This is a genomic window from Bacillus sp. TCT6, assembly GCF_056033845.1.
This window is the reverse complement of the sequence record NZ_JBVYHX010000001.1, coordinates 3,361,074-3,476,416: the sequence shown is the minus strand read 5'-3', so window position 1 is coordinate 3,476,416 and position 115,343 is coordinate 3,361,074. Positions and strand designations below refer to the sequence as shown.

The window sequence follows — 115,343 nt, the reverse complement described above, 5'->3', positions numbered from 1 at the left end:
ATATGTCCAGTGAATCTTCCAGCTTGATAAGTTGCTTTGCTTTCTAATTTATCATTATCAGGTGGTGTTAGTCCAATATAGTCTTCAGCTACTGCACTGCCAGCGCCTTGTATAAAGTCCCAAGCACCTTCATAAATATCTTCGACACCATGTTTAAACTTATCTAGTAAAGATTCATCTTTTTTTTCACTATTTAATGGACCGCACATTGCTCCTTCTTCAATTGAACTACCATTTAAAAGATTGTCGGCCTGACGCTTCCTATCTTCTTCAATCGCCTGAATGGAAGTCGTCCACTCCATATTCAACCCTTGTGTACTAAACGTGCCGCTTGCAGGACTAAATCCTTTTCCGCTTTGGACTTCGGCAAGACCAGTAGCAATACTAGCTGCTAGTTGAAGGGCCGTGCTGTAGTTATTACTGGATGTATAATTAAATTCATATAAATGCTCTAGTTTTTCTTCAAGTTTTTTTCTCATCGCAACTAAAACAACCACAATTGCTTCTACTCCAGGCATTGGTGTAAGTACCTCTATTGCTTCAATACTTGCAATTGTTTGATTGATTTCTTGGATTTGTTCTTTTATTTCTTGTTCGATAACATCTGTCGAAGCAACTTTTGCTTGAAATTCATTTGGAAACGCATCGTTTTGACGAATTAATTCTTCACATAAGTATATAATGCCTTGCGCCAAAGGCCGAAATGTTTGGACAAGATAGGCTTTTGCACTGCTATATGTTTGTCCTTGTAACACAGTATCAATTGCAAAAGCGTCAATTGACTGAATCGCTTGTTCCATAGCTTGAATGGTAGCCGTACATACAGCATTCATACTTTGTGTTTGGGCATGTACTTCCCCTAAATACATGTTTAAACTCAAAAATCTCCCCCCTTTTATGTGAACAAGTAAATCATACCAATTAAAGGATATATATGTAAATATGCTACTGTAGTAAACTCAATATCAAAGTAGAACTTTTCCATTTAATTACTAAAGTACCATCGAATTCGTTTATGGGTACCTATGAAGAATATGGTATACAAAATAAATTTACAGGATTTGAAATGAATATATAATAGAAGAAAAAAGAAATATTTATATTGTTATCACCCTGTTGGCGTCAACCTCATGCGCCTAATGGCAACAAAAAACATCTACTTCGTTCCATTCGGTCAAGATGCACCAGAGAAAAAACCGAACTCAATGGTAGCTCGCATGGAGCTGCTGGAAGACACAGTATTAGAAGCACTGCAAGGAAAGCAATTGCAACCGGTGGTCGTAGAAAAATTCAGATATATGAATTAAAAAACGAAAAAAAACGGACAATTTTTGATGAAACCATCATTCTTACTGTAGAATATGATAAAATTAACGTTATTAAGATTAGAAGGGGTATTGTATACTCCTTCTGATTCTAAGTTATAGAAGGATTGGTATCTAGAAAGGGGCATAGTGATGGAAAAGCAAAAAACTTTTCATGTCGCTGTAGTTGGAGCAACCGGCGCAGTTGGTGAACAAATGTTAAATACTTTAGAGAAACGAGAATTTCCGATTGGGAAGTTAACGTTACTTTCATCTAAACGATCTGCAGGTAAGAAACTTGTATTTAAAGGCGAAGAATTTACAGTTCAAGAGGCAACTCCTGAAAGCTTTGAAGGAGTAGATATCGCACTATTTAGTGCTGGTGGATCTGTATCGAAACAATTAGCGCCAGAAGCAGCAAAACGCGGTGCGATTGTTGTTGATAATACAAGTGCATTCCGTATGACAGAAAACGTGCCACTTGTTGTACCTGAAGTAAATGAAAATGACTTAAAAGAACATAATGGCATTATTGCAAATCCAAACTGTTCTACAATTCAAATGGTAGTAGCTCTTGAGCCAGTTCGTCAGCAATATGGTTTAAAACGAGTAATCGTTTCCACATATCAAGCTGTATCAGGTGCTGGTGCGGCAGCTATTGAAGAACTTCATGAACAATCACAAGCAATCTTAAATGGCGAAGAAGTTAAGGCAAATGTTCTTCCTGTATCAGGTGATAAGAAGCATTTCCCAATTGCTTTTAATGCGATTCCACAGATTGATAAGTTCCAAGATAATGGATTTACATTTGAAGAAATGAAAATGATTAACGAAACGAAAAAAATTATGCATATGCCTGAATTAGAAGTAGCGGCAACGTGTGTACGTTTACCAGTTGTATCAGGACACTCTGAGTCTGTTTACATCGAAGTAGAAAAAGAAGGCGTAACAGTAGAAGAATTAAAGAGCTTACTTGCAAATGCGGAAGGTATTGTTCTGCAAGATAATCCAGAAGAGCAGTTATATCCAATGCCAGCTACTGCAGTAGGTAAAAACGAAGTATTCGTTGGAAGAATCCGTAAAGATTTAAATAACGATAAAGGATTCCATCTTTGGGTCGTATCTGATAACTTATTAAAAGGCGCTGCATGGAATTCTGTTCAAATTGCAGAGCGCTTAGTAAAATTACAATTAGTGTAAACGGCTAAGAGAAGGTGCAAAATATGAAAATAATTGTTCAAAAATTTGGTGGCACATCAGTACGTGATGACAATGGACGTAAGCATGCGCTTCATCATATAAAAAAATCATTAGCTGCTGGTTATAAAGTAGTTACTGTCGTATCTGCTATGGGCCGTAAAGGTGAACCATATGCAACGGATACGTTATTAAGTCTTGTAAATCAAGAGGAATCTACTATTTCTAAACGTGAGCAAGATTTATTATTATCGTGCGGAGAGTTAATCTCTGCAATTGTTTTCTCTAATATGTTGAATGAGAATAGTATAAAAGCAGCAGCATTAAATGGTGCACAAGCTGGCTTTGTAACGAATGATGACTTTACGAATGCAAAGATTATTGAAATGAATTGCGATCGTATACATGAAGAGTTAGAAAATGTAGATGTAATCGTCGTTACAGGATTCCAAGGGCAAACGAAAAAAGGTGATACGACAACACTTGGACGCGGAGGTAGTGATACTTCAGCTTCAGCATTAGGTGTTGCACTTCATGCTGAATACATCGATATATTCACTGATGTAGAAGGTGTTATGACTGCGGATCCTCGTATTGTAAAAGATGCACGTCATCTTCAAACTGTAACGTATAACGAAATTTGTAACATGGCTTATCAAGGTGCGAAAGTCGTTCATCCACGTGCAGTTGAAATTGCGATGCATGCAAAAGTGCCACTTCGTGTACGTTCTACGTATTCTGATAGTGAAGGTACGCTTATTTCAGCATATGACGGTGCTACAAGAGGTCGTGATGTAGAAGAACGTCCTGTTACAGGTATCGCCCACGTATCAAACGTAACGCAAATTAAAGTGCTTGCAAAAGAAACGGCATATGATTTGCAACAACATGTGTTTAAAGAGATGGCGAACGAAGGAATAAGTGTTGATTTAATTAATATTTCACCTACTGGCGTAGCATATACGGTGAGTGATAATGTATCAAGTCATGCAGTTAAATTATTAAAGAACCTTGGATATGAGCCAATTGTGACAGAACATTGTGCGAAAGTATCTATCGTTGGAGCTGGAATGGCAGGATACCCAGGGGTTACTGCGAAAATCGTTACAGCTTTAGCGGAAAAAGGTATTCAAATTCTGCAATCGGCAGATAGTCATACAACAATTTGGGTTCTTGTAAAAGAAACTGATTTAGTGGAGGCTGTAAATGCATTACATAGTGCGTTTGAGCTTTCAAAAGAAAAGCAACTGGAACAATAAGGAGTGAGACCATGATAGATTTTGGGACAATTGCAACCGCGATGGTAACACCGTTTGATATAAACGGGAATATCGATTTTGCAAAGACAACGAAATTGGTAAATTATTTAATTGATAACGGTACAACAGCAATCGTGGTAGGAGGAACGACAGGAGAATCTCCTACATTAACTTCAGAAGAGAAGGTAGCGTTATATCGCCATGTCGTATCTGTTGTCGATAAAAGAGTGCCCGTAATCGCTGGAACAGGTAGCAATAATACGCATGCTTCTATTGATTTAACTAAAAAGGCAACAGAAGTTGGTGTGGATGCAGTAATGCTAGTAGCACCGTATTATAACAAACCGAGTCAAGAAGGAATGTATCAGCATTTTAAAGCAATTGCTGAAAGTACGCCACTTCCGGTTATGCTATATAACGTTCCAGGACGATCTATTGTACAAATCTCCGTTGATACAGTTGTTCGTTTATCAGAAATAGAAAACATTGTTGCTATTAAAGATGCAGGCGGCGATGTGTTAACAATGACAGAAATCATTGAAAAAACAGCGGACGACTTTGCGGTATACAGCGGTGATGACGGTTTAACGTTACCGGCTATGGCAGTTGGAGCGAAAGGTATCGTTTCGGTAGCATCTCATGTTATCGGAAACGAAATGCAAGAAATGATTACAGCATTTCTTGCAGGAGAGTTTAAGAAGGCACAAAAATTACATCAATTACTTGTAAGAGTAACTGATTCATTATTTATGGCGCCAAGTCCAACTCCAGTAAAAACAGCGTTACAAATGGTTGGATTAGATGTAGGTTCTGTACGTTTACCACTTCTTCCATTAACAGAAGAAGAAAGAGTAACGTTACAATCTGTAATGCAATCTATTCCTCGTTAATAAAAATGACCTAGTTTCACACTAGGTCATTTTTTTATTGATATGAAAATGTTTGAATCTGTTTTAAAGTAAATCTTTTATAAAATGATTTTAAGCTTGCCTTTCTCATCTGTATATGAACCTATAATATTGAAAACGAGTACATTACGCTACGCGTGCTCTACTTGATAAAGTATGATATTGTTCTTTTATTAATTTGGTTCCAACCTCTTGTCCTCGATAGTGACTGTCAAATCCCCCTAAAAATTTAATCTTATTAAATTTCTATTAGATTTTGTAATTCATAGCTTTTTGTCATGTAATACAATGTTTATAAGAAAAGGATCTTACACTTTTAATTTTGTTGAAAAGTAGTTGCTAGTACAGGAAATACTTTCGGTTATGTTTTTAGAGGAATTGCCTCAAATATGACGTAATCTATAAAAAAGTTTCATTTTATAAGTGTTTTTTTGCAATTCAAGAAAAAAATCTAGGAAATCCATCAAATGAAAGTAATTTAAAGTGTTTAGGTTTTTTTTTCAAATAACATGGAGTATAAAAGCAGCGGAAATAAGCCATATACTTTTAGTACTGTTCCTTTCTTTTACTTTTTCTTTCGCACGATTTAACTTGTGTTCTATTTCTTCTATCAGGTATAATATGGCTAAGTAGCTTAGTACGGGTATGCTTAGCAAAATTGGGAAAAATTATAATTTAATTAAATTTTCATATCATATCGAATAAGATATTTGATTTATATAATGAAAGAGAGGTGAAACCTGGTTTAAAAAATAAACAAGGACATGATATCGCATAACGGTAAGGACATTCGTCTTGGACGGTGAATATATGGTGGTTGTAGAGTTTCCCCTGGTGTCTCTGCAATTTTAGTGAAATCAGTGTTTGCAAGATTTTTAAACCAGGCAACAACATGAAGAGAAAAGAGAATGAGTCTGTTAAAGTATTTGCTCTTGGTGGAGTAGGTGAAATCGGGAAAAACATGTACTGTGTTGAAATTGATTCTGAAATCTTTATTGTGGATGCAGGGTTAATGTTCCCGGGAGATGAAATGTTTGGAATTGATATCGTTATTCCTGATATTACATATTTAGTGGAAAACCAAGAGCGAGTAAAGGGTTTATTTATTACTCACGGTCATGAAGATCATATTGGTGGTATTGTTTACGTACTTCGTAAATTATCTATTCCAGTGTATGCAACGAAATTAACAGTAGGACTTATACAAGAAAAACTTGGCGAAGCGGGTATGTTAGGTCGTGTAGACTTAAAAACAATCGATTCAAATTCAACAGTAGAGTTTAATACTACAACGGTGTCATTCTTTGGAACGACACATAGTATTCCAGATTCTGTTGGTGTTTGTTTCCATACATCAAAAGGTGCAATTGTATATACAGGAGACTTTAAATTCGATCAAACTCCAATTGGAAATAGTGGAGCAGACCTTGGGAAAATGGCTCAAATCGGAAATGAAGGCGTACTTTGCTTATTATCTGATAGTACAAACGCAGAGCGCCCAGGTTATACAGGTTCTGAAAAAGAAGTTGGTGTAGAAATTTCTAAAGTGTTCTACGGCGCAGAAGGTCGTATTATCGTTGCTTCATTTGCATCGAATGTACATCGTATTCAACAAGTATTTGATGCAGCTGCCGAAACAGGGCGAAAAGTAGCGGTAGTAGGACGTAGTATGGTGAAAGTAGTAGACATTGCAAGACGTCTTGGTTATTTAGATGTTCCAGAAGGTATGGTTATTTCATTACAAGAAGTAGACAACTTCCCAGAGAAAAAGGTAGCTATTTTAACGACAGGTAGTCAAGGTGAACCGATGGCTGCTCTATCTAGAATGGCAAAACAAGCACATAAACAAATTTCAATTCGTAAAGGTGATACTGTTATCATTGCTGCTTCGCCAATTCCGGGTAATGAAATATCTGTATCAAAAATTATTGATTTGTTATTTAGAGCTGGAGCTGAAGTTGTTTATTACGGCGAAAGAAAAGTTCATGTTTCAGGTCACGGTAGCCAAGAAGAATTAAAATTAATGTTAAATTTAATGAAACCGAAGTACTTTGTACCCGTACATGGTGAGTTCCGTATGCAAAAAGCACATGCGTATTTAGCTGAAGATGTAGGTATTACAAGAGAAAATATCTTTATCGTAGAAAAAGGCGACGTAATTGCTTTTGGTGACGATGAAGCGAACTTAGTCGGTAAAGTACAAGCTGGTAATGTTTTAATTGATGGATTAGGTGTAGGTGACGTTGGTAATATCGTTCTTCGAGATAGAAAGATGTTATCTCAAGATGGAATATTAGTAGTAGTTGTAACGCTTGGTAAAGATGAAAAGAAAATTATCTCTGGTCCAGAAATCATTTCACGTGGTTTCGTATATGTTCGTGAGTCAGAAGCGTTAATTGAACGATCTACAGAGATTGTACGTATGATTGTTGAGCAGTCAATTAAAGAATATTCGATTGAATGGTCAATGTTAAAACAAAATATTCGTGAATTATTAGGACAGTTCTTGTACGAAGAGACAAAGAGAAAACCTATGATTTTACCGATTATTATGGAAGTATAAAAAAGATCACCCTTATGGGTGATCTTTTTTTCTTTTTAACCCTATCGAATGAAATTTATAACTTAAGAAATAATAGTTATATACGAGTGAAAGGGGATGCGAAATGACAGAACGTGATCGATATACAAATGAAGAAAAAGAAACTGAGCCAAAAGAAGCTGGAAAAGAGGCTTCAATAGTAGAAAAAATTCAACAGCTTGGACAGACAAATGTACCACAGATGAATGAATCACGTATTCATTGTTTAACGATTATCGGACAAGTGGAAGGTCATGTTCAATTACCGCCGCAAAATAAAACAACAAAATACGAGCATATCATTCCGCAAATTGTTGCGATTGAACAAAATCCGAAAATTGAAGGTTTGCTTTTAATATTAAATACGGTTGGAGGTGACGTTGAAGCTGGACTAGCAATTTCAGAAATGGTAGCTTCACTTTCAAAACCAACAGTATCTCTAGTTTTAGGTGGGGGACATTCCATCGGTGTACCGATTGCTGTTTCTACTGACTATTCGTTTATTGCGGAAACTGCGACGATGACAATTCATCCAATTCGTTTAACAGGTCTTGTCATAGGTGTGCCGCAAACATTTGAGTATTTGGATAAGATGCAAGAAAGAGTTATTCGTTTTGTGACGAAGCACTCGAAAGTAACAGAGGATCGTTTTAAAGAGCTTATGTTTGCGAAAGGAAATTTAACGCGAGATATTGGGACGAATGTAATTGGTGGAGATGCAGTAAAGTACGGTCTTATAGATGATGTTGGTGGTATTGGAAATGCGATTCGAAAATTAAACGAATTAATAGATGTTCGCGCGGAAGGTAGTGCAGAAGGGACAATGTTACAATGATTTTATATACAATTATGCCAGAGCAACTTGTGTATCCGGCCGATTATTCACAATGTGAAAGTCAAAAAGTTGTAAATATAAATGGTGTGGAATTAATGGTTTCTGAAGAGGAACATGGGTGTTATTCTATTGTACGTGTGCTAAGTACGGACCCACTTCACTATTTAGAGTTTGAGCCCGGTCAGAAAATAACCTTTTAGCAAAAAGAAGGATTTTGTTTAGAAGCTATGGTATAATATAAAAAACAAGACGGTTGAGCAGCCATGAGTAGGCTGCTTTCTTCTGTTTATTTAGCATTTTACAAGAAGTGTAAAAATAGAAGATATAAAGACCTGAAAAATAGAGAAAACAGACATATAAATAGAGCATTTTTAGGGGAGCTTTACTTATATGTAGAACACGAGGTGAAGAAATGGCAAAACAAAAGCAAAGAGGGACGAAGGCAAAGGCAAGACGTACGATAAAGCCAACTTTGTATTATGAAATCGTCGGTTTAACTCTTTTTGCACTTTCAATCATTACGATTTTACAGCTAGGCGTTGTAGGGAAATCGTTTGTGTTATTTTTTCGCTTCTTCTTTGGTGAGTGGTACATAATTGGTGTGTTAGGTGTAATAGCTTTATCGGTTTCCTTTGTTATAAAACGCGGATGGCCGAACCTTTTAAATAAACGGTTAATTGGATTTTATTTAATTGTATTGGCAATATTAATGTTTAGTCATATTACATTATTTAACCTTCTTACAAAAGATGGAGCAGTGCAAAATACTTCTGTTATTGTGAGTACGAAAGATAACTTCTTTCTTGAAATGAAAAAAGGGCCAGATAGCGTTCATTTAGGCGGTGGTATGTTTGGTGCGCTTATGTTCGCGACATGTTACTTCCTATTCGACGAAGTAGGAGCCTATATCATTGGGATTATTTTAGTTATTCTCGGGGTACTCTGTATAACAAATAAACATATTGGAGAAGTGTTAGCTCCAGTTGGTAGAATTCTTAGAAGTCAATTTCAAGTGATGCAAGGGGATTATAAAGATTGGAGATCCAAAAGAACGGCTGAACAAACAGAAAAGAAAAAAACAACAAGAAGTACAAGAAGCAAACGTGCTGCAGAACAAGAAGAAGTGATTGAGCCGATGGAAGAAATCCAAATTGATCCGCCAATTATTTCAAATTTCACTGAGAATTATCCTGCAAATGAAGAAGAGGATAAACGAATCGAAGTAGAGCAAGAAGATTTGATCACTTCACCGTTTATTGAAGAGACTCCACCAATTGAAGAATCAAAGAAAAAGCGTGGAGAAAAAATCGTTGAATCGTTAGAGAGTGAAGCGCAAGCACCTCCTATGCAATTTTCAAATGTAGAAAATAAAGATTACAAGCTTCCTTCACTTGATATATTAAAATTTCCAAAGAATAAGCAAGTTACAAATGAAAATGCGGAAATTTATGAGAATGCTCGTAAATTAGAACGTACATTCCAAAGTTTCGGAGTGAAAGCGAAAGTAACAAAAGTGCATAGAGGTCCTGCAGTTACAAAATATGAAGTGTATCCTGATATGGGGGTAAAGGTAAGCAAAATTGTCAGTTTAAGTGATGATTTAGCCCTTGCATTAGCTGCAAAGGACATTCGTATTGAGGCGCCAATTCCCGGGAAATCAGCTGTAGGGATCGAAGTTCCGAACTCAGAAGTTTCGATGGTAACGCTGAGGGAAGTTCTTGATTCTAAGGCTAACAATCATCCGGAAGAGAAGTTGTTAATTGGTCTTGGCCGAGATATTACAGGTGAAGCTGTATTAGCCCGTTTAAATAAAATGCCCCATTTACTCGTAGCTGGTGCGACAGGGAGCGGGAAAAGTGTATGTATTAACGGTATTATTGTTAGTATTTTAATGCGTGCAAAACCACATGAAGTAAAATTAATGATGATTGACCCGAAAATGGTAGAGTTAAATGTATATAACGGTGTGCCTCATTTGTTAACACCAGTTGTAACTGATCCGAAAAAAGCATCGCAAGCATTGAAAAAAGTTGTGAGTGAGATGGAACGTCGTTATGAATTGTTTGCTCATAGTGGTACACGTAACATTGAAGGATACAACGATTATATAAAAGAGCATAATAGTCAATCAGAAGCGAAACAACCCGAATTACCGTATATTGTAGTAATTGTGGACGAGTTAGCAGATTTAATGATGGTTGCTTCGTCTGATGTAGAGGATGCGATTATGCGTCTAGCGCAAATGGCTCGTGCTGCTGGTATTCATTTAATTATTGCAACGCAACGTCCGTCAGTTGACGTTATTACGGGTGTTATTAAAGCGAATATTCCATCACGTATTGCATTCGCTGTATCTTCTCAAACAGATTCTCGTACAATTCTTGACGGTGGTGGTGCAGAGAAGCTACTAGGTCGTGGCGACATGCTGTTTATACCAATTGGTGCATCGAAACCTGTACGTGTACAAGGTGCATTTTTATCAGATGATGAAGTTGAGAGAGTTGTAGAATATGTTATTGGACAGCAAAAAGCACAATATCAAGAAGATATGATTCCGCAAGATGTTCCTGATACGAAGCAGGAAGTAGAAGATGAATTATATGATGAAGCGGTTCAACTTGTAGTGGAAATGCAAACAGCATCTGTTTCTATGCTACAACGTAGGTTTAGAGTAGGTTATACGCGAGCTGCTCGTCTAATTGATGCAATGGAAATGAATGGTGTAGTAGGTCCATATGAAGGTAGTAAACCGAGAGAAGTACTCATTAATGATGTACAAGAAAAAAGTTCTTAAAAAAAGCCTAATTGTTTTTACAATTAGGCTTTTTTATATAGTGTTTTTGTTATATACTATACTCAGCAATAAAGAAAGGGCTTACATTTAGAGGGTATCTTTAGAATACGAATACTTTGAGTATGTTTTATGTAAATGTTCGATATTTAATGTAGAAAAATGTTGGATTTTGTTGACACGTATGAGAGCAAGTGGTAAGATTACTTCGAAAAGAATCACTGCCTCATATAATCTTGGAGATAAGGTCCATAAGTTTCTACCTGGCAACCATGAATTGCTAGACTATGAGGGGAAAAGTGTGTAACAAAGGATGTAAAGGATCTTTGTGCCGAACTTTTTCTCGAAATGAGGAATGTTTATGGTGCAAAGTTTTTTTTATACAGTAAAGAGTGAAAATTTCATTTTAAAAAATTATTATTATTTATTCGACAATTGCGCTTATTTTTAGTGGTTAGTCATTTGTACTATGTTGTAAGTTGAAAAAAGAGAAAAGAAGTCTTACATCAGAGGTCGAATAATTGAAATGCGGGGGAGTCTTATGTCAGTAAAATCCGATAGTCGTCACCTATATTTACGGGTGATTGATCACATCAAAGAAAAAATTAAAGATGGGGCTTATAAAGAACGACAAAAGTTACCATCAGAGTTTGATTTAGCGAAAGAACTTGGCGTAAGTAGAGCGACTTTAAGGGAAGCGTTACGTATTTTAGAAGAAGAAAATGTTGTCATTCGTAGACATGGTGTAGGGACATTTGTAAATGCAAAGCCATTATTTTCTTCTGGAATAGAACAACTTTCTAGTATTACAGATATGATTTCTAGTGTGGGGAAAACACCAGGAACGATCTTTTTATCATCATCTACTACAACTTTAACAGAAGAGGAAAAAGAGAAGTTTAATAGTGAAGATGGTTTCAATGCAGTGATGATTGAACGCGTGCGTACAGCAGATGGGGAACCTGTTGTATATTGTATCGATAAACTTGCAAAAGAAATATTGCCAGATTTATCGGGTTACAATGAGGAGTCATTATTAACGGTGATACATAATAACACGCATAAGCGCATAACATATGCGGTTGCTCATATTGAGCCAATTGGCTATCACCCTAAAATCTCACCGATTTTAGAATGTGAGCCTGAAACAGCACTGCTTGTATTAAAACAAATGCACTATGATCAAAATGATGAGCCAATCTTATATTCTATCAATTACTTTAGAGCTGATAAGTTTAGCTTCCATGTATTAAGAAAGCGTATGTAGGTAAGTTCCTTTTTAGGGAGGTGACAGCAAGAAGTAAGGAACAGCAGCGAAAGAATAAAAAAATATATATCATTTTTGGAGGGGTTTCTAGTATGAAGAAAAAAGCAGGTCTTTTATTATCATTAACATTAGCAGCAAGTACAGTTTTAGGTGCATGTGGTAACTCGGATAAGGCAAGCAGTGACAAGAAAGACACGAAAGACTTCAAGGTCGGTATGGTAACGGATGTTGGGGGCGTTGATGACAAATCGTTCAACCAATCGTCTTGGGAAGGACTAAAAAAGTTTGGTAAAGATAACGGATTAAAGGAAAAGACAAATTATCGTTACCTACAGTCTGAAAAAGAAGCGGATTATATTCCAAACTTAAAGAAATTTTCAAAAGATAAGTATGATTTATCTTTCGGAATTGGTTATAAATTAGAAGGTGCAATTAAAGAAGTAGCAAAAGAATCTCCAAAACAACAATTTGCAATCGTTGATACTGTAGTAGATGCACCAAACGTAACGAGCATTACATTTAAAGATCATGAAGGATCATTCCTTGTAGGTGCGGTAGCAGCTATGTCAACAAAATCGAATAAAGTAGGATTTGTTGGTGGGATGAAGAGTGATTTAATTAGTAAATTCGAAAATGGATTTAAAGCGGGTGCAAAAGCAGTAAATCCAAACATTGAAATCGTATCTGAATATGCAGAAGCATTCGATAAACCTGAAAAAGGTACAGTTCTTGCATCAGCAATGTATGGTCAAGGCGTAGACGTAATTTATCATGCTGCTGGTGGTACAGGTAACGGTGTATTCACTGAAGCGAAAAACCGTAAGAAAAAAGGTGAAAATGTTTGGGTAATCGGTGTTGACCGTGATCAAAACCAAGAAGGTATGCCTGAAAACGTAACATTAACTTCAATGGTAAAACGTGTAGATATCGCTGTTGAAAAAGTAGCGCAAGAAGCGAAAGACGGTAAGTTAAAAGGCGGTAAAGTAGAAGCGTTTGGTTTAAAAGATGACGGTATTGGTATTTCAAAAACAACTGATAACGTGAAAAAAGTTAACCCTGAAATTTTAACAAAAGTAGAAGAATTTGAAAAGAAAATTACAGACGGTGAAATTAAAGTACCGGCTACAGATAAAGAGTATAAAGAATATGAAGCTTCTCTAAAAAAATAAATAGAGAAATAGCAAAGGTTAGTTCATAGAACTAACCTTTGTATGTATAAAACTTCCGAATTGCTTAATAAGTTAATAGTGTAATAGGGAATGTTCCCTGTTAAAAGGAGGAACACAATGGAATACGTAATTGAGATGAATAACATTACGAAAGTATTCCCAGGCATTGTAGCGAATGATGATATTACGCTGCAAGTAAAGCAGGGTGAGATACATGCTTTACTTGGAGAAAATGGTGCAGGGAAATCCACATTGATGAATGTACTATTTGGTTTGTACCAACCAGAACAAGGTGAAATTAAAATTAAAGGAAAGTCTGTAAATATTACCAATCCGAATGTGGCAAATGACCTTGGTATTGGAATGGTTCATCAGCACTTTATGCTTGTTCATAATTTTACAGTTACAGAGAATATTATTCTCGGAAATGAACCGAGGAAAAAAGGGAAAATTGCTGTTGAGGAAGCTGCTAAAGAAATTCAAAAACTGTCTGAACAATACGGTTTAGCTGTAGATCCATATGCGAAAATACAGGATATTTCAGTGGGTATGCAACAGCGTGTTGAGATTTTGAAAACTCTTTACCGCGGTGCAGAAATTTTAATATTTGATGAACCGACAGCTGTGTTAACACCACAAGAAATTCATGAGCTAATTCAAATTATGAAAAAGCTTGTGCAAGAAGGAAAATCTATTGTTCTTATTACACATAAGTTGAAAGAAATTATGGAAGTTTGCGATCGTTGTACGATTATTCGTAAAGGAAAAGGAATTGGAACTGTTGACGTTGCAAATACGGATGAAAATAAACTTGCAGAATTAATGGTCGGACGTCAAGTGAATTTTAAAACAGAAAAAATAGACGCGAAACCAAAAGAAGAGGTACTTTCAATTGCAAATCTTGTTGTTCACGATGCACGTCAACTACCTGCTGTAAAAGGCCTTGACTTAACTGTTCGTGCGGGGGAAATTGTTGGGATTGCAGGGATTGATGGAAATGGACAAAGTGAATTAATAGAAGCAATTACTGGTTTACGAAAAGTTGAGTCAGGTTCTATTGCAATTAAAGGGAAAGAAATAACAAATTGGCCTGTTAGAAGAATAACAGAAGAAGGAATTGGTCATATTCCAGAAGATCGTCATAAACACGGACTCGTCCTTGATTTTTCTGTTAGAGATAATATAGTTCTGCAAACGTACTATAAGAATCCGTTTTCAAAGAAAGGGATTTTAAATTTCAGCAAAATTACAGAAAAAGCAAAGGCTCTTATTGAACAGTTTGATGTACGTACACCTAGTGAGCAAACTTTAGCACGCGCTCTATCTGGGGGAAATCAACAAAAAGCAATTATTGCACGTGAAGTAGACCGTGATCCAGATTTATTAATCGCAGCACAGCCAACACGTGGTTTAGATGTAGGAGCAATTGAATTTATTCATAAGAGATTAATAGAGCAAAGGGATAAAGGGAAAGGTGTATTACTTTTATCACTAGAGTTAGATGAAATCTTAAATGTTAGCGATCGAATTGCTGTTATTTATGAAGGGAAAATTGTAGCAATAGTTGATGCGAAAGAAACGAATGAACAACAGCTTGGATTGTTAATGGCTGGAGGAACAAAGAAGGAGCAGGTGGGTACAAATGGCTAAAAAACTTTTAACAGAACGAACGATAAATATTTTAGTCCCAGTACTATCCGTTATTTTTGGCTTACTTGTCGGAGCGATTGTAATGTTAGTTAGTGGTTATGATCCAATTGTAGGTTATAGTGCACTTTGGACAGGGATGTTCGGTAGCGCAAGTGCGATTGGTGAAACGCTTCGTACAATGATACCGCTTATTCTTGCTGGTTTATCAGTGGCGTTTGCATTTCGTACAGGTTTATTTAATATCGGGGTAGAGGGTCAATTGCTAGTTGGTTGGCTTGCAGCGGTTTGGTTCGGTTATGCAGTTTCACTACCAGCTTTCCTTCATATTCCATTATCTATTTTATTCGCAGCATTGGTAGGAGGAATTTGGGGCTTCATTCCTGGATATTTAAAAGGAAAGTTTCAAGTTAATGAGGTTATTGTAACAATTATGATGAACTATATCGCATTATATGTAACATATGACATCATTAAGCGCTTTTTACATGAAGGTAATGATAAAACGTATGACATTAAAGAGAGTGCATCACTATCTTCAGACTGGCTTGCTAGCATTACTGATGGCTCGCGTCTTCACTGGGGAATTATTGTAGCAATATTAATCGCTATTTTAATGTGGTTCTTATTAGATCGAACAACTTTAGGCTACGAATTAAAGTCGGTAGGATTTAATCAGCATGCTTCTCAATATGCAGGTATGAAAGTTTCTCGTAATGTAGTATTCTCCATGACAATTGCTGGTGCATTTGCGGGGATTGGTGGAGCGATGGAAGGATTAGGAACATTCCAGAGTATGACCGCGATGTCTTCGTTTACAGGAGTAGGATTTGATGGGATTGCCGTAGCATTACTTGGAGGGAATAATCCGTTTGGTATAATCCTTTCAGCTTTATTATTTGGTGGTTTGAAAAGTGCTTCCCCTCAAATGAACTTTGAGGCAGATGTACCATCAGAGCTTATTAATGTAATTATTGCATGTATCATCTTCTTTGTTGCATGTAGTTATGTGTTAAGATGGGCGCTTACACGCATGAGCAAGGAGGGGAAATAAATGAGCTTTTTAGATATATTAGCCATTCTTGTGACGGGTACGTTATATACATCGGCACCTATCATTTTCACAGCACTAGGTGGAGTATTTAGTGAACGATCGGGTGTTGTAAATATCGGATTAGAAGGACTAATGCTATTTGGTGCATTTATTGGAGTTGTTACAAACTTATTAATGGGTGATACTTGGGGAACGATGACCCCGTGGATTGCGTTATTATTTGCGGCAATTGGTAGTGGATTATTTGCATTACTTCATGCGGTAGCTTCTATTACATTCCGAGCAGATCAAGTTGTAAGTGGTGTAGCAATTAACTTCTTATCCCTTGGTTTAACGGTATTTGCAATTAAGAAGATTTTTGATAAAGGGCAGACTGACTTTATTCAGTATCGTATTGAAAAGATTGATATTCCAGGCCTTTCGGATATTCCGGTTTTAGGGAAAATATTTTTCTCGAATGTACCAATAACGTCGTATATTGCCATTATTTTAGCATTCGTTGTTTGGTATGTTATTTATAAAACACCGTTCGGTCTTCGTCTACGTGCTGTTGGTGAACACCCAATGGCAGCGGATACGATGGGGATTAACGTATATAAAATGCGCTATATTGGAGTCTGTATTTCAGGAGTGTTTGCTGGAATTGGTGGAGCGATTTTTGCAATGTCAATTTCTAATAACTTCTCAGGGGCAACTATTACAGGACAAGGTTTCTTAGCTTTAGCTGCTATGATTTTTGGAAAGTGGAATCCACTAGGCGCACTAGGTGCAGCTCTATTCTTTGGTTTTGCGCAATCTCTTAGTGTAACGGGCGGAACAATTCCTGTATTAGATCAAATTCCAAGTGTTTTATTAACGATATTACCATATGTATTCACAATCTTAGCGCTTGTTGGTTTTGTAGGTCGTTCTGAAGCTCCGAAAGCATTAGGAACTCCTTATGAAAAAGGAAAACGATAAGTATTTTATAAGTATAAAAAAGCTCGCACATTAGTGTGGGCTTTTTTACATAGAATATATTTAATACGGAATTTTACTATGTTCCTTACATATTAAAGTTTTTAGAAAGAATCATATGTAAGCATAATAAGGGAGAAAAGTTGATTTTTTATTTCTAAAAACTGTATATTGAAGAGGAATATTCCTATATACGTAAAGGAGGGCTATAAATGAAACTAATGGAACAACAACTACATGAGTTAGGTGGTTTGCGCGTACATATTATTCCGACTGATAAATATAAAACGAATACCTTTGTATTTCGTTTTAAAGCGCCTTTAAATGAGGAGACGGTGACAGAGCGTGCCCTATTGCCATACGTATTGCAAAGTGCCACAGAAAAATTACCTTCTGTAATTCGTCTTCGTCAATATTTAGAAGAATTATACGGGTCTTCTTTAGCGGTAGATGTAAGTAAAAAAGGGGAAGACCATATTATCTCCATTTATGTAGACATTGCAAATGAAGTTTATTTACATGATGCACCACCGTTATTTGAAAAAGCGCTTTCTATGTTGTCTGATATTGTGTTACATCCAGCAACCGAGGGGAACGGTTTCCTATCTTCTATCGTAGAAAGTGAAAAAAGAGCACTGTTACAGAGAATTGAAGCTACTTATGATGATAAAATGCGTTATGCAAACGAGCGTTTAATTGAAGAAATGTGCAAAGTAGAACCGTATCGTTTAAGTGCAAATGGAAAAAAAGAGAGTGTTACGTCTATTACAAATGAAAGTCTGTATCAATATTATCAAAAGGTGTTAGCAGAAGATGAAATGGATCTATATATTATTGGTGATATTTCAGCAAACGCCGTTGATCTTGTAAGTAAGTATTTTTCTATTTCAGCTCGTCCAGTGAGAGAAAGAAATGTACTCCTTCATAGACGAAATAATGAAGAAAAAGAAGTTGTTGAAAAACAAGAATTAAAACAAAGTAAATTACACATCGGTTATCGTACATTTGTCACATATAAAGATGAAGATTATTTTGCATTGCAATTGTTCAATGGATTGTTTGGTGGTTTTTCTCATTCGAAGTTATTCGTAAATGTGCGTGAAAAAAATAGTTTAGCGTACTATGCAGCATCGCGCTTTGAAAGTCATAAAGGTTTATTATTTGTTATGTCAGGAATCGAAGCGAAAAATTATGAAAAAGCAGTTGAGATTATTAAAGAACAAATGCTTACGATGCAAAACGGAGAGTTTTCTGAAGAAGAAATACATCAAACAAAAAGTGTCATCCAAAATCAAATATTAGAGGCGATTGATACACCGCGTGGATTTGTAGAAATGCTATATCATGGTATTATTTCAGATCGTACACGTCCAGTTGAAGAATGGCTTACAGGTATAGAAAGTGTAACAAAAGAAGAAATTGTAAAAGTAGCTAAAAATATTGAACTAGATACAATTTACTTTTTACAAGGAACGGAGGGAGAGTAAATGGAAAAAATTGTTTATGAGCAATTAAAAGAAACACTCTATTATGAAAAACTTCCTAATGGATTAGATGTATATGTTTTACCGAAACAAGGATTTAATAAAACATTTGCGACGTTTACGACGAAATATGGTTCAGTAGATAATACATTTGTACCATTGGGGAAAGAAGAAATGATTCGTGTGCCTGATGGGATTGCACATTTTCTTGAGCATAAATTATTTGAAAAAGAAGATCACGATGCTTTCCAATTGTTTAGTAAACAAGGAGCATCGGCAAATGCTTTTACATCCTTCACACGAACAGCTTACCTTTTTTCATGTACTTCAAACGTAGAACAAAATTTAAATACATTGCTAAACTTCGTACAAGAGCCTTATTTCTCTGAAAAAACAGTTGAAAAAGAGAAGGGGATTATTGGGCAAGAAATTCAAATGTATCAAGATAACCCAGATTGGCGTTTGTACTTTGGGTTAATTGATAGCTTGTTTGTAAAACACCCAATTAAAATTGATATTGCAGGCACAATCGAATCTATTAGTAAAATTACGAAAGATTTATTATATGAATGTTATGAAACATTTTATCATCCGAGCAATATGTTATTATTTGTTGTGGGTGCAATTGATCCAGAGAAAACAATGGATTTAGTACGTGAAAATCAAGCGGAAAAAGATTATAAAAACCAGCCAGAAATTGTGCGTTCATTTGAAGAGGAACCAAATGAGGTAAATGAAAAGAAAAAAATTATTTCAATGCCTGTGCAAACACCGAAATGTTTAGTTGGTATTAAAGCGACTAATTTAAAAGAAAAGGGGCAAGCGCTTTTAAAACAAGAAATTGCGCTTACGTTACTCTTAGATTATTTATTTGGAAAAAGTTCTGTTCATTACGAAGCTTTATATAATGAAGGACTTATTGATGATTCATTCTCGTATGACTATACAGAAGAAAATAACTTCGGTTTTGCAATGGTTGGTGGTGATACGAAACAACCTGATGAATTGGCAGATCGTTTAAAAGATATTTTATTAAAAACAGATTATGATCAATTAGATGCGGCGGCATTAGAACGAGTGAAGAAAAAGAAAATTGGTGGTTTTTTACGCTCGTTGAATTCACCAGAATATATTGCAAATCAATTTACACGATATGCGTTTAATGAATCTAGTCTATTTGATGCATTGACTGTATTAGAAGGGCTAACCGTTCAAGACTTACAAGAAGTAGCAAAATTATTGTTATCAGAAGAAAAAATGAGTGTTTGTCAGGTGTTACCGAAAAAATAACATTTTAAAGATACCCTCATCTTATCATTGAAAAATTGTAAGATGAGGGTATTATTTAGTTGTGTGAAAATTGAACTTGTAGAGATAAGAGAGGGAATTTATGAAAAAGTATGCGTTAGTAACTGGAGGGAGCGGAGGGATTGGCTCTGCTATTTCGAAACAATTAATTCAAGATGGATATACAGTTTATGTTCATTACAATAACAGTGAAGGAAAGGTATTGGAATTGCAGAAAGCATGGGGAGAAGTTATCCCTGTTCAAGCGAATTTGGCTTCTAGTGATGGAGCAGAGCAATTGTGGGGACAAATTGAACACCCTATTGATGTTATTGTATACGCAGCTGGGAAGAGTATTTTTGGACTAGTAACAGATGTAACAAACGAAGAATTGGGTTATATGGTAGAACTTCAAGTGAAGAACGTATATAAATTACTTTCAATGGCACTTCCGCCTATGATCGGGAGGAGAAGTGGTAATATTGTAATTATTTCATCTATATGGGGACAAATAGGGGCTTCTTGTGAAGTGCTGTATTCAATGGTAAAAGGGGCGCAAAATTCATATGTGAAAGCTTTAGCGAAAGAAGTTTCTTTAAGTGGATTACGTGTGAATGCAGTAGCACCAGGAGCAATTGAAACGGAAATGTTAAGTGTTTTTTCTGAAGAAGATAAAATGGGAATTGCTGAAGATATACCATTAGGTAGAATAGGATTACCAGAAGAAGTAGCAAAAACAGTTTCATTCCTCGTATCACCAGGAGCATCATACATAACTGGACAAATCATCGGAGTGAATGGCGGTTGGCACTGCTAAAAATTTCTTACATAAAAAATGAACAGTTGCACAAATTAAGGATGATTTTATTACTCAATAGTGAGGTGCTTAATTATGTCAGTATTAGATAATTTTGATCAGTGGAAGAGCTTTTTAGGAGATCGTTTAGAGCAAGCGCAAGGAAAAGGTTTAGACGGCGGTGCGGTATCAGATATGGCATTTCGTGTTGGCGACTACCTTGCTAATGAAGTAGAAGGGCGCAATGACCAAGAGAAATTATTAGCTGAGCTTTGGAAAGTTGCTGATGAACAGGAGCAACATACAATTGCAAACTTAATGGTTAAGTTTGTACAACATAAGTAAAAGTAGAGAGGAGATTCTCCTCTCTACTTTTTTTGTATAATAATTACACAGGATAGATTATACATTTAGCTTCCCTATTAAGGTGAAATCATATAATATAGTACGTAGGTGTAAAGTAAGCAAGGGGAGTGATCTTGGATGATTGAATGGTATTTTGAATATGAAATACATAAAAACCGACCTGGCTTGCTTGGTGACGTTTCTTCGTTAATCGGTATGCTCGGCATTAATATTGTCACAATTAATGGTGTAGATAATGCACGACGTGGGTTACTTCTTATGTGTGATAATCAAGAGCAAATCTCTAGACTTGAATCAATTTTAAATACGATGGATAACATAACGGTAACGAAATATCGTCCGCCCAAGCTAAGAGATAAGCTAGCGGTTAGGCATGGTAGGTACATACAACGAGATGCAGATGATAAGAAAACATTTCGATTTGTGCGTGATGAATTAGGCTTACTTGTAGACTTTATGGCAGAAATTATGAAAAAAGAAGGCCATAAACTAATTGGGATACGCGGAATGCCTCGTGTCGGAAAAACAGAATCCATTGTTGCTGCAAGTGTTTGTGCAAATAAAAGGTGGTTATTTGTATCATCTACTCTTATTAAGCAAACTGTTCGTAGTCAATTAATTGAAGATGAGTATAGCGATGACAATATTTTCATCCTAGATGGAATTGTGTCAACGAAGCGTGCCAACGAAAGACATTGGCAGCTCGTTCGTGAAATTATGAGATTGCCTGCAACGAAAGTTGTGGAACATCCTGATGTATTTGTGAGTCAGTCAGAATACACATTGGATGATTTTGATTATATTATCGAGTTGCGTAACGATTATGATGAAGAAATTCAATATAATTTAGTAGATGAAATTGAGCAAGGTACGCAAAATAATTTCTCTATGTTTGACTTTTAAAGAAATATTGAGGTGTTAGTAGTGACGGAATTGGGACAAAAGCTGAAAGAAGCAAGAGAAGCGAAAGGCTTGTCTATTGATCAGCTGCATGAAATTACAAAAATTCAAAAACGCCATCTAGTGGCAATTGAAGAAGGCAATTATGATGTATTGCCAGGAGCTTTTTATGCGCGTGCATTCATTAAACAATACGCAGATGCTGTTGGATTAAATGGAGAGGAACTGCTTGTAGAACATCAGAGTACGATACCACAATCTGAAAGGCGTGAAGTTCCACAAGTATCAACGGGACAAAAAACACAAGAAACAATGCAAAAATCTTCATCATGGCCAGTTGCAGATCACATGCCGAAAATCTTAGTTGCGCTGTTAGTAATCGCGGTTGGAGTCGTAATCTGGTTTGTGTTTCAAGCGTTAACTGGAAAAGATGATGAAAAAGTTCCGAGTGCTCAAAGTGAGAAAATTGAAGTTCAAAAAGCGAAAGATTCTCCGTTAGATACGAAGAAAGCGGAAGAGCCAAAGAAAGAAGAGCCAAAGAAAGAAGAGCCAAAGAAAGAAGAACCAAAGAAAGAGGAGCAGCCAGCACCACCAACTGGACAGCAAGAAGTGAAAGTAGTTGGAACAACTGGTAAGGTATCTACTTTGGAAATTCATAATAATAAAACGTTAGAATTGGAAATTTCAGCGAAGGGTGCAAGTTATGTAGATGTTAAGGATGATGCGGGTAATGAAATTCTAAACACTACAGTACAAAGCGGTCAAACAGAGAAACGCGATGTATCAACATTAAAAGAAGTACGACTTAATATTGGAAGTGCACCGAATGTTGAAATTAAACTGAATGGCCAAGTGCTTGCTTTCCCGTTAGATCCACAAAAAGAATATCACCAAAGATTGGTGATTAAAAACCAAGGGATAGAGCAACCTGCACAATAACAGTCATCGCTTCGATGACTTTTTTTTCGATGAACAAATGTTTTTGATATGATGGAGGAATAGCTGTGAATTTACCAAATAAAATTACAATATCTAGAATCTTCTTAATTCCAATTTTTATGGTAATTATGTTAGCGCCCTTTGATTGGGGTTCATACAAAATTGGTGATGTTGATTTGCCAATTCAACATTTAGTAGGGGCACTTATCTTTATCATTGCTTCAGCTACAGATTGGATTGATGGACATTACGCAAGAAAGTATAATCTTGTAACGAATTTAGGAAAGTTTCTTGACCCATTAGCTGATAAATTACTTGTTTCAGCAGCACTTATTACATTGGTAGAGATGCAATATGTACCGGCTTGGATTGTTATTGTAATTATCAGTCGTGAGTTTGCTGTAACAGGTTTACGTCTTGTACTTGCTGGAACAGGGGAAGTAGTTGCGGCAAATCAGCTAGGGAAAATTAAGACATGGACACAAATTATTGCGATTGCAGCATATTTATTACACGATGTACCTTTAAATTTAATCCATATTCCAGTTGCTGATATCTTCATATGGATTGCATTAATCTTTACTGTTATTTCAGGATGGGATTATTTCTGGAAAAATAGAGCTGCTTTTGTAAACTCAAAATAGAAGTTTATGGGGGAATTAGGATGAATGCTGAGATTATTGCGGTTGGAACTGAATTATTACTTGGACAAATTGCAAATACAAATGCCCAGTTTTTATCTGAAAAGTTAGCTTCAATTGGAATTAACGTGTACTATCATACTGTTGTTGGTGATAATAATAAGCGACTGCAAAAGGCGATTGAAGCTGCGGAAGAACGTGCTGATATACTTATTTTTACAGGTGGATTAGGACCGACAAAAGATGATTTAACGAAAGAAACGATAGCGGCTAGTTTAGATGAAGCGCTTGTGTATGATGAAAAGGCATTAGCCTTAATAAGTAATTACTTTAAGCGTACAGGCCGTGAATTTACGGAGAATAATAAAAAGCAAGCGCTCGTCTTAAATGGAGCAACAGTATTTGCAAATGACCACGGTATGGCGCCTGGTATGGGGGTAAATAAGAACGGAAAAGTTTATATTTTATTACCAGGGCCGCCAAAAGAAATGAAACCAATGTATGTAAGTTACGTGGAGCCTTTTTTACGTAATTTTACAACAGGAGAAAACATTTATTCCCGTGTGCTTCGTTTCTTCGGTATCGGGGAGTCCCAATTAGAGGTGAAAGTTCAAGATTTAATTGATGGACAAACAAACCCAACAATCGCCCCGCTAGCAAATGATGGAGAAGTGACATTACGTTTAACCGCTAAGCATCAAAATGTTAGCGAAGCGGAGAAACTAATTCAACATGTGGAAGATTTGATTTTAGAAAGGGTAGGAGAATTTTTCTACGGATATGACCAAGAATTTTTGCATTATAAGGCAATCGAGTTATTGAAGAGAAAAGGGTTAACTTTAGCATGTGCAGAAAGTTTAACAGGTGGTCTTTTTGGAAATCAAGTAACTGAAAATGCTGGTGTTTCTTCTGTATTTAAAGGCGGTGTCATTTGTTATCATAATGATGTGAAGCAACATGTATTGCGTGTGCCTGAAGAAGTGTTGCATACTGATGGTGCAGTTAGTAAAGAATGTGCTCGTTATCTTGCTGAAAATGTTAAGGATTTATTAAAAGCGGATATCGGAATTAGTTTCACTGGGGTAGCAGGGCCAGATGCTTCAGAACAGAAAGAGCCAGGAACAGTATTTGTTGGATTGGCGATTAAAGGTGAACAAACTGCAGTTTTTCCTCTTAATTTAAGTGGAAGTCGTCAACAAATTAGAGAACGCTCGACAAAATATGGATTTTATCATTTATATAAAAAGCTAGAAGAGATATAAGTTTCTTCTAGCTTTTTTTATAGTTAAATTACGTATTTATGTAATGGAAAATAAAAAAATCGAATAAATGTTCGATTTTTGTTGGCAAATTGAATTGAAAATAGGTATAATAAGATTAGCAATTCAGTTAAGGAGGAATTTTGAATGAGTGATCGTCAAGCGGCATTAGATATGGCGTTAAAACAAATAGAGAAGCAATTTGGTAAAGGTTCAATTATGAAATTAGGAGAACAAGCGGAACGTAGAATTTCTACAATTTCAAGTGGTTCTTTAGCACTTGATGTGGCATTAGGGGTAGGCGGATACCCACGTGGCCGTATTATCGAAATTTACGGACCTGAAAGTTCAGGTAAAACGACAGTTTCATTACATGCAATTGCAGAAGTACAACGTCAAGGTGGACAAGCAGCATTCATCGATGCGGAGCACGCAATGGATCCTGTATATGCACAAAAATTAGGCGTTAACATAGATGAATTACTATTATCACAGCCTGATACAGGGGAGCAAGGATTAGAAATCGCGGAAGCTCTTGTACGAAGTGGTGCGGTTGACATTATCGTAATTGACTCTGTAGCAGCTCTTGTACCGAAAGCAGAGATTGAAGGCGACATGGGTGACTCACACGTAGGTTTACAAGCACGTTTAATGTCACAAGCACTTCGTAAGCTTTCAGGAGCAATCAACAAATCAAAAACAATTGCAATCTTTATTAACCAAATTCGTGAAAAAGTTGGGGTTATGTTCGGAAACCCAGAAACAACTCCAGGTGGTCGTGCGTTGAAATTCTATTCAACTGTCCGTCTTGAAGTGCGTCGTGCGGAGCAATTAAAGCAAGGTAACGACATCGTTGGTAATAAAACAAAAGTAAAAGTAGTGAAAAATAAAGTAGCGCCACCATTCCGTGTTGCTGAAGTTGATATTATGTACGGAGAAGGTATTTCAAGAGAGGGTGAAATCTTGGATATGGCTTCTGAGCTTGATATCGTTCAAAAGAGCGGTGCTTGGTATTCTTATAATGAAGAACGTTTAGGACAAGGTCGTGAAAATTCGAAGCAATTCTTAAAAGAGAATACGGACTTAAGAGAGGAAATTGCCTTCTTTGTTCGTGATCATCACGGAATTGGTGAAGATTCTGGTGTGGAAGACACGGAAGATGCAACTCTTCAAGATTAAAAAATAAAAGACACGGGTCCCGTGTCTTTTATTTTTTTACCTTCTATTAAAGGGGTATCTATCGTAGTGGTTAAAATATTTTTTTGACTCAAATGGGATGTGTAAAGAGGAATATTCATACGTTTTAAGGGAATAAAATGGTATTTACTAAGGTTTTCCAGGATAGTATGCTATCAATTTTTCAAATTCAGATAACATTAAGGACTGAAGGTAAAGAAAGTAAAAGTAGACAACGCTTGACAATGAAAATTACGATAGATACAATGAGAATGTATATTTTTTCTTATATACGATATACTCTTCTCAAGAAGAGAAGTAATATTCGGAGTAAGGTTTAAATCTTACCGAAATAATAATATGACATTTTAATTGTGAAATGAAGAAAGTCCCTTAAAAAAGCGGGACGACGGTCTTTGCTGTATATTGTAATTTAATGTACATGCCGACAGTCTTTTTTCATTCATAGCAAGGGGAGGTGAAATCATGAGTAGTACAGTTTGGATACTCATCTCCATTTTGCTTGCAACAACAGTCGGTGCAGTTGTTGGCTTTTTTGTTCGAAAGTCTATTGCTGAAGCGAAGATTAATGGTGCGGCTAATGAAGCGAAACGTATTTTAGACGAAGCGAATCGTGAGGCTGAAGCACTTAAGAAAGAAGCGCTTTTAGAAGCAAAGGATGAAATTCATACACTTCGTACAGAAGCTGAATTAGAAATTCGTGACCGTAGAAGCGAATTACAAAAACAAGAAAATCGTTTAATGCAAAAAGAAGAGAACCTTGATCGTAAAGACGAAACGCTCGATAAACGCGAGCAGCAGTTAGAGAAGAAAGAGGAATCTCTTGTAGCGAGACAACAACAGATTGAAGAGTTGGAAAGCAAAGTGGGAGAGTTAGTTCAAAAGCAACAAACAGAATTAGAGCGCATTTCCAATCTGACACGCGAACAAGCGAAAGCAATTATTCTTGGTAAAGTAGAAAATGAAGTTTCTCATGAAATCGCTGTTATGGTAAAAGAAAGTGAAGTTCGCGCGAAAGAAGAAGCGGATAAGAAAGCAAAAGAGATTTTATCTCTTGCAATGCAAAGATGTGCAGCTGATCATGTTGCTGAAACAACCGTTTCGGTTGTAAATCTTCCAAATGACGAAATGAAGGGACGTATTATCGGGCGTGAAGGTCGTAATATTCGTACGTTAGAAACGTTAACGGGTATTGACTTAATTATCGATGATACACCAGAGGCGGTAATTCTTTCTGGATTCGATCCAATTCGTCGTGAAACAGCTCGTATCGCTCTTGATAAACTAGTACAGGACGGACGTATTCACCCAGCGCGTATTGAAGAGATGGTCGAAAAATCAAGACGTGAAGTGGACGAGTATATTCGCGAAGTCGGAGAGCAAACAACGTTTGAAGTGGGTGTTCACGGATTACACCCAGATTTAATTAAAATTTTAGGTCGTTTAAAATACCGTACAAGTTATGGACAAAACGTCTTAAAACACTCTATGGAAGTTGCATATTTAACTGGACTTATGGCAGCAGAGCTTGGTGAGGATGAAAAACTAGCAAGACGTGCTGGTCTATTACATGATATCGGAAAAGCGATTGACCATGAAGTAGAAGGTAGCCACGTTGAAATTGGTGTTGAACTCGCAACGAAATATAAAGAGCATCCTGTAGTTATAAACAGTATCGCATCTCACCATGGTGACACAGAACCAACTTCTATCATTGCAGTTTTAGTTGCAGCAGCAGATGCTTTATCAGCTGCAAGACCGGGAGCTCGTAGTGAAACGCTTGAAAACTACATTCGTCGTCTTGAAAAGTTAGAAGAGATTTCAGAGTCTTATGAAGGCGTTGAAAAATCATTTGCAATTCAAGCAGGACGTGAAGTTCGTATTTTGGTAAAACCAGATACAATCGATGACTTAGAAGCTCATCGTTTAGCTCGTGATATCCGAAAACGTATTGAAAATGAACTGGATTACCCAGGACATATTAAAGTAACTGTTATTCGTGAAACACGTGCAGTGGAATACGCAAAATAAAGTGGTGAAACACCACTTTATTTTTTTGTGTTGGAATTGGATAAAATAAAGACAGTTATTTAGCATAAAAGTGAAACAAACTTATAATAAACATATTATAAGGAATTTACTTGATGCTATAGCAATAAAAAATGCAGTACATAGAAAGGGTAAGACATATGAGAATATTATTTGTTGGGGATGTAGTAGGATCTCCTGGTAGAGGTATGATTCAACAGTACGTACCGGCATTAAAGAAAAAATATACACCTACAGTAACAATCATTAATGGAGAAAACGCAGCAGGTGGCCGTGGGATTACAGAAAAAATATATCGAAACTTTTTAGAGTGTGGGGCACAAGCAGTTACACTTGGAAACCATGCTTGGGATAATCGTGAAGTATTTGAATTCATCGATGATGCAAAATATCTTGCAAGACCAGCTAACTTCCCAGAAGGAACTCCAGGAAAAGGACTTATCTTTGTGAACTGTAATGGAACAGAAGTTGCAGTTATTAACTTACAGGGGCGTACTTTCCTTCCTCCGATTGATTGTCCATTCCGTAAAGTGGATGAATTAATTAATATTGCGAAAAAACGTACGAATATTATCTTTATTGATTTCCATGCGGAGACTACAAGTGAAAAACAAGCGCTAGGTTGGTATGTAGATGGACGTGCTACAGCAGTAGTAGGTACGCATACGCATGTCCCTACAGCGGATAACCGTATTTTACCAAGCGGAACGGCATATATTACAGATGTTGGGATGACAGGGCCATATGATGGAATTTTAGGTATGGACCGAGAAGCAGTATTGAAGAAGTTTTTAACGAACTTACCGGTACGATTTGAAGTAACAAGTGGTAGAACGCAATTAAGTGCAGTGTTAATTGATGTGGATCCAAATACAGGAAAAGCAAAGAAAATTGAGCGCATTTTAATTAATGACGATCAACCATTTTTTGAGTAAATTTCCGTTAAATTTTAGATAAGTTATTATATTTTAATTTTTTAGAAAAATTACGAAAATTTAGCAGGAATACGCGCCATTCCTCGTGAATATAAGTTAAAGTGAAATAATTGCTAATACTTTTTAAAGAAACGAGGAGGAAACGCGGAATGGAAATATTAAAAGTTAAAGCAACGTCGGTCCCTAATTCTGTAGCTGGTGCACTTGCAGGTGTTATTCGCGAACGCGGAACAGCAGAAATTCAAGCTATTGGTGCAGGTGCATTAAACCAAGCGGTAAAGGCAGTAGCAATTGCAAGAGGGTTTGTAGCGCCTAGTGGTTTGGACCTAATTTGTATCCCAGCGTTTACAGATATTATGATTGATGGCGAAGAGCGTACAGCAATAAAATTAATTGTAGAACCTCGTTAAGTTTAAACAACCTGTTTGCAGTATGCAAACAGGTTGTTTTTATAATGGAGGAATGAAAATGAAAATTTTTGATGCTCATTGTGATGTGCTCTTTCAGTTATGGAGTGCAAAGGGAAAAAAGAATTTTAAAAACGATCCGCAATTACATATTACATTTCAACAGTTAAAGGAAAGACAAGGAAGTATACAATGTTTTGCAATATATGTGCCAGAAACAGTGACGTATGAAAAACGATTTGAAGCGGCATTACAAATGATAGATATTTTTTATAATGAAATTCTATCGCTACCAGGTGTGAGATTTATCCGAACGAAAGAGGATATAAATAGATTAAAACAAGACGAGGTTGGCGCGCTATTAACGTTAGAAGGGTGCGAAGCAATTGGCAAAGAAGCGATGAAATTACGTTTGTTTTATCGGTTAGGTGTACGTTCTTTCGGATTAACATGGAACTATGCGAATTTGTTAGCTGATGGGGCGCTAGAGACGCGTGGAGCAGGTTTAACTACTGTTGGTAGACAAGTTGTACAAGAGTTGAATACTTTGCAATTATGGACGGATCTATCACATTTAAATGAGAGAAGTTTTTGGGATGTGATAGAAATTGCAAATAACCCAATTGCATCCCACTCAAATTGTTATAAACTGTGTGAGCATCCACGCAATTTAAATGACGAACAAATTAAAGCGCTTATACAGAGAAATAGCATAATCGGTGTTACTTTTGTACCGCAGTTTCTAACAAGTGAAAGACAAGCAAATATAACAGATATAGTAAAACATATCGAATATATTTGCTCGCTAGGTGGAGAAAACAATATAGGGTTTGGTTCAGATTTTGATGGGATTGTAGATACGGTTGTCAATGTATCTGCCTACGGAGATTATGAAAATGTCATGAATGAGCTTTATAAATACTATGCTGCATCTACTGTAGAAAGATTTTTATATGATAATTTTGTTGAACATATGAGTTTTTAAGTTTTTGGTTTAAAATTCAGAATAATTAAAATTAATTCATTTGATTTTATTGCTTTTTTTAAGACCTAATACTAGAATGAAAAACAAAATAGCTTTATACTAAAGATTCAGGGAAATCAGAAGAGGCATAATTTGCGTCCGTTGTAGTTTATTTGCATAAAAAATGCTAAACTATTACTGTAAAAAAATACACTACAATGAATGCAGCCAAAAGGGGTGTAGGAGATGATTAGTCAACTTTCATGGAAAGTTGGAGGCCAACAAGGTGAAGGAATTGAAAGTACAGGAGAAATCTTCTGTATTGCATTAAACCGATTAGGATATTACCTATACGGTTACCGCCACTTCTCATCACGTATAAAAGGCGGCCATACAAATAATAAAATTCGTGTAAGTACAACAGAAGTACGAGCGATCTCAGATGATTTAGATATTTTAATTGCTTTTGACCAAGAAACAATTGATTTTAACTTCCACGAACTACGTCCAGGTGGAATTGTAGTTGCGGATGCGAAATTTAATCCAACAATACCTGATAATACAGATGTAAATCTATATGTGATACCGTTTACAGATATTGCTTCAGAATTAGGCACATCATTAATGAAAAACATGGTTGCTGTTGGAGCATCAAGTGCAGTATTAGGATTAGACGAAACAGCTTATTTAGATGTTGTTGAAGAAATCTTTGGTCGTAAAGGAGAGCAAGTCGTTCAAAAGAATATGGACGCAATTAAACGCGGCTCTCAATATATGAAAGAATTACTAGGTGAGAAAGTAAACATGATGCAGCTTGAAAAAGCTGATGGTAAAAAACGCATGTTTATGATTGGAAACGACGCAATCGCATTTGGTGCGGTAGCTGGTGGTGCTCGTTTTATGTCAGCATACCCAATCACACCTGCATCAGAAATTATGGAATACTTAATTAAAAAATTACCGAAAGTCGGCGGAACAGTAATCCAAACTGAGGATGAAATCGCAGCTTGTACAATGGCAATCGGTGCAAACTATGCTGGTGTTCGTACATTAACTGCATCTGCTGGTCCTGGTCTTTCATTAATGATGGAAGCAATCGGTTTAGCAGGTATTACAGAAACTCCATTAGTAATTGTTGATACACAACGTGGTGGTCCAAGTACGGGATTACCAACGAAACAAGAACAGTCTGACTTAATGGCGATGATTTACGGTACGCATGGTGAAATTCCAAAAATCGTAATGGCGCCAAGTACAGTTGAAGAAGCTTTCTATGACATTGTAGAAGCATTTAACTTATCTGAAGAATATCAAGTTCCTGTTATTTTCTTAACAGATTTACAGCTTTCGTTAGGAAAACAAACAGTAGAACCACTTAAATTAGATAAAGTGGAAATTCGTCGTGGTAAGCTTGATTTAGAAGCGGAATTACCAGAACGTGAAAATAAAGCATACTTCAAGCGTTATGAAGTAACTGAAGACGGCGTTTCACCGCGTGTTTTACCTGGTATGAAAAATGGTGTTCACCATGTTACAGGTGTAGAACATGATGAAACTGGAAAACCATCGGAATCAGCAATAAACCGTAAAGATCAAATGGACAAACGTTTCCGTAAAATGGAGAACTTGAAGTTTAATACCCCTGTTTATAAAAATGTTAAGCATGAAGAAGCAGACGTATTGCTTGTTGGATTTAACTCAACTCGTGGTGCGATCGAAGAGGCAATGACGCGTTTAGAACAAGAGGGTATGAAAGTAAACCATGCTCATGTACGTTTAATTCACCCTTTCCCAACAGCTGAAATCGATCCACTTGTGAAAAAGGCGAAGCGTGTTGTAGTAGTAGAAAACAATGCAACAGGTCAGCTTGCTAACATTATGAAAATGAATCTTGGTAATGGTGAGAAAATTTCTAGTCTTTTAAAATATGATGGAAACCCATTCTTGCCGAAAGAGATTTACAACGAATGCAAAAAAGGGGTTGTATTAAATGGCAACATTTAAGGACTTTCGTAACAGTGTAAAGCCAAACTGGTGCCCAGGTTGCGGAGACTTCTCAGTGCAAGCTGCAATTCAACGTGCGGCAGCTAACGTTGGTTTAAATCCAGATGAACTTGCTGTTATTTCTGGTATTGGCTGTTCAGGCCGTATTTCAGGTTATATTAATTCATATGGTGTGCATAGTATTCATGGTCGTGCCCTTCCGATTGCACAAGGTGTAAAAATGGCAAATCGTGATTTAACAGTCATCGCTTCAGGTGGTGATGGTGATGGATTTGCGATTGGTATGGGACATACAATCCATTCTATTCGTCGTAATATCGATATTACGTACATCGTAATGGATAACCAAATTTACGGATTAACAAAAGGGCAAACTTCACCACGTAGTGAAGCTGGATTTAAAACGAAAAGCACACCGCAAGGTTCAATTGAACCATCACTAAATGTAATGGAAATGGCTTTAACAGCTGGTGCGACATTTGTGGCGCAAAGCTTTTCGAGTGATTTAAAAGAATTAACACAAATTATTGAAGCTGGTATTAACCATAAAGGATTTTCATTAATTAACGTATTTAGCCCATGTGTTACTTACAATAAAGTAAATACCTACGATTGGTTTAAAGAGAATTTAACGAAACTAAGCACAGTAGAGGGATATGATCCATCTAATCGCATGATGGCTATGCAAACTTTAATGGAAAATAACGGTTTAGTAACAGGTTTAATTTATCAAAATACTAAGCAACCATCATATCAAGAACTTGTTAAAGGCTATAGTGAAGAGCCTTTAGTGAAATCTGATTTAAATATGGATCAGAAAATGTTTGATGAGCTTGTTGCTGAATTTATGTAATATAAGAAGAGGAGGTTGCCATGTGGCAACCTTTTTTTATTAGAAAAATATAGGGTAGTCTTATTTACTTAGAAAATTCAGAATGGTAAAATAATATATAAATCGTTGTATGAAAATGGCAAGTTCATTGCTTATGAAATGTAAGATAATAAAGGGCCTCTGTATTGTTAAAATTGGCGAAACAGGTCATACTATGGTAATGTTTATAGGGATAAAGCAATATGCTTTTGGGTAGGACAACAAGAAATAATAAAAAGGGAATGTCTATTTGCGTGGGGAAGACTTCATTCTTATGAATGATTAGATTGATTACTCAAGTTTCAAAGGACAAGTTATCTCTCAAGCTATCTAACCATTTTTGAGGTGAGTCTAGGCGCATTAAAATGGACTATAGAGTGTGTATAGTTAAGGGTGAAAGGAGATTACCGATGAACGAGCAACAACGATTAGCAAGTCAACAAGCAAATTCCTCTACGAAAAAAGAAGAGAAAGATTATAGTAAATACTTTGAAAGTGTATATCAACCACCTTCCTTAAAGGATGCGAAAAAGCGAGGGAAAGAAGAAGTTAAAATTGAACGGGATTTTGGCTTACCTGAAGAGTTTCGCAATTTTGGTACAGGAAGAAAGTTCTATATTCGTACATATGGTTGTCAAATGAATGAGCATGATACGGAAGTAATGGCAGGTATTTTCACAACGCTTGGATATGAACCAACTTTTTCGACTGAGGATGCAGATGTAGTTTTATTAAATACTTGTGCAATTCGTGAAAATGCTGAAAATAAAGTGTTTGGTGAACTAGGCCATTTAAAGTCACTAAAGCGAAGAAATCCGGACCTTTTAATTGGTGTATGTGGTTGTATGTCTCAAGAAGAATCTGTTGTAAATAAAATTATGCAAAAAAATCAGCATGTAGATATGGTATTTGGAACGCATAATATTCATAGATTACCGTACATTCTAAAAGATGCGATGTTCTCGAAAGAGACGGTAGTTGAAGTATGGTCAAAGGAAGGCGACGTAATTGAAAACCTTCCGAAAGTACGTCGTGGTGATATTAAAGCTTGGGTAAATATTATGTATGGCTGTGATAAGTTCTGTACGTATTGTATTGTACCGTATACGCGCGGAAAAGAGCGGAGCAGACGTCCAGAAGATATTATCCAAGAGATTCGTCATTTAGCTGCGAATGGTTATAAAGAAATTACATTACTTGGACAGAACGTAAATGCATATGGTAAAGACTTTGAAGATGTAGAATACGGTCTTGGTGATTTAATGGACGAACTTCGTAAAGTTGATATTGCCCGTATTCGTTTTACAACGAGCCATCCACGTGATTTCGATGATCACTTAATTGAAGTGCTTGGCAAAGGTGGCAACTTAGTAGAACATATCCATTTACCAGTTCAATCTGGAAGTACAGATATGCTGAAAATTATGGCGCGTAAATATTCACGTGAGCATTATTTAGAACTTGTAAGAAAAATTAAAGAAGCAATTCCAGATGCAGTATTAACAACAGATATTATCGTTGGTTTCCCAAATGAAACAGATGAGCAATTTGAAGAAACGATGTCGTTATATCGTGAAGTAGGATTTGATACTGCCTTTACATTTATTTATTCTCCTCGCGAAGGTACACCAGCTGCAAAAATGAAAGATAATGTACCTATGGAAGTGAAGAAAGAACGTCTTCAACGCTTAAATACACTAGTAAATACGTTGGCAATTGAAAAGAATAGTCGTTACAAAGGTCAAATTGTAGAAGTGTTAGTTGATGGGGAAAGTAAAAATAATCCGGAAGTACTTGCAGGTTATACTCGCACGAATAAACTTGTAAACTTCGTCGCTTCAAAATCTTTAATTGGTCAGCTTGTGAAAGTAAAAGTAACGGAAGCAAAAACTTGGTCTCTTAACGGGGAATTAGTTGAAGAGCCGATTGAGGTGAAATAATAGATGAAAGTATATTCGAAAGATGACATTGTTGAACAAGCAAAAGAATTAGCAAAAATGATTTCTGAAACAGAAGAAGTTGATTTTTTTAAGAAAGCAGAGGCGCAAATTCATAAAAATGAAAATGTAAAGCGCGCAATCGATGAAATTAAAGCACTGCAAAAACAAGCAGTAAACTTGCAGCATTACGGGAAGTGGGAAGCTTTAAAAAAGGTAGAAGCTGAAATTGATGCATTGCAAGATAAGTTAGACAGTATTCCAGTCGTACAAGAATTTAAATCTTCACAAACATATGTAAATGACTTATTACAGTTAGTTGCTAGTACAATTTCTAACAACGTAACAGATGAAATATTAATTTCAACTGGTGGCGATGTACTTAAGGGTGAAACTGGCGCAGCGGTAGAAAGTAAAAAAGGAAATTGTGGTTGTTAAAGAGATGTCATATTGACATCTCTTTTTTTAGTTGATTAAACGTAAGTTCTTCTCAAAAAAAGAATGACACATTCCGCTATTGTCACGCATATGATTAAGTGAATAGTGATTGAGGAGGGTTACGAATGTCCGAATTTAGAGAGATTATTACAAAAGCAGTGGTTGGAAAAGGACGTAAGTATACAAAGTCAACGCATACATGTGAATCGAATAATGAACCAACAAGTATTTTAGGGTGCTGGGTAATTAACCACTCGTACGAAGCAAGAAAGAATGGGAAGCATGTGGAAATTGAAGGTTTCTATGATGTGAACACTTGGTATTCATTTGATGGAAATACAAAGACTGAAGTTGTAACAGAACGCGTGAACTACACGGACGAAGTAAGCATTGGTTATCGTGATAAAAACTTTTCTGGTGACGATTTAGAAATTATTGCTCGTGTTATTCAGCCACCAAATTGTTTAGAAGCGCTTGTATCACCAAACGGTAATAAAATTGTTGTAACTGTAGAACGTGAATTTGTAACAGAAGTAGTTGGAGAAACGAAAATTTGTGTAAGTGTAAATCCTGAAGGCTGCGTAGAATCAGATGATGATTTCCAAATTGCTGATGATGAATTTGAAGAATTAGATCCGAACTTTATCGTTGATGCAGAAGAAGAGTAATAGAAAGCTAGGGAGAAGTTCTTCCTAGCTTTTTACTTTACATAAGTGGCGCTGAATGAACATGATTCTTTATGAAATATGTTATAATGAAGATAGACTCCTGAAATAGGAGATATGGATGTCCGTGAAATGTGACATATATGAAAATTGATTACTATGTAAGAATTATGGAGGAAAAGTATGACGCAATATACCCCTATGATACAGCAATATTTAAAGGTTAAGGCAGACTATCAAGATGCCTTTTTATTTTTCCGATTAGGCGATTTTTATGAAATGTTCTTTGAAGATGCCGTTAAAGCAGCTCATGAACTTGAGATTACATTAACGAGCCGAGATGGTGGCAGTAGTGATCGTATACCGATGTGCGGTGTACCGCATCATGCAGCTAAAAACTATATTGAACAACTTGTTGAAAAAGGATATAAAGTTGCTGTTTGTGAGCAAGTGGAAGATCCAAAAACAGCTAAAGGTGTAGTGCGCCGTGAAGTAGTACAACTAATTACGCCAGGAACGATGATGGAAGGGCGTACAATTGATGAGAAAGAAAACAACTTCTTAGCCGCATTAACACATTTTGAAGATGGATCATATGCTTTAGCTTGTAATGATTTAACGACTGGACAAAATACAGTAACGTTGTTAACTGGTTCAGTAGAAGATATTTTATTGGAAGTGTATGCAACTGGTTCAAAAGAAATTGTTGTAGATTCTTCATTTTCTAAAGATGAATTAAATAAATTAACTGAAACGTTAAAAATGACAATTTCATATGAAGATGCAACGGCAATTCCTGAAGGATTAGAACATCTTGTGAAAAATGTTTCGCAAGCAAAGTTAATTAAAGCAATTGGACGCTTATTTAACTATTTGATAAGAACGCAAAAACGTTCATTAGATCATTTACAGCCTGTAGAAATTTATTATACGAATCAATTTATGAAAATTGATGTGCATTCAAAGCGAAATTTAGAGCTGACAGAAACACTTCGAACGAAAGAAAAAACAGGATCATTATTATGGCTATTGGATAAAACAAAAACAGCTATGGGTGGTCGTATGTTAAAACAGTGGATGGAACGTCCACTTATTCAGAAAGAAAAAGTTGAAGAGCGTTTAGAAATGGTTGAAACATTTGTAAATGATTACTTCTTACGTGAAGATTTAAAAGAAAAACTAAAAGAAGTATATGATTTAGAACGTTTAGCAGGAAAAGTTGCATTTGGTAATGTCAATGCAAGGGACTTATTACAGTTAAGACGATCTTTACTTCAAGTACCAGCTATTTTAGAAGCGATTAGTTTGTTAGATAATGCTTATGCAGCAAGGTTAATTCAAGGAGCGGATCCATGTGAGAGCTTAACTGAATTACTAGGAAGAAGTATTCAAGAAAACCCACCGCTTTCTATTAAAGATGGAGATATTATTAAAGACGGTTATAATGACAAGCTTGATCAATATCGTTACGTTAGTAAAAACGGAAAAACGTGGATCGCTGAGCTTGAAAAACGAGAGCGTGATATTACAGGAGTTAAATCGTTAAAAATCGGGTACAACCGTATTTTCGGCTACTACATTGAAGTGACGAAGGCGAATCTTGCAGCACTTCCAGAAGGCCGCTACGAACGAAAACAAACGCTTGCTAATGCTGAACGTTTCATTACAGATGAACTGAAAGAAAAAGAAACGTTAATTTTAGAAGCAGAAGAAAAAATTGTACAGCTAGAATACGATTTATTTACAGCACTTCGTGAAGAAGTAAAAGTATTTATTCCGAAATTACAACATTTAGCAAAAGTAATTAGTGAATTAGACGTACTGCAAAGTTTCGCGACAGTTAGTGAAGAAGAACAGTTTGTAAAACCTGTACTAACAACGAAGCGTGAAATCTTTATTAAAGATGGTCGTCATCCTGTCGTTGAAAAAGTATTGAACGGAAAATTGTATGTACCGAATGATTGTATTATGCCAGAGAAGATGGATGTCTTTTTAATTACAGGACCGAACATGTCTGGTAAAAGTACGTATATGAGACAGTTAGCACTTGTAACGGTTATGTCACAAATTGGTTGTTTCGTACCAGCGACAGAAGCAGTATTACCTGTATTTGACCAAATCTTTACGAGAATTGGTGCAGCAGATGATTTGATTTCAGGTCAAAGTACATTTATGGTCGAAATGTTAGAAGCGAAAAATGCAATTGCAAACGCATCAGAAAGAAGTTTAATTTTATTTGATGAAATTGGACGAGGTACATCTACGTATGATGGCATGGCACTTGCACAGGCAATCATTGAACATATTCATGACCAAATTGGGGCAAAAACGTTATTTTCTACACATTATCATGAATTGACTGTGTTAGAAGAGAGTTTAGATCAACTGAAAAATGTACACGTTTCAGCAATTGAAGAGAATGGTAAAGTAGTATTCCTTCATAAAATTCAAGATGGAGCAGCAGATAAAAGTTACGGAATCCACGTTGCGCAACTTGCAGAGCTTCCAGATAGCTTAATTGCCCGCGCGAAAGAAGTGTTAGCACAACTAGAAGGACAAGAAGAAATTATTATTCCAAAGCGTGTAGAAGTGAAAGTGCAGGAGCAAGAAGTTATTCCAGAACCTGTAGTTGTAAAAGAAGAGCCAGTAGAAGTACTAGAGGCGAAAGTAGAGACTGAGGAAGAATCACAACTATCTTTCTTTGGAGGAGAACAGTCTTCGAAGAAACAAGACAAGCTTGCGTTAGATCAAAAAGAAACAGCAGTACTGGCGCAAATTAAAAAAATTGATTTACTTGATATGACGCCTTTAGAAGCGATGAACGAACTGTATCGCTTACAGAAAAAGTTAAAGAAAGGATGAGTAAGTAGATGGGGAAAATTCGCAAACTCGATGACCAACTCTCTAACTTAATTGCGGCAGGAGAAGTAGTAGAGCGTCCTGCTTCAGTCGTAAAAGAACTTGTGGAAAATTCTATCGATGCGAATAGTACATCTATTGAAATCCACTTAGAAGAAGCTGGTTTATCGAAAATTCGCATCATTGATAATGGAGATGGCATTGCAGAAGAAGATTGCATCGTAGCTTTTGAACGACATGCGACAAGTAAAATTAAAGATGAAAACGATCTGTTTCGCATCAGAACACTCGGTTTCCGTGGTGAGGCATTGCCGAGTATCGCCTCAGTTAGTGAATTAGAATTAATCACTAGCACAGGTGATGCACCTGGTACACACCTTATTATTAAAGGTGGAGACATTATAAAGCAAGAGAAAACCGCGAGCCGAAAAGGAACAGATATTACAGTACAAAACTTATTCTTTAATACACCAGCGCGTCTTAAATATATGAAAACCATTCATACAGAGCTTGGTAATATTACAGATATTGTGTATCGTATTGCAATGTCACATCCAGAAGTATCGTTAAAGCTGTTTCATAATGAAAAGAAATTGCTTCATACGTCAGGTAATGGTGATGTAAGACAAGTACTTGCATCGATTTACAGCATTCAAGTTGCGAAGAAACTTGTTCCGATTGAAGCTGAATCTTTAGATTTCACAATTACAGGCTATGTAACATTACCAGAAGTAACGAGAGCATCTCGAAATTATATGTCAACAATCGTAAATGGCCGTTACGTTCGAAACTTTGTATTAATGAAAGCAATTCAGCAAGGATATCATACATTACTGCCAGTCGGACGATATCCAATCGGATTTTTATCGATTGAAATGGATCCAATGCTTGTTGACGTTAACGTACATCCTGCAAAATTAGAAGTTCGTTTTAGTAAAGAACAAGAATTGCTAAAGCTTATCGAAGAAACATTGCAAGCTGCATTTAAAAAAATACAGCTCATTCCAGATGCAGGCGTAAAAACGAAGAAAAAAGATAAAGACGAGAGTGTGCAAGAACAGTTCCAGTTTGAGCATGCGAAGCCGAAAGAACCATCCATGCCGGACATTGTTTTACCAACTGGCATGGATGAAAAACAAGAAGAACCGCTGCCTGTGAAACAGTCAGCACAACTGTGGCAACCGTCGAAACAAGAATGGCAACCACCACAGTCGCTCGTAAGAGAAGAACAAAGTTGGCAGCCATCTACTAGACCGATAATGGAAGAACCAATTCGAGAAGAGAAATCGTGGGACAGTAATGAAGAGGACTTTGAATTAGAGGAATTGGAAGAAGAAGTTCGGGAAATCAAAGAGATTGAAATGAACGGTAATGACTTACCGCCACTTTATCCAATTGGACAAATGCATGGAACATATATTTTTGCTCAAAATGATAAAGGCTTATATATGATTGATCAACATGCTGCGCAGGAACGTATCAACTATGAATATTTCCGTGATAAAGTAGGAAGGGTAGCGCAAGAAGTACAAGAACTGCTTGTACCGTACCGTATCGATTTATCTCTTACTGAATTTTTACGTGTTGAAGAGCAACTAGAAGAACTGAAAAAAGTCGGTCTATTCTTGGAGCAATTTGGCCATCAATCCTTTATCGTCCGCTCGCACCCAACGTGGTTCCCGAAAGGACAAGAAACAGAAATTATCGATGAAATGATGGAGCAAGTTGTTAAACTAAAAAAAGTTGATATTAAGAAATTACGTGAAGAAGCAGCCATCATGATGAGCTGTAAAGCATCTATTAAAGCAAATCAATATTTAACGAACGATCAAATATTTGCTTTGCTGGAAGAACTACGTACAACAACAAACCCGTATACATGCCCGCACGGAAGACCGATTCTTGTGCATCATTCTACTTATGAGTTGGAGAAGATGTTTAAGAGGGTTATGTAGAGTGAATGTCAAAAAGGAAAAATTAATTAGACTAGGGAAAAATTAATTAGACTAGGGAAAAATTAATTAGACTAGAGAAAAATCAAAAAGAAATAATTTATTTTTGTTATTATTTTGGAAAAGTTATGAGCTGAGAAAACGAAGCGATTGAAATAAGTCGCTTCGTTTTTATTAATTTTTTAGGTTCTAATGTAAGTAGGTATTGTCGTCAAGGAAAGAAAAGGAAATACCTCGAAACGAAAAAAGCTGAATTCTCATAAGTAAATGTGAAAATAGTTAATTTTGGATATCCCAACTTTATAGGAACTATACATGATTTTTTACTTCTAAGGCGTATCAAGAATTATATCCAAATAAAAAAGCGTTATTAGATGAAGAGGAGATGTATAAAGAAAAATTCGCTGAAATTTTCAGTGAATATAGTTCCTCTTTTGCCCCTACGACTCGAATAAAAGAAACATATTTAGAATTTTTAAATGATGGTAGCCTAGAGTTAATAGGCGAGTGCAATGAGTGGTGTCGAGAAGAGGTGGTTAATACCTTTAGGGATTTGTTAGAAATGGGGATATTTAGGCATAATGATACTATATCATTTTCAAATTGGTATATAAAAAAGTACGAACATCGTATTAAGAACGCATTTGGAAAACGGTTTTTGTGGGCATTTATTGATGAAACACAAGATACAAGTGAGATACAATATGATTTATTAATGAGAATATTTAATAATGGATTAACAATACTACAAAAATTTGGAGATCCATATCAAGCGCTGTATACAATGTTTGGAAAAGGGGAAGATGCTTGGGTACCATCTAGAGAAACGATACCGCAACTTGAATTATCATATAGTACACGTTTTGGTGAGAGCATCGCAAAAGTTTTAAGGACTACTTGTATTGAAAAATATGAAGTACTAAGAGGAAATCCTAATAAAAAATCATTTAAACCGTACCTATTATTATATAACTCTAAAAATAATGTTATAAATGAGTACTTAAATTTAGTAAAGAGTTTATCAGATACTAATACAGAGTTTAAGTGGAGTACCAAAAAAATAGGAGCAGTAGGTTTAATGCATGATGAAGTGAAAAATTATTATACTAGGTATAAAAGAAACAGTGATGTAAAGCCAAAAACAGAAACGATAATTAAAAATTTTTATGAGATAGTAATGAAAGGGTTACTAATGTATGTGAAGCATACAAATGATCGGTTACCGAAGGGAAAATCAGCATATTCTCTTAATTACTTTAATAATTTATTGAGACAAGAAAAGTTTATAGATATAAAGTCTAAGATAGCGGTGTGTATAAAAGAAATTTATGGTGCTGAGGGAGTTGTAAACGAGGATATTAAGGAAGAAATCGTTAAAATATATAAAAGAATTATTGAATTAGAAGAGATGATACTTAATAATGAAGATGTATTAAATCATTGTACAGAACGTGTATGTAATAGAATTGAGAGGAATTATATTAGTTATAAGCGAGGACAACAGCTCATCCAAAATGACCAGATGTTAGATATAGAATTGGTAGAACAAGATATTTGCTTTGGAACAGTTCATTCCGTTAAAGGTGAGACTCATAAAGCAACACTTCTTTTAGAATCAAAGATAAGGAAAGGGGATTTTAATAATCCAGACATATTCTATGATTTTACGGAGATTTTTGACTTTTTAATTGGAAATTATCGTAATTATGAAACTGAATCTGGATATTTACCTGAGGTAATTAGGGATGCACTAAAAACAGCTTATGTAGCGTTAAGTAGGCCGACACATTTAGCTGTGGTGGCTATAAATAAGATGAATTTAGGAGATTCAGTAGATGAAAAAAGGGGAATGGCTATTGAAGCTGGATGGGAAGTTATAGATGTTAATTAAAATTCTAAGAATATTTGTAAGTGACAAATATTAAAATGAAATAGGTATTCTTCTCAACGTGTAAAATGAAAATATAATTGTTTAATTTTGATTTAGGATAATTCACTATAATAAAAAATATAACAATAATGTTGTTTGAAAATCTAAGTTTTATTCCAAGATGAAAATTCACTTAATAATCTTTTAACCTTAGATTCTAATAAAAAATACTCCATTCTAGAAACATATAATAATACGAAAGATAGATTACCTGATAAAATTTATCCTTTTGCTTGAGATCCATTTGGTAATCTTTTATGCTTCGATTATCGAGATACCAGTGATTCACCATCAATCGTATTCTGGGATCATGAGGAAGAAGACATAGAGGAAGCAATATATCCTGTTTGTCCAGCATTTACAGAATTGCTTGATAGTCTATATGAATTTGATGATGAAGAATAAAGGATGAGTTATACCATAGCTTATCCTTTATATTTTTATCATTTATTGGTTTTAATAAAAAGCACCCGACATCTTTCGAACAGCAAAAATCGGGAAAGATTCTCTTATTTCATACATAATATTTTTGAAGGGAGGGGTAACGTAGTATTTAAACCTATACGTTCACGCAAGATTACATGTATTTAGTACTATAAATCTGCAAAAATTTAGTTTAGAATAAAATATCCATCAAATTATTCTTAATTAATAGATTCATGAGAAATAACATATTCTATTTTAATAATTATATATCACATTCACTTATACAAAAAACAAGAAACTTCTTATAATTAAGGAGCTTCTTGTTTTTAACTTTAGACAAAGCAAATTTATATCAGTTTTAAATAATTAACACAATTATAGATGTTAGAGCAATAGCATCTATCTACTTAGTAGTATTGGGATTTTCCCATTGGATTCCTTTTGCTTATCTTGCCAGCTTTTCAATGATTGGAGCTTTAGCAGATAAATCACCACTTGCCATATTACTCATAAAATCCGCACCATAAATAGTAACGGTATCCCCAACTTGAATATCCTCAAGTACTTTAGAAGAAACAACAGCAGTAACAGACAGGCCCTCACTAGAAATTTGGATTGTTTCCTTTGTTTTATTGATTACACTTCCAGTGTGCATTTTATATTGTTTTTCTAGAACGTTTTCTTCATTTTCTTTTTGAACAATTACATATTTAGCTGTAGCTGGATCACCTGGTATTGAGCCTATAAAAACAGGAGCATAAACGGTAACGGTATCCCCAATTTGAATATTTTTTAGTACCTCAGGGGAAGAAACGATAGCGTATACACTTGACTTTTCACCAGAAACCACCAATCCGTCTTCTGTTTTTTCAGTTACTTTACCTGAACGTTTTTGGTGTTGATCTAGAACATGTTGTTCTTTTTTATCGACTTCTGATGCAGACCTCGATTTATCTACACTTGTATTAGCAGTCACTGTCTTACTTGCCAACTTTTCGATGATTGGAGCTTTAGCAGATAAATCACCGCTTGCCATATTACTCATAAAGGATGCCCCATAAATAGTAATGGTATCTCCAATATTTATATCTTGTAAGACTTCAGAAGAGACGGTAGCTCTAACCGTCGAACCTTCACTAGAAATTTCAATAGTGTCCTTTGTTTTATTGATTACACTTCCAGTGTGCATTTTATATTGCTTTTTTAGAACGTTTTCTTCATTTTCTTTTTGAACAATTGCATATTTAGCTGTAGCTGGATCACCTGGTATTGAGCCTATAAACATAGGAGCATAAATGGTAACAGTATCCCCAATCTGAATATCTTTAAGTACCTCAGGGGAAGAAACGATAGCGTATACGCTTGAGTTTTTACCAGAAACCACTAATCCGTCTTCTGTTTTTTCAATTACTTTACCAGAAAGTTTTTGATGTTGATTCAGAGCATTTTGTTCTTTTTTATCGACTTCTGATATAGATTTCGATTTATCTACACTTGTATTAGCAGTCACTGTCTTACTTGCCAACTTTTCAATGATTGGAGCTTTAGCAGATAAATCACCACTTGCCATATTACTCATAAAGGATGCCCCATAAATAGTAACGGTATCCCCAACTTGAATATCCTCAAGCACTTCAGAAGAAACAGCAGCAGTAACAGTCAGGCCTTCATTAGAAATTTGGATTGTGTCCTTCTTTTTATTGATTACACTTCCAGTGTGCATTTTATATTGTTTTTTTAGAACGTTTTCTTCATTTTCTTTTTGAACAATTGCATATTTAGCTGTAGCTGGATCACCTGGTATTGAGCCTATAAACATAGGAGCATAAACGGTAACGGTATCCCCAATCTGAATATCTTTAAGTACCTCAGGGGAAGAAACGATAGCGTATACACTTGAATTTTTACCAGAAACAACCAATCCGTCATTCGTTTTTTCAATTACTTTGCCTGAAAGTTTTTGGTGCTGATTTAGAAGAGTATTAGTACTTGTATAGTCTTTTTCTTTTAATTCACTATTCATATCTCTTGACAGCATATCAGTTTTAGCAGTAAGTTGAGCGGCTTCAGCGCGTGTTATAGACCTATTTGGTTGCCAGCCATTATCCGTACCATTGGAAATATTTAAGTCCATTAAAATATTGGCATACTTTTCTCCCCAATGTCCTTTCAAATCCTCAAATTTACTTTGGGCGTTATTACTTGCTGTACTTTGTAGTTTATAAGCATTTACTAGCATCGTTGCCATGGCAGCGCGAGTTACTTTACCGGATGGATTGAAAAGGCCATTCCCTTCGCCTTTAACAATGCCAGCTTTTTCAGCTGCAGCAATATAGGGAGCGCCCCAGTGGTCTTGAGAGTCTGTAAAAGAAGGTTTGGCTTTTGGATCGATTTCTATTCCTAAAGCTTTTGTTATAATTGTTGCAGCGGAAGCTCGATCTAACGTAACGTTTGAGCCAAAAGTTCCATCTGGATAACCAATTATGACTTGTTTATCCACTAAATAGTTTACAGATTGCTCTGCCCACTTGGGAACATCAGGAAATTTGTGAGTATCCGCTAAAATATTAGAAGAATAAGATAATATAGCTCCTGCAAGGATACCTGTTGTAATTAATTTGCGCTTCATAAAAATACACACCTCTACCAATCTATTGTATTACCAAATTGAGATTTTTTATTTTTATATTTATATGTTTGTGATGCTGCTGACATCTATTCAATTTGGTGTAACGATTATAGTTACTTATATGTATGAGTGTCAATGAATAAATTTTACAAAAATGTTTAATATCGACATAAAAAAATCAGTATAAATTAATTTTATTTACTGAAAATTAATAAGGTGTTGACGTATTAATGTATACTTAACTATAATTAATGGTGATTAATTGAGATTGGTTTTCAAGTTTGTATACTAGTTTAACAAGTATACAAAAACTAACTTGAATTTAATTAAAAAAATTGAATATAAACTTATATTTGTTCATTGACACTTATATACAGGCGGCTAAAATCGTTGAACCAAATGTAAGTTATGCTTAAAAATTTTTAAAAGATACATATTGATAGAAAATCTTTTCTCTATATAATCTGTTGGGGAAAGAACCTTTATTTATGCAACTCTTTAACTATATTGTCCATTAACAATATAGTTAATTATTCAATAAGCTCACCAACATTTATTGCAATTTTTTATTACTAATTCTTAATAAAGGGATAACGTAAATTAAATGCATGAAAATGGATAGAAATTAAGATTTAGAAGGAGAATATTTTATGAAATCCAAGTTAATTGCTACAGGAATTATTGCAGGAAGTCTACTATCCTACTCATCTAATATATTTGCAGATACTCACAAATTTCCTGATGTTCCCAAGTGGGCAGAGCAATCTGTAAACTATTTAGTGGATAAACAAGTCATAATTGGTTATCCAGATGGAACTTTTGGTTCACATGATTCATTAGACAGAGCTTCCGCTACGAAAATTATGACAAAAGTATTAGGTATACAAATTGACTTTGATGCAAAACCATCCTTTACAGATGCACAAAGCCATTGGGCTACCCCTTATATCGCTGCAGCTGAAAAAGCTGGCATTGTTAAAGGCGAAGGGAATGGCCTTTTCAATCCATCCGGTAAAGTAACTCGCGCTGCCATGGCGACGATGCTAGTAAATGCTTATAAATTACAAGGTACAGCAAATAATAATGACCAAGGTAAATTTGAGGATTTAAAAGGGCATTGGGGAGAAAAGTATGCCAATATTTTAATTGACTTAAATATTTCCAATGGTACTGATAATGGTTGGCAACCAAATAGGTCTATAACACGCGCCGAGGCCGCTCAACTTACTGCTAAAACAGATATGTTACAACAAAATCAAAATAATGGTTTAAAAGACAAAGAAATCATTACTGCTACTTCGTATGAGGATTTAAATTTAACAGTGGCTTCGAAAATTACAGCCCAAGAGATTGATAGTTTTATTGCAAAATACCATTCAGATAGTCCGTTAGTTGGACATGGGCAAGACTTTATTAATGCGCAAAATCAATACGGTGTCAATGCACAGTATTTAGCAGCACATGCAATTTTAGAGTCTGGATATGGAAAATCAGAAATCGCATATCGAAAACACAATTTATTTGGGTTACGCGCGTATGATAAGGATCCGTTTAAATATGCAAAATATTTACCAACCTACGGTGACAGTATTGCTTATAATGCCAATTATGTACGAGAAAGATATTTAGAAGAAGATGGCATGCATTATAATGGACCAACATTAGCTGGTATGAACGTAAAATATGCATCAGACAAAGGCTGGGCTGGAAAAATTGCAAATATTATGGAACGTATTAAACCTTTCCGTGGGGAAGACTATACATCTGCAAAAAAATTACCAAAAAATCCTGAAACATTAGATGTTGAAGCGTTATCTAATAACATTCTATATAACATGTATGAAGATGGGACAACAGCAAATGTTGTATCAACAGCTGCTTATTACCATGTACCGTATCCATTTAGCTTAAAAATTAAAAGTAAATCAGATGTAGCAGTCGAGGAAAATAAAGTTGGTACAGTAACTCGTGGAACAAACATCTTTATTTATCGTGAAGATCCAAATGGATGGGTGGAATTCTCTTTTGACACTACTGGAGAAAAATACTGGACATTAAAAAGTAAATTAAGTATGTAATTAGAAAGGTCTCTTTCACTACTCATAATCGTTTAGATTTAAATGACATATAATTATGAGACAAGTTTTTTACTTTTTTAAATATAGTTATGTACACAAAAAAGTTAGAGAATTATTTTCTCTAACTTTTATGCGCTAGTACTTGAAATTAAAAAGATGGTGGGGTTACTCCAAATATAACAGTGACTTTGTGTAAAGAAGTGTTTTCCCATTTATGTTTTACGTATGGTGGGATTTTAACACTATCACCTGGGTTAAGAAGTAAAACCTCATCATTTAGATATAGTTTTACTTGTCCTTCCATAACAAATGCTATTTCTTCACCTTTATGTGCCATAGGCTCCATAGAAGAAGCGGTTTGAGGTAACAGATTCATTAAAGCTAATTCCAGTGATCCATCTAAATTAGGTGATAATAACTCATACGAAACATTGCCGCTTTCAGGGAAAGTTATTTTTTTTCTTTGATTAGCTCTTACAACTAATTCTTCTGTAATGGTATCTTCTAAGAAAAAATTAAATAAAGCAATATTTAATGCTGCAGAAATTAGTTTTAGTGTTTGTAAGGATGGATTCGTGATTCCTTTCTCAATCTGACTTAACATGGAAGGTGTTATATCAGCTAATTCAGCTAACCGTTTACTAGTTAATCCAGCACCTTTTCTAAATATCATAATTTTTTCACCGATATTAATATTGTTCATATGCGTAATCCCCTTTAAATAAGTAAATAAAATTAAAATTAATGTTATTCACTTATACTAAACATGTTGTTAATATACTTAATTATAATAAAGTATGATTAATTTTCAAGCACCTGCATAGTTGTGAGAATAGTAAATAAGACGAGAAATGATTGATACTTATTTTTCCATGTGAACTATTAAGTATGATGACCTGATTATATGATTGAATTTCTGTATAAGATTTTGGGATTGACAATAATGCAATAGCGGATGGACTGGCACTTGGAATAGCATCTGGGTTTGTAGGGGAAGCAATGGAACCATTTTTATGTGGGGCATATACAGTTGGTGATAATCATTTATATAAACTATTAAAAAAAATAGTGGGTAAAGAGGTTATTTAGCTAGAACCAACAATATTAGCAGGAATGATTAGACCTATTAAATTGCATAAAGTGGGGGGAGAGGCTCTTTACAAAATAATGATTTAAAACATAAATTGAATCAAGGTACACAAATTGTATAGAGAGCAGGAGGAAGTGTGATTCCAAAAAAAGTAATGGAAGAAAATACAAGCAAACAGATTCTCAGTTAATTAAAAAGAAGTTCTAATAAATAAATAAATAAATGACAACATATGAGTAAACACCAATGCTTTATTATAAAATTTTTTAGGAAGTGAAAACATTATGAAATCAGCTTTAACTAACATTATAATCTCCTTGATTCTTGCAGTAGGAGGGGTCATTTCGCTTTTGTTTACTTTAATGGGAGGTCAAGATTGGATCTGGGATTGGGTAGGGTTATTACTGGCATATCTATCTTTGGGCATTTTAATAGGCTTATATAATAAAACTGTGGATCACAAAACATTATCTAGAATATTAAAAAGAATTTTGTTTATTTCCTTTAATTCTACAGTATTAGGAATAATAATAGGGATAACATGCCAACTATTAGGAAAGGCGAATCTTACTATAATGATGTATTATTGGTTGATAATGTTATTACTACATTTCATTACTATAATAACATTAGTTATCCTAGTATTTGTACATCAAAATAGTCAAAATTACAGCCTGTTATATACATTTATTGTAATTTTAAACATTTTCCTTACCCTAGGACCAGTATTATATCCTTTGGTTCTAACTATCATAGGAAATGGCATGAATGCTAGTGCAGGACACTAATTTTTACCTATATAGATTATTAAAATAAGTAATCCAAAATTGACATTGGTTAAGTTAAAGAACTTTATAAGCTAATAGGATAATATAACTAAACAACATAAAGTGAAATAATAGGATAGAAAGAAGATTATAATATGAAAATTAAGCTTAAGAAAAAAAGAATTATAAGTGTATTGTTGGCTATTACATTAGTAGCAATAGGGTATTACATGTTTCAATCTATTACGAATCCTAAGCTGGTAAATGCGAAAGAGGCAAATAGTGTTCAACAAGTGAGCAGTCTACCTAAAAATGAATTGAAAAAATCGATACCTAATCGTTTTGATGGTAAAGAAAGAAAAGTTGCATATTTAACTTTTGATGATGGACCAGGAAAATATACAGCTAATCTATTAGATGTATTAAAGAAAAATGATGTGAAAGCAACATTCTTTTTAATTGGCGATAATGTGAAAAGGTTCCCAGATTTAGTGAAACGAGAGCATGTAGAGAACCATTATGTGGGTATGCATAGTATGACACATAATTTTAAAAAGTTATACACCAATCAGGAATATGTTAAGGAAATGAAAGAGGATCAATCTTTAATTAGAAATGTTATTGGAAACTCCCCGAAATTAACACGCCCACCATATGGATCAATGCCTGGATTAAATGAATCACTTCGAAATGAAGTGGTCGGAAATAATTTAAAAGTATGGGATTGGACAATTGACTCTCTAGATTGGAAATATAATAAACTACCTGTGGATGTAGCGGCCGCAAAAATTGTTCAAAATGTCTTAGCAGGTGCGACGTCTTCAAAGGAAATTGTTTTAATGCACGATATTCATCCACAATCTGTTGCGGCTGTTCCAGCAATTATAAAAGGATTAAAAGAAAAAGGGTATGAATTTGAAGCTTATGATGAGAACAATCATTTTCCAATAAACTTCTGGCATGATAGCCGGATATAAAAGTATTTATGAGTTAAATGAATGGAATAAGAAATTGATATAGGGTTTAAATATATGTAAGAGCGCGTTGATCTAAATATATACCAACACGCTCTTTTAACCATTTATTTTTTATTATTTAAATGTAAGTATATAGTTTTTATTGTATATAAATAATTAAATGTTTTTTATTTTTATACAATAAATTATTTAATCATTATATAAAAATGGAGTGAATTTAATTGTCGTTTTTAAAAAACAGTAAAATTGGCACAACACTAAACGCAATGGTAGTTATAGCAAGTGTCTCTTGTATTATATTATCTATACTAGGGTTTTGGGGCCTTAAAAAAGGGGAGCATGCTTCTACTACTATGTATGAAGATAGTTTATTACCAATCCAGTGGATAGGAGCTATAGAGTCTAATTTTTATCTGATCAATATGAATGTAAAAGAAACGATCCTATCAAAAGATGAAAAACGAATAAAGGAGCTTTTAAATGAAATAGATGTAGCTCGTACAGAAACTGATCAGTTATTAAAGAAGTTTGAGACTAGAGTTAGTTCTAGTAGAGAAAGGGAATTGTATAACACATTTTATACAATATTTAAAGAATTAAGAACACAACTGAAAAACGTGCAAGATTTGGGACAATCTAATAATGATGAAGCATATGCTTATTACCTAAAAGAGGTTGACCCTAATATGAAAAAGTCAATTCAGGCTATTCGTGAACTTATCCAATTTAATAATAATAATGCAGATCAATTACAAAAAAATAATACTGACAGTGCAACAAATACCATGATGCTATTTGTTAGTATCTCTATTATAGCAATTGCAATTGTTATTTTTATTGGCTATATCATTAAAAGTGCGATTAAACAACCAATTGTACTATTAGAAAGAGATATGGAGCGAGTATCTGAAGGTGACTTAACGATACGTACTACCTATAAATCAAATAATGAATTGGGAAGCATTGTGAAGTCTTTTAATAGTATGCTGGATAACTTACAACAATTAATTGGAGAAGTAAAAATCACAACGCAAGAGGTCATTTCTTCTACCAATGGAATGTTGCAAGATACTACACGAGCATCTCATATATCAAGAGAGGTAGTTCAAACTATATTCGAGGTTGATAAAAAAATAGAAGGACAAGTTACTAGTATTCAAGAAAGCTCTTCATCAATGGAAGAAATTGCGACTGGAGTTCAAACAGTAGCTGAATCTTCAGCAACGGTTACAGAAGTGGCTGTCACAACAACAGAACAAGTCAATTCTGGTAGTGAAGTGATAAAACAATCTATACTTCAAATGAATAGTATTCATGAGGTTGTTGAAGAAACTTCTAAAGTAATTGAGAGGCTTGTTACACGTACGCAACAAATAGATAAAGCTCTGGATGCAATCACTAATATTGCTGAACAAACAAACCTACTTGCCTTAAACGCATCAATTGAAGCTGCACGTGCTGGAGAAAACGGAAAAGGATTTGCAGTAGTGGCAGCGGAAGTTGGAAATTTAGCTGAGCAGTCTAAAACATCTGCATATGAAATCAATCATTTAATACAAGCCATTCAAAAAGATACAAAAGATACAGTTGCTGCAATGCAAAAAGGCCAACAAAAAGCTTCAGAAGGAAAAGAAACAGCTAATAAAGCAGATCAAGCATTCTCATCTATTATGTTGGCTATTAATAAAATCACTAGTCAAATTCAAGAAGTATCTGCAGCGACAGAAGAAATGTCTGCGGGTACAGAAGAAGTCAATGCCTCTATGTCCAGTGTTTCTGAAACTGCTACGCAAGTAGCTAAGGAAACAACTCAAACTGTACAGTCTATCCAATCACAAGCAGCATCAATCGAGGAGATATCGAATCAATCTAACAAAATAAAAGAAAAAGTAGAAGCATTGTCAGCATTAGTTTCAAAATTTACTATCGAGAAGCAAGACAAAGAGCAATCAAATATAATGTAAGAACAATAAAAAAGACCATCGTAACTTTGAAGTGAACCCCGAAAACGGGACACCAATCAAAAAACCTAAACCACTTGTTCCCTAAATTCTTTAGGGGATAGGTGGTTTAATTTTTCTTGAATTCGCACACAATTGTAGTAATGAATGTATTCTAGCACAATCTTTCGCACAGTTGTGTTGGATACTTTTGTTATCTTTTGTGAATAGAAAGCTTCACTTTTTAAATGACCAAAGAAGCTTTCCATGACGGCATTATCATGGCAATTTCCTCTCCGGGACATGCTGGTGATCATGCCGTTTTCTTTGGCATACGCTTGAAATTTTTTTGCTGTATAAATGCTTCCTTGATCCGAGTGAAGAAGGACATCTTTTACTTTTCGCCCTCTCATTGCTTGTTTCAATGTTTTCATCGCTAATGTCAGTGTTTGTGATTCGCTGATGAAACAACTAATAATTTCACGATTAAAGGCATCCATGATCGTTGATAAATACAAGGTACGCTCTCCAAATAAGAGATACGTCACATCCGTAAACCACTTTTCATTTGGTTTGGATGCATCGAATTGGCGCTCCAATCGATGAGGGGCTACCATTGGTTCCGCACCATTGATATATTTCTTTTTCTTTCGACGCACTTTTGAAAGAATATGATTTTGTCTCATGATTCGTAATACTTTTTTATAATTGACACACAGTCCCATTTTTCGAAGAGTAGCGGTCACTCTTCGATATCCATACCGGAATTTATGCCTAAGACAGACGTCCTTTACTTTTTTTTCTATATCATCTTTCAGATCTTCCGTGCGTTGTAACCAACGATAAAATGTAGAACGGGGTAATTCTAATACGTTACACAAGTCTTTTACCGTTATTTTTGTTTGTACATTTCTCCATAAAGTAACTACAGTTTCTGGTTTCAGCCCCTTTCGATTTCCAGATACTTTCCCCATACAAGTAATTTTGTTTTTAGATGTTTATTTTCTAAACGTAGCTGTTCTAATTCACTGAGCTCTTTTGGTCCTTTTCCATAAGAATATTGTTTTCCTACAGGTTGTTGAAAGCGATACGTTTGATCTGTACGATACCATTTCATCCATGTCTTAATTTGGGAAACATTTTTAATTCCGAGTTTCTCCATAATTGCACGATTTGAATAACCGTCTTTCTTCATTTTAATGACTTTCCACTTTGTTTCTTCTGGGTAATGAACTCTTGTCTTCAAACGAAAAACACCTCCAATGAATTTGCATACTTAGTATGCGAATTCAGGAGGTGTTTTTTTCATGTACCACTATTCGGGTTCACTTCACTTTTATAAAGTACAATGGTTTTTTTATTGAATAGATGTTCTAAAAATTCTTCAGATCATTAAATACAAAAATCACATTAATTTTTGTTTTAATTTAATTGTTAATAGAACAGTAGATGTATTTCTAATAAAGTCCTTTGAAAAATAATATAGTTGTTTAATTCTTATTGAACTAACGGTGCAGGATAGTTGAATAAGGATGATGATATACTTAAGGGGGAATGTACTTTATTTTATAATTTATGAGGTGGAAAATGGACTCTTTAGAATTAAACAAATCTAAATATATTGTCTCTAATATCAAAGAAATTTTGCATAAAAAGCTTATTCTTGATAAACCGTTAACTAAAGATGAAGTAAAAAAATTAAACCTAGTGAATCCCCCTGTATACGAAAATGAGAAGTATCTCATGCAAAAACGGTGGTTTTATAGTATTAATATCGGGGAATGGGAAGATGTGGATATTAATATTCAAGGGAATAATGAAAATCCCGATGTGGAGATCATCGAAATGGCGGAAAAAACATTGAATGAACTCCATCTACATATAAGCTGTGCATTAAAATATTTACAGAAATTCTTCCCTAATCAAGAAATGAAGAACTACTATCTATCCACAATATGTTTTGGAAAGATGGTTAATTTTGACGATTATATATTTTCTGGGTTTAGTTTAGCTTTTATTTATGATGGTCACTTTGAGTTTCAATATAAAGTAAAATTTAAAGACGATGGATGGCCTATTGGTTTTGAAGGTGGGCCACTTTAATAATAATAGATAATTTTTTCTTATGGAATAAAAATATTAATTAAATTTGTTACAGAATAGATAGGCATCTTATGATGCCTTTTCTTTATAAATAAAAGTAACGTAGTATTTAAACCTATACGTTCACACAAGATTAAATGTATTTAGTTCTGTAAATCTGTAAAATTTTAGTTTGGATTTTCTTGGCCCAATCAAGTACCAAAAATGAAAGTTTAGACTTTCTTGTCTAAATAGTTTAGAGTTTCATGTCCTTATTGTACAAAGACATGAAAGCAGGAACTGATTTTATAGTGTATAATGCTGAATTATCTACAGATACATCTCATGTAGTACCCATTTTCTTGTCTGCATATGGAGACAAGAAAATGGGTACTTCTTTAAAAAGAGACACCAAAGTGGGTACTTTGTAAAAATAGCAAATACTAAATAGATGTGAAGTTGAAATCCAGTTCTATATTAGTAACAAAAATATTCATGAAGGATTTACTTTCTTATCTCATTAGCAGGACATGAGAGTTTAAACTTCTTTTAATTTTTCCCATTCTTATCTTGATAGGTATAGGAAAGGATTCCACAAACACCAAACAAGCTTGACAACAAGAGATTACAAGTGTAATATTCAATTGTGGATTACAAACGTAATCAAAGGAGGGTGTAATTTAAACTAATGAAAGAATTACCTAAAATTTCGGAAGCTGAATTAGAAATAATGAAAGTATTGTGGTTAAACTCTCCACAAACGGCAAATGAAGTCATTGAAGCGTTGGAGGTAAAAATGGATTGGAAACCGAAAACGATTCGAACACTGATTAATCGATTAGTTCACAAAGAAGCAGTGGCTTATCATCAAGATAAAGGGCGTTTGTACTCTTATTATCCTTTGGTATCGCAAGATAGTTATTTACAAGTAGAAACGAAATCTTTACTTAAACGTTTCTATGGTGCAGCATTTAAACCTTTACTTGTAAATTTCTTAAAAGAAGAAAAGCTGTCTTCAGAAGATATTAACGAACTTAAACGTATTCTGGATGAGAAAACTGAGGAAAATCAGAGGAAGGATAGATTATAGTGATAGAAAAATTTATAAATATCTATCTACCTGCTTTTTTTGATTGGATGATTGAGACTTCCATTATGGCTAGTATATTAGTGGGCCTAATCTTGTGTATCAAGGTCTTGTTTAGAAATAAGTTAACTCCACGTTGGCAATATATGCTATGGATCATATTAATTCTAAGACTTGTATTACCTTGGTCGCCAGATAGTTCTTATAGTATCTACTCTGTACTTACTTACAAGAATAATGATGCATTTATTTCTAGCCAAAACCCTGTAGCTAATTTTCTTACAAAAGAACGTATGCAAGAATTAAAAGATATAGACGATACAAAGGTCCTCACAAAAGAAGATACTTATACCTCAAGTTCAACAAAAACTGCTCAGGCAAACAAGACACAAACAGGCATGAATGAAAAGCAGGATGATAAGACGATTTCATTCTATACAATCTTTATGTACATTTGGCTTACTGGCGTTATCCTTCTAAGCGTTGCTACTTTTATAATGAACAGGCGTTTATTACTTTACATAAAAAAACAACCTATTATTACAGACGAGAAGATTGTCCAGATTTTTGAAAAGTGTAAGCAATCTATGTCTATTCAACGGAATATCCCTCTATTTGTATCTGGAAAGGTTTCCAGTCCAACAGTGTTCCGATTTATTCGTCCCAAGTTGTTATTGTCAACTGTACATATGGAGATATTAGATGAACAACAGTTACGATATATTTTTTATCATGAATTAGCTCACATCAAGCGAAGAGATGTTGGTGTGAACTGGCTTATGCATGGCTTACTCATTTTAAATTGGTTTAATCCCATTCTATGGTATGCCTACTCATGTATGCGGGAAGATCAAGAACTAGCATGCGATGCATTAGCTCTTACATGTATAGATTCAGAGGAACAAATTGCGTATGGACATACTATTATTAGTCTATTGGAACACTACTCAAGTTATTATCAAGTACCAAGTATAGCAAATTTTAGTAAAAACAAGAGAGCGTTAAAAAGGAGAATTCTAATGATTAAAAAATTCCAAAAAAAATCATATCGTTGGTCTGCGATAGGGGCTGTGGCAGTGATTGCAGTATCATCTGTATCCTTATTAAACGCCCGTGCTGATCAGCCGACTAACCCTGAGAAACAACAATTAGAAGTGAAAAATAATATGAAAGAATTAAAAACACAAACCGATATTCCTATACAGCAAATTGTAGAAAAAATGATTGGTACAAAAGAACAGGCAAATGCAGAATTTTTTATTTCAGAGGGAGATTATAATACTTTACTTACAGAACTTGGGGTGGCACGAAATCTGTTTACGAAAGAAGAATTTGAACGATTTATTGATTTAGAAACAGTGGCATCTACTTTAGGTAGAAAAGAAAAGTTAGACCCAGAAGAGGAAAAAAAATATGAGAAAAACAGTGAAGAAATTGGACCATTTAGAGATAAAATTTATTCGCATTTTAGATTAACTAAAAAGGAAGCACAGAAATATCTTGATTTTCCAATTAAGACCCCAAGTTATGTGGTAAAAGGGTATAAATTAACTGGACAAGATGTTCAAACACCGATGACTACTGAAAAAATGAATCCCACTATTGTTTCTCAATATCAAAATGAAGATAATGTGTATTTTGTGTACCAAACTGCAGATACTGATCAGGGAGAAAATTTGTCGAACAAAGTAACGGAGTATAATGAAAAGGTAACAAATTATGAATTAGAAGGTGCAAAAATAAGCTTAAAAGAAAGTCTCGATACAGAGGAACACTATAAATTCATGCAAATGATTGTTCCTGCAAAAGGAAAGAATAGCGCTTATCAAGTCATAATTCTTGCAGGTGATTTAAGTAAAGAAGAAACAGAGAAAGTTATGCTGTCCTTTCTAAAATAAAAATAGAGTCTCAGGATCCCGTTCTTGAGGCTATATTTTTTAGCTTAAACGAAACTTATAAGTGGGAAGAGAAATTAGTATAGTCTATATAATAAAAAAGTAAAATGATATTTAGTTTTGCTAGCTTGATTGAGGTGGATAAAAAATAACAATTTAAAACATAAATTGAATCTAGGTAGGTATATTGTATGGAGAACAGGAGGGAGTATGGTTCAAAAAGAAGTAATGGAAGAATACTAGCAAATGGTGATGTATTTTAACACTATCACCTGGATTGAGAAGTAAAACCTCATCATTTAGATATAGTTTTACGTGCCCTTTTATAATAAATGCTATTTCTTCACCTTTATGTGCCACAGGCTCCATAGATGAAGCGGTTTGAGGTAGCAGATTGATTAAAGCCAATTCCAGTGATCCATTGCTCAATCTTACTTAACATGGAAGGCGTTGTATCAGCTATTTCAGCTAAATGTTTACTAGTTAATCCTGCACCTTTTCGAAATGCCATAATTTTTTGAACAACATTAATATTGTTCATATAAATAATCTCCATTAAATGAGTGGAGTATATTAAATTAAAATTAATTTTATTTACTTATACTTAATATAATGTTAATGTATATTTAATTAAAATAAATTAAGATTAATTTTCAAGCTGTCAACTGATGCGAAAACGTGGAAAAAAATCTACTTAGAAGTAAAGGGATTACTGTTATTGAATATACAACAGACTATAGTAAAGCGATAGAAAAAGAAGAATACAAGCTAATAATGTATTCTTAAGTTTTTAAAGGACGTGAAATGAACATGAAACCAGTTTTAAAATATATAATTATTTCCCTTGTTTTTTCAATAGTAGGGGTGTGTTGGGCGCTGTTTGACATCTTTATGTTAGATGCAGACTGGCTATTGATTTGGATAGGTGTATTAATGGCATATCTATCGTTGTATATTGTGATAGATCTATATAGCAGAAAAACGTACGACTCAAAATTGACTAAAGTGCTTCTAAAAACAATAATTACAACCTTTAGTTTTGGAGCATTAGGAATATCATTCGGAGTTGTGCACGAGATATTAGGACCATTGAGTCTTACTTTAATGACATGGTATTGGTTTATAATGATATTTTTATATTTAATACCCATAATATTATTATCGATTTTAGTATTGGTAAATAGTAAAAATCATAATTTCCCTGGGGTATATAGTATACTTATAATTCTAAATATGCTTCTTACGTTATGGCCGTTATTATGGCCATTATTTATTAATTTTATGGGATCTGCTATGAATGCAAGTGCAGGATGGTAGCAACTCACAAATTATAAAAGGATTAAAATAAAGAGGTTATGAATTTGAAGCTTATAACCGAATATAAAAAAAGGATGAATAAGTTAAATGAATGGAATAAGAAATTAATATAGGGTTTAAATATTGGTAAGAGTGTGTTTAGCTAAATATATAACAACACGCTCTTTTAACTGGCTATTTTTTATTATTTAAATTTTTAAAAATAATATTGATTAAATGAAAAGAGAGTTTTGCTCTCTTTTTTTGCATTTCAGCAAAACCTAATTAAATGTGAAGTGAAAATTCATTTGGAATTTATATTAGTAACGAAAGATATTCAAGAAGTATCTACTTTCGTGTCTAAAAAATATCCATTTTCATGTCTTTCTACAACTGTAGAAAGACATGAAAATCTAAACTACAATCTCATGAACAATCGTTGATAAATAACCATTATCATAAATTTTTTAGGTACTTTCATGTCTCAATAACGGGACATGAAAGTCTAAACTTTTTGAACATAGGACAAGAAACTCTAAACTACTTAGCCAATAATAATACAATAAAAAGAAAGTAAACTTTTACCCAAAAGTTTACTTTCTTTCAATCACTGTGTTTATAACATTTCTTCATATTTCGAATAAATATCCAAAAAAGGATACATTCAAAACACTGTTATTTTGGTTATTATGAACAATTGCTACTTTTACATAAAAACCAGTCGAACAGCTTAAGAATTATATTCACGTGTCCGATTAACTAAAATGATTTATCAAATCAAAAAAGAGAGTGAGGCAGATGAAAATAAAATTCAGAGTTGGTAAGTTGAAAGTGTATTTCGAGATTAACAGAGCTACATTTAAATTAATAGACGAGTTAATAATGAGGTCGCGCCAACTAAACGCGAACTTCGTATGCTAAGGAATTTCTAAGTTAAAAACCTGGGTTTTACCGTACGTTAACAAATTTCCATAAACGACATTTAATGTTTGTTATGGGATTTTGTTTTTAGTAATGAGTTTAAGAACTGGTTTTTGGCCGTATTTCTTTCAGATATCATCCTTTATTTATTATATATAGTTTGGAAAAATTACCATTTACACACAATCAGTATTAGTGTATTATTCATCTAGTACACTAATACTGAGGAGGGAAGAAATGGAAATTGATTTTTCTCCTAATATCCCGATTTATATTCAGGTAATGGAATACATAAAAGAGGAAATTGTAACAGGTCGTTTAGCACCGGGTGATAAAATCCCAGCTGTACGTGAACTAGCCAGTGAATTACAAGTGAATCCCAATACGATTCAACGCACATTTCAAGAGCTAGAACGAGAAGGTATTGCTGTGACACGAAGAGGAACAGGGAGATTTGTAACGAGTGAAGGAGAAAAGATTACTGAACTACGCAAAGAAATGGCAACAGAGTTGCTTGATAATTTTATAAATGGAATGGACAATTTAGGATTTACGAAAGAAGAAATTCTTCCAATCCTCCATTCTTCATTAGAAAAGAAAAGGAAGGAAAACGAATGACAGAGTTATTAAAAGTTGAAAATCTGTGGAAAAGATATAACTTAAAAACAGTGCTTCAAGGTTTAAGTGTAACAATTTCTGAAGGGAAAATTATTGGTCTTGTTGGTGATAATGGTAGCGGAAAAACGACATTATTAAAAATGATTGCTGGTTTGCGTTATCCTTCTAAAGGAACTGTCACAATTGAAGGTCAGAAGGTAGGAATAGAAACAAAGAAAACTGTTTCATTTATGCCTGATAGTCCTGTTTTTGACGAGTGGATGACGATAAAAGATGCTGTAGTTTTCTATCGGGATTTTTATAGTGATTTTGATTTTCATCAAGCAATGGACTTAATAGCTGAGTTTAAAATGCCATTAGAAGAGCATATAGTTGCTTTATCAAAAGGTGAAGTGGAAAAATTACAACTTATCTTAACTTTCTCCAGGAAGGCAAAGTTATATATATTAGATGAGCCATTGGGTGGAATTGATCTTGTTTCTAGAAAACATGTACTAGATTTAATTCTTAAATTTTACCGAGAAGATTGTACCATTCTCATTTCAACTCATTTAATAGAAGAAATCGAAAATATATTTGATGAAGTAATCTTTTTAAAAGACGGAACTATTATATTACATGAAAACGTAGAGGAAATTCGTTTTCATCACGGGAAAGCAGTACATGAGTTGTTTAGGGAGGTATTTGAGCAATGAACCCACTTTTTCTCTATTTATATAAGTGCAATAGAAAAAAAATAGCAGTCTTTTATTCTGGTTTTATTATCATTTCTTTACTCCTTTTATTTAGTACGATAGGACTCTCAAGGGTACTACCTCCGTTTATAAAGGATTTAGTATTACTCATATACCTAATAATAATTGGTATAGCTGCATTTTTACTTCTTCTAATAGCGCTGCCTTCTTTCAATAAAATATTAAAAAATTCTATGATTCGTTATACAGCCTTCCCAACCCGAAAATATATATATACGAATTTATTATTTTTTACATTAATGTTTATTATTTTATTAGGTATAGGCTTAATTTTTTCATATTATTTTTCACAAAGTCTTTATGATGGAAAAGTAATTGATTATAATCCGAGTCTTTATGGTGGGGAAGTAACCGGAGAATTTCGACAAGAATATCACAAGTTGTATAGTTACGGAATCTTCCACCACATATTTGCTTTTCTTTTATGGGGAATCGATTTCATGAGTATCCTTATTTCTTGTTATTTTATCATAGCCATTATAAGGCTGTTTCCAGTGAAGTCATGGATGAGTAAAATAATTTTATTCATCATTTTCGTTGCTATCTTTTCAACAATACAAACAATAGTAATGAATGTGTTAAGTAAATTAGAGAAATATGCAGTTACTATTAAAAGTTCTGGGTTCATGGATAAGAATGATTTTTTTGATACATCATTTTACCCTATTGAAGATTTCACTATTTTGGGTCTATGTTTTACTTGCTTGTTAATAATTGTACTCGTAGCGATTACAGGTCGCATTATCAATAAGAAATTAGAGATATAAAAAATCACTTTATAAGTAAAAGATATTTTGGGAGGAAAGCATGAGAACATCTAATCCAATGTTAAAAAAAGACAAATTCCATGAAGAGAAGGCAAGTGCTTCTACGATGACAATAGGTGGAACGATAGGAAAAACATTCATTTTGCTTATCTTACTTCTTGGAGCGTCTGTCTATTCCTACGTACAGATGACACAAGGGACAATGAAAATACCCGTGTTAATTGGAATTATAATAGTTACTCTAATTGTCGCTTGTGTGGTTATATTCATTCCGTGCATATCCCCAATTTGCGCACCGATTTACGTAATATTACAAGGGGTTTTATTAGGAAGTATTTCAGCATATTATACAATGCGCTTTGGTGATTCTATCGCTTTAACTGCCGTATTACTAACAATTTCGATTTTATTTTCCATGTTAGTGTTATACGCAACTCGAATAGTAAAAGTAACTAAAAAGTTTCGTGCGGTTGTAACGGTTGCAACACTTGGAATTTTTATTATGTATTTTATTGTTTTCTTATTGAGCATCTTAGGGGTGACTGTTCCATATATTCATCAAGGTGGGACAATTAGTATTATCATAAGTGCAATTGTAATTGTTGTTGCTGCATTCGATTTATTACTAGATTTTGATTCAATTGAACATGGTACTCATAGTGGAGCACCAAAGTATATGGAATGGTACAGCGCAGTAGGACTTATGATGACATTAGTATGGTTATACCTAGAGATCCTTCGTCTGGTTTCTTACATCATGAAAAACAAAGACTAGAAAACATCCTGCATGGTTCAAACATGCAGGATGTTTTTGTATTTCGTAGTATCAATTAGGTCACGTTAGTCAGTGGAGAATGTATGAAGATGCTTTACAACAACTTCAACTCATACCTATAACCTTTCAGCCGCTCTTTTCTATAATCTTCTTTCGACCATTACACATAAATTAATAGTAAAAAACTTTTCCCCCTTAGCTTACAGGAAAGCAGCTTTTTCTACGTAAAAAATTGCTTAGCGTACGAAATTCGCGTTTTGTTGGTGCTACCCCATCGCTATCAAGCTAAAGAAGTAGGTCACCCCCAAAAAGAGAAAATATGTTAAATTCTCATAGATAATTATCTTATATTAATTACATAATTAAGTGTGATATTATAATATAAAGATACTATATTTAAAGGGGGATTCAAATTGGTTAAAAACTTACCTTTACTAATAGTGATTTTAATACTAGGTATAAGTTCTTCTACATTAAGCACGAACGGATACTTTTCTCCAGTTATAGAAGGGTCTTTAATGATTATAAGTATTATTTTAAACATTACTGCAGTGATAGGTTTATCACTGCACGTCCTTGTATATCAACCTATGAAAAGATTTGATAAAAATTTAAAAGAGACCTTCAAATAAAATAATTATATTTAAGGTAACACTACATCGCCATCGAGCTAAAAAATGTATCCATAAAAAGAAAAAATACGATATTCTTTCTGTAGAATCATAGGAAAGGATGGCGTTTTTTATGTCTGTTTCTGTGTCTGATGAATTACAACTATTTGCTCAAGAGATTCAACGTTTTTTATCTCCAAATACCTTACGGAATCTTGCTAGAGATGTTGGTTTCGTACAACGAACCAGTAAGTACCAAGCAAAAGATTTAGTCGCTTTATGTGTATGGATGAACCAAAATATCGCTACGACGTCTTTAACTCAGTTATCTAGCTGTTTAGAAGCCTCGACAGAAGTACTCATCAGTCCCGAGGGACTGAACCAACGATTTAATAAAGCAGCCGTTCAATTTTTACAACACATACTAGCTGAACTACTAAGCCGAAAATTGACCTCATCTATACAGATTTCGTCTCCATATACTTCTGTTTTCAAGCGTATCCGTATTTTAGATTCAACTGCATTTCAACTCCTAGATCCCTTTTCATTCGTTTATCCGGGCGCAGGAGGATGCAGCCATACAGCAGGAGTAAAGATTCAGCTTGAGTATGATTTATTAAGTGGACAATTCCTTCATATTCATACAGGTCCAGGTAAACAACATGATCGAACCTACGGTTCCCTGTGTGTCCCAACTGTAACAACGAATGATTTATGTATCCGAGATTTAGGCTATTTTCATTTGAAAGATCTTCAACATATACAAGATAAAAAGGCTTACTATATCTCACGTATCAAATCGAATACACGTATTTATCAAAAAAATCCTAAACCTGATTATTTTCAAGATGGCAGAATTAAGAAAGGTACAGAGTATATCCAGATAGATATGGAGGTTTTAATGAACTCACTTCAGCTAGGACAAACATGCGAAATATCCAACGCTTATGTAGGAATGACTGATAAAGTCCCAACTCGTGTGATTGTTCATCGACTAACAAAAGAACAATAACAAAAAAGGTTACACGATCAAACTGTAAGAGAAAAAAGAAAGGAATGAAGTATTCTGCTCGTAGTAAACGACTTAGCGGTATCAATGTATATATGACAAATACGCCTACAGATATTGTACCTATGGGACAAGTGCATGATTGGTATTCTTTACGTTGGCAAATCGAGATTTTATTTAAAACGTGGAAATCATTGTGGATATTGTTTACCTTGTGTTATACGGAGAGCATCAATAGTAAAGGCAGAAATTGAGGATGGGAGCAGATATAGAGATAGAGACTTTACCAGTGGTCCTACGGCAAAAACTAATCTTAATTCTTACAATATAGGCATTAAAAAACACAATAAAAAGTATGTATTCTTGAAAATACAAAATTCAGGACCTATTGAAACAAATATAGAACAATTTATAGGTGTTTATAATAGAGGTATGGAAGAACTTAGCTCTTTATTGGAGGAGTATAATGAAGAAGTTTTATCATGATACACATTTGCATTTAGATTTATATAAAAATACTTATGAAATTATAGAGTATATAAATAACTTTAAATCATACACGATTGCAGTTACTAACCTACCTATTTTATATGAAAGAGCGATGAAAACATTTCCCAAAAGTAAGTATATACGCTTTGCAGTAGGGTTTCATCCAGAGCTAATTCAACAATCTTCAGAGCAAATTCCGCTTTTTTATGAAACAATAAAAAAAAGTAGATACATAGGGGAGATAGGATTAGATTTCAGTAAGAACAATCTAAATTCAAAAGAATTACAAATTCAAGTGTTTACAGAGACGGTTAAGATTTGTAATAAAATAGGTGGGAAGATATTAACGATTCACTCTAGAAACGCTGCCGAGACGATTATAGATATAATAGGAGTGAATTTTAACGGGAAAATTATTTTGCATTGGTTTACTGGTGGTTTGAAACAATTACAAAGAGCTATTCAATACGGTTACTATTTTTCAATTAATCAAGAGATGGTGAGAAGTAAAAATGGTAGAGAAATAATTAGCCGGTTACCAGAGGAGCGAATATTAATTGAAAGTGACGGACCTTTTACTAGGGGAATAAATAAAGATTATAAAGTACAATTTATAGATGAAATTGTACAAGAGCTATCCCATATTAAAAATTATGATGTAGAGAAAGTATATGAATTACTAAAAAACAATTTTAAGGAGTTATTAAACTAGACACGAAGGAAATTTTATAGAGATTAGTTTAATTTTTGTATTGAAAATATGTTTTATAAAAATTATGTAATAAATACGTAATGTATAGTAAAAAACTCAAATTAAATTTGTTAGAAGTGTGGTTTTGCTGTATGGTAATACAAATTATCTGCTAATTCTTCGATTGTATATTAAATTATTAAATACTCTTGTTAATAGTTTGATCATATAGGACGGATAATTCCAGTTTTTTAGCAAGAAATAATATATATTTCTTGCTTTATTTAAAATGTAAATATAGAGAATTTTATTAATTAAGGATTCTTTTTATTGGGTACATTCAATTTTGTAAAAAGGATTATTACTTTTCGTAAATTGACGTCAAACATTAATTATACCTATTACTGAAGCAATTATTAGACATGAGGAGAGAGCGATTAATGAAATGAAAATAGAATTAACGCTAAAATAAAAAGTTAGGTGAATAAAGTGAATGAAATATTAAAACAAATTTCTAATTTTTTAGGTTTAGAAAATAATTCGTTAGAAGCGTTTATTTTGTTTATTGTGTTTTTTATTGCAGCTTGGTTAATTAAAGAGTTTAAAGATATTTACAGTAAAGAAAGAGAAACTTTATCATTAAAACAAATAGAAATGAAAGAAAAATTATCAAGCGTGAAATTATCTATAAAGTTATATAGAAGACAAGAAATAGAGATGAAAGATTTATTAGAGTCTATCTTTAAAATTAATGAATATTTAAATCGTAATAAATATAAAGAAATAAAAAATATTTTAGAGGATATAGATAAAGTTGATTTTGTAGATAAATTAGATGATTTTGTAACAAATTTATTAGATACAATAATGAATCAGACGAATATATATAATAAAATAATATAGTATGGCTCAAGATGTTGAAAGGTTTTCTAGAAGAATGAAGGACATTGTGTTACCGATTATAGCTGCAAGTATTGTTATTTTTTGTTCTTGTGTCCTATTAACATTTTATGCTTCAGGTAAGACTCCTTTTTGGGGAGCTATGCGCATGTACTCATTTATATTTTTTATATCTTTTCTCTCCATTTTTATCAACTCTTTGTTCAGCAAACAGGATGATACAAAAACTAGAATTTATTTTGGCATAGTAGCAGTTTTATCTACTCCACTTTTATTTTTCGAAAATATTTATTGTTTAATAATAACATTGTTAGGTATTTTGGGAGTTGTTCTTATTCGAAAATATAAGGATGAATAGAAAAGTTGATTTTGCAAATAGAGTTTAGAAATTGAATGTTTTCGAGTGTAGAATGCTGGAGAATTGTTATATAGAACAATGAGAGGGAATAAGGCTTCTTTAATTAAGTTTTTAATATAGTATAAGAATTCATAATTTATAACTCGAATTGTATTGACCCAATTAGGATAGAAGAAATTTAGTTTAATATGAAAATAAAAAGGTAATTAATGTAAAGTAAAAATTAGTTAGACTGGAAACGAAAATCTAATTGATACAATAATTTTCAGTCTAACTAATTTTTCCTCTTGCACAGTGAATAAATTATATTTCAAAAGGGGGCAACATTTACTGTTGCTCCCTTTTAATATGTAGATTTAATTGTTAAACGAGAATATGGTGAAGTAATTTTGCAGTTTATTTCTTGGCTGCGTTAGCTTATATTTATCTATGTATAAAAAAGCGCTGTATACAGCACTTTTTAAAAGGTGCATGAATAGTATAATGAAGATTTTTACATTATTAAAGACATAACTATGCATGGTCTAATATTGATTCTTATTTGGTTAATTGTCATAAGGATCTATACGATTATTTATTTTTATTATTATTAATTTTTTCAGTGTATAGAACTTGCTCTTTGTAGTGTTTCTTAATTGGAAAGTTATGTGTACCTGTGCCGTTCTTGAATTTTTTATCAATGGGGTTCTTTAGAGGAACTGTTGTGGTTTCAGTAAATTCATATGGGTAATTTATTTTAGATTTATCTTCAAACATGAAAATGCCTCCTTTTAGGATTTCCTAAATTCTTTACTATAACATGATATGCATATAGATTTTTTTTGGACTAGTTATTTATATAGGTTAATGGAATTTAATTACATAACCACTGAAGCCTTTTAAAGGAAAATAATTTGAGAAAGAAATGGTATGAATAGCCGTTGGCTCCTATTGTTATTTTTTTGTTTGACAGCGCAGTGAATAATGCATATAAATTCAATATAGATTGTTTTTATAATATGGTTTATATGAGATTTTCTTGATAATATAATGTGGAATATTATAGTGTTATTAGGTTATTAGGAACATTTAATGCTGTTTCATAACTGAAAGGGAATTGAAAAAAAACTGAAACTTTTCTCATAAAAATTCAATCTAACTTGAAAAATGAAAGGAAAATGAAATTTTCCAAAAGATATTCTTTGTTAAGATAAAAAGCATACATACAAAAAGTATTGGTATATCTTAAAAATGTATTTTCAAGATATAGTGGGGGAAAAGATGAGATTAGAAAAACAATTAATAAAAAAGATGTATTATGAAACATTCCTAATGGAGAATGAAACAAAACCAACTCTTGACGTACTTGGACAAGCTTATGTAAACGATGAAAAAAATGAGATTTCTGATGGGTCTTATATTCGTTTTGCACAAGGTGAATTTTATTATCGTCATCAAGATTTTGAAGCAGCTATTTTTAAATGGGAGAAGGTTAGTAATGAATTAGCACCATGGGCACAAAAAAATATTGCGGATGCTTATTTCGAACTTAATCAATTATCATATGCTGAAAATATTTATACTTCTATTACTACTGATAATAAAATATTGATGATTGAAATTAGACTACAATTACTTTCTCTTTACATTGAGCAAAATAATTTTGACTCAGCTTTCGGTGTTATTAAAGAAGCAGTTTCTTTAAATCCTGATTATCCGAATGTCACAAAAATTGCCCGTTCCTTTTATGAGGAACAGCAAGATTTTGATAGTGCAGTAGAGCTTGCTGTGAATGAGTTAATTCGAATAGAATCGTATCCGTGGTTTGAGGTATTAAAAGGATATATTGATAAAGGGTTTACTAAACATATTTCACCAGATTATTTTTATAATGCATTAGCTACATTAAATAATGTAGATCAAGTACAGTTTACGCAAATGGTTTCATCACTTTGGAACAGTTATAAAGATGAACAAAATTATTTATTATGGCTTAATACAATAAATGAATTTTTCTTACATATTGAAATACATTCGTCCGATATATGGAACAAAGTTTCTGCTTTTTACGAAGAAACTTACTTTGCATTAATTCAAGGTCAATATACGCTTAGACAATTAAACGATATCATACCCAATCTGTTAGCAAATTGGTTAAAAGTAGTTAATCCATCTTATGCTGTATTTCCATCTGCAGCTGTATTGGCATGGGATGAGATTTTCCCTTCCAAAATAGATTCAGCAAATATAGAGCATGCGGAAAACTTACTGTCACATTCTATTAATCATGTAAATGGCTTAGAGTACAGCTTACACCTTTTTGAATCTATTACAGAGTGGGCACAAAAGCACAATATAGAAATAGGTCACCGATTTAAATGGTTAGTTGACGAACTCGCAGATTTAAGAACAAATCGTATTTTAGTAACGGGAACTTCAGGAAATGGAAAAACTACATTTATTAACTCTATATTAGGAGAAAACATATTAGAAAAATCAATTTCAAATGTAGTAGTTTTAAAAAATGATGCTCATATAGAAATAAACGCTATAACAGACTCAGCAATTACAACAACGGAAGATGTCTCTGATTACCATAATATGATGTCTCAGCACCATCAAACATATAGAGATAGAGCGTGTGTTGAATTTAAATTACCATGCAGATTTTTAAATGAAAATAAACTTACATTTGTAGTGACACCTGGCTTTAATAGGAATAACGACACTAGAGATGAGATATTCGAATATTTAAATTCTGTAGACGAATTACTGTTCGTATTGAATGCGGATTCACCTTTTACTGACAAAGAACGTGACATTCTATTAAGTATTCAAGAACATACGCCAAATTTACAAATTCATTTCTTATTAAATAAAATCGATAACATTTACAGTGAAGCAGAAGTGAAAAGGGTATTACATGATACGGCAACGAGAATAAACACATATTTCCCGCATGCGAGAATTTTCCCTTATTCCTCGTTATATACAAGTAGTAAACAATTAAATGATTTAACTGAGTTTATTCATTTTAACTTTAATCATAAAAATATCGATGCAGAACGTACTGAAAAGTTATTATTTTTCATTCGAAAAACAATTACATATCTTTTGGATAAACGTGTTGAGAAAGAAAATAATCTAGTAGATGCTATTAATTGGAATGAAGATATGCTAGTGAAACTAAACGGTAGCATTAATAACCTTACTGCATTTGAGAGGGAAAAAATTCATTTCATTACACAATCATATCGTTCAATGAAGACTGAAATTACAAATGATCTTACTGAAAATATTCCGAAGATATTAAAGAGCTGTTCTAATTTAATTAGTGAAGAAAGTGATTTCGGGCACATGGATACGGAACTAAATAAAGCAATGAATGAAAAAGTGCATAAATATTTAGAACAAACTGTATTACCTAATCTCGCTCTTTCTATGCAAAATTGGATTGCAACTTCTAATAATGAGCTTCTTCAAAGTCAAACGTATTTAGAAGAACTTAGTGAAGGGCTTAATTCACTATTTGGAGAAAATAGAATACAGTTAGAATGTGATTTTAAAGTGCTTGATGACTGGCGCAGAGATACTGACAGGATGACGACTAGAATACAAATGGATGAAGTAAATATTTTACGTCGATTTACGCCAGCACAATTTTTGTTGAAAAGTGCCGGTAAATTATTTGGAGTTCTTCCTAAAAATAAATCTATGCTATATAACAAATACAAACAGTATGTAGAAAATGAAGATTATACTGAAGTAACGGCTTCTATTATGAAGAAATTTTTCTTGCAATTTGAGCTGTTTGAAAACACACAAGAGCGAGATATTAATATATTCTTTAGGAATCCATTTAACTCCTTAAAGCAAGCTGTAGAAAACACGCATTTAGAAATACAAGAAAAACAAGAGATATTACATAAGATGAAATCAAATCCTGAAATCTATCATGATTCTATCATGCTCTTTGAATTGAGATTGCGTCAATGTGAAGTAATTTTAAATATAGGTGATGATAATACCTATACGGATGTAGCTTTAGAAACAAGCGTAGAATAAAAGTAAACACATCAGATTTTTTATATGAAAAATCTGATGTGTTATAAGAAAGTAAAAAGGAGCAATTGTAATAAGTTGCTCCTTTTTCATATATAGATTATTTTTCTGTTTCTTTAATTTTAGTTTGTACTTCGCCAGTTTTAATTTTATTACTTTCTGAGAAGCGTAATAAATCGCCTTCAATAATTTTGTCAGACATTCGTAATTCATTTTGTGCACGTTTAATGAGGGCTTGAGCTTCTTTTTTTGGTAAATCTACAATTTCCCCTGTTATACGGTCGTAGAAAGTGTTGTTTTTGTATGCATACTTATCTGTAACGAAGCTACCATCGCGTAAAACAACAAAGCCAGTATATTCATCTGAAAACATATCATGGCCAAAACGGATATCATTCGTAGAACCAACACCTAATAAATTTAGAATAGTAGGTTTCATATCGATTTGTCCCGTAGGCTTTGAAATAGTTTGACCTTCTGTTTGTCCAGGAATATGAATATATAAAGGTGTACGTTGTAAATTTAAAGTATCAAATTCTGTTATTTGATCTTTGTCTAAAAACTGTGCCATTGCACGATTATGTTTTTCGGAAATGCCATAATGATCACCGTATAACACAATAATAGAATCATCATACATTCCCTCGGCCTTTAAACGCTCAATAAATTTTTTAATTGATTCGTCTAAGTAACGTGCAGTTACGATGTAACGATCGAATACGCCATTACCAGAGTTGTATGGTTCAATGAATTTTGTATCTTCATCATACGTGAATGGATAATGGTTTGTTAAAGTAAGGAAACGAGCATAGAATGGTTGATCAACAGTTTTTAATATATCTACTGATTGATCAAAGTATTCGATATCTTTTAATCCCCAATTTAAATTTGTTTCTGGCGTAATTTTGTAATCAAGCTCATTATAGTAACGATCATAACCAAGAGCGGAGTACATAATATTACGATTCCAAAATGTTGCGTTATTCGCATGGAATACAGAAGTGAAATAACCTTGCTGACGTAAAATTTCTGGAGTCGCAGTATAATCATTGTTACCGTGTGTGAAGAATACAGCCCCTCGATTTAATGGATACAACGACGTATCGATTAGAAATTCAGAATCGGATGTTTTCCCTTGACCAGTTTGATGGAAAAAGTTATCAAAGTAATAACTTTCATTTATGAATTCATTTAGGAATGGTGTAACTTCTTGCCCATTGACTGATGCGCCTATTAAGAAGGTCTGCAAGGATTCAAGAGTGACGACAATTACGTTTTTTCCTTTCGCTGCACCAAACATATTAGGGTTTGGCTCGCTTTGGTTTGCTTTTACGTAGTTTTCAGTTTCTTGTAATTTACTACTATCAGCAAGTGCTTTTTGTGACCCAGCTTTTACTTGCAGTGTTAAGTCATATACTTGGTGAGTATATAAGCCTAAATTTTTGACAAGCATTACCCGGTCGAATGATCTCGTTAATAATTCAGGGCGCTCTTTTTCTGCAAGCTGTAGATTCGCAAAGAATACACCAATCGTTAAAAGAAAGTATAACAAGCGTGTAGAATGAGTTACACGTTCTGTTTTAAAGACCAATGATTTCTTTTTTAATAAAATAAAGAAGAAAACAATGTCTACGAATGCGAGTATAATTTTGTAGTTTAATATCTCTATAATACTGCCGCCTAATTGGCCAAAGTTTGAGGTTTGTCCAAGTACTGGTAATGTAACGAAATCACTATAAAAATCATAGAACATTACATTTCCAACAAGCACGATCGTTAATAAGAAATTAATACATAGCGCTATATAATTTCGCTTTTCACCAGTTGCAAATAATGCTAATCCAACAAATGCTAATGATGCGGCTAGAGGGCTAATAAACAAAATAAGCTCTTGCGTTGAAGACTCAATTTTTAAATCAAAACTGAATCGCGTAATAAGATATGTTTTTAACCATACTGCTAAAGCCATTATTATAACAAAACTTATATTTTGCATTTGTAAATTTATTTTATTCTTCATTTTTACACCTTCTTTATACAATTTATTTAATTGAAGTTATATATTATGTTTTTATAACTATTAGAGTTTAATGAACCATTTAGATTATGTTTTCTAAAGGGAATAATTTGAAGTATTCATATACATACAATGGGGATTTTTAAAGCGTAGTAGCATAAATATAACTCTTTTTGAGAAACGGGCAGAACAAGTCATAGTTGTAGTGAAATTGACTTATAGACATCCTACCATATTAAACACTATGATGATGTTACAAAATATCGAACAAATGAAAGTGAAAATGGATAGAGACTTTTAAAACTGTTGACATTCAATTTATTAGAATTGAATGTCAATCGTTTTAAATATACAGTTATGTTACATATGTATTTTGTAAAATTCCGTTTCTTTGCCAGTTAATCATTAGCCGGGAAGGATAGGAGGGATTATTAAAACACTTTTACTATATATAAGTAAAAGTGTTTTGGAATTGAAAATATTTGACTGACATCTTAATGATAGAAATTAAATGTCAGATAAGTACTTTCCAACATACAGACCACTTGCAGCAGCTTGAGATAAGGAATGAGTGACGCCGGAACAATCTCCAACTAAAAATAGTCCATGCACACTTGTTTCAAAAGAGTTATTGATTTTTATCGTAGGAGCATAGAACTTTCCGTCAATTCCATATAGTAAAGTATGTTGATCAATAGGCTCTTGTATAAATTGTTCTAAACGTAATAAAAATTCTTTCAGCCCTTCAATATATAATTGAGGAACTTCTTGATTCAAATCTCCATAATCCCCCTGTAGTGTAGGTTGTATACGATTATGTTCCATGCTGTTTTTCGCCGTAGGTTGTTTCTTTAATAAGTCCTCTAAGCGCTGTATAACAATCCGATCTCGTCCTTGGTTAATGCCTTTAATAATTGAACTTGCGTATACATTTGCTTCTTTGAGAGTTGGAAAATAGCGAGGAATAAATAAAGTGAAGTTTAAATTAGAAGTGCCAGTTCCTTGCTCTCGAAAATTTTGACCGTCAGGCATAACTAAACCTTCTTCGTACTTTCGAATGATGCGTCCTTTTGGATTCATACAGTAAGTAGTTGCTGTGAAATGCTCACCTTGATAAGAAAGTTTTGTTTCAAAAGTATCTTTTAATATAGAACGTAATTGATGTTCTTTCATTTCTACTCTAATTCCTAAATCTACACGTGTTTGCTCCTGAGAAATACTTAGAGAACTGCATATTTCTTTTAACCAATCGGCCCCTGAACGCCCAGTTGCAAATACTAGTTGCTTAGTTTGAACTGTTCCTTGATTTGTCTCTATTGTAAAATAATCTTCCTGTTTCAGAATATGTTGTACATCTATTTGAAATTTGATCTTTATTTTCGTCAGTAAAAATTCATAGAGCTGCTGAAAAATGTTATTGGAAAGGGGAGTACCAAGATGTCTTACTTCTGTTGTTAGCATTTGTAAACCACACGCTTCAGCTCTTTTAGTGAGACTTGAATTTTCAGTACAATATTTTGAGACAGAACTTCCACCAAACTGACATAGAATTTCATCTACTTCAGCCATGAGCTGTATAAAGCCCTCTTTACCGACTTTTTGCTCAAGTTCTCCGCCAAATCCGTTTGTATAATTAAATTTCCCTTCAGATCTTCCTAAACCACCAAACCCGAAATATTTATCACATGTAGTACAATTACACACTTTTCCTTCGTCTAAAGGACAATGGCGATCTTCTAGCGCTTTACCTTTATCAAGAATTAAAACTTTTTTGTTACTTTTAGCTAGTGAATAAGCCATAAAAATGCTACTTACTCCAGCGCCGATAATTGTAACATCATACATATTCTTTCACCTGCTAACGAATAGTTTGTTTTTTATTTTTCTAGTGTATAACAATTTTATGAAGTTAAGAAATAGCTTTTATTAATAAAGTGGGAGTTTTTGAACTTGATGCTGTATTAACTTCTCCGAGTGGTGGAGTAAATACAAAAATTTTTATTTGAAAGAAGAAATAGTTTGAAAAATCACTATGTCATATGATTAATAACATCTTACATAGAAAAAAACAGACCTTTTAAGTGAAGAGGTCTGTTAATGATTTTAAATCTTATTTAGCAAACACATGGTTACCAATTACTGCTACTGTTTGACGTGTCGTAATCCACTTGTCTGTTGATGTTTTTGGATTGTAGAAATAAATCCAGTCAGAATGTACTCCATTTGTGGAGATAGCCTCTTCTACAGCCATTTTTGCTTCTGCACTTGCAGGCTGATTAATTCTGCCATCTGTAACAGGAGTAAATGCATATCCGTATTTAATAGGTTCATAAATAACACCTGTTATTGTATTTGGAAAACCTTTTGCATTTACACGATTTAGTATAACTTTTGCTACTGCTACTTTTCCTTTATAGGATTCGCCACCTGCTTCAGCAGTAACTAAGCGTGCCATTAAGTCTTTTTCTTTTTGTGAAATGCTTGAGTTAATTTTTAAATGTTGTCCTGTATAAAGCTTGTTTCCGACTGTATTGTTAATTTGTTTTATAGATTGGACGGTGACATTGTAACGCTTTGCTATCGTTTCTAATGAATCCCCCGGTTGTACTTGATAAATAATTTGTCCAGAAATGCTCGCAGGCTTGGCGTTTTGAGGAACAGTGATTTCATTTGATTTCACGGACCCTGGAATATGTAACTGTTCGCCAATAAAGGTTTTATCGTTTCCTTTATTATTAGCCTGTTTAATGGATTGTATTGAAACTCCGTATTGTTTACTAATGCCCCAAAGTGTATCGTTCTTTTTTACTGTATGAATGGTAGAAGCTTCAGCTGTACTTTGACTACATACGAATGTAATTGCAGCCGCGGATAAAGGGATTATATGTTTTATTTTTAGTAATTTCATTGTAAATCCTCCTAAGAAAAAATTAAGGTGAAACTATTAAGTAATGTAGTTCAGAATGTGTATATGCGTAATATATTGATGTAAGTATATTAGCACATATAAAATAAATAATCACTATAAGTTTCATATTCGTGTAGTGTAGAGTCAGAATATGAAATATTGCATATGAAAATACATTGAAGTTCATATTTCTGATTACTATAATCTATTTAGTAGAAAGGGAATACGTTATAGAAATAAAATCATTATAGATTAATATAATGATTAATAATTATTAATAGGAGGATTGATGTAATGAAAATATTTCAAAAAATGTATGCGTCAACTGTAATCATTACAACACTTTTAGGAACAGGAGGTACTATCAATAGTGTACATGCTGATTCTATAGAACAGCAGAGTAAATTAGGGATAGAACAAGAAACAGATAAGCAAATCATTGTAAAATTTAAAGCAGATTTGGATTTTCCATATGAAGATGGTATTGAAAAACAAATACAATCTCAAACGAATGATAAAGTAATAAAAGATCTTTTGACAGAATATCCAGATGTAACATTTACTCGTTTATTCACATCTGTAAGCCCGGAACAAATACAAAACCTTGAAGTGAAAGCACCTAATCATGTATCTACAAGTTTATTAAACTACTATATTCTTCAAAATCAAAATAGTGGGTATGAAGAAGAAATAGTAGATAAGTTAAAGGCATCTTCTTTAATAGAAGATGCGTATATGAAGAAACAAGAGAAAATAATGCCACCTGAAGTGCAATCATCAAGTGTAGCTCTTAATCCTAATAAAAATCCTAGATTTAAAAAACAAGGTTATCTTGAAGCAGCCCCATACGGTATTAATGCGCCTTTCGCCTGGGGAGTTCAAGGCGGTAATGGAAATGGTATCACTTTTGTTGATATGGAATACGGATGGCTATTAAATCATGAGGATTTATTACATCAAAATATTGAATTAATGTCTGGAAGAAATATAAATCAGCATGTCGGTCATGGGACGTCTGTACTAGGAATTGTATCCTCTGAGGACAATGAAGTCGGGAATATTGGGATTGCGCCAAAAGCGAAAGCAAAGGTTATCTCTCAAATAAGAGATAACGGACAGTATAATACGGCTGATGCAATATTAAGCGCTGTAAATCAGTTAGAAGCTGGGGATGTTTTATTGTTAGAGGCGCAAGCATCCTTTGATGGATATGGTGATAAATATTTACCTGTTGAAGTACAACCAGATATTTTTGATGCAATTCGTGCTGGTACAGATAAGGGAATTGTAATTATAGAGGCTGGAGCAAATGGGTGGAATGATTTAGATCAGTTCAAAGATAGAAAGGGTAAGCAAGTCTTAAATCGTAATAGTAAAGATTTTAAAGATTCGGGTGCAATTATGGTAGGAGCTGGCTCTTCATCTTTCCCTCATGAACGTATGTGGTTTTCGAATTATGGAAGCCGTATTGATGTGTACGGATGGGGAGAAAATGTAGATACAACTACAGCCGAGCAAAGTAGAAGTGCTGTAAATCTTTATACTTCAAGCTTTAGCGGAACATCTAGTGCTTCGCCAATTATTGCTGGGACAGCGACTTTAGTACAAAGCATTGCTAAAGAAAATTTAGGACAACCATATAGACCTAGTGAACTAAGAGCAATATTAAGCAACCAGAGCACAGGAACAAAATCTAAAGATCCATATGCAGATAAAATTGGTGTTTTACCAGATTTGAAGTCTATACTAGTAAACTTAGGCTATGAACAAAGAAAACCAAACGGTGGGAATGAATTACAAGTAACAGAAAATGAACCAAATAATGAGCCTAGACAGGCAAATAAAGTTAACTTTCATACACCGGTGAAAGGAACGCTACATAATAGTGATAGAGTAGATGTATTTACTTTCCAAATTGACTCGCCGGAAAATATTAATATTTCTCTACTAAATGAACAAAATATCGGAATGACATGGGTACTTCATCATGAATCAGATTTAAATAACTATGTAGCATATGGTGAAAATGAAGGAAATGTAGTTAAAGGAACTTATAATGCAAAGCCAGGAAAATATTATTTATACGTCTATAAATATGAGAATAAAGATGGTTCATATGTATTGAACATAAAATAAGCAAAGGGAACTTCAGATGAAGTTCCTTTAAATTTTTCTAATTTAGTATATGTGAATGATTTTTTAACTTTACTTCTATGCAATATTTCATATTGATGAAATGTTATTTATTTTTTATGAACTAGCTTATATTATATTCAATAAGTTTGATATAAAAACAGAAAAAGAGAGTGATAATAATGAGAAATAAGAAGTTAATTTTGAAATTATTCATATGTAGTACAATATTTATCACATTTGTATTTGCTTTACATGATAAGAGAGTAGTTGCAGCTAGCTCTGTTAATGAGCTTGAAAATTGGTCGAAATGGATGCAACCTATACCTGATAATATTCCGTTAGCACGAATTTCAATTCCAGGAACACACGATAGTGGGACGTTCAAGTTGCAAAATCCGATTAAGCAAGTGTGGGGAATGACGCAAGAATATGATTTTCGCTATCAAATGGACCATGGAGCTCGCATTTTTGATATAAGAGGACGTTTAACAGATGATAATACGATAGTTCTTCATCATGGGCCATTATATCTTTACGTAACACTGCATGAATTCATAAATGAAGCGAAACAATTTTTAAAAGATAACCCGAGTGAAACAATTATTATGTCTTTAAAAAAAGAGTATGAGGATATGAAAGGGGCAGAAGATTCATTTAGTAGTACGTTTGAAAAAAATTATTTTGTTGATCCTATCTTTTTAAAAACAGAAGGAAATATAAAACTTGGAGATGCTCGTGGGAAAATTGTACTACTAAAAAGATATAGTGGCAGTAATGAATCTGGAGGATATAATAATTTTTATTGGCCAGATAATGAGACGTTTACCACAACTGTAAACAAAAATGTAAATGTAACAGTACAAGATAAATATAAAGTGAGTTATGATGAGAAAGTAAAATCTATTAAAGATACAATCAATGAAACGATGAACAATAGCGAGGATTTAAATCATCTATATATTAATTTTACAAGCTTGTCTTCGGGTGGTACAGCATGGAATAGTCCATATTATTATGCGTCTTATATAAATCCCGAGATCGCGGCATATATTAAACAAGAGAATCCAAAAAGAGTTGGTTGGGTTATCCAAGATTATATTAGTGATAAGTGGTCACCGATTCTCTATCAAGAAGTTATAAGAACTAATAAGTCGCTTTAATTTTTATCATAATTTCATAGAAACAATATAACTCTATTAAAAGTCTTGTGGAATTCCCATAAGACTTTTTAGTATTTGATAGTATAAGAATCAAGTTCTTCGAATATAATTATAAGATTAATAAAAAAATGTCGATAAATGTCGATTGTTGTTGTAATATAAAACAAGTAAAATATAATATATAGATGGAGTGATTTTGTTGTCTTTTATTAAAAATAGTAAAATTGGAACGAAATTAAATGTGTTAGTCATTATATCGAGTTTGGCTTGTATCATGTTATCTTCACTCGGGTTTTTAGGGCTTCAAAAAGGTGAAAATGCATCTTCTAGTATGTATGAAGAAAGACTATTACCAATTGAATGGATAGGAATTGTAGAATCAAATTTTTACCATGTTAATATGAATTTTATGGAGATTATGATATCGAAAGATGAAAAAAGAATGAAAGAACTCATAATAGAAATGGATAAGACTAGAAAAGAAAATGATGAGCTGTTAAAACAATTTGAAACTAGAATTAGTTCTCATAAAGAAAAAGATTTGTATAATGCGTTTCAAAGTCAATTTAAAGATTTAAGAGTACAAATGAAAAAAGCACAAGATTTGGGACTGACTAATAATGAAGAAGCCTATAGCTATTATTTAAAAGAAATTGACCCTAATATGGAAAAAACAATTCAGTCTATTCGTGAACTTATTTTATATAATAATAATGCTGCTGAACAGCTACAAAAAGAGAATGTTAATAGTGTGAAAAATACAATCATAACATTTGTAATTATTTCATTTGTTGGAATCATAATAATCATTTTTATTGGTTTTATAACAAAAAATGCTATAAAAAAACCAATTGTATTATTACAAAAAGATATGGAACGAGTATCTGCTGGAGATTTAACAATTCGAACTTCTTATAAATCCGAGAACGAATTAGGCCATATTGTACAGTCCTTTAATAGTATGTTAGATAACTTGCAACAATTAGTCGGTCAGGTGAAGGTTACGGCGAAAGAAGTGATTGTTTCAACTGAAAATATGCTACAAGAGACGAAAACGGCAGCACATATATCAAACGAGGTTGTTCGAACTACTTCTGAAATAAATAAAGAAATAGAGGGACAAGTGACTAGTATTCAAGAAAGTTCAACTTCAATGGAAGAAATTGCAACTGGTGTTCAAACAGTAGCTGAATCTTCAGCGATGGTTGCTGAAGTTGCTGTTGCAACAATAGACCAAGCAAACTCTGGTAGTGAAGTTATAAAACAATCTATTCATCAAATGAATAGCGTGAATGAAGTTGTCGAAGAAACTTCTAAGGTCATTGATAGACTTGTTACGCGTACACAACAAATTGAAGAAGCGTTAGATGTTATTACTAATATTGCGGAACAAACGAATTTACTTGCTTTAAATGCTGCAATTGAGGCAGCACGTGCTGGAGAAAATGGAAAAGGATTTGCAGTAGTTGCAGCTGAAGTAAGAGGTCTAGCTGAGAAATCTAAAACATCTGTAAATGATATAAATAATTTAATACGTTTTATACATCAAGATACAGAGGATACAGTTCATGTAATGAAAAAAGGTCAACAACAGGCTAGTGGTGGTAAAGAAGCAGCGCATAAGGCAGAACTCGCATTTTCATCTATTATGCAAGATATTAATAGAATAACGACCCAAATTCAAGAAGTGTCTGCTGCCACAGAAGAAATGTCTGCTGGGACAGAAGAAGTAAATGCCTCTTTGTCAATAGTTTCTGAAACTGCAACACAAGTCGCACAAGAAACGAATCGAACGGTACAATCAATTCAAGCACAAGCCACATTGATTCAAGAAATAACGACGAAATCTAATGAAATGAAAAAGAAAGTCGAAAATTTAGAAATGCTAATTTCACAATTCATTATTGAAGAATAAGTCTATTAACATTTATCCCGCTATTTGCCGGGCAGTAAGACCCCTACCTCAAAATTCAGCGGAAGCAAAGAAGTTAGGTAGGGGCCTGCTGCCCGTAAAAGCCCGATTGGTGAAGACTGATTAAAGTTTCACTTTATCATTAGTATAAACTTTAAGATACTCAACATAGTGCTGTGTTGTATAATTTGAAAAAGGACCTTCATAGGTTCTTTTTTTGTAAATGGTGTGAACGATACTTTTCATTATGAAAAAATCAAACTTTTAAATCGGGTTAATTTCAAGTGGAAAATGGATATAATTAACCTTGCGAAAAAGCAACTGGTCCTAAGTGATCAGTTGCTTTTTATTTTTAAAGTGGATGAGCAAAAAAACGCGAAAGTGGTTGGTCCGCTTTTTACAAACATCTATTATGATAAGAGAAGAAAGGTAGTATGTTATCAGCGTTTTAAAGAGGAAGGTTTTTATGTAAGTTCTTTAATTAAAATAGATGGGTCTTAGAGAGGTGAAAAGACAATGAGTTTTGCAATTTCACTAGTCGTTATTATTGTAATTGTATCGCTATTTGGGACTGTACTAGTTGCAAGAAACGTGGAGGAGAATTACGGCAAGTCTACAAAAAGAAATGTGAAAAACTTATCTGCAATCTATATTCTTCTTCTTTTTGTTCTACTGGTTGGGGTAACATGGTATGTGGTAATGATTTGATAGTTTGTGAAAGAACTGAAATGAGAGTATGAAGTTGGAATTTCAGAAGCTATCGAGTAATCAGAAAGAGAACTATTTTGGATATATCCATTTACGGATAAGAAAATGTGACTAATTAATACTATTTTTACGGTGAATACTGTTAGTAAAAAATGAGGATAGTTCGTTTTGAAAGGAGGGAACTAGATGGAATGGAAACCAAATCGTGCAGATAAGACACCTGTATATAAACAAATTGCTGATTATATTGAAAGAGGCATTTCTTCAGGTGAATTTCCTTCTGATAGTAAGTTACCTTCTGAGCGTATATTGGCAAAGGGATTACAGGTGAACCGGAGTACAATAGTAGCTGCGTATGAAGAATTAAAATCACTTGGAGTAGTAGAACGGCAAAAGGGAAGCGGAACACGGGTCAATACAGACATATGGGGTGTCTCACATAAACGAATACCGAACTGGGGTAGGTACGTGGAGGACGGATCATTCTTACCTAACGTACCACTCGTTCAACAAATTCGAACGGAAACACAAAAAGATGATTTAATTAATTTAGCAAGTGGTGAACTGTCACCAGAATTAATTCCAAGTGATAGATTTCGAACAATTTTGTCGGAGAAAACATTTATGGAAAACCTCGGTTATGACCATCCACTTGGAAATGAGATGTTGAGAAAAACAATTTCAGCACATGTTCAGCAATATAAACAAATTGAAGCAGATTCAAGCTCTATTCTTATTACGTCTGGAGCACAACAGGCGCTTAATCTTATCGTTCAATGTTTATTAAAACCTGGCGATGCGATCGCGATTGAAGATCCTTCGTATTGTTTTTCGCTTCCAATGTTTAAATCGGCCGGTTTAAACATATTTCATTTACCTGTTGATGAGCATGGAATGAATCCAGATGACTTAATCGATTTGCACAAAAAGCATCGCATTCGGATGGTATTTTTGAATCCAGATTATCAGAATCCAACGGGTACTGTACTTTCATTAGCGAGACGTAAAAAGGTTTTAGAACTGTCTTCTGAGTTCGGTATACCAATTGTAGAAGATGATCCGTATAGTTTAATTTCTTTTAATGGAGAAGTGAATCCGACATTAAAATCAATGGATCAAAATGGAAATGTTCTTTATATAAGTTCATTATCAAAAATTGTTGCATCAGGATTACGTATTGGATGGATAATTGGTCCTATACGAGTAATTGAGCGTTTAGCAGATGCAAAGCAACAAGTTGATTTTGGCCATAGTGTATTTACGCAGTGGGTAGCAAATCAATTTTTAGAATCAAAGGATTTTCATACACATATTACGATACTTCGTGGACAATTAAAGCAAAGAAGAGATGAATTAATTACAGAGCTTGAAGGAACATTGGGAGACCGAGTTGAATGTTTCGTGCCAGAGGGTGGAATACATGTATGGTGTAAAGTGAAAGGAAAGTTTGATGAATATCACTTATTAGGTGAATCTATACGGAATGGTGTCGCATTTGTTCCGGGCAGTGTTTTAGGTTCGAAAAATGAATATATACGATTTACGTTTGGTAGAGCGAATATAGAACAAATTCAACTTGGAATTAAACGGTTTGCTTACACGCTAAATGAGATTTCATAATATGGATGTGTGATAGTGAAATGAGGGAAATAAATGAAGTACGTGACGCTTTTACTTCAAGTAGGCGTGCTATATGTATTTAGCTTAGTGGGTATGTGGATTCAGGAAATATTCCATCTATCAATACCGGGAAGTTTAATAGGGATGTTAATACTGTTCCTGTTTCTTTTCACTCGCGTTCTACCGTTAAAGTGGTTTGAGTTAGGTGCGGAAAAGTTAATCGTATTTTTACCGTTATTTTTAATCCCTTCGACAACAGGGCTCATGGAATACGGATCTTTTCTTTTAAGTAAGGGGAGTATTATATTCCTTTTAGTAGTTGCAAGTACTATAGTAACTTTAATTGTTTCAGGTTATATAAGTCAATTATTAGTAACATCAAAAAAATAAAATCGACAAGGTGCACGATTCAAATGGTCTTAATTATTATTACTGTAGCAATTTATTTCTTGGCGACAAATCTATATAAAAAATTTACGTTTGCATTTATGTTACCGGTGTTAACAGTTACGGCAATTATGATTTGTTTATTTTTGATTTTTGGTATTTCTCATCATGAGTATAGGGAAAATGGTGGAGACATTCTTTCAAGCTTATTGAGCCCTGCAATTGTAGCATTAGCCATACCTCTATTTAAAGAGCGAAAGATACTGATGAAAAATTTTTTATCGATACTTATCGGAGTAGTGATAGGTATAGTGGCTGTAACGAGCATGAATGTAGTGATTGGCGGAATTTTAAATATAGATAAGGAACTTATATTAACTACTTTACCACAGTTAGCAACGATGCCTATTGCCCTTTCATTAGCGGATCAAATTGGTGGTATTCCATCTATGACTTCTAGTTTTGTAGTTGTTGCAGGGATAACAGGTGCTATTGTCGGACCGACAGTACTTAAGTTTTTCAGTATAACAAGTACGATTGGAAAAGGAGTTGGAATGGGCTGTGCATCACATATTATCGGTGTGAGTCGTTTAGTGAAGGAAGGCGAGAAAGAAGCGACTATCGGTTCGGTAACGATGATTGTAACTGGAATACTCATTAGTATACTAATACCGTATGGAACGAAATTTATTTTTTAAATGTAATGGAGATGATAACAATGACAACATGGTTTATAGTTACATTATTTGTTTTTGGAGCTATTAAAGTATTAGTTTCTAGTATGCCCACTTCTGTTGTAGAATCAATTATTAGTAAATTTGAGTTGCATCAAAAACTTGAGGCGGAAAATACTTCTATATCAATAGATGGAAAAAATATAGAGGGAGAAATGAAACTACAAGTTATTCATGAATTTAATGAAGCTTTGTTTTTAGATAAACATTATTTCCCGCCGCACGGAGAAGGGACACCAATAGTCATTGATACGAAGAAAGGGAATAAAGAGATTAGGTTTTCTCTATATAGCTATGAGGAACATATTGATGTCATTAAGCAATATAAGAAGAAAGTCGTTGCCTATCGTTTACGCTCTAAAAGCCTACAAACACTGGCACCATTAGCAATAATGGAAGAGTATGCTTAAGAAGGGACCTATAATGGTCTCTTTATTTTTTTATCCAATTATATATGTTCCAAATAAAAGAATGGAAAATCATATAACCAAATAAAGAATATGTATGGTTCCAATTCGTACTGTGTATAAATAAACCTAAACTTTCAGCAATCTGTTCAAAAAGGCTAGCACAAATACCAATTGAAATAATAAATAGAATTCTAGAAACTTTAGATAATTTTTTTGAAATGTGTATAAAGATAACTGTTAAAATCGGCAGTACGAATAATGTAAAAGCTATATTAACCGAAAATGTGGATGAGAAGGGTCTAGCTGGAAAGGAATATATTTGTTTATGAACAAAAAAAGCATCTAAACAAGTTCCAATAATAGCAGAGAGAAAGATTGTAACTACTAATGCTAGAAACTCATTCTTCTTCTCGGAGGAGGACATTTTTCTTTGCGAGAATTGCGAGTTCAATTTTTTCGAGTGTTTTGCAGTAGTCTTCTGTAATTTGTCCATTTATATTTTCCTCCTTATCAACTAAATAATGTACAACTTGCCAATCGGTAAACCAATCTTCACTGTCAACTTCCTCATGCTTCATATCTCGCCATGCATAGATGAGTGCAGGGCTGTATATGCGATAAGCGTCATTTCGTAACTGGCATTTTTTTATTCGGCGCTTATAAAACTCACGGGAAAAAGATTCATTTACACTTGAAAATAAATGGGGCCAGTAATCTTTCCTTGATCCCGTATGCGGATGGTGTTGGGCCCAGCTTATTATTTGAGATAAAACATGTGTATCTCGAAATAATAATGAATATAATCTTTTTCCAATTAATATTCGTTCATGTAAGGAAGTGAAATGTTTCATTGTATCACCAAATAGTAACACTTTTTGTTTCTTATCATTTTCGTAGAATGGGAAAAGGATATGATTAAACTGAAAGAAATCAAAGAGTTTAAATCCAATACTATTTAGTACAGTCTTTTTAAATTGTACATTTTGAATCACTCTTTTTTCTAAGTAGTTTTGTTCATTAATAATAGTTGCAATGGCTAATGTTTTTTTGTTGCCTGTTTTCCAAAAATCGTTCCACATCGTTTCCATAAATGTAGAAACATTTAGGTGAGGGAGAAGGTGAAATAATTTTTGTGATTTCTTTACACTTTGTTCGTAAAGTAAAAATTGAGGGTATACATCTTGGAAAATAAGCCAATTCCCTCTTTCTAAAAAAGAAAAAAATATGAATTGATCTTTCTCTGATAAGATTCTCGTATATAAATCGCCCTTTAAATCAGTCATATTCCAACCGCCGTTACGTGATACCATATGTCCAAGCAGTGCCCAATGTATTTCTGGATATTGAATGTAAAATTGGTAGTATGCGCGTGTTCTTGTAACATTATTTTTATTTAGCTGTTCTGTTTGTATTTTTATTTTGTTGATGATGAGTTGCTCTTCTTTCGTTAATTTATACAAGGTATCAGAAGGAATAAGCTTGCTTTTTTGTTTCAATTCATTTTTTACATCGAATAGGGAGAGGGGCAGTGCTTTGGAAGGTCCGTTATATGTATGATTTGAATTGCTTTGGTCCATTCCGTTACCTCCCTTTTTCATAAATTTAAACATGATTATTGGCTATGAATCATTCTATTTATCCCGCTATTTGCCGGGTAGTAAGATCCCCACCTCAAAATTCAGCGGAAGCAAAGATGTTCGGTGGGGGATCAACTGCCCGTAAAAGCCCGATTGGTGAGGGCTGATAATTAGTGGGGGATGAACAATATCCCCACTGATTAAAGTTTCACTTTATTTTATTACGAGTATAAGAAATAAATGAGCGGTGTTTTTTTACAAGGAATTTATTTATCATGCAAACAGTATAAAAAATCTTACTGTTGTGAGGTGAAATGAAAAACAGAAACGTTGTTTAATAGTTTCTGTTTTTTTATTTTGTCAATTAAATGTAACAAACGACGATTATGATTTGAATCAATTGAAAATAATTCAATAAATACTATTTAAATTGAGATGTTTGGTAGGAGGAAAAGGAATGTTAAATAAAACAATTTTAATTACTGGTGGTACAGGTTCGTGGGGGCATGAACTTATAAAACAACTATTAGAAAAATCACCGAAAGAAATTAGAATTTTTTCAAGAAATGAAACGGTTCAGTTTGAAATGCAGCAACAGTTTATAAATGATGAAAGGTTAAAATTTATTATTGGAGATATTCGTGATAAAGATCAACTAGTCTATGCTTGCCAAGGTGTACATTATATATTTCATCTTGCAGCTTTAAAACACGTTCCAGTATGTGAGTATTATCCTTATGAAGCTATAAAAACCAACATACATGGTACGCAAAATGTAATTGAAGCCTCTATACAGATGCGAGTTGAAAAAGTTATATATGTTTCAACGGATAAAGCAGCTGATCCATCAAATACGTATGGGATGACAAAAGCAATTGGTGAAAAATTAATGGTTCATGCGAATATACAAACGAAGAAAACAAAATTCATTTGTGTTCGTGGTGGAAATGTTTTAGGGACGAGTGGAAGTGTAGTACCGCTTTTTAAACAACAAATTAAAAAATCTTCACAAGTAGGGATTACCGATGCGAATATGACTAGATTTTTCTTAACAGTTGAAGATGCTGTTGGATTGTTATTTAAAGCCGTATATCAAGGTAGAGGCGGGGAAATCTTTGTTATGAAAATGCCGGCATGTAAAATAACAGATTTAGCAGAAGTGTTAATTGAAGATTCGGAAAAAAGGAACGTTAAGGTAAAAGAGGTAGGGATAAGACCAGGTGAAAAATTAAGTGAAATGCTTTTATCTGAGGTAGAGAGTAAAACAAGTATAAGTTTTGATCAAAATTATTTTGTGGTACTACCGACCATTCCTATAGAAGGACTTCAAGAATATTATTCTAGCTATCCGCTAGTGGATGTGAAGAGTTTTAGTTCTCAACAAGACTTACTTGCAAAACATGAGGTGAAACAAATGCTATTAAAAGGAGGATTTTTGCGATGAAAAAAAATGCGAGCCTTTTAATAACTGGTGCAAATGGTTTTACAGGACGCCATGCTTGCCAATATTTTTTAGAGCAGGGCTTTCATGTAATTCCTATGTTTCAAAATCGTGCACATAGAGAAAAAATTAGAAATGGTATTACTTGTAATTTAACTAATAAGAGCGAAGTAATAAAGGTAATGAAACAAATAAAGCCAGACTACGTATTGCATTTAGCAGGAAGGAATTCGGTCATAGAATCTTGGACATCTGCTCTTGAATATATAGAGATTAACGTAATAGGAACGTTATATTTATTAGAAGCAATTAAGCAAGAAGCATCGCATTGTAGAACATTAGTTATAGGATCTGCTTTGCAAGCAGATAGTATGGACGAAATGAAAATTTCAAATCCATATAGTTTAAGTAAAACGATGCAAGTCATTATTGCAGAGGCTTGGGGAGAATTAATGGATTCAAATATTATCATTGCAAAGCCTTCAAATTTAATTGGTCCAGGGGTATCGAATGGCATTTGTTCGATTCTCGCAAAGAAAATGATAGATATAGAATCAGGTAGAAGTAAAGCTATTATTGAAGTAAACAGTTTGAAAGATAGTAGAGATTTTCTAGATGTACGTGATGCGGTTAAAGCGTATCATGTGTTATTACGAGATGGAATAAATGGAAAACAATATAACATCGGATCAGGAGTAAAACGATCTTTATTAGATGTACTAGAACAATATAAAGAATTAACACAGCTAAATTTTTTTATAGAGGAAACAGAGAAAAGTGGGAGCGACTCAAATGAGAGTTTAGTAATAGAGGAAATAAAAAGGTTAGGTTGGGTCCCAGAAATTGAATTTCATCAATCATTAAAAGATGTACTTGAGTATGCGAAGTGTAGTGACATCTGCATTCAATGAAAAACAAAAAAGGGTGTAAGAAATATATGAATGGTTATGAAGTAATAGATAATCAAAATACGCTATTTCTTTCAATTGTTGATACGCTGGACTGGAAAGATGAAGAAGCGCATGTATTGCGTCTTTATGAGGCAATACATAAATATCAAGCGTATGTAGAAGAAAAAAGGGTTAATCGAATAAAGTCAGCATTAGAGACCGAAACTAGGTATGTGATTCAAATCTTTGCTCAATATGAGTGTAGTGAGTATGGAAATGATTTTTATGAACTCATTAAAGATCTTTTACAAGATATAGAGGTGGAGTTAAAGATTTATATAAAAAATAATAAGCTTATTTACATTTAAAAGGTAAATATAAAGCTAGATTTTTAATAATAAAGGTGGGTATAAGTTATGAGCAAAACGATTCTTTTTACTGGGGGCGGTACAGCCGGACACGTTATGATTAATATTGTATTAATTCCTAAATTTATAGAGCAAGGATGGAGAGTCGAGTATATTGGATCCAAAAATGGAATTGAAAAATCATTAGTGAAAAATGTTAAATACAATAGTGTTTCAACGGGCAAGCTTAGGAGATATTGGGATTGGGAGAATTTTAAAGATCCTTTTAAAATTATAAGCGGTTGTTTACAAAGTTATAAATTAATTAAGAAAACAAAGCCTGACGTTATCTTTTCAGCAGGAGGATTTGTTTCAGTTCCTGTAGCTATAGGAGCATGGTTAAATCGTGTGCCTATAATTATACGTGAACCAGATAGCACATTAGGACTTGCCAATAAAATAGCATTACCTTTTGCTACAAAGCTATGCACAACATTTCCTCAGACAGGAGAAAATGTAAGTAATGAGAAGAAGGTTTATGTAGGACCGATTGTAAGGGAAGAAATTGAGAAGGGTAACGTATTACGAGGAAGAAGATATTGTGAATTTCAACAAGATAAACCAGTGTTATTAATTATGGGTGGGAGTCAAGGTGCTAAATGGATAAATGATATGGTAAGGAAATGTTTAGATACAATACTATTAAACTTTAATATTATTCATATATGTGGTAAAGGGAAGGTAGACCCATCTATTGGCATGGAGGGGTATATGCAATTTGAATATATAGGAGACGAGTTGCCGCATATACTAAATATGGCAAGTGTTGTAGTTTCCAGAGCGGGTTCTACTGCTATTTCTGAATTGTTATTTTTGAAGAAACCGATGTTGCTTATCCCGTTAACTAACAGTTCCAGTAGGGGAGATCAAGGTTTAAATGCTGAATATTTTTCACGGCAAGGATATGCGGAAGTAATACTCCAAGACAGAGTAAATACGAATACATTTATAGATGCAGTAAATAAGTTGTATACAAATCAGGAGAAATATATTCAAAACATGAATGAATATAAAAAAACAAATGATGAGGGGATTCATCAATTAGTAGATATAATAAATGATGTGGTGAAGTAATAGAAATGTAAATGGAAAAACAAAAGGAAAGAAGGTATCTTCTTTCCTTTTTACTATATTTGTTCAAATTTATTGTTAGTTATTCCAATTAGCTATGTAATATGGGTGAATGCCGTTTTCTAATAGCTCAGTAAATGCATCAATATGAATAGGCTTACTGTAATAATAACCTTGAATAAACTGACATTTATTTTTTTGAAGGAAATTTACGTGCTCTTTCGTTTCTACACCTTCAGCAATGACAGACATTCCTAGTGTATTTGCTAATGTGATGATTGTTTTAATAATTTCCATTCCATCATCACATGTTTCAGACATTGTAATAAATTCTCTCGGAATTTTTAATGTATCAATTGGATATAAAGGTAAGTAGGCTAGCGAAGAATAACCTGTACCAAAGTCGTCGATTGAAATGTGAATCCCTAGACTTTTTAGTGTACGCAGTTTTATCAATGTTTCTCGTTCATCCATCATTGCAATTCGCTCTGTTAATTCAAGATCAAGAGAGCTTGCTGGTAAACCTGTATTTGTTAAAGTAGAAGAAATAGACCTTACAAAATCCTCTTGTTCAAATTCTTTAGCAGATAAATTTACACCTATTTTTAAATGTGAATATCCGAGTCCGTGCCAACGTTTCATTTGCTTACAAGCCTGCTCTAATGTCCATTTTCCTATTGAAATAATTTGTAGTGTTTCTTCTGCAATCGGAATAAACTCGTATGGAGAAATAATACCTAATTCAGGATGATTCCACCTAATTAAAGCTTCTGCACCGATGATTTTATTAGATTCACTATCAACTTGAGGTTGATACAAAAGGAACAATTCTTCATTTTGTAGTGCGTTTGGTAAATCTTTTTCTAATCGTAATCGTCTTTCAATTTTTTTAGCGATTACATCGTCATAAATAGAGAGAGAGTTAAGCTCTTTTGCTTTTGCATCATACATTGCAACATTGGCGTTTTTCAGGAGTGTAGCGGTATCGATTCCGGAATGTGGATAAATAGCGATGCCGATACTCAGTGATAAAGTTAATTTATGCTCATGTATGATAAATGATTTTTTCATGCATTCAAATAATTGGTTACATAATTGGAATAAGTAATCTTCGTCAGTATAGTTTTCAATTATGATTGTAAATTCATCGCCACCGATTCTTGAAAGATGAGTATGTGATGGAAGACATGATTGGAATCGCTTTGCTACTTCTTCTAATATGTAATCTCCTGACGAATGTCCAAGTGTATCGTTAATTGCTTTAAAGCGATCTAAATCTAAATATAATAATGCAAACTCGCTTTCTGCTATTTTAGCATTTTTTATAACTCTCTTTAATTTTTTATGAAAAAAGGCACGGTTCCCAATTTTCGTTACTGTGTCATGGAATGCTAAATATTTAATTTCTTCTTGCTGTTTTTTTAGTGCAGTAATATCTTTCACCATAATATAGCTTCCTGAAATTTGTCCGTCTATTATAATAGGAATGATTGTAACGTATAAAAAATAAGTAAAGCCATCTTTATATTGAGAACTAAGTTGTAAGGATGCCGATTCTTGTTGTTTCACTTTCTCTAATGCCAATGCTAGCTTATGCTTATCTTCATCTAAAATAATCGAAAAACAAGTTTCACCTAGTAACTCATCCGTTGGTGCACCAAGTAGTACACTCCCAGCCTTATTTACATTTAAGAATATTCCATTTAAATCAATGGTGAAAATAGGGTCAGGATGATATTCATATAATGATTTAAACTTTTGTTGTTTTTGAGAAAGAGCCTCTGATTTATGAACTAAATCAGACGTCCGTAAAGTAACTTTTTCTTCTAGTTGGGCATTAAATGCCTGCAAACGTTTTGTTAAGGAATTGTTTTGCATACGTACGATAGAATGACGAATGAGTACGAAAATAAAAGTAATACAATTTCCTGTAATGAGAGTTGAAGATGATGTTTGTTCTTTTAATGTAAACCCGATTAGTATTGCAACAGCAAGATAGGGAAATACAACTAAAGCTTTTTTTCCTATTATAGGGTTTACAATGAAATAATTTTTATGGCTATTATGATCTTCTGGAATAGAGCCAGCTATTGCAATAAGTAATATAGGTATTCTATATAAAAGACGTAATAATGTTATCGTTTCAGTTGATAAGTGGTTATTTAAGTAAAAATAAATATAGTTAAAAGTTGCAGAACTTATTAATACAAAAATAAAGATATAAATTTTCCGTTTGGATTTAAAAATTGTTGGACGGAAAAAGAGACTAACACCTAGCAGCAGAAATAATAAATCTGCAATTGGGTATAAAAATGAAAGGAAAACATCTCCTAGTGAAAGAGAGAATATATTTAAACTTGGTTGGTTAAATAAATACCATTCTAATGTAAATATGGAAGTAAGCACTATGCATATATCACAAATAAAGAACGCTTTTTCCCATTTATTGCATTCCTTTAAAATTTTATAGCAGAAAGCGATAAGACAGAAAAATAGAAAAAACATGTAAAATACATCAGAAACAGTAAAACGATGTATTGGAATTTCGAAGAAGCTATCCTGATATGTATATACTATTTTCCCTAATAAAAAACTACCAATTGCTATTGTAATACATATCCAAAACGGATTTGAACTGACTTTTTTAGAATATATAGAGTAAATCAGTGATACAAATGTAATGGCTTCAACGATAAGTGAAGCGAAGCGTACATCTGAATTTGAAAAATGAGTAGGGAACAGATAGAAAAACATAAAATAGATTGAATAGCATATTAATGTCCCAATTAATATACATAATTGTAAATTTTTATTTAATTTCAATGAAATCACCTTCTTTAATTATGTACTATGTTCGTTATATCTATACATAATAATATTATTTAAGAATTGTATCAGATTTCCTTATAAAAATCATGTTTATAAGGAAAGTGTTAAATAGTGTAAGTATTCTTAAAATTAAAAAACATTGTGGTTGATAGTATAGACTGTATCAAGATTTTAAATAGAAATTGTATATTTAGTCATCCTTTGAATTGTAAAGTTTTTTTAGTGATTTGTAAGTGGAGATGCAAAATTGCATATAAAATGATGAGGATTTTTTAGGCGAGATTTTTATTTTAAATCTGAAAATTAACATTTGTGAAAATATAGGGGAAGGATATAAAATAAGAACGTGTATTCTTACAGAGTGGATAGTATTGCCACTAAATAGGGAGGTTTTTTTATGATATATCGAATTAAAGATGCAGAAATATACTATGAAATTGTGGGAGAGGGTAAACCGGTCATTATCATACATGGCTGCGCCCCTGATCATAGGTTAATGATGAAATGTATGGAATCAGTATTTCAGAAATATGAAGGTTATAAGCGAATATATATTGATTTACCTGGTATGGGGAAATCGAACGCTCCAAATTGGATAAATAGTTCAGATCGTATAGTAGAAGTGCTTATCACATTTATTGAGGAAATCATTTCTACTGAAAAATTTTTATTGGTAGGAGAATCATATGGAGGCTATTTAGCCAAAGGTATACTTACAAAGATGTTTGAGAGAGTTAGCGGATTACTATTAGTATGTCCTGTTGTTGTAGCGGAGCCAGAAAAAAGGATTCTTCCAGATAAACAGGTAATTGTACAAGATGAGGAATTTTTAAATACGCTTACTTCCACGGAAAGAGAGAAATTTTGTGAGTTAGCTGTAATAGCAAATGAATATACATATACGCGATTTAAAGAAGAAATTAAGCCTGGGTTAGATGTTGCTAATTATGAATTTATTGAAAGGTTGCAAAAGAATTACTCTCTTACTATGGATTTTCAGCGTGAAAAATATGAAAAGCCCGTTCTTTTACTGACTGGAAGACAAGATATATCAGTAGGTTATCAAAATATTATAGAAATTATTGAAGAATATCCCAGGGCAACATTAGCAGTGTTAGATATGGCAGGGCATAATTTGCAAATTGAGCAGCCTGAATTATTTGAGAGTTTAGTAGGAGAATGGATTAGACGAACAAATCAGCACATTTTATAAAGTATTTTAGTATTACACTTAAGTGTTGAAATGGGATAAATGAACGTGATGTATTAACTAATAAACAATATTAAGGAGAAATTATGAGCACATATATTTATATGGTTAGACATGGTGAATCACCAAAACTAGAAGGAAATGAAAGAATGCGCGGGTTAACTGAGAAGGGACGTATGGATGCCCGTAGAGTAACTGACATATTAAAAGCGGAGAAAATTGATACTTTTATTTCCAGTCCCTATAATCGGGCTATGTTAACGATAGAGGAGTCAGCTAATTTCCATGAAAAAGAAATAGTAGTATATGAAAATCTTAAAGAGTGTATGTTTTCAAGTGAGGGTCAGGTTATATCAGACAAAGAGGTGTATCCACTTGTACAGAAGATGTTCTCTAATCCGGACTTTTCACGAACGGAAGGAGAGTCATATGCAGATTGCCAGAGAAGAGTAGTGAAAGTATTAAAAGAAATCTTAATAGATTTTCAAGGACGCAAAATTGTAATTGGTACACATGGGCTTGTCATGACATTAATGATGAACTATTTTGATAAACAATATGGTTTTGAATTTTTAATGAATACGTCAAAACCGGATATATATAAGATGGAGTTTAAAGAAGAACAATTAATGAATGTAGAGAGATTATGGAAAGCGGAATAAAATTAGTTGCATGGATTTTGTTGTAAAAGTTACTTTTATAGCAAAGTCTTTTTTTGAATAGAAAGCATCTTTATCAACTATTTTTAGAATGTTAAATCAATAAGTAATTATTCAGTATTTGAATAAATTATGGGGGAATTGGTTTAGGGAAACAATTTTAAATGTGTCAAAACTCCAAACGTTGGATTTATATTCAATAGGAGAAAAAGATGTAGAATTTTGTCTTACAGTCCCCGTTTACTTTTCATTTCATTACATATAGGCTTTGTGGTGTAAGGGGGACATCACCTTTACGCAAAATCTATAAGGAGGTCATTGTAATGAAACAGATTAAAAAGTTTGCGGGAGTTGCTTTAGCGGGGACGATTGGATTAAGTGGACTACTGTTTTTAGAACCAAGTGTAAGCGTTGCGGAAGCACAGCAAGTGAAAGTGGAAAATTTCAATACAATTGATGTAACGATGGATCTAAATGAATTGTATGTATTAAGTGGCAGAAGTATTGATATTCTTTCTGGAGATAAAGAAGCAATTCAGTTAAATAAATACACAATTAGTTTTAATAAACCTGGGAAGTATGTGATTAAAGTAAATGGTTGTATTTATGATGATGTATATACTTTTATTGTGAATGAGTAGTATATATTCTTAAATTGCGAGATAAAAACAGAAACACCCTATTTGCGGCGGGAGTCGTAAATAGGGTGAATTTATTTGCATTAAGCTGTACTTTAAATATGTTCACTAATTTTCTTTTTGTTATGTAAAGTATGTAAAAGTGTTTGAAACATCTTAAATGATTGCTGAAAGATTGGACTTTGAATAAAGGTGTACAGAAAAGTTACGATGAAAACAGGACCGCCTAGCATAAATCCAACAACTAGTACAATACATTCTACTATGATTCTAGCACGGCTAATAGAAAGTCCTGTTTTGTCGGAAATAGTAAGCATGAATCCATCACGGGGGCCAGCGCCAATCCCAGCTGCAACGTACATCCCTCCCCCGATACCTGTAATGGCAATACCAGAAAATAAAATGAGTAAGTTTATCCATAAATAATTACTAGCGTCTGGAAGCATGTTTGATTGTAAGAAAAAGTCCATAATGGGACCGATAAGTAGTGCATTCAAAAATGTACCGACATTTATATATTTTCGATCTACTAGTAAAGATATTAGAACGAGACATAACCCACATATGACACTCCACGTACCAATGGTCCATCCAAACTTTTGGTAGAGAGCCATATTTAAAACTTCCCAAGGGTGCAAGCCTAGAAATTTAACTTTGACCGCAAGAGCATTTCCAAGGCCAAAGAAAATTAATCCTAAGAAAAAAAGAAAATAGCGAAAGAGAGTTAGCCTCATCTTTAAAACCTCCCATATTTTATAATTATGTATGTTACCTGTTACGGTTTTAATGTACAAATATTATGTCTTTTTATCATTCGTTTAAAAATGTTAACAATGTAAATGAAATATGTATCTTCACAGTCAAAAAAGTTAAAATATTTCGTTTTAAGGATTATAATGGAGAGAGAAACGTAAAAGGGAGTGAATGAACTTGAAACAAGAACTTATTGAAAGATTTACGAGATATGTAAAAATTGATACGCAATCAAATGAAGAAAGCCATACAGTACCAACAACACCAGGACAAATTGAGTTTGGTAAGTTATTAGTGGAAGAGCTAAAAGAAATTGGGTTAACAGAAGTAACGATGGATGATAATGGCTATGTAATGGCAACACTTCCAGCTAATACGGACAAGGATGTTCCTGTAATCGGATTTTTAGCTCATTTAGATACGGCAACAGACTTTACAGGGAAAAACGTCAAGCCACAAATTCATGAAAATTTTGATGGTAATGCAATTACGTTAAATGAAGAGCTAAATGTTGTGTTAACACCAGAGCAGTTCCCGGAATTACCATCATATAAAGGGCATACCATTATTACAACTGATGGTACAACACTTCTAGGAGCAGATGATAAAGCTGGTCTTACAGAAATTATGGTTGCAATGAACCATTTAATACATAATCCGCAAATTAAGCACGGGAAAATAAGAGTAGCATTTACACCGGATGAAGAAATTGGTCGTGGGCCAGCGCATTTTGATGTAGAAGCGTTTGGTGCATCATTCGCTTATACGATGGATGGAGGTCCATTAGGTGGTTTAGAGTATGAAAGTTTTAATGCTGCAGGTGCTAAGTTAACGTTTAACGGAACGAATACACATCCTGGAACAGCGAAAAATAAAATGCGCAATGCAACTAAACTGGCTATGGAGTTTAATGGGCATTTACCAGTAGAAGAGGCGCCAGAATATACAGAAGGCTATGAAGGATTCTATCATTTACTTTCTTTAAATGGTGATGTTGAGCAAAGTAAAGCGTATTATATTGTTCGAGACTTTGATCGTGAAAATTTTGAGGCACGTAAAAATAACGTTAAAAATATTGTGAAGAATATGCAAGAAAAGTATGGTGAAGATGCAGTCGTCTTAGAAATGAATGATCAATACTATAACATGCTTGAAAAAATTGAACCGGTAAGAGAAATTGTTGATATTGCATATGAAGCAATGAAAAGTTTAGACATTGAACCAAATATTCATCCGATTCGCGGAGGCACAGATGGATCACAATTATCATATATGGGATTACCGACGCCGAATATTTTCACTGGTGGTGAAAACTATCACGGTAAATTTGAGTATGTTTCGGTAGATAATATGGAAAAAGCCGTTCAAGTTATTGTAGAAATTGCAAGACGTTTTGAGGAGCAAGCTTAAAAAAGAACCAAGTAGTACGAATGTGCTACTTGGTTCTTTTAATATAGTACTCGCCATAAATAAAAAGTTGCATAAGACTCCCAATTAGCCCAGTTTGCCGCGAAATCTTTTATTTCATTTTTAGTCGGTTTATTTTCGGAACCTGTTATAAATTTAATTGCATTATGCAGACCAACATCATCAATTGGAAAAGCTGAAGGAAATCTTAAACAACGCATTAAAACATAGTTGGCAGTCCATGGGCCTATACCATGGATAGCGGTTAATTGTTTCTCAGCAACCTTTACATCTTGTGTTTGCAGTAAATCCTCTTTTGATAGTTTTCCCTCTGTAATAAGCTTCGCAATACCGATTAAATATTCACATTTTCTAGTCGTCATTTTTAATTGTTGGAGATCTTCTACATGTAGATTTGCAATTGTTTCAGGTGATGGGAATATCCAATGCTTTCTACCGTCCCATTCTACATAACTTCCAAATTGCTCAACTAATCTTCTTTTTAGCGTATAAGCATATGATAGGTTAATTTGTTGACCGATAATTCCCCAGGAAAGTGCCTCAAATAAGTCTGGAATACCTAAAGTACGAAGGCCATAATATTGTTCAATTGGTCCTTGAAGGAGTAAATCATGTTTAGCTAATGTATAAAAGGGGGCTAAATCAGTAGTTAAATCAAACCATTCTTTTACATAGTTAGCTACAGCTTCACGTATCGATTTTTCAGATGTGTATGATTCTTCTAAACAAAGTATTTGAATATTGCCATCTGTATTCACACTAATTTCAACTAAAGGATTTACATCTTGAACAGGGATAACTTTATAAATTTTGTTATCTTCAATATGGAACATACATTCATTGTTAGAACGTGATAGATAACGTAAATTTTCTTGGAAACAAAATTCTTTTGGAACTGCTATAGATAATGCGCTATTATATTCTGCTGTCATATGAATTCCACCTGCAATTTTTCTAATGTAAGCAATTTTTTCTTCATTTCTAATCCACCCCTAAATCCGGTTAGTTTCCCATTCTTCCCAATAACGCGGTGACAAGGAATGGTAATAAGAAGAGGGTTAGCAGCAATAGCAGAAGCAACGGCGCGCACAGCTTTAGGTTTTTGAATTCTTTCAGCAATTTCTGTATAAGAATAGGTCTTTCCATAAGGAATTTCACGTACCGCATTCCAAACAGATGATTGAAAATTAGTTCCATAAGCATCGATAGGGAATGTAAAAGTTTCTCGCTTGCTTTCTAAATATTCGATAATTTCTTTCGTATATATTTGCAAGTAATCTGGACTATGGATCAATATATGTTGGGGCAGTTTTTTTCTAGCCCATATATTTAATTCTTCAAAGTTTTCGTCTTGTGATCCAATGAAACATAGTCCATTTTCAGTTGCAGCAATATGAAATCGCCAATTTTTATGTGTAAGTAGCGTCCAATATATATAATTATTTTTGTAGGAATTCATTATCGTATCCCTCTTTCATTTCGTTCTTTTCTCGATATTCAGTAGGAGTAAATCCGGTTTTCTTTTTAAATAAAGTTGCGAAATACTCTGGGTTTTCTATCCCGACAGCAGTACTAATTTCTTTAATAGATTGATTTGTGTGTAAAAGGTATTCGGTTGCTTTAAGAACCCTGAATTGTTGTATATATTCTATAGGAGTTAGCCCTATTATTCTTTTGAAAGTACGCTGTAAATGAAAAGGGCTACCGTGACACATTTCCGCAAGCATGTCGAGAGTTAAGGATTCGTCATAATGCTTTTCGATATAGTCTTTAATTTGTTCTACCCACTCTTCATTAGGTAAAGTGATCCCGTTTGGCTTACAACGTTTGCACGGGCGAAAGTTTTCACTTAATGCTTGTTCTGCATGATGAAAAATTCGTACATTGTTTCTATTCGGTATTCTTGATTTGCATGATGGCCTGCAAAAGATTCCAGTTGATTTCACAGCATAAAAGAATTTGCTATCATAGGAAGAATCATTATGAATAATTGCATGCCAATACTCACTCGTTAATGTTAACCCTTCATTGTGCAAAAACATCACCTCTGAAAGTAGTATAACCTGAATAAAGTGCGTATGTACGTATTTACAAATGTAAGAGCAAGATTACAAAGATGAACATATGATTGTTTTTCTATTTTGTGATAGCATGAACTTTGAAAGTGAACATCAAGAGGAGGACTATAAGTGAAGTTAATTTCATGGAATGTAAATGGTTTACGTGCAGTTATTGCAAAGGGTGGATTTTTAGAATATCTCGAAGAATCTAATGCAGATATATTTTGTCTGCAAGAGATTAAATTGCAAAGTGGCCAAATTGATTTAAATCTAGAGGGATATTATACATACTGGAATTACGCTGTGAAAAAAGGGTATTCGGGAACGGCTATTTTTACAAAAAAAGAACCGCTTTCTGTTACATACGGCTTAGAAATTGAAGAGCATGATCAAGAAGGGCGACTTATTACATTAGAATTCGAAGATTTTTACATGATCACGTTATATACACCAAATTCAAAACGTGGATTAGAACGATTAGATTACAGAATGAAATGGGAAGATGATTTCAGATCCTATATCAAACGATTAGATGAGAAAAAACCAGTTATTTTTTGTGGAGACCTAAATGTTGCTCATAAAGAAATCGATTTGAAAAATCCAAAAAGTAATCGTAAAAACCCTGGATTCTCCGATGAGGAACGAGAGAAATTTACATGTATTTTAGAAGAAGGATTTATTGATACGTATCGTTACCTTTATTCTGATCAAGAAGGTGCATACTCGTGGTGGTCGTATCGTATGGGCGCGAGAGCGAAAAATATCGGATGGCGTTTAGATTATTTTGTTGTTTCGGAAAGAATGAAAGACCAAATAACAGAAGCGAAAATTAATAGTGAAGTAATGGGATCAGACCATTGTCCAGTTGAATTACATATAAATTTCTAAAAAAAGAAGTATCTCCCTAAAATCAGGCGGATACTTCTTTTTTTAATTCAGTTTGTTAAAATTTTTCAAATCATTCTTGAAATAATTTCATATTAAATATATACTTAGTAACGATAATCATTATCAGTAGAAACGGTTATCAAGTGATGAAGGTGTAAAAGAATTATAGTCTAGGGGAAGTGAACGTGAATGAGTTCTGGATAAAATTATTAATCTAATGAAATATATATTTGAGACAAGGTTCATATAGTTAAATTTTATTGAGAATATAGTTTGAAAATTCGAGAGGAGACATATAAAGATGAACAAGAAATTATTTACTTTAGGGATGGTTACAGTTTTAAGTGTAGGTTTAGCGGCATGTAATAGTGCGGATAAAACTTCAGGCGAGCAAAAACAACAGACAAAAGCTACGGAAACGAAAAAAGATGAAAAACGAAAAATTACATATTTAGGTAAAGAATATACAGTGCCAGCAAAAGTAGATAAAATTGCGACAGCTAGTTTAGAGTCAATGGAAGATGCGGCGGTACTTGGAATTAAACCAGTTGGTGCCATTACTGTAGGTGGTAAATTACCAAAATACCTTGAAAAAGAGTTAGAAGGTGCGAAATCTGTTGGTGAGAAAATGCAACCAAATTTCGAAACATTACTACAATTAAAACCAGATGTTATTACATCGAGTACGAAATTCCCAGCAGAAACAGCTGAAAAGTTTACGAAAGTGGCTCCTACATTCCCGGTATCACACGTTTCAACAAATTGGGAAGATAACTTAAAGTTAATGGGAGAATTAACTGGTAAAAAAGATAAAGCAGAAAAAATTATTAAAGACTACAATTCGGACGCTGAAAAAGCAAAAGCAAAACTAGGAGATAAGTTAAAAGATAAAAAAGTACTTGTCATTAGATTAAGAGCAAACGAATTATTCTTATATCCAGATGGAGTATACTTCAACCCTGTAATTTATAAAGATCTTGGACTAACTGCTCCAGAACAATTGAAAACTGTAAAAGCACAAGAGAAAATTTCATTTGAAAAACTTGCTGAACTTAACCCAGATTATATTTTCTTACAATATGAGGCAAGTGAAAATAAAAACCCGAAAGTGTTAGAAGAAATTGAAAGTAATCCAATTTGGCAAAGTATGAATGCTGCGAAGGAAAAGAAAGTATTTGTAAATGTTGTAGATCCAATGGCACAAGGTGGTACTGCTTGGAGTAAAACAGCATTCTTAAAAGAAGCAGTGAAAAATTTATCTAAATAATACAATAAGTAAGGTGCGTTGAATGATATGCAGAAAACAAATGCAGTACCAGTAACCATATTATGTATAGCACCCATACTCATCTTATTTACAGTTATACTTTCGATTTTGTATGGGGCGAAAAGTATTGATGCTGAAACAGTGTGGAACGCATTATTTCATTTTGATTCAAGCGATGTAAATCATAATATTATTATTACTTCACGTTTACCAAGGGTAGTTGCAGCTCTTTTAGTCGGAGCATTTCTAGCCATATCAGGAGCACTTATGCAGGGGATGACAAGAAACTATCTTGCATCCCCTTCTATTATGGGTGTGACGGATGGCGCTGCCTTTGTTATTACACTTTGTATGATCTTTCTTCCGGGAATGTCATCAATTGGTATGGTTTTATGTTCAATGATTGGTTCTGCACTAGGAGCCGGTATCGTGTTTGGTTTTGGTTCGCTCCTTCAAAATGGCTTATCACCAGTTAGGTTAGCGATTATAGGGACAGTTATTGGAACATTTTTAAGCAGTGTATCGGCTGCAATGGCTTCATATTTTCAAATTTCTCAAAATGTTAGTTTTTGGTTTAATGCAAAATTAGATCAAGTAGATCCTAATATCATTAAAATCACGATACCGTTTGGGATAATTGGAATAATTTTAGCGCTGTTAATATCAAAATCTATTACCATTCTTTCATTAGGCGAAGAGGTTTCTATTAATTTAGGGCAGCGTACAAAACTAGTTAAAGCGATGGCAATTTTATCAGTTATCTTTTTAACAGGAACAGCAGTTGCTTTAGTGGGGAAAGTTGGTTTTGTAGGTTTAATTATTCCGCACATTACTCGCTTTATAATTGGGGTAGATTATAAGTGGATTTTGCCATGTGCAGGCGTTATTGGTGGCGTTTTCTTAGCGTTATGTGATGTTTTAAGTAGATTTGTAAATTATCCATTTGAAACGCCAATTGGAGTCGTAACATCTTTAATTGGAATTCCTTTCTTCCTTTATTTAATTCGTACAAGAGGAGGAGAGAGACATGCTTAAAAGTTCAAGTCAACGTTTTGGAATGACGATGGGGATTATTGTATTTTTAATACTATGTGCCATTTACATTAGTTTAACGAATGGTACGTTTGATATTACGATTACAGATGTATTTAAAACACTTTTTAGAATTGATCCAGTACCAGAACATGATTTAGTTATTTTTGAGTTTCGCCTTCCGCGTATTGTAATTGCTGGATTAGTAGGATTAGGCCTTGGTGTTGCGGGTGCCGTTATTCAAGGGATTACAAGAAATGGATTGGCAGACCCAGGTATTTTAGGCGTAAACGCCGGAGCAGGAACAGCCATCGTTATTTTTATGTTTTTCTTTCAAGGGCAACTAAAGAGCACAGATTGGATTTCTATAATGATGATGCCTATGTTTGGTTTAATAGGTGGATTAGGTGCAGCGCTAATCATTTATTTGTTTTCTTGGAAAAACGGTAAGTTAGATTCGCAACGACTGTTATTAACAGGGATTGCAATCGGTTCAGGGTTTGGAGCATTCTCTATGTATTTATCACTCAAAATGAAGTCAACCGATTTCGAGATGGCTGCAGTGTGGGTGTCTGGAAGTATATATAGTGCAAACTGGAAGTATATTGTGGCTATGTTACCATGGCTTATTATCTTAATTCCGCTTATACAAAAGAAAGCTTATTTATTAGATTTATTTCAATTGGAAGAAACGAGTATTACAAGTTTAGGTGTTTCAGTAGAAAGAGAGAAATCGATTTTACTGTTAAGTAGTATCGGACTTGTGAGCGCATGTGTTGCTGTTTCAGGGAGTATCGGTTTTATTGGACTAATGGCACCGCATATAGCGAAAAGACTTGTCGGTATTCAACATAAGTATATAATTCCTACGTGCGGCGTAATAGGAATGTTTCTTGTAATTGCTTCAGACTTTATTGCGAAAACAGTTTTCACACCTGTAGAGCTACCAGTTGGAATCGTTATTTCTATTGTCGGTGTACCGTATTTCTTATATTTACTTTATAAGGCGAAAGCGTAAGAGGAGGAATAAAAGTGAGTATTTTAAGTGCAAAAAATTTAGAAACAAGTTATGAAAAGCTTACAGTGTTTCGCGATTTAAATGTGGAAATACAAGAAGGAAAAGTAACGACAATTATAGGTCCAAACGGTTGCGGTAAATCGACATTGTTAAAAACAATGGGAAGAATTTTAAAACAAAAAAGCGGAAAAGTATATTTGCAAGGGCAAGATTTACATACAATTCCAACGAAAGAAATTGCGAAGCAGTTAGCTTTACTCCCGCAAACGCCAATTGCACCAGGTGAACTTAAAGTGGAAGAATTAATTTCTTATGGACGCTATCCACATCGAAATAACGTAAATAAGTTAACGACAAAAGATAAAGAAATGATTGATTGGGCATTAGATATAACGAAAACTTCTGAATTTCGGACGAGACAAATTGCAAATTTATCGGGCGGTCAAAGACAAAAGGTATGGCTAGCGATGGCATTAGCACAAGAGACAGAAGTGTTGCTATTAGATGAGCCAACTACATACCTTGATATGTCTCATCAATTAGATGTATTACAAATTGTGGAGAAGTTAAATAAAGAACATAATTGTACGGTTGTTATGGTATTACATGATATTAATCATGCAGCAAGGTTTTCAGATGAAATTATTGCAATGAAGGAAGGAGAAATTGTTATAACTGGTAGCCCAGAAGAAATCATTACAAATGAAGTGTTAAAAGAAGTATTTCATATTGATGCGCGTGTCATGATTGATCCGTATAACGGGGCTCCTGTTTGTTTCGGTTATGATAGCGTTGTATCTCAAGAAGAAAAAATCGAAATATATGTAACAAGTTAAAAAGGGGGGGATAGGGTGAATACTACAGTTGAAAAACAGCAGATTATAACATCTAATACAGAGCAGTGGAAAATGTATTCAAAATTAAAAGGTAAAGAATATCAAATTCATATTTCAAAGCCGAGGCAACCAGCACCGGATTCAGGATATCCTGTCATTTACGTATTAGATGGCAATGCCTTTTTTCAAACATTTCATGAAGCAGTTAAAATACAATCAGTAAGAGCGGAAAAAACCGGTGTTTCACCAGCTGTTATAGTAGGAGTGGGTTATCCAATTGAAGGCGCATTTTCAGGGGAAGAAAGATGCTATGATTTTACGCCTAGCGTAATTTCAAAAGATGCTCCTTTAAAACCAGATGGTAAACCGTGGCCTAAAACAGGAGGAGCACATAATTTCTTTACTTTTATTGAAGAAGAACTGAAACCACAAATTGAAAAGAATTTTGAGATTGATAAAGGTAAGCAAACGTTATTTGGGCATTCTTTAGGTGGACTATTTGCTCTCCATATACTATTTACAAACTTAAATGCTTTTCAAAATTATTTTATTAGTAGTCCATCTATATGGTGGAATAATAAATCTGTACTTGAAAAAGAAGAGAACCTTATACATGAATTAAACAATGCTAAGTTTGAAACAGGAGTGTTCCTTACAGTTGGGTCACTAGAACGAGAGCATATGGTTGTAGGTGCAAATGAATTATCAGAGCGCCTTCTCCAAGTAAACCACGATAAACTTAAATTTAAGTTTTATGAAGCTGAAGGGGAGAATCATGCATCTGTTGTGCCGACGTCTTTAAGTAAAGGATTGAGATTTATTAGTTACGTATAGGAAAAAAGGTAAGCAATTGCTTACCTTTTTTCCTTATTGTTTAAAGGCAACGTATCCATCAATTAAAAAACTAGTGAAAAAGCGAGTCATTTGAGTAAAGCCACATTCCTCCATAATGGTTAATAAATTAGCTTCGGAAATAGGAAATATTTCTGTTTCAAAAGAATTTTCAAATCGGTCCCAATCTTCTAATGGAATTTGATTTTGCATCATATGGTTGCGCCAAGCATGTAATTGTGTAGAAAACATACTTGTATGGGGTACACCATTTATTGAAGAGAGAAAGAATGGCGCACCAGGCTTTAGGCGACTACTAATATCATTAATAAGTTCTTTTTTCTCCTTATTAGTTGGAATGAAGTGCAGGACAAGCATACAGGTGGCAGCGTCAAATAACTGATTTGGTAATAATGTATGGATAGTTCCATGTACAAGATGAACATGGTTTTGTATGCCTTCGTTTTTAATTCTTTTTTTAGCTAACTGTAGCATGCTTTCAGATGGATCGACCCCTGTAAAAGATAAATTGTTATTTTGTTTGCCTATTGAGAGAATTTCTTGTCCGCCACCAGCACCTATAACTAGTAAATTTGGATTCATGTTTTTTATAGGGAGTGTAGTAAATAAAAAATGGTTCATCATTTCATATAGGTGGTAGTAGCCTGGGATTTTACATGGAATTCTTTGTTCATATGAATTTACGGTAGTATCATTCCAATTCATTTTTAACCTCCTAAGTATGTGTTTTATAGGTTTATTATGAAATGAAATTATGAAGGGGAACAATCCCGTAAATCTGGGGGGGAAGAGGATGCATGAAAAAACAATGAAAGAAATTAAAATGGTAGCGAATCATATAAGTTCTATAAGATCATTTCAAGAGTCATTTCTCCACTTGATACGTAAAGTTATTGATTTTGACGCCGCTTGTTTTACAACTATAGACCCAATTTCTTTTTTATCTACTGGGGCATTTACCGATGAGAGTGTTGAAAAGATTCATCCACAATTGTTTATGAATGAATTTTTAGAAGATGATTTTAATAAATTTAAATGTTTAACAGAACACTCTCCTCATGTTGCTTCTCTAAGTATGGCGACAAATGGTGAACAAAAGAAAAGCTCTAGATACCGAAATATTTTAAAACCAGCAAGTTTTGGAGATGAATTAAGGGGCGTTTGTATGAGTAAGGGGAAATGTTATGGCCATCTTAGTTTATTTCGAGGAAGTATAAGTCCCGCTTTTCATATCGATGATTGTAAGTACTTAGCAACGATAGTCCCAATCGCTGGAGAGGCTTTAAAGAAGACAGTTTCTATACCTTTTTCAGAAGAGAAGGTGATAGGCACAGGTACGATTATAGTAAGTGAGGATTTTAGTGTATTATATTGGAATCAAGGTGGCAGCGAGTGGCTTTCAAATCTTAGAAAGCATGAACAGTTAAATATAAAAGAAATACCAAGGCCAATACGTGCGGTTTGTTCGAAAGTAAAGGCTAACGAGTATAATGTAGGGTGTATGAATAGAGAAGAAAACGTTTGTCTACCTTTAGCCTATGGCCATTTTTTAATCATTCGGGCTAGTAAGTTAGAACGTACAAGTAGTTTTCAAGGTGGTTATATTGTTCTATTCGAAAGAGCAAGACCGGAAGAGATTTTTCCACTTATTATGGAAGCTTATAGTTTTACAATACGTGAGAAGCAAGTAATACGTAAAATTCTTACAGGTATGTCGACAAAGGAATTAGCCCAAGAACTTTGTATATCTATATACACGGTACAAGATCATTTAAAATCCATTTTTGAAAAGACTGGGGTAAGTAGCAGAAATGAACTTGTGTGGGAAGTATTTTCGAAGTTTTGCTTTGATGTCAATGAATGAAAATAAAACAACTCTACAAAGATCACATGAAGTACGGTGGATGAGTTGTAGGATTGGACTTAAAAAGGTTATGGATGAAACGTTCCATAACCTTTTTTGATATGTAGAATTGTCCTTTTTGAACGTTTTGTTTCAACTTTTCGTCTAAAGAGACAAAAAGTTGTCACAATTCGGTCACAATTAGCATAAACATAAAATAGACGAAATGAACTTATTTCCAAAAAAGCTTAGTTCATTCCAATCATGATTCGTAGAGCTGCAAAAGCATGGATTAAAAGTTCACTATATTTTCAAGGAGGTAGATCGTATGAAAACTATTCTTGCTATCGCTGGGCTTATTTGGGTTTTATCACATGGAATTCCAATTTATGAAGGAGAACAAATTCGCAGTGCTCTGAATAAAAATTTTAATGAATATCATGTTATTGATCGGCAAGATAATGTTGTGACAGTTCGTGTAAATGACTGTTTTCATACGGTAACCGTGGAAGGAACTTCAGTAGTGAATGATGAAAAAGTATGTGATCAGCAATAATTATATATAGAAGGAAAAAAGTCTCAATTTATACACGTATAAATTGAGACTTTTGTATTTATGGATGAATAATAAGAGGGGATGGATAATCCCCTCTTATTATTTTTTTGAAAAAAGGAAAGGGTATCATGATAATTGAGGCTGAGAAGCTAATAAGTTGTTAAGAATAGGCATAAAGTGTAAATATACTCTTATGGGGTATCATGCGTAGATATTTAATGCTATAATTGGTATACTCATAAAAACAATTGTTTTATTGGATGAAGAGAAACTTTAAGAAGGTGATAATATGGATCATAAAGAGAATGAAGCAGTAACACATAGATCAGAAAAAGAAAAAGAACAGATTATAAATAGATTAAAGAGAATTGAAGGACAGGTTCGCGGTATTCAAAATATGATTGAAAATGATCGTTATTGCGTGGATATTTTAGTGCAAATTTCAGCGATTAATGCAGCGATGAAAAAAGTAGGAATGGGCGTTCTCAAAAATCATACGAGTCATTGTGTTTCAGGAGCTATTAAAAATGGAAATGGTGACGAAGCAATTGAAGAATTAATGACAGTATTTGAACGTTTTTCAAAAGCGTAAAAACAAGCTAGTATTTAACTGGCTTGTTTTTTTGTTTACCCTTATATTGGATTTTGGTGTATTGTAGTGAAAAAGTGTGTGTAAAATAAACTTTTAGAAAATAATTGAAAAATCATGATATAAAACCATTGATTACCTTAGGGGGGTATGGTAAGATGTAATTGTGATTAACAAACAATGAATAAACAAGAGGAGGATTTTAAATGGAACAGTTAACATTACAAGTTGAAGGTATGTCTTGTGGACATTGTGTAAATGCTATCGAAAGCAGTGTGAAAGAGCTAAACGGTGTTGAACAAGTGAAGGTTCAATTAGCAGAAGGAACTGTTGAAGTTACTATCGATTCGTCTGCTGTAACATTAAAAGATATCGTTGCTGTAATCGAAGATCAAGGATACGATGTTCAATAATTATTTTTAGATATGGAGATAAATCGTACTTTAAATGAAGTACGATTTATTTTGCTAATAATTATACCTCATAAGGGTATATAGAGGTGAGAGACATGAATGAAAAAAAAGAGGCCAATCTTCAAATATCAGGAATGACATGTGCGGCATGTGCAAATAGAATTGAAAAAGGTCTAAAAAAAGTAGAAGGTGTTCATGAGGCAAATGTAAATTTTGCGCTTGAAAAAACAAAGATAATGTACGATCCAACTAAAACAAATCCGCAACAATTTAAAGAAAAAGTTGAATCGTTAGGATATGGAATTGTAAGTGATAAAGCTGAATTTACTGTTTCAGGAATGACATGTGCAGCATGTGCAAATAGAGTTGAAAAGCGTTTAAATAAGTTAGATGGTGTGAACAAGGCGACAGTAAATTTTGCTTTAGAATCAGCCACAGTAGACTTTAATCCTGATGAAGTTAATGTAAATGAAATGAAGAGCGTGATTACGAAGCTAGGATATAAATTAGAAGTGAAACCAGATGATCAAGATGCATCAACTGATCATCGATTACAAGAAATTGAGCGACAAAAGAAGAAGTTTATTATTTCGTTTATTTTATCTTTCCCATTATTGTGGGCAATGGTTAGTCATTTCTCATTTACTTCGTTTATTTATTTACCAGATATGTTAATGAACCCTTGGGTGCAACTAACACTTGCAACTCCTGTTCAATTTATCATTGGTGGACAGTTTTATGTTGGGGCTTATAAAGCGTTACGCAATAAAAGTGCTAATATGGATGTTCTCGTGGCGCTTGGAACGTCGGCCGCCTATTTCTATAGTGTATATTTAAGTATTCAATCTATTGGTTCTTCGGAACATATGACAGATTTATATTTTGAAACGAGTGCGGTACTTATTACATTAATTATTTTAGGTAAATTATTTGAAGCGAAAGCAAAAGGGCGCTCATCAGAAGCGATTAAAAAATTGATGGGTTTACAAGCGAAGACAGCTACAGTTGTGCGAGATGGAACAGAAATAAAAATTTTGATTGAAGAAGTAGTAGCTGGTGATATCGTCTATGTAAAGCCTGGTGAAAAAATCCCAGTAGATGGGGAAATTGTAGAAGGAAAGTCAGCGATAGATGAATCGATGTTAACAGGCGAAAGTATTCCGGTTGATAAAACAATTGGAGATGGAGTAATCGGTTCTACAATAAATAAAAATGGGTTTTTAAAAGTGAAAGCCACTAAGGTAGGCAGAGATACTGCATTAGCTCAAATTATTAAAGTAGTAGAAGAGGCTCAAGGTTCAAAAGCTCCTATTCAAAGGGTAGCAGATCAAATTTCAGGTATTTTCGTACCAGTTGTAGTTGTGATTGCAATTATCACATTTGCAGTGTGGATGCTATTTGTTACACCTGGTGATTTTGGCGGAGCACTTGAGAAAATGATTGCCGTACTTGTTATCGCTTGTCCGTGTGCATTAGGGCTTGCAACGCCTACATCTATTATGGCAGGATCAGGAAGATCGGCTGAGTATGGTATTTTATTTAAGGGCGGGGAGCATTTAGAAGCAACACACCGATTAGATACAGTTATTCTAGATAAAACAGGTACTGTGACAAACGGGAAGCCGGTGTTAACAGATGTAATTGTAGCAGATGGATTCCGTGAAGAAGAAATACTACGTTTAGTAGGGGCAGCAGAAAGAAATTCTGAACATCCACTTGCAGAAGCGATTGTAGAAGGAATTAAAGAAAAGAAAATTGATATCCCAAGTTCAGAAACGTTTGAAGCGATTCCAGGATTCGGTATCGAATCAGTTGTAGAAGGAAAACAATTATTAATTGGCACACGTCGATTAATGAAGGAATTCAATATTGATATTGAAGAAGTTTCTAAATCAATGGAAGCGCTAGAACGAGAAGGAAAAACAGCAATGCTTATTGCAATCGATAAAGAATATGCCGGTATAGTTGCCGTTGCAGATACTGTGAAAGATACTTCAAAAGCAGCTATCGCAAGACTGAAAAAAATGGGTCTAGACGTTGTGATGATTACAGGAGATAATACACAAACTGCTCAGGCGATTGCAAAGCAAGTTGGTATTGATCACGTAATTGCAGAAGTATTGCCAGAAGGAAAAGCAGAAGAAGTGAAAAAACTCCAAGCACAAGGTAAGAAAGTAGCAATGGTTGGAGATGGAATAAATGATGCTCCTGCTCTTGCTACGGCGGATATCGGTATGGCAATTGGAACAGGAACGGATGTAGCGATGGAAGCGGCAGATATTACGTTAATCCGTGGGGATTTAAATAGTATTGCTGATGCGATCTTTATGAGTAAAATGACGATAAGAAATATTAAACAAAATTTATTCTGGGCATTAGCTTATAACGCGTTAGGAATTCCAATCGCGGCATTAGGCTTCTTAGCACCTTGGGTTGCTGGAGCAGCGATGGCATTTAGTTCTGTATCCGTTGTATTAAATGCATTAAGATTACAAAGAGTTAAATTAAAGTCTTAAAAAGCTACATTAAAGTAATTGAATAGAATTAAAAAACAATACTTTGAATAAGTATTGTTTTTTTGTTCGTATAGAAATTAAAACGATATAATAAAGAAGAAATATGGAATCGTATGTAGTAGAAAAGTTAAGAGGTAGTTTGGTAAGGAGACTTATATATGTTAAAAGATATTATAGTTAGAACATTTCAGAAAGAAGATTTAGAGCAAGTATTACAATTGTTCTATGAGACAGTTCATACGGTTAATGCAAAAGATTATAATGAGTTACAGCTACAGGCGTGGGCACCAAATCGACTAGATAGAGAAAGCTGGTTAAAGTCTTTAGAGAAGAATATTAGTTATGTAGCGGATCATAACGGTGTGATATTGGGATTTGGGGATTATAACGATGATCATTACGTAGATCGTTTATTTACACATAAAGATTATCAAGGGAAAAGAGTCGCTTCATACATACTACAGATGTTAGAAAAAGAAGCAGTGAAATTGGGGCATAGGGAGATATATACAGAGGCGAGCATTACCGCAAAACCTTTTTTTAAAAGTAAAGGTTTTATTTGCATAAAAGAACAAAAGAAACAGCATAATGGTCAGATTTTTATTAATTATGTTATGAAAAAAATATCCTTCTCATAAATGAGAAGGATATTTTTCATTATTTTACAGCTTCTTTTAGTTCTTTACCAGCTTTGAAAGCAGGTACTTTAGAAGCTGCGATTTGCATTTCTTCACCAGTTTGTGGGTTACGGCCTGTACGAGCAGCTCTTTCGCGAACTTCGAATGTACCGAATCCGATAAGTTGTACTTTTTCACCAGCAGCTAAAGTGTTAGTGATTGATTCTACTACAGTTTGTACAACTACAGTAGCTTCTTTTTGAGAAATCTCAGCATTTTGTGCTACGTTTTTAATTAATTCTGTTTTGTTCATGTTTTTCACCTCATATGTAAATAATGCTATTTAAGTTGTTATTATAACGTATAAAACATTCGAGAACAAGTGTACGTACATATATTCGCAAAAAAAATGAAATTTGTAATATTTTTTAGGACACTTTATAGACATTCCATTTAAGCGGATAGAGATTTGTTCTTCATTTCAGTCTTCTCTTGATGAGAAGGTAGTTTCTTATTATAAGATATGAAGTAAGGTAGTGCTACAAATAACATACCCCCTACTAAATTTCCAAAGAAAACAAAAATAAAGTTTGGAAAATATTCAGCCCAAGTGAAATGACCGGCAAAAATCGCAGCTGGGATGACAAACATATTGGCTACAACGTGTTGAAATCCAATCGCAACAAAAGTCATAACTGGGAACCAAATACCGATAATCTTTCCGATAAATTCTTTACTTCCCATACTGAGCCAAACAGCTAAACAAACGAGCCAATTACATCCGATTGCAGAAATAAATGCTTGCAATGGTGTATCTTGTAGTTTCGCTTGAGCGATAGAAATAGTTTTCGCTAAAAAAGCTCCTTCAGTTAAGCCGACGATATGACCGAAAAAATAGGCTACGAATACAGCTCCTATGAAATTGCTAAATGTAACAATAACTAAATTTCGTATGAAATAAAATAAAGTAATTTTCTTTTGGAACCAGGCCATAGAAACTGTCATCATGTTACCAGTAACTAGTTCACCGCCTGCAAGAATAACGAGAATAAGACCAATAGGGAATACAGCAGCGCCTAGAAAACTAGAAAATGATCCCCAATATTTTGGCATTGTCCCAATAACATGAATATCGAGTAAATACCCTAATGAGATAAAAGCACCACCAAAAAAACCAAGAATTAGCATAGGGAGCAATGATAAATGACCTTTTTTCCTTCCTGAATTCGCAGCAAGTTTCGTAATTTCTTCTGGTGTAAATACAGACATGAATAACCCCTCCGTAATAAAATGATGGAATGAATAGAAAAAATTCAAAAATCTACGTATTATAAAAATATGTTATGACTTCTGTATAAAATTGTCAAAGTGAATAGAGAGGGAACGACATATTGATAACATTGTTCATGTTGTCACATTAATGTAACAATAAGGATTTAAAGTGTTTCTAGAGGTGAAAACATGAATACGAATCATGTAAAAAAAGAACGAAAAAAATCAATCGTAAAGATATTTATTATTATTTTTATAAGTATATTAATGATACCAGTAAGTTTGTATTATTATGCGACAGAAATAGAACGAAAATTAGTAACAGTTACGTGGAATGAAATAGAAGCTTCTGCAATTCCTAAAGAATTTAATAATAAAAAAATATTACAGTTTTCAGATGTACATTTAGGACCAGAGTTTACACTGAAACAACTTGAACATTTAGTGGAGAAGATGAATGAATTACATCCAGATATAGTAGTTTTTACTGGAGATTTAATAGATAAATTTGGGTCTTATAGTGCGGAAAGAGAAGAAGCGAAGGCTATTTTGCAGAAAATTTACGCTCCCTTAGGGAAATATGCTGTGTTTGGGAATCATGATAGGGGCGGGGGCGGTAGTTTATTTTACAAAAAATATATGGAGGAAGCTGGTTTTTCTGTATTAGTAAATGAAGTGCAGAAAATTAAAGTGGAAAACGGCAAATATATTACAATATCAGGTTTGGATGATTTTCTATTAGGGAAGCCGCAAATAGATTCAACTTTAAAAAACTTGAAACAAAATGATTTCAACATGTTATTAGTACATGAGCCGGATGTTGTAACCAAAATCAATCGTTACCCAGTTGATCTTCAACTGTCAGGACATAGTCACGGAGGACAAGTCCAAATTCCTTTTGTAGGTCCGTTAATTACTACCAAACTAGCTGAGAACTATGTTGAAGGTATGTATGAAGTAGAGGGGAAGAGTAAGCCGTTATATTTATATGTAAATCGTGGCATTGGGACTACTAGGATGCCTGTTAGATTTTGGAGTGTACCTGAACTTTCAATTTTTGTGTTGAAGCAAAATAGTGACTAGAATAGTAGGAGGACTTTTAGAGAAAGTTCTCTTTTTTTAATGGTTAAATACTGAATATTATGTAAGTTTTGTTTAAAGTGTTAAATAAAGAAAGGGGAATTTCTAGGATAGAAACATGGCATAAAGAATTGGAAAGTTTATATAACCAAATAGTTTCATGACGAAGAGATTTTCATCAATATCCAGAGCTATCGTTGCAAGAAATAGAAACGCCGAGAAAAATAGCTGAAATCTTAAAAAGTTTTCATATTGATGTGAAAACAAATATCGGGAGCAGAGGAGTAATCGGCGTAATTGAAGGTGGAAGACCTGGGAAGACGATAGCGCTACGTGCTGATTTTGATGAACAAGCAATGTTAATTGGTGGTAAATTACTTTTAAGTCTTGTGAATAGTTATGTAAGAGATGAAAAAGAATCTCTTCATCATGTAGAAGTGAAAAAGTAATTTACATAAATAAAAAACAACAATAGGTTATGTAACCTATTGTTGTTTTTTATTATTTTTGCAAGGAAAGATTATCAAAATATGTTCTGTAAGTATTAGAGAATTCAAA

100 protein-coding genes, 5 pseudogenes and 1 riboswitch (2 of these 106 cut by a window edge) are annotated in these 115,343 nt (G+C 33.8%); of the genes and pseudogenes, 85 read left to right on the top strand and 20 right to left on the bottom strand.

The genetic code is table 11. The annotated features are described in order from the left end of the window. On the bottom strand, positions 1-881 hold the 5' portion of the coding sequence (locus tag AC0ONG_RS17520; RefSeq protein WP_086397942.1) for an EndoU domain-containing protein. 775 nt of this gene lie to the left of the window's left edge; only the first 881 of its 1,656 coding nucleotides appear in the window; it begins with the start codon at positions 879-881; its stop codon lies off the left edge, out of view. A 237-nt stretch (positions 882-1,118) separates the two neighbouring features. Between AC0ONG_RS17520 and spoVFB the strand changes: the two are divergent. The 35 genes and pseudogenes from spoVFB to AC0ONG_RS17345 form a co-directional block, all read left to right on the top strand. After that, positions 1,119-1,307, top strand: a pseudogene (spoVFB, locus tag AC0ONG_RS17515) (dipicolinate synthase subunit B); the annotation flags it as partial. Between the two features lie 150 nt (positions 1,308-1,457). Further along, positions 1,458-2,504 (top strand): aspartate-semialdehyde dehydrogenase, encoded by a 1,047-nt coding sequence (asd, locus tag AC0ONG_RS17510; RefSeq protein WP_000414849.1) that lies wholly within the window; start codon positions 1,458-1,460, stop codon positions 2,502-2,504. A gap of 23 nt (positions 2,505-2,527) precedes the next feature. Further along, complete coding sequence (gene dapG / locus AC0ONG_RS17505) at positions 2,528-3,760, top strand: aspartate kinase (protein ID WP_000692458.1); 1,233 nt, start codon at positions 2,528-2,530, stop codon at positions 3,758-3,760. 11 nt (positions 3,761-3,771) lie between these two features. Next, a complete protein-coding gene (gene dapA / locus AC0ONG_RS17500) occupies positions 3,772-4,650 on the top strand; it encodes a 4-hydroxy-tetrahydrodipicolinate synthase (protein WP_000564762.1) in 879 nt (292 codons plus the stop codon). 910 nt (positions 4,651-5,560) lie between these two features. Further along, positions 5,561-7,231 carry a ribonuclease J gene (locus AC0ONG_RS17495; protein ID WP_000823089.1) on the top strand — a complete coding sequence of 557 codons (1,671 nt, stop codon included), beginning with the start codon at positions 5,561-5,563 and terminating at the stop codon, positions 7,229-7,231. Between the two features lie 103 nt (positions 7,232-7,334). Continuing rightward, on the top strand, positions 7,335-8,084 hold the full coding sequence (tepA, locus tag AC0ONG_RS17490; protein ID WP_000139825.1) for a translocation-enhancing protein TepA: 750 nt from the start codon (positions 7,335-7,337) through the stop codon (positions 8,082-8,084). Then, a complete protein-coding gene (locus tag AC0ONG_RS17485; RefSeq protein WP_000605020.1) occupies positions 8,081-8,284 on the top strand; it encodes a YlzJ-like family protein in 204 nt (67 codons plus the stop codon). The genes tepA and AC0ONG_RS17485 overlap by 4 nt, the downstream gene beginning before the upstream one ends. A gap of 212 nt (positions 8,285-8,496) precedes the next feature. Next, positions 8,497-10,878: a DNA translocase FtsK gene (locus tag AC0ONG_RS17480; RefSeq protein ID WP_001118793.1), complete on the top strand. Its 2,382-nt coding sequence runs from the start codon at positions 8,497-8,499 to the stop codon at positions 10,876-10,878. A 203-nt stretch (positions 10,879-11,081) separates the two neighbouring features. Continuing rightward, a riboswitch (purine riboswitch) is annotated at positions 11,082-11,183 on the top strand. Positions 11,184-11,416: 233 nt separating this feature from the next. Further along, entirely contained in the window at positions 11,417-12,142 is a 726-nt protein-coding gene (locus tag AC0ONG_RS17475; protein ID WP_000114182.1) for a GntR family transcriptional regulator, read from the top strand. 92 nt (positions 12,143-12,234) lie between these two features. Next, positions 12,235-13,311 (top strand): BMP family lipoprotein, encoded by a 1,077-nt coding sequence (locus AC0ONG_RS17470; RefSeq protein ID WP_000725767.1) that lies wholly within the window; start codon positions 12,235-12,237, stop codon positions 13,309-13,311. Positions 13,312-13,428: 117 nt separating this feature from the next. After that, entirely contained in the window at positions 13,429-14,961 is a 1,533-nt protein-coding gene (locus AC0ONG_RS17465) for an ABC transporter ATP-binding protein (RefSeq protein ID WP_000456928.1), read from the top strand. Continuing rightward, positions 14,954-16,012: an ABC transporter permease gene (locus AC0ONG_RS17460; RefSeq protein WP_001085255.1), complete on the top strand. Its 1,059-nt coding sequence runs from the start codon at positions 14,954-14,956 to the stop codon at positions 16,010-16,012. Before AC0ONG_RS17465 ends, AC0ONG_RS17460 begins: the two co-directional genes overlap by 8 nt. Next, positions 16,013-16,972, top strand: a complete 960-nt coding sequence (locus AC0ONG_RS17455) for an ABC transporter permease (protein ID WP_000008857.1) — start codon at positions 16,013-16,015, stop codon at positions 16,970-16,972. Positions 16,973-17,181: 209 nt separating this feature from the next. Continuing rightward, positions 17,182-18,456 (top strand): EF-P 5-aminopentanol modification-associated protein YfmF, encoded by a 1,275-nt coding sequence (gene yfmF, locus AC0ONG_RS17450; protein WP_000772419.1) that lies wholly within the window; start codon positions 17,182-17,184, stop codon positions 18,454-18,456. Then, complete coding sequence (gene yfmH / locus AC0ONG_RS17445; protein WP_000411972.1) at positions 18,457-19,743, top strand: EF-P 5-aminopentanol modification-associated protein YfmH; 1,287 nt, start codon at positions 18,457-18,459, stop codon at positions 19,741-19,743. It begins immediately after the preceding gene. A 100-nt stretch (positions 19,744-19,843) separates the two neighbouring features. Further along, on the top strand, positions 19,844-20,557 hold the full coding sequence (gene ymfI, locus AC0ONG_RS17440; RefSeq protein ID WP_000759625.1) for an elongation factor P 5-aminopentanone reductase: 714 nt from the start codon (positions 19,844-19,846) through the stop codon (positions 20,555-20,557). A 75-nt stretch (positions 20,558-20,632) separates the two neighbouring features. Further along, a complete protein-coding gene (locus tag AC0ONG_RS17435; protein ID WP_000114444.1) occupies positions 20,633-20,881 on the top strand; it encodes a DUF3243 domain-containing protein in 249 nt (82 codons plus the stop codon). A 138-nt stretch (positions 20,882-21,019) separates the two neighbouring features. After that, positions 21,020-21,805: a DUF3388 domain-containing protein gene (locus AC0ONG_RS17430; RefSeq protein WP_000574107.1), complete on the top strand. Its 786-nt coding sequence runs from the start codon at positions 21,020-21,022 to the stop codon at positions 21,803-21,805. A 21-nt stretch (positions 21,806-21,826) separates the two neighbouring features. Next, positions 21,827-22,741 (top strand): helix-turn-helix domain-containing protein, encoded by a 915-nt coding sequence (locus tag AC0ONG_RS17425; RefSeq protein WP_000137466.1) that lies wholly within the window; start codon positions 21,827-21,829, stop codon positions 22,739-22,741. A 65-nt stretch (positions 22,742-22,806) separates the two neighbouring features. Further along, positions 22,807-23,385 carry a CDP-diacylglycerol--glycerol-3-phosphate 3-phosphatidyltransferase gene (pgsA, locus tag AC0ONG_RS17420; protein WP_001052967.1) on the top strand — a complete coding sequence of 193 codons (579 nt, stop codon included), beginning with the start codon at positions 22,807-22,809 and terminating at the stop codon, positions 23,383-23,385. Between the two features lie 20 nt (positions 23,386-23,405). Continuing rightward, positions 23,406-24,644 carry a competence/damage-inducible protein A gene (locus AC0ONG_RS17415; RefSeq protein ID WP_000990684.1) on the top strand — a complete coding sequence of 413 codons (1,239 nt, stop codon included), beginning with the start codon at positions 23,406-23,408 and terminating at the stop codon, positions 24,642-24,644. 144 nt (positions 24,645-24,788) lie between these two features. Next, on the top strand, positions 24,789-25,820 hold the full coding sequence (gene recA / locus AC0ONG_RS17410) for a recombinase RecA (protein ID WP_001283853.1): 1,032 nt from the start codon (positions 24,789-24,791) through the stop codon (positions 25,818-25,820). A 483-nt stretch (positions 25,821-26,303) separates the two neighbouring features. Continuing rightward, complete coding sequence (rny, locus tag AC0ONG_RS17405; RefSeq protein ID WP_000099770.1) at positions 26,304-27,869, top strand: ribonuclease Y; 1,566 nt, start codon at positions 26,304-26,306, stop codon at positions 27,867-27,869. A gap of 158 nt (positions 27,870-28,027) precedes the next feature. After that, positions 28,028-28,822 (top strand): TIGR00282 family metallophosphoesterase, encoded by a 795-nt coding sequence (locus AC0ONG_RS17400; RefSeq protein ID WP_001221092.1) that lies wholly within the window; start codon positions 28,028-28,030, stop codon positions 28,820-28,822. Positions 28,823-28,971: 149 nt separating this feature from the next. Beyond that, a complete protein-coding gene (gene spoVS, locus AC0ONG_RS17395; RefSeq protein WP_000404341.1) occupies positions 28,972-29,232 on the top strand; it encodes a stage V sporulation protein SpoVS in 261 nt (86 codons plus the stop codon). A 22-nt stretch (positions 29,233-29,254) separates the two neighbouring features. Then, entirely contained in the window at positions 29,255-30,214 is a 960-nt protein-coding gene (locus tag AC0ONG_RS17390; RefSeq protein WP_003279695.1) for a dipeptidase, read from the top strand. A gap of 225 nt (positions 30,215-30,439) precedes the next feature. Continuing rightward, on the top strand, positions 30,440-32,197 hold the full coding sequence (locus tag AC0ONG_RS17385; RefSeq protein ID WP_000625417.1) for a 2-oxoacid:acceptor oxidoreductase subunit alpha: 1,758 nt from the start codon (positions 30,440-30,442) through the stop codon (positions 32,195-32,197). Continuing rightward, positions 32,184-33,050, top strand: a complete 867-nt coding sequence (locus tag AC0ONG_RS17380) for a 2-oxoacid:ferredoxin oxidoreductase subunit beta (protein WP_000190155.1) — start codon at positions 32,184-32,186, stop codon at positions 33,048-33,050. Before AC0ONG_RS17385 ends, AC0ONG_RS17380 begins: the two co-directional genes overlap by 14 nt. Before the next feature lie 428 nt (positions 33,051-33,478). Further along, positions 33,479-35,008: a tRNA (N6-isopentenyl adenosine(37)-C2)-methylthiotransferase MiaB gene (miaB, locus tag AC0ONG_RS17375; RefSeq protein WP_001005392.1), complete on the top strand. Its 1,530-nt coding sequence runs from the start codon at positions 33,479-33,481 to the stop codon at positions 35,006-35,008. A gap of 3 nt (positions 35,009-35,011) precedes the next feature. Then, positions 35,012-35,443, top strand: a complete 432-nt coding sequence (locus tag AC0ONG_RS17370) for a YlbF/YmcA family competence regulator (protein WP_000870460.1) — start codon at positions 35,012-35,014, stop codon at positions 35,441-35,443. Positions 35,444-35,568: 125 nt separating this feature from the next. Continuing rightward, the gene (cotE, locus tag AC0ONG_RS17365) at positions 35,569-36,111 is read left to right on the top strand and encodes an outer spore coat protein CotE (RefSeq protein WP_001288799.1); all 543 of its coding nucleotides are present in this window, start codon (positions 35,569-35,571) and stop codon (positions 36,109-36,111) included. A 180-nt stretch (positions 36,112-36,291) separates the two neighbouring features. Further along, entirely contained in the window at positions 36,292-38,970 is a 2,679-nt protein-coding gene (mutS, locus tag AC0ONG_RS17360; protein ID WP_000195989.1) for a DNA mismatch repair protein MutS, read from the top strand. A gap of 8 nt (positions 38,971-38,978) precedes the next feature. Next, entirely contained in the window at positions 38,979-40,922 is a 1,944-nt protein-coding gene (gene mutL / locus AC0ONG_RS17355; protein WP_153599011.1) for a DNA mismatch repair endonuclease MutL, read from the top strand. A 382-nt stretch (positions 40,923-41,304) separates the two neighbouring features. After that, the gene (locus AC0ONG_RS17350; RefSeq protein WP_228491485.1) at positions 41,305-42,810 is read left to right on the top strand and encodes a UvrD-helicase domain-containing protein; all 1,506 of its coding nucleotides are present in this window, start codon (positions 41,305-41,307) and stop codon (positions 42,808-42,810) included. A 156-nt stretch (positions 42,811-42,966) separates the two neighbouring features. Then, positions 42,967-43,254, top strand: a pseudogene (locus tag AC0ONG_RS17345) (SMI1/KNR4 family protein); the annotation flags it as partial. A 466-nt stretch (positions 43,255-43,720) separates the two neighbouring features. Here AC0ONG_RS17345 and AC0ONG_RS17340 read toward each other — a convergent pair. After that, positions 43,721-45,904: an S-layer homology domain-containing protein gene (locus AC0ONG_RS17340; RefSeq protein WP_133963738.1), complete on the bottom strand. Its 2,184-nt coding sequence runs from the start codon at positions 45,902-45,904 to the stop codon at positions 43,721-43,723. 650 nt (positions 45,905-46,554) lie between these two features. Here AC0ONG_RS17340 and AC0ONG_RS17335 point away from each other — a divergent pair. Then, positions 46,555-47,982, top strand: coding sequence for an S-layer homology domain-containing protein (locus tag AC0ONG_RS17335; RefSeq protein WP_000837503.1), 1,428 nt, complete (start codon positions 46,555-46,557; stop codon positions 47,980-47,982). Positions 47,983-48,130: 148 nt separating this feature from the next. Here the strand turns inward: AC0ONG_RS17335 and AC0ONG_RS17330 are convergent, their stop codons facing one another. After that, positions 48,131-48,685: a helix-turn-helix domain-containing protein gene (locus tag AC0ONG_RS17330; protein WP_001059761.1), complete on the bottom strand. Its 555-nt coding sequence runs from the start codon at positions 48,683-48,685 to the stop codon at positions 48,131-48,133. 671 nt (positions 48,686-49,356) lie between these two features. Between AC0ONG_RS17330 and AC0ONG_RS17325 the strand changes: the two genes are divergently transcribed. The 3 genes from AC0ONG_RS17325 (at position 49,357) to AC0ONG_RS17315 (ending at position 52,780) form a co-directional block, all read left to right on the top strand. Next, a complete protein-coding gene (locus AC0ONG_RS17325) occupies positions 49,357-49,860 on the top strand; it encodes a DUF3902 family protein (RefSeq protein WP_000833555.1) in 504 nt (167 codons plus the stop codon). A gap of 134 nt (positions 49,861-49,994) precedes the next feature. After that, positions 49,995-50,816: a peptidoglycan-N-acetylglucosamine deacetylase gene (locus AC0ONG_RS17320; RefSeq protein ID WP_000694602.1), complete on the top strand. Its 822-nt coding sequence runs from the start codon at positions 49,995-49,997 to the stop codon at positions 50,814-50,816. Between the two features lie 221 nt (positions 50,817-51,037). Beyond that, positions 51,038-52,780 carry a methyl-accepting chemotaxis protein gene (locus tag AC0ONG_RS17315; protein WP_000008933.1) on the top strand — a complete coding sequence of 581 codons (1,743 nt, stop codon included), beginning with the start codon at positions 51,038-51,040 and terminating at the stop codon, positions 52,778-52,780. Between the two features lie 65 nt (positions 52,781-52,845). On the opposite strand, the gene AC0ONG_RS17310 is transcribed toward AC0ONG_RS17315, so the two are convergent. Further along, positions 52,846-54,002, bottom strand: a protein-coding gene (locus tag AC0ONG_RS17310) for an IS3 family transposase (RefSeq protein ID WP_098829498.1) whose coding sequence is annotated in 2 segments (ribosomal slippage) — positions 52,846-53,750 and positions 53,750-54,002 — 1,158 coding nt in all. Because the reading frame shifts where the segments join, the coding sequence is not laid out codon by codon here. A 341-nt stretch (positions 54,003-54,343) separates the two neighbouring features. Between AC0ONG_RS17310 and AC0ONG_RS17305 the strand changes: the two genes are divergently transcribed. The 3 genes from AC0ONG_RS17305 (at position 54,344) to AC0ONG_RS17295 (ending at position 57,823) form a co-directional block, all read left to right on the top strand. Then, positions 54,344-54,859, top strand: a complete 516-nt coding sequence (locus AC0ONG_RS17305; protein ID WP_003281110.1) for a hypothetical protein — start codon at positions 54,344-54,346, stop codon at positions 54,857-54,859. A gap of 667 nt (positions 54,860-55,526) precedes the next feature. Then, complete coding sequence (locus tag AC0ONG_RS17300) at positions 55,527-55,928, top strand: BlaI/MecI/CopY family transcriptional regulator (RefSeq protein ID WP_000661413.1); 402 nt, start codon at positions 55,527-55,529, stop codon at positions 55,926-55,928. After that, positions 55,928-57,823, top strand: a complete 1,896-nt coding sequence (locus AC0ONG_RS17295) for a M56 family metallopeptidase (protein WP_000570339.1) — start codon at positions 55,928-55,930, stop codon at positions 57,821-57,823. Before AC0ONG_RS17300 ends, AC0ONG_RS17295 begins: the two co-directional genes overlap by 1 nt. A gap of 252 nt (positions 57,824-58,075) precedes the next feature. On the opposite strand, the pseudogene AC0ONG_RS17290 reads toward AC0ONG_RS17295, so the two are convergent. Then, positions 58,076-58,361: pseudogene (locus AC0ONG_RS17290) on the bottom strand (cupin domain-containing protein); the annotation flags it as partial. A gap of 269 nt (positions 58,362-58,630) precedes the next feature. On the opposite strand from AC0ONG_RS17290, the gene AC0ONG_RS17285 reads away from it, so the two are divergent. From AC0ONG_RS17285 to AC0ONG_RS17230, 12 genes and pseudogenes are all read left to right on the top strand, one after another. After that, positions 58,631-59,137 carry a DUF3902 family protein gene (locus tag AC0ONG_RS17285; protein ID WP_136997478.1) on the top strand — a complete coding sequence of 169 codons (507 nt, stop codon included), beginning with the start codon at positions 58,631-58,633 and terminating at the stop codon, positions 59,135-59,137. Positions 59,138-59,424: 287 nt separating this feature from the next. Then, positions 59,425-59,559, top strand: coding sequence for a hypothetical protein (locus tag AC0ONG_RS17280; protein ID WP_255254349.1), 135 nt, complete (start codon positions 59,425-59,427; stop codon positions 59,557-59,559). Between the two features lie 715 nt (positions 59,560-60,274). Continuing rightward, complete coding sequence (locus AC0ONG_RS17275; RefSeq protein WP_000401819.1) at positions 60,275-60,655, top strand: GntR family transcriptional regulator; 381 nt, start codon at positions 60,275-60,277, stop codon at positions 60,653-60,655. Beyond that, positions 60,652-61,350: an ABC transporter ATP-binding protein gene (locus tag AC0ONG_RS17270; protein WP_000137767.1), complete on the top strand. Its 699-nt coding sequence runs from the start codon at positions 60,652-60,654 to the stop codon at positions 61,348-61,350. The genes AC0ONG_RS17275 and AC0ONG_RS17270 overlap by 4 nt, the downstream gene beginning before the upstream one ends. Continuing rightward, complete coding sequence (locus AC0ONG_RS17265; RefSeq protein ID WP_016077351.1) at positions 61,347-62,177, top strand: hypothetical protein; 831 nt, start codon at positions 61,347-61,349, stop codon at positions 62,175-62,177. Before AC0ONG_RS17270 ends, AC0ONG_RS17265 begins: the two co-directional genes overlap by 4 nt. A gap of 40 nt (positions 62,178-62,217) precedes the next feature. Then, positions 62,218-62,952 (top strand): Bax inhibitor-1/YccA family protein, encoded by a 735-nt coding sequence (locus AC0ONG_RS17260; RefSeq protein WP_001260635.1) that lies wholly within the window; start codon positions 62,218-62,220, stop codon positions 62,950-62,952. Positions 62,953-63,365: 413 nt separating this feature from the next. Next, entirely contained in the window at positions 63,366-63,584 is a 219-nt protein-coding gene (locus tag AC0ONG_RS17255; protein ID WP_000240382.1) for a hypothetical protein, read from the top strand. A gap of 112 nt (positions 63,585-63,696) precedes the next feature. Further along, positions 63,697-64,772 (top strand): annotated as a pseudogene (locus AC0ONG_RS17250) (IS4 family transposase); the annotation flags it as partial. Beyond that, the gene (locus AC0ONG_RS17245; RefSeq protein WP_098437188.1) at positions 64,711-65,058 is read left to right on the top strand and encodes a hypothetical protein; all 348 of its coding nucleotides are present in this window, start codon (positions 64,711-64,713) and stop codon (positions 65,056-65,058) included. The pseudogene AC0ONG_RS17250 and the gene AC0ONG_RS17245, both read left to right, overlap by 62 nt. After that, positions 65,039-65,773, top strand: coding sequence for a Qat anti-phage system TatD family nuclease QatD (gene qatD, locus AC0ONG_RS17240; protein WP_136996399.1), 735 nt, complete (start codon positions 65,039-65,041; stop codon positions 65,771-65,773). Before AC0ONG_RS17245 ends, qatD begins: the two co-directional genes overlap by 20 nt. A 468-nt stretch (positions 65,774-66,241) precedes the next feature. After that, positions 66,242-66,655: a hypothetical protein gene (locus AC0ONG_RS17235; RefSeq protein ID WP_228491511.1), complete on the top strand. Its 414-nt coding sequence runs from the start codon at positions 66,242-66,244 to the stop codon at positions 66,653-66,655. 1 nt (position 66,656) lies between these two features. Further along, complete coding sequence (locus tag AC0ONG_RS17230; protein ID WP_228491512.1) at positions 66,657-67,010, top strand: hypothetical protein; 354 nt, start codon at positions 66,657-66,659, stop codon at positions 67,008-67,010. Positions 67,011-67,580: 570 nt separating this feature from the next. Here AC0ONG_RS17230 and AC0ONG_RS17225 read toward each other — a convergent pair. Continuing rightward, positions 67,581-67,766, bottom strand: coding sequence for a hypothetical protein (locus AC0ONG_RS17225; RefSeq protein ID WP_000461138.1), 186 nt, complete (start codon positions 67,764-67,766; stop codon positions 67,581-67,583). Between the two features lie 504 nt (positions 67,767-68,270). Here AC0ONG_RS17225 and AC0ONG_RS17220 point away from each other — a divergent pair. Then, positions 68,271-71,054, top strand: coding sequence for a dynamin family protein (locus tag AC0ONG_RS17220; RefSeq protein ID WP_079245855.1), 2,784 nt, complete (start codon positions 68,271-68,273; stop codon positions 71,052-71,054). A 97-nt stretch (positions 71,055-71,151) separates the two neighbouring features. Here AC0ONG_RS17220 and AC0ONG_RS17215 read toward each other — a convergent pair whose 3' ends face one another. From AC0ONG_RS17215 to AC0ONG_RS17205, 3 genes are all read right to left on the bottom strand, one after another. Then, positions 71,152-73,071, bottom strand: a complete 1,920-nt coding sequence (locus tag AC0ONG_RS17215) for an LTA synthase family protein (protein WP_000791036.1) — start codon at positions 73,069-73,071, stop codon at positions 71,152-71,154. Between the two features lie 504 nt (positions 73,072-73,575). Next, positions 73,576-74,913 (bottom strand): NAD(P)/FAD-dependent oxidoreductase, encoded by a 1,338-nt coding sequence (locus AC0ONG_RS17210; RefSeq protein ID WP_000272409.1) that lies wholly within the window; start codon positions 74,911-74,913, stop codon positions 73,576-73,578. 265 nt (positions 74,914-75,178) lie between these two features. Next, positions 75,179-75,976 (bottom strand): cell wall hydrolase, encoded by a 798-nt coding sequence (locus tag AC0ONG_RS17205; RefSeq protein ID WP_000771008.1) that lies wholly within the window; start codon positions 75,974-75,976, stop codon positions 75,179-75,181. 294 nt (positions 75,977-76,270) lie between these two features. On the opposite strand from AC0ONG_RS17205, the gene AC0ONG_RS17200 reads away from it, so the two are divergent. The 8 genes from AC0ONG_RS17200 (at position 76,271) to AC0ONG_RS17165 (ending at position 85,043) form a co-directional block, all read left to right on the top strand. Then, entirely contained in the window at positions 76,271-78,112 is a 1,842-nt protein-coding gene (locus AC0ONG_RS17200) for a S8 family peptidase (protein ID WP_136996397.1), read from the top strand. 179 nt (positions 78,113-78,291) lie between these two features. Further along, the gene (gene plcA / locus AC0ONG_RS17195) at positions 78,292-79,272 is read left to right on the top strand and encodes a phosphatidylinositol diacylglycerol-lyase (RefSeq protein WP_001244684.1); all 981 of its coding nucleotides are present in this window, start codon (positions 78,292-78,294) and stop codon (positions 79,270-79,272) included. 199 nt (positions 79,273-79,471) lie between these two features. Then, positions 79,472-81,187 carry a methyl-accepting chemotaxis protein gene (locus AC0ONG_RS17190; RefSeq protein ID WP_000008148.1) on the top strand — a complete coding sequence of 572 codons (1,716 nt, stop codon included), beginning with the start codon at positions 79,472-79,474 and terminating at the stop codon, positions 81,185-81,187. Between the two features lie 513 nt (positions 81,188-81,700). Continuing rightward, positions 81,701-81,892 (top strand): hypothetical protein, encoded by a 192-nt coding sequence (locus tag AC0ONG_RS17185; protein WP_000006462.1) that lies wholly within the window; start codon positions 81,701-81,703, stop codon positions 81,890-81,892. 186 nt (positions 81,893-82,078) lie between these two features. Beyond that, entirely contained in the window at positions 82,079-83,512 is a 1,434-nt protein-coding gene (gene pdxR / locus AC0ONG_RS17180) for a MocR-like pyridoxine biosynthesis transcription factor PdxR (RefSeq protein WP_000454960.1), read from the top strand. Positions 83,513-83,545: 33 nt separating this feature from the next. Then, a complete protein-coding gene (locus AC0ONG_RS17175) occupies positions 83,546-83,902 on the top strand; it encodes a CidA/LrgA family holin-like protein (RefSeq protein ID WP_000878483.1) in 357 nt (118 codons plus the stop codon). Between the two features lie 23 nt (positions 83,903-83,925). Then, entirely contained in the window at positions 83,926-84,597 is a 672-nt protein-coding gene (locus tag AC0ONG_RS17170) for an LrgB family protein (protein ID WP_136996395.1), read from the top strand. A 20-nt stretch (positions 84,598-84,617) separates the two neighbouring features. Further along, positions 84,618-85,043, top strand: coding sequence for a YfmQ family protein (locus AC0ONG_RS17165; protein ID WP_000214632.1), 426 nt, complete (start codon positions 84,618-84,620; stop codon positions 85,041-85,043). Positions 85,044-85,065: 22 nt separating this feature from the next. On the opposite strand, the gene AC0ONG_RS17160 is transcribed toward AC0ONG_RS17165, so the two are convergent. After that, positions 85,066-85,467, bottom strand: coding sequence for a CBO0543 family protein (locus AC0ONG_RS17160; RefSeq protein WP_042595508.1), 402 nt, complete (start codon positions 85,465-85,467; stop codon positions 85,066-85,068). Next, positions 85,442-86,620, bottom strand: coding sequence for a DUF2515 domain-containing protein (locus AC0ONG_RS17155; RefSeq protein ID WP_000372811.1), 1,179 nt, complete (start codon positions 86,618-86,620; stop codon positions 85,442-85,444). The genes AC0ONG_RS17160 and AC0ONG_RS17155 overlap by 26 nt, the downstream gene beginning before the upstream one ends. A 457-nt stretch (positions 86,621-87,077) precedes the next feature. Between AC0ONG_RS17155 and AC0ONG_RS17150 the strand changes: the two genes are divergently transcribed. Genes AC0ONG_RS17150 through AC0ONG_RS17135 form a run of 4 tightly spaced genes read left to right on the top strand, consistent with a single transcriptional unit; the run spans position 87,078 to position 90,432 of the window. Beyond that, positions 87,078-88,064 (top strand): UDP-N-acetylglucosamine 4,6-dehydratase family protein, encoded by a 987-nt coding sequence (locus AC0ONG_RS17150; RefSeq protein ID WP_000932978.1) that lies wholly within the window; start codon positions 87,078-87,080, stop codon positions 88,062-88,064. Beyond that, positions 88,061-88,972: an SDR family oxidoreductase gene (locus AC0ONG_RS17145; protein WP_000739090.1), complete on the top strand. Its 912-nt coding sequence runs from the start codon at positions 88,061-88,063 to the stop codon at positions 88,970-88,972. Before AC0ONG_RS17150 ends, AC0ONG_RS17145 begins: the two co-directional genes overlap by 4 nt. Beyond that, a complete protein-coding gene (locus AC0ONG_RS17140; RefSeq protein WP_136996393.1) occupies positions 88,969-89,319 on the top strand; it encodes a DUF6572 domain-containing protein in 351 nt (116 codons plus the stop codon). Before AC0ONG_RS17145 ends, AC0ONG_RS17140 begins: the two co-directional genes overlap by 4 nt. A gap of 48 nt (positions 89,320-89,367) precedes the next feature. After that, positions 89,368-90,432: an undecaprenyldiphospho-muramoylpentapeptide beta-N-acetylglucosaminyltransferase gene (locus AC0ONG_RS17135; RefSeq protein WP_000047566.1), complete on the top strand. Its 1,065-nt coding sequence runs from the start codon at positions 89,368-89,370 to the stop codon at positions 90,430-90,432. Between the two features lie 75 nt (positions 90,433-90,507). Here the strand turns inward: AC0ONG_RS17135 and AC0ONG_RS17130 are convergent, their stop codons facing one another. After that, positions 90,508-93,252, bottom strand: a complete 2,745-nt coding sequence (locus AC0ONG_RS17130) for a sensor domain-containing protein (protein WP_000773541.1) — start codon at positions 93,250-93,252, stop codon at positions 90,508-90,510. A 403-nt stretch (positions 93,253-93,655) separates the two neighbouring features. On the opposite strand from AC0ONG_RS17130, the gene AC0ONG_RS17125 reads away from it, so the two are divergent. The 3 genes from AC0ONG_RS17125 (at position 93,656) to AC0ONG_RS17115 (ending at position 95,768) form a co-directional block, all read left to right on the top strand. Further along, positions 93,656-94,471, top strand: coding sequence for an alpha/beta fold hydrolase (locus AC0ONG_RS17125; protein ID WP_000640338.1), 816 nt, complete (start codon positions 93,656-93,658; stop codon positions 94,469-94,471). 83 nt (positions 94,472-94,554) lie between these two features. After that, a complete protein-coding gene (locus tag AC0ONG_RS17120) occupies positions 94,555-95,130 on the top strand; it encodes a histidine phosphatase family protein (protein WP_000109172.1) in 576 nt (191 codons plus the stop codon). Between the two features lie 320 nt (positions 95,131-95,450). Beyond that, a complete protein-coding gene (locus AC0ONG_RS17115; RefSeq protein WP_000809494.1) occupies positions 95,451-95,768 on the top strand; it encodes a hypothetical protein in 318 nt (105 codons plus the stop codon). Positions 95,769-95,860: 92 nt separating this feature from the next. Here AC0ONG_RS17115 and AC0ONG_RS17110 read toward each other — a convergent pair whose 3' ends face one another. Next, positions 95,861-96,499 carry a YczE/YyaS/YitT family protein gene (locus AC0ONG_RS17110; protein WP_001241258.1) on the bottom strand — a complete coding sequence of 213 codons (639 nt, stop codon included), beginning with the start codon at positions 96,497-96,499 and terminating at the stop codon, positions 95,861-95,863. Between the two features lie 196 nt (positions 96,500-96,695). On the opposite strand from AC0ONG_RS17110, the gene pepT reads away from it, so the two are divergent. Then, on the top strand, positions 96,696-97,928 hold the full coding sequence (pepT, locus tag AC0ONG_RS17105; protein ID WP_000807013.1) for a peptidase T: 1,233 nt from the start codon (positions 96,696-96,698) through the stop codon (positions 97,926-97,928). A 38-nt stretch (positions 97,929-97,966) separates the two neighbouring features. Here pepT and AC0ONG_RS17100 read toward each other — a convergent pair whose 3' ends face one another. The 3 genes from AC0ONG_RS17100 to AC0ONG_RS17090 are packed head-to-tail and all read right to left on the bottom strand — an operon-like array spanning position 97,967 to position 99,982. Continuing rightward, a complete protein-coding gene (locus AC0ONG_RS17100) occupies positions 97,967-98,878 on the bottom strand; it encodes a DNA-3-methyladenine glycosylase 2 (protein WP_000123502.1) in 912 nt (303 codons plus the stop codon). Further along, positions 98,875-99,405, bottom strand: a complete 531-nt coding sequence (locus AC0ONG_RS17095) for a methylated-DNA--[protein]-cysteine S-methyltransferase (protein WP_001089834.1) — start codon at positions 99,403-99,405, stop codon at positions 98,875-98,877. Before AC0ONG_RS17095 ends, AC0ONG_RS17100 begins: the two co-directional genes overlap by 4 nt. Next, positions 99,386-99,982, bottom strand: coding sequence for a bifunctional transcriptional activator/DNA repair enzyme AdaA (locus tag AC0ONG_RS17090; protein WP_000551297.1), 597 nt, complete (start codon positions 99,980-99,982; stop codon positions 99,386-99,388). The genes AC0ONG_RS17095 and AC0ONG_RS17090 overlap by 20 nt, the downstream gene beginning before the upstream one ends. Before the next feature lie 153 nt (positions 99,983-100,135). On the opposite strand from AC0ONG_RS17090, the gene AC0ONG_RS17085 reads away from it, so the two are divergent. The 6 genes from AC0ONG_RS17085 to AC0ONG_RS17060 all read left to right on the top strand — a co-directional run bounded on the left by AC0ONG_RS17085 (position 100,136) and on the right by AC0ONG_RS17060 (position 105,881). After that, a complete protein-coding gene (locus AC0ONG_RS17085; protein WP_000767606.1) occupies positions 100,136-100,894 on the top strand; it encodes an exodeoxyribonuclease III in 759 nt (252 codons plus the stop codon). A gap of 301 nt (positions 100,895-101,195) precedes the next feature. Beyond that, complete coding sequence (locus tag AC0ONG_RS17080; RefSeq protein ID WP_001035504.1) at positions 101,196-102,161, top strand: iron-hydroxamate ABC transporter substrate-binding protein; 966 nt, start codon at positions 101,196-101,198, stop codon at positions 102,159-102,161. Between the two features lie 27 nt (positions 102,162-102,188). Then, positions 102,189-103,196, top strand: coding sequence for a FecCD family ABC transporter permease (locus AC0ONG_RS17075; RefSeq protein ID WP_001173054.1), 1,008 nt, complete (start codon positions 102,189-102,191; stop codon positions 103,194-103,196). Then, entirely contained in the window at positions 103,189-104,211 is a 1,023-nt protein-coding gene (locus AC0ONG_RS17070) for a FecCD family ABC transporter permease (protein WP_000920455.1), read from the top strand. Before AC0ONG_RS17075 ends, AC0ONG_RS17070 begins: the two co-directional genes overlap by 8 nt. 14 nt (positions 104,212-104,225) lie before the next feature. Next, on the top strand, positions 104,226-105,047 hold the full coding sequence (locus AC0ONG_RS17065; RefSeq protein WP_000025762.1) for an ABC transporter ATP-binding protein: 822 nt from the start codon (positions 104,226-104,228) through the stop codon (positions 105,045-105,047). Positions 105,048-105,062: 15 nt separating this feature from the next. Beyond that, on the top strand, positions 105,063-105,881 hold the full coding sequence (locus AC0ONG_RS17060; RefSeq protein WP_001098706.1) for an alpha/beta hydrolase: 819 nt from the start codon (positions 105,063-105,065) through the stop codon (positions 105,879-105,881). A 33-nt stretch (positions 105,882-105,914) separates the two neighbouring features. Here the strand turns inward: AC0ONG_RS17060 and AC0ONG_RS17055 are convergent, their stop codons facing one another. Beyond that, entirely contained in the window at positions 105,915-106,604 is a 690-nt protein-coding gene (locus AC0ONG_RS17055; protein ID WP_001104344.1) for a class I SAM-dependent methyltransferase, read from the bottom strand. A gap of 88 nt (positions 106,605-106,692) precedes the next feature. On the opposite strand from AC0ONG_RS17055, the gene AC0ONG_RS17050 reads away from it, so the two are divergent. The 6 genes from AC0ONG_RS17050 to AC0ONG_RS17025 all read left to right on the top strand — a co-directional run bounded on the left by AC0ONG_RS17050 (position 106,693) and on the right by AC0ONG_RS17025 (position 112,454). After that, positions 106,693-107,763, top strand: a complete 1,071-nt coding sequence (locus AC0ONG_RS17050) for a helix-turn-helix transcriptional regulator (RefSeq protein WP_000544759.1) — start codon at positions 106,693-106,695, stop codon at positions 107,761-107,763. 307 nt (positions 107,764-108,070) lie between these two features. Beyond that, positions 108,071-108,298 carry a hypothetical protein gene (locus tag AC0ONG_RS17045; RefSeq protein ID WP_000849105.1) on the top strand — a complete coding sequence of 76 codons (228 nt, stop codon included), beginning with the start codon at positions 108,071-108,073 and terminating at the stop codon, positions 108,296-108,298. Positions 108,299-108,587: 289 nt separating this feature from the next. Beyond that, positions 108,588-108,890, top strand: a complete 303-nt coding sequence (locus AC0ONG_RS17040; protein ID WP_000349643.1) for a metal-sensing transcriptional repressor — start codon at positions 108,588-108,590, stop codon at positions 108,888-108,890. A gap of 203 nt (positions 108,891-109,093) precedes the next feature. Next, complete coding sequence (copZ, locus tag AC0ONG_RS17035) at positions 109,094-109,300, top strand: copper chaperone CopZ (RefSeq protein WP_000436973.1); 207 nt, start codon at positions 109,094-109,096, stop codon at positions 109,298-109,300. A 95-nt stretch (positions 109,301-109,395) separates the two neighbouring features. Beyond that, on the top strand, positions 109,396-111,816 hold the full coding sequence (locus tag AC0ONG_RS17030) for a heavy metal translocating P-type ATPase (RefSeq protein ID WP_001003184.1): 2,421 nt from the start codon (positions 109,396-109,398) through the stop codon (positions 111,814-111,816). Between the two features lie 158 nt (positions 111,817-111,974). Then, entirely contained in the window at positions 111,975-112,454 is a 480-nt protein-coding gene (locus AC0ONG_RS17025) for a GNAT family N-acetyltransferase (RefSeq protein WP_000910172.1), read from the top strand. 19 nt (positions 112,455-112,473) lie between these two features. On the opposite strand, the gene AC0ONG_RS17020 is transcribed toward AC0ONG_RS17025, so the two are convergent. Beyond that, a complete protein-coding gene (locus tag AC0ONG_RS17020) occupies positions 112,474-112,746 on the bottom strand; it encodes an HU family DNA-binding protein (protein WP_001043904.1) in 273 nt (90 codons plus the stop codon). Positions 112,747-112,886: 140 nt separating this feature from the next. After that, positions 112,887-113,702: a formate/nitrite transporter family protein gene (locus AC0ONG_RS17015; RefSeq protein ID WP_000110552.1), complete on the bottom strand. Its 816-nt coding sequence runs from the start codon at positions 113,700-113,702 to the stop codon at positions 112,887-112,889. A 192-nt stretch (positions 113,703-113,894) separates the two neighbouring features. Here AC0ONG_RS17015 and AC0ONG_RS17010 point away from each other — a divergent pair, with 192 nt between their 5' ends. Then, a complete protein-coding gene (locus tag AC0ONG_RS17010; RefSeq protein ID WP_001095333.1) occupies positions 113,895-114,788 on the top strand; it encodes a metallophosphoesterase in 894 nt (297 codons plus the stop codon). 107 nt (positions 114,789-114,895) lie between these two features. After that, positions 114,896-115,132, top strand: a pseudogene (locus tag AC0ONG_RS17005) (amidohydrolase); the annotation flags it as partial. 154 nt (positions 115,133-115,286) lie between these two features. Here the strand turns inward: AC0ONG_RS17005 and AC0ONG_RS17000 are convergent. Further along, positions 115,287-115,343 carry the final stretch of a chitinase gene (locus AC0ONG_RS17000; protein WP_000932447.1) on the bottom strand. 1,026 nt of this gene lie beyond the right edge of the window, so 57 of the gene's 1,083 nt are visible here — the last part of the coding sequence; the start codon falls outside the window, past its right edge; it ends in the stop codon at positions 115,287-115,289.

Coding starts and splice junctions, on each gene's coding strand:
- asd (WP_000414849.1), top strand. CDS start 1,458: ATGGAAAAGCAAAAAACTTTTCATGTCGCTGTAGTTGGAGCAACCGGC.
- dapG (WP_000692458.1), top strand. CDS start 2,528: ATGAAAATAATTGTTCAAAAATTTGGTGGCACATCAGTACGTGATGAC.
- dapA (WP_000564762.1), top strand. CDS start 3,772: ATGATAGATTTTGGGACAATTGCAACCGCGATGGTAACACCGTTTGAT.
- AC0ONG_RS17495 (WP_000823089.1), top strand. CDS start 5,561: ATGAAGAGAAAAGAGAATGAGTCTGTTAAAGTATTTGCTCTTGGTGGA.
- tepA (WP_000139825.1), top strand. CDS start 7,335: ATGACAGAACGTGATCGATATACAAATGAAGAAAAAGAAACTGAGCCA.
- AC0ONG_RS17485 (WP_000605020.1), top strand. CDS start 8,081: ATGATTTTATATACAATTATGCCAGAGCAACTTGTGTATCCGGCCGAT.
- AC0ONG_RS17480 (WP_001118793.1), top strand. CDS start 8,497: ATGGCAAAACAAAAGCAAAGAGGGACGAAGGCAAAGGCAAGACGTACG.
- AC0ONG_RS17475 (WP_000114182.1), top strand. CDS start 11,417: ATGTCAGTAAAATCCGATAGTCGTCACCTATATTTACGGGTGATTGAT.
- AC0ONG_RS17470 (WP_000725767.1), top strand. CDS start 12,235: ATGAAGAAAAAAGCAGGTCTTTTATTATCATTAACATTAGCAGCAAGT.
- AC0ONG_RS17465 (WP_000456928.1), top strand. CDS start 13,429: ATGGAATACGTAATTGAGATGAATAACATTACGAAAGTATTCCCAGGC.
- AC0ONG_RS17460 (WP_001085255.1), top strand. CDS start 14,954: ATGGCTAAAAAACTTTTAACAGAACGAACGATAAATATTTTAGTCCCA.
- AC0ONG_RS17455 (WP_000008857.1), top strand. CDS start 16,013: ATGAGCTTTTTAGATATATTAGCCATTCTTGTGACGGGTACGTTATAT.
- yfmF (WP_000772419.1), top strand. CDS start 17,182: ATGAAACTAATGGAACAACAACTACATGAGTTAGGTGGTTTGCGCGTA.
- yfmH (WP_000411972.1), top strand. CDS start 18,457: ATGGAAAAAATTGTTTATGAGCAATTAAAAGAAACACTCTATTATGAA.
- ymfI (WP_000759625.1), top strand. CDS start 19,844: ATGAAAAAGTATGCGTTAGTAACTGGAGGGAGCGGAGGGATTGGCTCT.
- AC0ONG_RS17435 (WP_000114444.1), top strand. CDS start 20,633: ATGTCAGTATTAGATAATTTTGATCAGTGGAAGAGCTTTTTAGGAGAT.
- AC0ONG_RS17430 (WP_000574107.1), top strand. CDS start 21,020: ATGATTGAATGGTATTTTGAATATGAAATACATAAAAACCGACCTGGC.
- AC0ONG_RS17415 (WP_000990684.1), top strand. CDS start 23,406: ATGAATGCTGAGATTATTGCGGTTGGAACTGAATTATTACTTGGACAA.
- recA (WP_001283853.1), top strand. CDS start 24,789: ATGAGTGATCGTCAAGCGGCATTAGATATGGCGTTAAAACAAATAGAG.
- rny (WP_000099770.1), top strand. CDS start 26,304: ATGAGTAGTACAGTTTGGATACTCATCTCCATTTTGCTTGCAACAACA.
- AC0ONG_RS17400 (WP_001221092.1), top strand. CDS start 28,028: ATGAGAATATTATTTGTTGGGGATGTAGTAGGATCTCCTGGTAGAGGT.
- spoVS (WP_000404341.1), top strand. CDS start 28,972: ATGGAAATATTAAAAGTTAAAGCAACGTCGGTCCCTAATTCTGTAGCT.
- AC0ONG_RS17390 (WP_003279695.1), top strand. CDS start 29,255: ATGCAAACAGGTTGTTTTTATAATGGAGGAATGAAAATGAAAATTTTT.
- AC0ONG_RS17385 (WP_000625417.1), top strand. CDS start 30,440: ATGATTAGTCAACTTTCATGGAAAGTTGGAGGCCAACAAGGTGAAGGA.
- AC0ONG_RS17380 (WP_000190155.1), top strand. CDS start 32,184: ATGGCAACATTTAAGGACTTTCGTAACAGTGTAAAGCCAAACTGGTGC.
- miaB (WP_001005392.1), top strand. CDS start 33,479: ATGAACGAGCAACAACGATTAGCAAGTCAACAAGCAAATTCCTCTACG.
- AC0ONG_RS17370 (WP_000870460.1), top strand. CDS start 35,012: ATGAAAGTATATTCGAAAGATGACATTGTTGAACAAGCAAAAGAATTA.
- cotE (WP_001288799.1), top strand. CDS start 35,569: ATGTCCGAATTTAGAGAGATTATTACAAAAGCAGTGGTTGGAAAAGGA.
- mutS (WP_000195989.1), top strand. CDS start 36,292: ATGACGCAATATACCCCTATGATACAGCAATATTTAAAGGTTAAGGCA.
- mutL (WP_153599011.1), top strand. CDS start 38,979: ATGGGGAAAATTCGCAAACTCGATGACCAACTCTCTAACTTAATTGCG.
- AC0ONG_RS17350 (WP_228491485.1), top strand. CDS start 41,305: ATGTATAAAGAAAAATTCGCTGAAATTTTCAGTGAATATAGTTCCTCT.
- AC0ONG_RS17340 (WP_133963738.1), bottom strand. CDS start 45,904: ATGAAGCGCAAATTAATTACAACAGGTATCCTTGCAGGAGCTATATTA.
- AC0ONG_RS17335 (WP_000837503.1), top strand. CDS start 46,555: ATGAAATCCAAGTTAATTGCTACAGGAATTATTGCAGGAAGTCTACTA.
- AC0ONG_RS17330 (WP_001059761.1), bottom strand. CDS start 48,685: ATGAACAATATTAATATCGGTGAAAAAATTATGATATTTAGAAAAGGT.
- AC0ONG_RS17325 (WP_000833555.1), top strand. CDS start 49,357: ATGAAATCAGCTTTAACTAACATTATAATCTCCTTGATTCTTGCAGTA.
- AC0ONG_RS17320 (WP_000694602.1), top strand. CDS start 49,995: ATGAAAATTAAGCTTAAGAAAAAAAGAATTATAAGTGTATTGTTGGCT.
- AC0ONG_RS17305 (WP_003281110.1), top strand. CDS start 54,344: ATGGACTCTTTAGAATTAAACAAATCTAAATATATTGTCTCTAATATC.
- AC0ONG_RS17300 (WP_000661413.1), top strand. CDS start 55,527: ATGAAAGAATTACCTAAAATTTCGGAAGCTGAATTAGAAATAATGAAA.
- AC0ONG_RS17285 (WP_136997478.1), top strand. CDS start 58,631: ATGAAACCAGTTTTAAAATATATAATTATTTCCCTTGTTTTTTCAATA.
- AC0ONG_RS17275 (WP_000401819.1), top strand. CDS start 60,275: ATGGAAATTGATTTTTCTCCTAATATCCCGATTTATATTCAGGTAATG.
- AC0ONG_RS17270 (WP_000137767.1), top strand. CDS start 60,652: ATGACAGAGTTATTAAAAGTTGAAAATCTGTGGAAAAGATATAACTTA.
- AC0ONG_RS17265 (WP_016077351.1), top strand. CDS start 61,347: ATGAACCCACTTTTTCTCTATTTATATAAGTGCAATAGAAAAAAAATA.
- AC0ONG_RS17260 (WP_001260635.1), top strand. CDS start 62,218: ATGAGAACATCTAATCCAATGTTAAAAAAAGACAAATTCCATGAAGAG.
- AC0ONG_RS17245 (WP_098437188.1), top strand. CDS start 64,711: ATGATTGGTATTCTTTACGTTGGCAAATCGAGATTTTATTTAAAACGT.
- qatD (WP_136996399.1), top strand. CDS start 65,039: ATGAAGAAGTTTTATCATGATACACATTTGCATTTAGATTTATATAAA.
- AC0ONG_RS17230 (WP_228491512.1), top strand. CDS start 66,657: ATGGCTCAAGATGTTGAAAGGTTTTCTAGAAGAATGAAGGACATTGTG.
- AC0ONG_RS17225 (WP_000461138.1), bottom strand. CDS start 67,766: ATGTTTGAAGATAAATCTAAAATAAATTACCCATATGAATTTACTGAA.
- AC0ONG_RS17220 (WP_079245855.1), top strand. CDS start 68,271: ATGAGATTAGAAAAACAATTAATAAAAAAGATGTATTATGAAACATTC.
- AC0ONG_RS17215 (WP_000791036.1), bottom strand. CDS start 73,071: ATGAAGAATAAAATAAATTTACAAATGCAAAATATAAGTTTTGTTATA.
- AC0ONG_RS17210 (WP_000272409.1), bottom strand. CDS start 74,913: ATGTATGATGTTACAATTATCGGCGCTGGAGTAAGTAGCATTTTTATG.
- AC0ONG_RS17205 (WP_000771008.1), bottom strand. CDS start 75,976: ATGAAATTACTAAAAATAAAACATATAATCCCTTTATCCGCGGCTGCA.
- AC0ONG_RS17200 (WP_136996397.1), top strand. CDS start 76,271: ATGAAAATATTTCAAAAAATGTATGCGTCAACTGTAATCATTACAACA.
- plcA (WP_001244684.1), top strand. CDS start 78,292: ATGAGAAATAAGAAGTTAATTTTGAAATTATTCATATGTAGTACAATA.
- AC0ONG_RS17185 (WP_000006462.1), top strand. CDS start 81,701: ATGAGTTTTGCAATTTCACTAGTCGTTATTATTGTAATTGTATCGCTA.
- pdxR (WP_000454960.1), top strand. CDS start 82,079: ATGGAATGGAAACCAAATCGTGCAGATAAGACACCTGTATATAAACAA.
- AC0ONG_RS17175 (WP_000878483.1), top strand. CDS start 83,546: ATGAAGTACGTGACGCTTTTACTTCAAGTAGGCGTGCTATATGTATTT.
- AC0ONG_RS17170 (WP_136996395.1), top strand. CDS start 83,926: ATGGTCTTAATTATTATTACTGTAGCAATTTATTTCTTGGCGACAAAT.
- AC0ONG_RS17165 (WP_000214632.1), top strand. CDS start 84,618: ATGACAACATGGTTTATAGTTACATTATTTGTTTTTGGAGCTATTAAA.
- AC0ONG_RS17160 (WP_042595508.1), bottom strand. CDS start 85,467: ATGTCCTCCTCCGAGAAGAAGAATGAGTTTCTAGCATTAGTAGTTACA.
- AC0ONG_RS17155 (WP_000372811.1), bottom strand. CDS start 86,620: ATGGACCAAAGCAATTCAAATCATACATATAACGGACCTTCCAAAGCA.
- AC0ONG_RS17150 (WP_000932978.1), top strand. CDS start 87,078: ATGTTAAATAAAACAATTTTAATTACTGGTGGTACAGGTTCGTGGGGG.
- AC0ONG_RS17145 (WP_000739090.1), top strand. CDS start 88,061: ATGAAAAAAAATGCGAGCCTTTTAATAACTGGTGCAAATGGTTTTACA.
- AC0ONG_RS17140 (WP_136996393.1), top strand. CDS start 88,969: ATGAAAAACAAAAAAGGGTGTAAGAAATATATGAATGGTTATGAAGTA.
- AC0ONG_RS17135 (WP_000047566.1), top strand. CDS start 89,368: ATGAGCAAAACGATTCTTTTTACTGGGGGCGGTACAGCCGGACACGTT.
- AC0ONG_RS17125 (WP_000640338.1), top strand. CDS start 93,656: ATGATATATCGAATTAAAGATGCAGAAATATACTATGAAATTGTGGGA.
- AC0ONG_RS17120 (WP_000109172.1), top strand. CDS start 94,555: ATGAGCACATATATTTATATGGTTAGACATGGTGAATCACCAAAACTA.
- AC0ONG_RS17115 (WP_000809494.1), top strand. CDS start 95,451: ATGAAACAGATTAAAAAGTTTGCGGGAGTTGCTTTAGCGGGGACGATT.
- AC0ONG_RS17110 (WP_001241258.1), bottom strand. CDS start 96,499: ATGAGGCTAACTCTCTTTCGCTATTTTCTTTTTTTCTTAGGATTAATT.
- AC0ONG_RS17100 (WP_000123502.1), bottom strand. CDS start 98,878: ATGACAGCAGAATATAATAGCGCATTATCTATAGCAGTTCCAAAAGAA.
- AC0ONG_RS17095 (WP_001089834.1), bottom strand. CDS start 99,405: ATGAATTCCTACAAAAATAATTATATATATTGGACGCTACTTACACAT.
- AC0ONG_RS17080 (WP_001035504.1), top strand. CDS start 101,196: ATGAACAAGAAATTATTTACTTTAGGGATGGTTACAGTTTTAAGTGTA.
- AC0ONG_RS17075 (WP_001173054.1), top strand. CDS start 102,189: ATGCAGAAAACAAATGCAGTACCAGTAACCATATTATGTATAGCACCC.
- AC0ONG_RS17070 (WP_000920455.1), top strand. CDS start 103,189: ATGCTTAAAAGTTCAAGTCAACGTTTTGGAATGACGATGGGGATTATT.
- AC0ONG_RS17055 (WP_001104344.1), bottom strand. CDS start 106,604: ATGAATTGGAATGATACTACCGTAAATTCATATGAACAAAGAATTCCA.
- AC0ONG_RS17050 (WP_000544759.1), top strand. CDS start 106,693: ATGCATGAAAAAACAATGAAAGAAATTAAAATGGTAGCGAATCATATA.
- AC0ONG_RS17045 (WP_000849105.1), top strand. CDS start 108,071: ATGAAAACTATTCTTGCTATCGCTGGGCTTATTTGGGTTTTATCACAT.
- AC0ONG_RS17040 (WP_000349643.1), top strand. CDS start 108,588: ATGGATCATAAAGAGAATGAAGCAGTAACACATAGATCAGAAAAAGAA.
- copZ (WP_000436973.1), top strand. CDS start 109,094: ATGGAACAGTTAACATTACAAGTTGAAGGTATGTCTTGTGGACATTGT.
- AC0ONG_RS17030 (WP_001003184.1), top strand. CDS start 109,396: ATGAATGAAAAAAAAGAGGCCAATCTTCAAATATCAGGAATGACATGT.
- AC0ONG_RS17025 (WP_000910172.1), top strand. CDS start 111,975: ATGTTAAAAGATATTATAGTTAGAACATTTCAGAAAGAAGATTTAGAG.
- AC0ONG_RS17020 (WP_001043904.1), bottom strand. CDS start 112,746: ATGAACAAAACAGAATTAATTAAAAACGTAGCACAAAATGCTGAGATT.
- AC0ONG_RS17015 (WP_000110552.1), bottom strand. CDS start 113,702: ATGTCTGTATTTACACCAGAAGAAATTACGAAACTTGCTGCGAATTCA.
- AC0ONG_RS17010 (WP_001095333.1), top strand. CDS start 113,895: ATGAATACGAATCATGTAAAAAAAGAACGAAAAAAATCAATCGTAAAG.